General features: G+C 40.1%; 90 protein-coding genes, 1 pseudogene and 4 riboswitches (1 of these 95 running past the window's edge). Of the genes and pseudogenes, 46 read left to right on the forward strand and 45 right to left on the reverse strand.

The genetic code is table 11. The annotated features are described in order from the left end of the window. Window positions 1-10 precede the first annotated feature (10 nt). The 4 genes from FBQ94_RS03775 to FBQ94_RS03790 all read left to right on the forward strand — a co-directional run bounded on the left by FBQ94_RS03775 (window position 11) and on the right by FBQ94_RS03790 (window position 2,197). Entirely contained in the window at window positions 11-208 is a 198-nt protein-coding gene (locus FBQ94_RS03775) for a hypothetical protein (protein ID WP_285442001.1), read from the forward strand. Continuing rightward, complete coding sequence (locus tag FBQ94_RS03780; protein ID WP_285442002.1) at window positions 159-350, forward strand: hypothetical protein; 192 nt, start codon at window positions 159-161, stop codon at window positions 348-350. Before FBQ94_RS03775 ends, FBQ94_RS03780 begins: the two co-directional genes overlap by 50 nt. 544 nt (window positions 351-894) lie before the next feature. Further along, window positions 895-1,320 (forward strand): hypothetical protein, encoded by a 426-nt coding sequence (locus tag FBQ94_RS03785; RefSeq protein WP_007222450.1) that lies wholly within the window; start codon window positions 895-897, stop codon window positions 1,318-1,320. A 166-nt stretch (window positions 1,321-1,486) separates the two neighbouring features. Next, complete coding sequence (locus tag FBQ94_RS03790) at window positions 1,487-2,197, forward strand: phosphopantothenoylcysteine decarboxylase domain-containing protein (RefSeq protein WP_007222449.1); 711 nt, start codon at window positions 1,487-1,489, stop codon at window positions 2,195-2,197. 148 nt (window positions 2,198-2,345) lie between these two features. Here FBQ94_RS03790 and FBQ94_RS03795 read toward each other — a convergent pair whose 3' ends face one another. Genes FBQ94_RS03795 through FBQ94_RS03805 form a run of 3 tightly spaced genes read right to left on the reverse strand, consistent with a single transcriptional unit; the run spans window position 2,346 to window position 6,252 of the window. Continuing rightward, entirely contained in the window at window positions 2,346-3,494 is a 1,149-nt protein-coding gene (locus FBQ94_RS03795) for an adenylate/guanylate cyclase domain-containing response regulator (RefSeq protein ID WP_007222448.1), read from the reverse strand. 52 nt (window positions 3,495-3,546) lie between these two features. Next, complete coding sequence (locus FBQ94_RS03800; protein WP_007222447.1) at window positions 3,547-5,250, reverse strand: HAMP domain-containing sensor histidine kinase; 1,704 nt, start codon at window positions 5,248-5,250, stop codon at window positions 3,547-3,549. Window positions 5,251-5,274: 24 nt separating this feature from the next. Next, complete coding sequence (locus tag FBQ94_RS03805) at window positions 5,275-6,252, reverse strand: ABC transporter substrate-binding protein (RefSeq protein WP_007222446.1); 978 nt, start codon at window positions 6,250-6,252, stop codon at window positions 5,275-5,277. 221 nt (window positions 6,253-6,473) lie between these two features. Here FBQ94_RS03805 and FBQ94_RS03810 point away from each other — a divergent pair, with 221 nt between their 5' ends. Next, on the forward strand, window positions 6,474-7,067 hold the full coding sequence (locus FBQ94_RS03810; RefSeq protein ID WP_007222445.1) for a peptidoglycan recognition protein family protein: 594 nt from the start codon (window positions 6,474-6,476) through the stop codon (window positions 7,065-7,067). Window positions 7,068-7,175: 108 nt separating this feature from the next. Next, on the forward strand, window positions 7,176-7,844 hold the full coding sequence (locus FBQ94_RS03815) for a rhomboid family intramembrane serine protease (RefSeq protein WP_007222444.1): 669 nt from the start codon (window positions 7,176-7,178) through the stop codon (window positions 7,842-7,844). A 42-nt stretch (window positions 7,845-7,886) separates the two neighbouring features. Here the strand turns inward: FBQ94_RS03815 and FBQ94_RS03820 are convergent, their stop codons facing one another. Then, complete coding sequence (locus FBQ94_RS03820; RefSeq protein WP_007222443.1) at window positions 7,887-8,198, reverse strand: hypothetical protein; 312 nt, start codon at window positions 8,196-8,198, stop codon at window positions 7,887-7,889. Between the two features lie 199 nt (window positions 8,199-8,397). On the opposite strand from FBQ94_RS03820, the gene FBQ94_RS03825 reads away from it, so the two are divergent. From FBQ94_RS03825 to FBQ94_RS03845, 5 genes are all read left to right on the forward strand, one after another. After that, window positions 8,398-8,766: a YkgJ family cysteine cluster protein gene (locus FBQ94_RS03825; RefSeq protein ID WP_007222442.1), complete on the forward strand. Its 369-nt coding sequence runs from the start codon at window positions 8,398-8,400 to the stop codon at window positions 8,764-8,766. Window positions 8,767-8,784: 18 nt separating this feature from the next. Continuing rightward, window positions 8,785-9,885 carry a glycine cleavage system aminomethyltransferase GcvT gene (gene gcvT / locus FBQ94_RS03830; RefSeq protein ID WP_040544375.1) on the forward strand — a complete coding sequence of 367 codons (1,101 nt, stop codon included), beginning with the start codon at window positions 8,785-8,787 and terminating at the stop codon, window positions 9,883-9,885. Window positions 9,886-10,094: 209 nt separating this feature from the next. Next, window positions 10,095-10,484: a glycine cleavage system protein GcvH gene (gene gcvH / locus FBQ94_RS03835; protein WP_007222440.1), complete on the forward strand. Its 390-nt coding sequence runs from the start codon at window positions 10,095-10,097 to the stop codon at window positions 10,482-10,484. 22 nt (window positions 10,485-10,506) lie between these two features. After that, window positions 10,507-12,099, forward strand: a complete 1,593-nt coding sequence (locus FBQ94_RS03840) for a multiheme c-type cytochrome (protein WP_007222439.1) — start codon at window positions 10,507-10,509, stop codon at window positions 12,097-12,099. A gap of 330 nt (window positions 12,100-12,429) precedes the next feature. Next, complete coding sequence (locus FBQ94_RS03845; protein ID WP_285441989.1) at window positions 12,430-15,870, forward strand: PAS domain-containing protein; 3,441 nt, start codon at window positions 12,430-12,432, stop codon at window positions 15,868-15,870. 60 nt (window positions 15,871-15,930) lie between these two features. Here the strand turns inward: FBQ94_RS03845 and FBQ94_RS03850 are convergent, their stop codons facing one another. Next, window positions 15,931-17,127: an amylo-alpha-1,6-glucosidase gene (locus FBQ94_RS03850; protein ID WP_007222436.1), complete on the reverse strand. Its 1,197-nt coding sequence runs from the start codon at window positions 17,125-17,127 to the stop codon at window positions 15,931-15,933. 68 nt (window positions 17,128-17,195) lie between these two features. After that, the gene (locus FBQ94_RS03855; RefSeq protein ID WP_083849295.1) at window positions 17,196-18,329 is read right to left on the reverse strand and encodes a DUF362 domain-containing protein; all 1,134 of its coding nucleotides are present in this window, start codon (window positions 18,327-18,329) and stop codon (window positions 17,196-17,198) included. 317 nt (window positions 18,330-18,646) lie between these two features. Here FBQ94_RS03855 and FBQ94_RS03860 point away from each other — a divergent pair, with 317 nt between their 5' ends. The 4 genes from FBQ94_RS03860 (at window position 18,647) to FBQ94_RS03875 (ending at window position 23,616) form a co-directional block, all read left to right on the forward strand. Further along, window positions 18,647-19,396 carry an endonuclease/exonuclease/phosphatase family protein gene (locus tag FBQ94_RS03860; RefSeq protein ID WP_007222434.1) on the forward strand — a complete coding sequence of 250 codons (750 nt, stop codon included), beginning with the start codon at window positions 18,647-18,649 and terminating at the stop codon, window positions 19,394-19,396. 346 nt (window positions 19,397-19,742) lie between these two features. Then, a complete protein-coding gene (locus tag FBQ94_RS03865) occupies window positions 19,743-20,399 on the forward strand; it encodes a hypothetical protein (protein ID WP_007222433.1) in 657 nt (218 codons plus the stop codon). A gap of 73 nt (window positions 20,400-20,472) precedes the next feature. Further along, on the forward strand, window positions 20,473-23,010 hold the full coding sequence (locus FBQ94_RS03870; protein ID WP_285441990.1) for a hypothetical protein: 2,538 nt from the start codon (window positions 20,473-20,475) through the stop codon (window positions 23,008-23,010). A gap of 54 nt (window positions 23,011-23,064) precedes the next feature. Then, the gene (locus tag FBQ94_RS03875; RefSeq protein ID WP_007222431.1) at window positions 23,065-23,616 is read left to right on the forward strand and encodes a hypothetical protein; all 552 of its coding nucleotides are present in this window, start codon (window positions 23,065-23,067) and stop codon (window positions 23,614-23,616) included. A gap of 159 nt (window positions 23,617-23,775) precedes the next feature. Here FBQ94_RS03875 and FBQ94_RS03880 read toward each other — a convergent pair whose 3' ends face one another. The 3 genes from FBQ94_RS03880 to FBQ94_RS03890 form a co-directional block, all read right to left on the reverse strand. Then, entirely contained in the window at window positions 23,776-24,237 is a 462-nt protein-coding gene (locus tag FBQ94_RS03880; RefSeq protein WP_007222430.1) for a hypothetical protein, read from the reverse strand. Beyond that, window positions 24,234-25,031 carry a hemerythrin domain-containing protein gene (locus tag FBQ94_RS03885; protein ID WP_007222429.1) on the reverse strand — a complete coding sequence of 266 codons (798 nt, stop codon included), beginning with the start codon at window positions 25,029-25,031 and terminating at the stop codon, window positions 24,234-24,236. Before FBQ94_RS03885 ends, FBQ94_RS03880 begins: the two co-directional genes overlap by 4 nt. Window positions 25,032-25,130: 99 nt before the next feature. After that, complete coding sequence (locus tag FBQ94_RS03890) at window positions 25,131-26,201, reverse strand: MltA domain-containing protein (RefSeq protein WP_285441991.1); 1,071 nt, start codon at window positions 26,199-26,201, stop codon at window positions 25,131-25,133. A gap of 628 nt (window positions 26,202-26,829) precedes the next feature. Further along, window positions 26,830-27,043, forward strand: a riboswitch (cobalamin riboswitch). Between the two features lie 223 nt (window positions 27,044-27,266). On the opposite strand from FBQ94_RS03890, the gene FBQ94_RS03895 reads away from it, so the two are divergent. The 11 genes from FBQ94_RS03895 to FBQ94_RS03945 all read left to right on the forward strand — a co-directional run bounded on the left by FBQ94_RS03895 (window position 27,267) and on the right by FBQ94_RS03945 (window position 42,533). Continuing rightward, a complete protein-coding gene (locus FBQ94_RS03895) occupies window positions 27,267-27,980 on the forward strand; it encodes an energy-coupling factor ABC transporter permease (RefSeq protein WP_285441992.1) in 714 nt (237 codons plus the stop codon). Next, window positions 27,955-28,281 carry a hypothetical protein gene (locus tag FBQ94_RS03900; RefSeq protein ID WP_051006206.1) on the forward strand — a complete coding sequence of 109 codons (327 nt, stop codon included), beginning with the start codon at window positions 27,955-27,957 and terminating at the stop codon, window positions 28,279-28,281. The genes FBQ94_RS03895 and FBQ94_RS03900 overlap by 26 nt, the downstream gene beginning before the upstream one ends. Before the next feature lie 65 nt (window positions 28,282-28,346). Beyond that, on the forward strand, window positions 28,347-29,135 hold the full coding sequence (gene cbiQ, locus FBQ94_RS03905; protein WP_007222423.1) for a cobalt ECF transporter T component CbiQ: 789 nt from the start codon (window positions 28,347-28,349) through the stop codon (window positions 29,133-29,135). Beyond that, complete coding sequence (locus FBQ94_RS03910; RefSeq protein ID WP_040544368.1) at window positions 29,129-29,983, forward strand: energy-coupling factor ABC transporter ATP-binding protein; 855 nt, start codon at window positions 29,129-29,131, stop codon at window positions 29,981-29,983. Before cbiQ ends, FBQ94_RS03910 begins: the two co-directional genes overlap by 7 nt. Beyond that, entirely contained in the window at window positions 29,953-31,086 is a 1,134-nt protein-coding gene (cobD, locus tag FBQ94_RS03915; RefSeq protein WP_007222421.1) for a threonine-phosphate decarboxylase CobD, read from the forward strand. Before FBQ94_RS03910 ends, cobD begins: the two co-directional genes overlap by 31 nt. Continuing rightward, window positions 31,076-32,623 (forward strand): cobyric acid synthase, encoded by a 1,548-nt coding sequence (locus FBQ94_RS03920; protein ID WP_007222420.1) that lies wholly within the window; start codon window positions 31,076-31,078, stop codon window positions 32,621-32,623. Before cobD ends, FBQ94_RS03920 begins: the two co-directional genes overlap by 11 nt. A gap of 103 nt (window positions 32,624-32,726) precedes the next feature. Beyond that, window positions 32,727-33,011, forward strand: a riboswitch (cobalamin riboswitch). 166 nt (window positions 33,012-33,177) lie between these two features. Then, window positions 33,178-33,372, forward strand: a riboswitch (cobalamin riboswitch). A 27-nt stretch (window positions 33,373-33,399) separates the two neighbouring features. Beyond that, window positions 33,400-35,718, forward strand: coding sequence for a TonB-dependent receptor domain-containing protein (locus FBQ94_RS03925; protein ID WP_007222419.1), 2,319 nt, complete (start codon window positions 33,400-33,402; stop codon window positions 35,716-35,718). 16 nt (window positions 35,719-35,734) lie between these two features. Next, window positions 35,735-36,130, forward strand: coding sequence for a DUF4430 domain-containing protein (locus FBQ94_RS03930; protein ID WP_007222418.1), 396 nt, complete (start codon window positions 35,735-35,737; stop codon window positions 36,128-36,130). A gap of 542 nt (window positions 36,131-36,672) precedes the next feature. Continuing rightward, window positions 36,673-40,962 (forward strand): cobaltochelatase subunit CobN, encoded by a 4,290-nt coding sequence (locus FBQ94_RS03935; RefSeq protein ID WP_007222417.1) that lies wholly within the window; start codon window positions 36,673-36,675, stop codon window positions 40,960-40,962. 181 nt (window positions 40,963-41,143) lie between these two features. Further along, window positions 41,144-42,019 carry a MotA/TolQ/ExbB proton channel family protein gene (locus FBQ94_RS03940; RefSeq protein ID WP_007222416.1) on the forward strand — a complete coding sequence of 292 codons (876 nt, stop codon included), beginning with the start codon at window positions 41,144-41,146 and terminating at the stop codon, window positions 42,017-42,019. A gap of 160 nt (window positions 42,020-42,179) precedes the next feature. Next, window positions 42,180-42,533, forward strand: a complete 354-nt coding sequence (locus FBQ94_RS03945) for a DUF2149 domain-containing protein (protein ID WP_007222415.1) — start codon at window positions 42,180-42,182, stop codon at window positions 42,531-42,533. Between the two features lie 226 nt (window positions 42,534-42,759). On the opposite strand, the gene FBQ94_RS03950 is transcribed toward FBQ94_RS03945, so the two are convergent. Next, window positions 42,760-43,413 (reverse strand): HAD family hydrolase, encoded by a 654-nt coding sequence (locus FBQ94_RS03950; RefSeq protein ID WP_007222414.1) that lies wholly within the window; start codon window positions 43,411-43,413, stop codon window positions 42,760-42,762. Between the two features lie 921 nt (window positions 43,414-44,334). Between FBQ94_RS03950 and FBQ94_RS03955 the strand changes: the two genes are divergently transcribed. Continuing rightward, window positions 44,335-46,443 carry a hybrid sensor histidine kinase/response regulator gene (locus FBQ94_RS03955; protein WP_007222413.1) on the forward strand — a complete coding sequence of 703 codons (2,109 nt, stop codon included), beginning with the start codon at window positions 44,335-44,337 and terminating at the stop codon, window positions 46,441-46,443. Between the two features lie 421 nt (window positions 46,444-46,864). Here the strand turns inward: FBQ94_RS03955 and FBQ94_RS03960 are convergent, their stop codons facing one another. Further along, complete coding sequence (locus FBQ94_RS03960; RefSeq protein WP_040544357.1) at window positions 46,865-47,122, reverse strand: hypothetical protein; 258 nt, start codon at window positions 47,120-47,122, stop codon at window positions 46,865-46,867. Between the two features lie 944 nt (window positions 47,123-48,066). Between FBQ94_RS03960 and FBQ94_RS03965 the strand changes: the two genes are divergently transcribed. Further along, a complete protein-coding gene (locus FBQ94_RS03965) occupies window positions 48,067-51,648 on the forward strand; it encodes a PAS domain S-box protein (RefSeq protein WP_007222411.1) in 3,582 nt (1,193 codons plus the stop codon). Window positions 51,649-51,880: 232 nt separating this feature from the next. Here the strand turns inward: FBQ94_RS03965 and ku are convergent, their stop codons facing one another. After that, window positions 51,881-52,657: a non-homologous end joining protein Ku gene (gene ku, locus FBQ94_RS03970; RefSeq protein ID WP_007222410.1), complete on the reverse strand. Its 777-nt coding sequence runs from the start codon at window positions 52,655-52,657 to the stop codon at window positions 51,881-51,883. Window positions 52,658-52,677: 20 nt separating this feature from the next. Continuing rightward, entirely contained in the window at window positions 52,678-55,449 is a 2,772-nt protein-coding gene (locus FBQ94_RS03975; protein ID WP_007222409.1) for an SBBP repeat-containing protein, read from the reverse strand. A 667-nt stretch (window positions 55,450-56,116) separates the two neighbouring features. On the opposite strand from FBQ94_RS03975, the gene FBQ94_RS03980 reads away from it, so the two are divergent. The 5 genes from FBQ94_RS03980 (at window position 56,117) to FBQ94_RS04000 (ending at window position 60,320) form a co-directional block, all read left to right on the forward strand. After that, window positions 56,117-56,308, forward strand: a complete 192-nt coding sequence (locus FBQ94_RS03980) for a hypothetical protein (RefSeq protein ID WP_007222408.1) — start codon at window positions 56,117-56,119, stop codon at window positions 56,306-56,308. 683 nt (window positions 56,309-56,991) lie between these two features. After that, window positions 56,992-57,933, forward strand: a complete 942-nt coding sequence (locus tag FBQ94_RS03985) for a hypothetical protein (protein ID WP_285441993.1) — start codon at window positions 56,992-56,994, stop codon at window positions 57,931-57,933. A 28-nt stretch (window positions 57,934-57,961) separates the two neighbouring features. Beyond that, window positions 57,962-58,726 carry a tetratricopeptide repeat protein gene (locus FBQ94_RS03990; protein WP_007222406.1) on the forward strand — a complete coding sequence of 255 codons (765 nt, stop codon included), beginning with the start codon at window positions 57,962-57,964 and terminating at the stop codon, window positions 58,724-58,726. A 5-nt stretch (window positions 58,727-58,731) separates the two neighbouring features. Then, window positions 58,732-59,967 carry a metallophosphoesterase gene (locus FBQ94_RS03995; RefSeq protein WP_285441994.1) on the forward strand — a complete coding sequence of 412 codons (1,236 nt, stop codon included), beginning with the start codon at window positions 58,732-58,734 and terminating at the stop codon, window positions 59,965-59,967. Next, window positions 59,967-60,320, forward strand: a complete 354-nt coding sequence (locus FBQ94_RS04000) for a DUF3147 family protein (protein ID WP_007222404.1) — start codon at window positions 59,967-59,969, stop codon at window positions 60,318-60,320. Before FBQ94_RS03995 ends, FBQ94_RS04000 begins: the two co-directional genes overlap by 1 nt. 388 nt (window positions 60,321-60,708) lie before the next feature. On the opposite strand, the gene FBQ94_RS04005 is transcribed toward FBQ94_RS04000, so the two are convergent. From FBQ94_RS04005 to FBQ94_RS04020, 4 genes are all read right to left on the reverse strand, one after another. After that, window positions 60,709-62,316: a cytochrome P460 family protein gene (locus tag FBQ94_RS04005; protein WP_007222403.1), complete on the reverse strand. Its 1,608-nt coding sequence runs from the start codon at window positions 62,314-62,316 to the stop codon at window positions 60,709-60,711. 512 nt (window positions 62,317-62,828) lie between these two features. Then, complete coding sequence (locus FBQ94_RS04010) at window positions 62,829-64,100, reverse strand: M48 family metallopeptidase (protein ID WP_007222402.1); 1,272 nt, start codon at window positions 64,098-64,100, stop codon at window positions 62,829-62,831. 95 nt (window positions 64,101-64,195) lie between these two features. Then, complete coding sequence (locus FBQ94_RS04015; RefSeq protein WP_285441995.1) at window positions 64,196-64,795, reverse strand: Slp family lipoprotein; 600 nt, start codon at window positions 64,793-64,795, stop codon at window positions 64,196-64,198. Window positions 64,796-65,061: 266 nt separating this feature from the next. Continuing rightward, window positions 65,062-66,567, reverse strand: a complete 1,506-nt coding sequence (locus tag FBQ94_RS04020; RefSeq protein ID WP_007222400.1) for a carboxypeptidase M32 — start codon at window positions 66,565-66,567, stop codon at window positions 65,062-65,064. Window positions 66,568-67,399: 832 nt separating this feature from the next. On the opposite strand from FBQ94_RS04020, the gene FBQ94_RS04025 reads away from it, so the two are divergent. Further along, the gene (locus tag FBQ94_RS04025; protein WP_007223439.1) at window positions 67,400-69,175 is read left to right on the forward strand and encodes a sialidase family protein; all 1,776 of its coding nucleotides are present in this window, start codon (window positions 67,400-67,402) and stop codon (window positions 69,173-69,175) included. A gap of 20 nt (window positions 69,176-69,195) precedes the next feature. Here the strand turns inward: FBQ94_RS04025 and FBQ94_RS04030 are convergent, their stop codons facing one another. The 13 genes from FBQ94_RS04030 to prfB form a co-directional block, all read right to left on the reverse strand. Then, on the reverse strand, window positions 69,196-70,941 hold the full coding sequence (locus FBQ94_RS04030; protein ID WP_007223438.1) for an ABC transporter permease: 1,746 nt from the start codon (window positions 70,939-70,941) through the stop codon (window positions 69,196-69,198). A gap of 327 nt (window positions 70,942-71,268) precedes the next feature. Next, the gene (locus FBQ94_RS04035) at window positions 71,269-72,318 is read right to left on the reverse strand and encodes an ABC transporter ATP-binding protein (RefSeq protein WP_007223437.1); all 1,050 of its coding nucleotides are present in this window, start codon (window positions 72,316-72,318) and stop codon (window positions 71,269-71,271) included. Beyond that, the gene (locus FBQ94_RS04040; RefSeq protein WP_007223436.1) at window positions 72,315-73,664 is read right to left on the reverse strand and encodes an ABC transporter substrate-binding protein; all 1,350 of its coding nucleotides are present in this window, start codon (window positions 73,662-73,664) and stop codon (window positions 72,315-72,317) included. Before FBQ94_RS04040 ends, FBQ94_RS04035 begins: the two co-directional genes overlap by 4 nt. An 878-nt stretch (window positions 73,665-74,542) precedes the next feature. Continuing rightward, window positions 74,543-75,649, reverse strand: coding sequence for a glycosyltransferase family 2 protein (locus FBQ94_RS04045; RefSeq protein WP_007223435.1), 1,107 nt, complete (start codon window positions 75,647-75,649; stop codon window positions 74,543-74,545). A 164-nt stretch (window positions 75,650-75,813) separates the two neighbouring features. Continuing rightward, entirely contained in the window at window positions 75,814-77,067 is a 1,254-nt protein-coding gene (locus FBQ94_RS04050) for a twitch domain-containing radical SAM protein (protein WP_285441996.1), read from the reverse strand. Between the two features lie 67 nt (window positions 77,068-77,134). Then, the gene (locus tag FBQ94_RS04055; protein WP_007223433.1) at window positions 77,135-78,379 is read right to left on the reverse strand and encodes a glycosyltransferase family 2 protein; all 1,245 of its coding nucleotides are present in this window, start codon (window positions 78,377-78,379) and stop codon (window positions 77,135-77,137) included. A 168-nt stretch (window positions 78,380-78,547) separates the two neighbouring features. Further along, window positions 78,548-79,831, reverse strand: coding sequence for an ABC transporter ATP-binding protein (locus FBQ94_RS04060; protein ID WP_007223432.1), 1,284 nt, complete (start codon window positions 79,829-79,831; stop codon window positions 78,548-78,550). A 26-nt stretch (window positions 79,832-79,857) separates the two neighbouring features. Next, the gene (locus FBQ94_RS04065) at window positions 79,858-80,613 is read right to left on the reverse strand and encodes an ABC transporter permease (RefSeq protein WP_285441997.1); all 756 of its coding nucleotides are present in this window, start codon (window positions 80,611-80,613) and stop codon (window positions 79,858-79,860) included. Between the two features lie 245 nt (window positions 80,614-80,858). Continuing rightward, window positions 80,859-81,788: a glycosyltransferase family 2 protein gene (locus FBQ94_RS04070; RefSeq protein ID WP_007223430.1), complete on the reverse strand. Its 930-nt coding sequence runs from the start codon at window positions 81,786-81,788 to the stop codon at window positions 80,859-80,861. A 142-nt stretch (window positions 81,789-81,930) separates the two neighbouring features. Further along, window positions 81,931-82,052: riboswitch (cyclic di-GMP riboswitch) on the reverse strand. Between the two features lie 140 nt (window positions 82,053-82,192). Continuing rightward, window positions 82,193-83,248 carry a polysaccharide deacetylase family protein gene (locus FBQ94_RS04075; protein ID WP_007223429.1) on the reverse strand — a complete coding sequence of 352 codons (1,056 nt, stop codon included), beginning with the start codon at window positions 83,246-83,248 and terminating at the stop codon, window positions 82,193-82,195. A 524-nt stretch (window positions 83,249-83,772) separates the two neighbouring features. Continuing rightward, window positions 83,773-84,792, reverse strand: coding sequence for an NAD(P)H-dependent glycerol-3-phosphate dehydrogenase (locus FBQ94_RS04080; RefSeq protein ID WP_007223428.1), 1,020 nt, complete (start codon window positions 84,790-84,792; stop codon window positions 83,773-83,775). Between the two features lie 71 nt (window positions 84,793-84,863). Continuing rightward, entirely contained in the window at window positions 84,864-86,129 is a 1,266-nt protein-coding gene (gene glyA, locus FBQ94_RS04085; protein WP_007223427.1) for a serine hydroxymethyltransferase, read from the reverse strand. Between the two features lie 29 nt (window positions 86,130-86,158). Beyond that, window positions 86,159-87,266, reverse strand: a protein-coding gene (gene prfB, locus FBQ94_RS04090) for a peptide chain release factor 2 (RefSeq protein ID WP_285441998.1) whose coding sequence is annotated in 2 segments (ribosomal slippage) — window positions 86,159-87,196 and window positions 87,198-87,266 — 1,107 coding nt in all. Because the reading frame shifts where the segments join, the coding sequence is not laid out codon by codon here. 216 nt (window positions 87,267-87,482) lie between these two features. Between prfB and rsmD the strand changes: the two genes are divergently transcribed. The 7 genes from rsmD (at window position 87,483) to FBQ94_RS04125 (ending at window position 93,631) form a co-directional block, all read left to right on the forward strand. Beyond that, a complete protein-coding gene (gene rsmD, locus FBQ94_RS04095) occupies window positions 87,483-88,055 on the forward strand; it encodes a 16S rRNA (guanine(966)-N(2))-methyltransferase RsmD (RefSeq protein ID WP_040544670.1) in 573 nt (190 codons plus the stop codon). 47 nt (window positions 88,056-88,102) lie between these two features. Next, entirely contained in the window at window positions 88,103-89,014 is a 912-nt protein-coding gene (gene ispE / locus FBQ94_RS04100) for a 4-(cytidine 5'-diphospho)-2-C-methyl-D-erythritol kinase (protein ID WP_007223424.1), read from the forward strand. Further along, a complete protein-coding gene (locus FBQ94_RS04105; RefSeq protein ID WP_007223423.1) occupies window positions 89,011-89,478 on the forward strand; it encodes a SpoVG family protein in 468 nt (155 codons plus the stop codon). Before ispE ends, FBQ94_RS04105 begins: the two co-directional genes overlap by 4 nt. A 229-nt stretch (window positions 89,479-89,707) precedes the next feature. Beyond that, on the forward strand, window positions 89,708-91,381 hold the full coding sequence (gene ilvB / locus FBQ94_RS04110; protein ID WP_007223422.1) for a biosynthetic-type acetolactate synthase large subunit: 1,674 nt from the start codon (window positions 89,708-89,710) through the stop codon (window positions 91,379-91,381). Between the two features lie 99 nt (window positions 91,382-91,480). Beyond that, window positions 91,481-92,032 carry a Uma2 family endonuclease gene (locus tag FBQ94_RS04115; protein ID WP_007223421.1) on the forward strand — a complete coding sequence of 184 codons (552 nt, stop codon included), beginning with the start codon at window positions 91,481-91,483 and terminating at the stop codon, window positions 92,030-92,032. A 20-nt stretch (window positions 92,033-92,052) separates the two neighbouring features. Then, on the forward strand, window positions 92,053-92,880 hold the full coding sequence (locus FBQ94_RS04120; protein ID WP_007223420.1) for an RnfABCDGE type electron transport complex subunit B: 828 nt from the start codon (window positions 92,053-92,055) through the stop codon (window positions 92,878-92,880). A gap of 19 nt (window positions 92,881-92,899) precedes the next feature. Continuing rightward, window positions 92,900-93,631, forward strand: coding sequence for an RsmE family RNA methyltransferase (locus tag FBQ94_RS04125; RefSeq protein WP_007223419.1), 732 nt, complete (start codon window positions 92,900-92,902; stop codon window positions 93,629-93,631). Here FBQ94_RS04125 and FBQ94_RS04130 read toward each other — a convergent pair. The 3 genes from FBQ94_RS04130 to recG all read right to left on the reverse strand — a co-directional run bounded on the left by FBQ94_RS04130 (window position 93,628) and on the right by recG (window position 96,875). Beyond that, the gene (locus FBQ94_RS04130) at window positions 93,628-94,083 is read right to left on the reverse strand and encodes an Hsp20/alpha crystallin family protein (RefSeq protein WP_007223418.1); all 456 of its coding nucleotides are present in this window, start codon (window positions 94,081-94,083) and stop codon (window positions 93,628-93,630) included. The two genes, FBQ94_RS04125 and FBQ94_RS04130, sit on opposite strands and share 4 nt — an antisense overlap. A 63-nt stretch (window positions 94,084-94,146) precedes the next feature. Next, window positions 94,147-94,449: a hypothetical protein gene (locus FBQ94_RS04135; protein WP_285441999.1), complete on the reverse strand. Its 303-nt coding sequence runs from the start codon at window positions 94,447-94,449 to the stop codon at window positions 94,147-94,149. A 326-nt stretch (window positions 94,450-94,775) separates the two neighbouring features. Continuing rightward, window positions 94,776-96,875 carry an ATP-dependent DNA helicase RecG gene (gene recG, locus FBQ94_RS04140; RefSeq protein ID WP_007223417.1) on the reverse strand — a complete coding sequence of 700 codons (2,100 nt, stop codon included), beginning with the start codon at window positions 96,873-96,875 and terminating at the stop codon, window positions 94,776-94,778. Window positions 96,876-97,025: 150 nt separating this feature from the next. On the opposite strand from recG, the gene FBQ94_RS04145 reads away from it, so the two are divergent. Beyond that, the gene (locus tag FBQ94_RS04145; protein WP_007223416.1) at window positions 97,026-98,099 is read left to right on the forward strand and encodes a DUF362 domain-containing protein; all 1,074 of its coding nucleotides are present in this window, start codon (window positions 97,026-97,028) and stop codon (window positions 98,097-98,099) included. A gap of 16 nt (window positions 98,100-98,115) precedes the next feature. Here the strand turns inward: FBQ94_RS04145 and FBQ94_RS04150 are convergent, their stop codons facing one another. The 4 genes from FBQ94_RS04150 to FBQ94_RS04165 form a co-directional block, all read right to left on the reverse strand. Continuing rightward, on the reverse strand, window positions 98,116-100,260 hold the full coding sequence (locus FBQ94_RS04150) for a VWA domain-containing protein (RefSeq protein ID WP_007223415.1): 2,145 nt from the start codon (window positions 100,258-100,260) through the stop codon (window positions 98,116-98,118). 714 nt (window positions 100,261-100,974) lie between these two features. Then, a complete protein-coding gene (locus tag FBQ94_RS04155) occupies window positions 100,975-101,328 on the reverse strand; it encodes a DUF5615 family PIN-like protein (protein ID WP_007223414.1) in 354 nt (117 codons plus the stop codon). Beyond that, the gene (locus FBQ94_RS04160) at window positions 101,325-101,552 is read right to left on the reverse strand and encodes a DUF433 domain-containing protein (protein WP_007223413.1); all 228 of its coding nucleotides are present in this window, start codon (window positions 101,550-101,552) and stop codon (window positions 101,325-101,327) included. Before FBQ94_RS04160 ends, FBQ94_RS04155 begins: the two co-directional genes overlap by 4 nt. Before the next feature lie 18 nt (window positions 101,553-101,570). Further along, entirely contained in the window at window positions 101,571-101,741 is a 171-nt protein-coding gene (locus FBQ94_RS04165; protein WP_007223412.1) for a hypothetical protein, read from the reverse strand. 316 nt (window positions 101,742-102,057) lie between these two features. Here FBQ94_RS04165 and FBQ94_RS04170 point away from each other — a divergent pair, with 316 nt between their 5' ends. Then, on the forward strand, window positions 102,058-102,315 hold the full coding sequence (locus FBQ94_RS04170) for a type II toxin-antitoxin system HicA family toxin (protein ID WP_007223411.1): 258 nt from the start codon (window positions 102,058-102,060) through the stop codon (window positions 102,313-102,315). Further along, on the forward strand, window positions 102,312-102,530 hold the full coding sequence (locus FBQ94_RS04175) for a type II toxin-antitoxin system HicB family antitoxin (RefSeq protein WP_007223410.1): 219 nt from the start codon (window positions 102,312-102,314) through the stop codon (window positions 102,528-102,530). The genes FBQ94_RS04170 and FBQ94_RS04175 overlap by 4 nt, the downstream gene beginning before the upstream one ends. 81 nt (window positions 102,531-102,611) lie before the next feature. Here the strand turns inward: FBQ94_RS04175 and FBQ94_RS04180 are convergent, their stop codons facing one another. From FBQ94_RS04180 to FBQ94_RS04215, 8 genes and pseudogenes are all read right to left on the reverse strand, one after another. Next, window positions 102,612-103,022 carry a TIGR02391 family protein gene (locus FBQ94_RS04180; protein ID WP_285442000.1) on the reverse strand — a complete coding sequence of 137 codons (411 nt, stop codon included), beginning with the start codon at window positions 103,020-103,022 and terminating at the stop codon, window positions 102,612-102,614. A 65-nt stretch (window positions 103,023-103,087) separates the two neighbouring features. Then, a complete protein-coding gene (locus FBQ94_RS04185; RefSeq protein ID WP_007223408.1) occupies window positions 103,088-103,429 on the reverse strand; it encodes a hypothetical protein in 342 nt (113 codons plus the stop codon). 112 nt (window positions 103,430-103,541) lie between these two features. After that, on the reverse strand, window positions 103,542-106,529 hold the full coding sequence (locus FBQ94_RS04190; RefSeq protein WP_007223407.1) for a type I restriction endonuclease subunit R: 2,988 nt from the start codon (window positions 106,527-106,529) through the stop codon (window positions 103,542-103,544). Between the two features lie 178 nt (window positions 106,530-106,707). Beyond that, window positions 106,708-108,162 carry an ATP-binding protein gene (locus tag FBQ94_RS04195; RefSeq protein WP_007223406.1) on the reverse strand — a complete coding sequence of 485 codons (1,455 nt, stop codon included), beginning with the start codon at window positions 108,160-108,162 and terminating at the stop codon, window positions 106,708-106,710. Continuing rightward, the gene (locus FBQ94_RS04200; RefSeq protein WP_007223405.1) at window positions 108,159-109,496 is read right to left on the reverse strand and encodes a restriction endonuclease subunit S; all 1,338 of its coding nucleotides are present in this window, start codon (window positions 109,494-109,496) and stop codon (window positions 108,159-108,161) included. The genes FBQ94_RS04195 and FBQ94_RS04200 overlap by 4 nt, the downstream gene beginning before the upstream one ends. Continuing rightward, a complete protein-coding gene (locus tag FBQ94_RS04205) occupies window positions 109,493-111,508 on the reverse strand; it encodes a type I restriction-modification system subunit M (RefSeq protein WP_007223404.1) in 2,016 nt (671 codons plus the stop codon). The genes FBQ94_RS04200 and FBQ94_RS04205 overlap by 4 nt, the downstream gene beginning before the upstream one ends. 509 nt (window positions 111,509-112,017) lie before the next feature. Beyond that, a pseudogene (locus tag FBQ94_RS04210) lies at window positions 112,018-112,287 on the reverse strand (HepT-like ribonuclease domain-containing protein). Between the two features lie 70 nt (window positions 112,288-112,357). Further along, window positions 112,358-112,651 (reverse strand): nucleotidyltransferase family protein, encoded by a 294-nt coding sequence (locus FBQ94_RS04215; protein WP_007223403.1) that lies wholly within the window; start codon window positions 112,649-112,651, stop codon window positions 112,358-112,360. 132 nt (window positions 112,652-112,783) lie between these two features. Here FBQ94_RS04215 and FBQ94_RS04220 point away from each other — a divergent pair, with 132 nt between their 5' ends. After that, a complete protein-coding gene (locus tag FBQ94_RS04220; protein WP_007223402.1) occupies window positions 112,784-113,503 on the forward strand; it encodes a transposase in 720 nt (239 codons plus the stop codon). Window positions 113,504-114,316: 813 nt separating this feature from the next. Next, a protein-coding gene (locus FBQ94_RS04225) for a hypothetical protein (protein ID WP_007223401.1) crosses the window boundary here: on the forward strand, window positions 114,317-115,343 show its 5' portion. It continues 401 nt past the right edge of the window; only the first 1,027 of its 1,428 coding nucleotides appear in the window; the start codon lies at window positions 114,317-114,319; its stop codon lies beyond the right edge, outside the window.

Genomic DNA, 115,343 nt, shown 5'->3' on the forward strand with positions numbered 1-115,343 from the left:
TTACTTCAGGATAGGCAATAGTACTAGTACCTTCAACAAGGTCAGGAATTACCTGGAGATGAAGGTGCGAAGGTTTGTCATGCGCAGAAAGAAACTGAAGGGCTTTGGCTGGAGGAAGTGGAGTAGGGAAGAGATATACGGAAAATGGGGTCTGTTCAATGACTACCAAATTCGATATGTTCACCCGAAAGCAAATCCAGGCCGATAGGTGCATATGCCTTGTTGCGAAGAGCACAGGAAAGCCGTATGAGGGAAAACCTCACGTACGGTTTGACGAGAAGATGCTGGAAATAGGGTATGGTTGTGATCGTGTGACACTCTCAGAGTTCCCAAACCATGTCCTCATGTAAATGAGGAAGAGTTTGGGAACAAACCAGGTAGCGGTTAGGTTGATGCATATGGGGCTGCTGCCGCGGGATTCTTAGCCCATTTAAAGTTTGTCTCCACAGAAGATTGCCCCCTTGTATACCTTTTAGAATCTCTGTATCAGTCACCAGAATAAATTTATTCAGCTTTTGTCTCCTTTGTGAGAGACTCTCTGGGTCTTCTTCAAAACACCAGCGCCAGTATACCTTTTTCCTTTCTTTTCTGAATGCTTTTACCGGGTAAATCACTCTATCCTCCGGAAAAATCAATTAAATTTTACCTCTCCTCATAAAAACTTCCTGAATGTCAATTGTAAGGCTTTTTGTTTTTATAAAAATAATTACTCAAAAGAAGGTACAAAATTGATAGATATGGCTAAGTATTTGCGTAAATTACTGAGGGTGTATGCTTGTTTTGTAATTGGTAACTGCTTATCCTCTGTAAACACTACCAATATAATCCAACATTCATTTTGAATAACGTATCCTAATTTTTTAATAAAAAGCTTAGAGAAAGAAAGGTAAATGTATGAGAAAGGTACTTTTTAGCTTTGCCAAATCAGGTTTTTACATATTTTTAAATAGAATAGTTTTACTTTCACTGTTTGTTGCATGTACCTCTTATGGTACATCAGTATGGGTTGCCTCACAAATTTCAATGGAGAGTTCTTATAATCTTCCGGTAAAGTCAGAGGATTGTGTGGGGGAAGTTAATAGTGATGAACAATTGAGAGATAATGTAGCTGTTTGTAGTAAAAATATCCCCATACACGTTAAACATCTGAATTTATATAATAATGCGATATTACTACGGGCATTAGCACAAGTACACTCTCCTCCGTCTCCACCAACACCGCCGCCTTTGCCTTTGCCTATACCAAAACCCAATCCCTTATTCGTATCCTATAGTGTCTTATTATTGCAATATATTGAAGAAAATATTAGAATCATATGAAAATTTTTGCAAATAACAGGAAGATACATCGTGCAGCAAAGCTGCAACCAAAAAGAGTTTAACCACAAAGCACACAAGGTTTTACACAAAGGATACAAAGAAAAACTTACAAAAAAAGAAGTTTTTACAGGTTACTACTACAGAAGGGGATTAAGAGTTAGATTCGATGGTGGAAAAGTATAAAGGATATGGTGATTTGGAAGGAAAAAATATCATGATAACTTCCGGACCGATGAGAGGCTATATAGATGCTGTAAGATATATTAGTAATAAATCTACCGGTAAGTTGGGAGCGGTTATTGCAACCGAAGCTCTCAAGAGGAATGCTTTAGTTACCTTTATTTATGGAACGGGAAGTATAATCCCCGATAGCGCATTATTGAGTAAAGAATATGCTCGCCGTCTTACCCTTATTGAGATTGAGACAATTGAAGATCTGATAATGACGATTCAGGAAAGCTTAAAAGGAGTGTCATTTGATGCTATTATACATGCTATGGCGGTGCTGGATTATATTCCTGAAAAGCATAGTGAGGGTAAACTATCTTCTCGCAGGGATAAACTAACAATACATTTAACAAAAACACCAAAGGTGATAAAACTCATACGATCAGTATGGCCAGATACTCTTTTAATAGGGTTTAAGTTAGAAGTAGGTCTATCGGGAGATGAGCTTATTGAAAGGGCATATGCCTCAATGAGAGAGAGTGGTACGGACTTTGTTGTAGCTAATAATCAGGATGAGATTGAAGGGGATAAGCATCGTGCTTATTTGATTAACTCTCATAAAGAAATTAAAGCTGAGTGTGAGACCAAACAAGACATATCAAAAAATCTCATAGATGTGATATCGAAACGGTTGAATATCAATACCTGATTTTTGAATTCTCCATTCTCAAACAGCCAGGCAAGCACACGCTTCTTCTCCGATATATGCCGTTCGGTTTCAATCATTAATTACGATACTTCAAGCCCGAAGGGCTGACATGATTGTAGATATGAACAACCCCGAAGGGGTCAAATGATTAGGGAATCTTTTTGTATCTTATTACATTATATACATTTATAGGCTTGATAATGCCCTTGAGTTTTACATTTTTTATTTCCTCTGTTTCTACCAGATTTTCTATTCCCGCGAGTGTACGTGCTGTGATCAAGATTTGCCCTGCTTTCGCTTCTAATTGGAGTCTGTGGGCAATATTAACCCTGTGGCCTATAACGGTGTAGTTCATTTGGATTGATGATCCGACATTTCCAACCGTGACATATCCGGTATTTATACCGAAGCATATATCAATATTGCAGCCATTCTTAAGCCAATTTTTCCGCAACTCCTGTACTTTATCGCGCATATCGATGGCCATTCTGACTGCCTTTTCATCATGATCGTCACAGTAGATGGGATCACCAAAAAAAATAAGGATACCATCTCCCATGAATTTATCAAGTGTACCTCCGTACCGGAAAATGATAGTGGTCATCTCTGCGAAATATTCATTTAATAAGTTTACCGTATCCTCTGGTTCCATGCTTTCGCTGGCTTCGGTAAAACCTTTTAGATCGGCAAAACAGATTGTCAGCAATTTTCGGGCGCTAATCAGATATTTATCGCTTCCGTTCGAGATGATAGTGTCAGCAATTTGCGGAGAGACATACCTTTTCAGGCGGCTTGTTCTTTGAATTTCTTCCACTTGCCTTTTTACCTTATCTTCCAGGGAACGGTTGAATTCCTCAATTAATGCGTTTCGCTCCTTAAGGGCATTATTTAAGGTAACATTTTCCAGGATATTCTTGTACGATTCGACAGCGCCAGCGACGGTATCGAGTAATTGCTCCGGGTCGCTCCCCTTAACCACATAAGCATGTGGCCGAAAATGTTTACGGATATCAGTTCTTTTTTCTTTCTCACCATAACCTGTATGAAAAATGATGGGTAGGTATTGGTTTCTCGATTTCATGATCTCAAAAACTTCCAGGCCGGACATATCCGGCATATTGATGTCGAGTATTACCGTAAAGATCGTATCATTCAATTTATCGATAGCCTCTTTTCCTCCACAGCAAGTTACAATAGTATAGCCTTCTTCTTCTAAAATTATTGCAGTTGTTTGCAGGACGGAGAGGTCATCATCCACCAGCATGATACAAATTTTATTCAATACTTCGTATGCCATATCAGGTATCTGTGTATTAAGTTTTAAGAAAAGCCATAGTTGCCATCGATTTTTAGGTAGCGTATGTTGTTGTCTGGATTTTTGTTCTACTATCCTTTTCTGTAGGTAATGTAACAATAAAACTGGCGCCTTCCCCTTCTTTACTCTTTAAGTCAATATTTCCACCATGTCTTTGTATAATATTGAAGCTGATAGCCAACCCTAATCCCATCCCTTTCGGCTTTGTAGTAAAAAGAGGGTCAAATATCTTATTTTTAATAGTATCGGGAATGCCATATCCGGTATCGGTAAAGGTAACGGTTAAAGAACCGTTTTCTTTTTGTGCATGAATAGTTAAGAGGCCGCCCATAGGCATAGCGTCACACGCATTTTGAATCAGGTTGATAAATACCTGTTCGATTTGAGTTGCATCAACCGCTATTAATGGTAGAGGTTCTTCTATACGCACAGTTCGTTTAATTTTTTCAGGGATAGTAAGTCTTGAAAGAGAAGATTCAATAAGAGAATGAATATTTGTAGGGGACACGGTAGGTTTTGTAGTTCTTGAAAATTCTAGTAAATCATTCACAATTTTTATACTTCGTTCAGTCTCTTTTTCAACAACTTCTATTAATTGGTTTATTCTTTGGTTATCAGGATCAGGCAACATCCCGGTAGGTAGGGTTTTCTTTCTTATAACGAAAAGTGCATTTTTAATGCAACCGAGCGGATTTCGCAGTTCATGTCCAATGCCCGATGCTAATTTACCGATGGCAGCCAATTTCTCTGAACGCACCAAACGTTCCTGTGCATCGTTTAATTGTTCATTTATTTTCGTTAACTCTTTGTTTGTTTGAAATAAATTAGTAATATGTTCCCGTAGTTGTACCATAATTTTTTCTTTTTCATCGTAGGAAGTATTCAGGGCCTTGGTCATTTGATTAAAATTTATAGATAATTGACCAATTTCGTCTTTAGAACGAATATCTACCGTGCGGGTAAGATTCCCTTTCGCGATGTCGAGTGTGATATTTGCCATGTGTTTTATTGGAGAAATAATATATTTGGTGAGAAAGAAGGTAATACACACTCCTCCCGCAATGATTGTTATCCCCATGGGAATAATGCTTCTTCGAACGATTGCATGAATCCTTTCATGTAACTTATGCCGTGATAATCCGATTTGTACAAATCCCAGAATATGCCTATCTTCTTTAACGGCATCAGCTTCACCTAAGATCTGTGCAGCAAATTCTTCCTCTGAAAATGTATGTTTCTCAATGATAGGAAGTGAAAAATCGTAAAATTCATGTATTGAAGAGATAACGATGTTATTCGTGATCAATATATCGGGGTTCCGGGAAGAATCAATATGCCGTATGCCGCCTCTTGTCCACATCCGATTAGTAAACGATACGTCAGGGTTTTGAATAGTATCACCTGTAGGAATTTTTTCCATATCAGCAGTAATCCAGGGGGCTTTTTCTTCAACCATAATTTTTTGAGTATTTGATATACGCAAATAACCAATTTCCCCTTCGGTATCAAGCGCCTTTATTCTTTTAATAGGGGCGTCTAAGAATGCAGGTTGTGTGTAACTCAACGCGTGTTTGACCTCGTCATCCTGGGCAAACAGCATAATAAGAGAGATACCGAACCTTCTTAGCGCATCTTCCTGCTGCTTTTTCGAATTGACGAGGAAGAAGAGACAACTGAGCGCTCCGATAATGATTATCAGCGTGCTTATAAAGAGGATAAGTTTTGTACGGATACTCATTATGCATTTCCAACCGAAAAACGATTATGGATAAAAGACTACATCCGGATCCATTTGGATAGATGCAAGGTCTATCCCGATTTTTTCTGCCGTTTGGGTATTTAAGGTTAACTTTAACTTGTCCGGCGGTTGAACACCCAATGAAAGAACCTCCGGGCTGTTTAATAATGTTTGCGCCATCTTCGCTGCCTGGATACCTGTATGGATATAATCTGTCGAGACAGAGATTAATGCTCCTGCCTTTACAATTGCGCTGGATGTGCAGAAGGTAGGAAGATGCTGTTTCTGTGCCCCTTTCAACAGGGCTTCGAGCGATTCTTTGGTAATTACGGTACCATCAGGGATTATCCATAACGCATCAATTTTTTTCAACATCGTGTTTAATGCGAAAGCTACTTCTCTGTCTGACCTGATTTGTGCTGTAATAAGATTAAATTCAAACTTTTTTGCAATACGGCTTGCCTCCGAAACAATCTCTTCCGTTTTCATTGGATCGTAAATAACCCCTATATTCTTATGGGCGCCGAGAAATTCCTTAAGAACAGTAAATTGGTTTTCTACCGATGCTTCAGAAGAGATGCCGGTAATATTGGCTCCCTGTAAATTAAAGCGTTCATGGTTGATAACCATACAAAATATGATCGGTATATCCGTAAATTGATCTTTTACAATGGTTGCAGCAAGGATACCTACAGCCAGGATAAGATCGGGTTTCGTCTTATTCTCTTTCAGATCCCGAATAACTTTCTTGCCCTCCTCTAAATTTCCCTTCAAATCATACAGCGCTTGTATAGAGATATTCTTCCCTTTGCATCCTTCTTCAAAACCTTTAATTGCTTCATTGTAGGCTGCAATTGATTGACTTCGAATAACAAGAACCGTATTTTCTGCGGCAATCGTTTTGGGTATGTGGCATAAGATTTGAGAGGGAAGTGAAAGGATGAACCAAAGTACTACCGTGAAATTTCGATATCGAAACGTGTTACGGTATTTGTGTACCATAATGATTTATTTTCCCTTTTTTTGCTTGATTTGATCAAGTAATTGATAGCACACTACATATAGTATCATATTTTGAGTTATTTTCAAGCTTACCAGGTTTTGAATAAAAAATTTGTTATTTGACAAAAAATACACATGTGATATACTTCCCGTGTGGTATCAGATTTATCAGATGTACATGCAGCGTCAGTGTTAAACATCATTATTTCAGGAGACTGTCTATGTCAGGTCGGTGGAAACGCTATATCGTCTTTATTCTTCTTACCACTTTTTTCTTATACGGCTGCTATACACCGCCTACGTTCAAACCAGTAACTCCTATGAGGCCTCTCCCAAAGAAAGAACCATATATTATCACACAGCTAGATCGCTATTTTGTGCGGGACTGGAAGTATATCGTTATCCATCATAGCGCTTCAGCATCTGGTTGTGCCGCCGAATTTGATAGATTCCACAGAGAAACAAGGGGTTGGGAAAACGGTCTGGGTTACCATTTTGTGATAGGGAATGGATGTGGTTCGTGTGATGGACAAATCGAGATTGGTAACAGATGGGTAAATCAGATCGATGGCGCTCATGCCGGTGTTAAGGAATACAATCATTATGGAATTGGAATATGCCTGGTTGGAAATTTCAACGAATCTTCTCCAACGCCGGCACAAATGGCTTCTCTTTCAGCGCTGGTAGAATATCTTCAGGACAGGTGCCATATTCCTTCAAAAAACATTATTACCCATAAGCATATTAAAGATACGGACTGTCCCGGAAGAAATTTTCCTTATTATAAAGTACTTGCTCAAAGTGCTAAGTGGTAACGCCGAATTTTGTTTTAGATGTGGATTACAACGGCTTGTGTAGCTTTGTCTGGTCCGGGAAGGATTTAGCCGATGTAACCAAGTTCCTTCTATTCGCTCCAAGATTCCATGATACCCATTCGTGACCGAAATCCTTCAGGCGTATTTCCTTTTATCACCACCAGTATTATTTCCTTAAATGTGATAGTTTTTCTCTTTGAACTCTCATTGGGTCATCAATTAGAATCCTTCCTTTTTCAATTTGGTGTTATTCCTGCTAAATTATCCTACCGCGATGAAATTCCTGATATGAGTATGGCAGAGGCATATTTTCCCTTTTTTAGCTATATGTTTCTCCATGGGGGCTTTATTCATCTCATCGGAAATATGTGGTATTTGTGGATTTTCGGCGATAATATCGAAGCTATGCTGGGGCGATTCAAATTTATCCTCTTTTATCTTATTTGTGGAATTGGGTCTGCCATTGTGCATGTTTACTTCAATTATCAGTCCGGAGTCCCCTGTATAGGAGCAAGTGGCGCAATTGCCGGTGTATTAGGAGCTTATATGATTAGCTTTCCAAAAGCAAGGGTGCTCGTTATTCTACCGTTGTTCATTATTTGGCAGCTTATTGAATTACCCGCCGTAATTGTATTGGGTTTTTGGTTCTTTATTCAGTTTTTCAGTGGAACAGCAGCAATTTCTTCAGTCGAAAGTGGAGGAGTTGCATGGTGGGCGCATATTGGCGGGTTTATTTTAGGCATTATTCTTATAAAATTGTTTCCAAAATCCCGTTAACACGAATTCTCTGTATTCTTTCATTCTTAACAGATGTCTTTTTTAAGGTTCGTTTTTTGAGGTAAGTTTCCAATCTTCCAATTCGGGATATTTTTTTTGTAAGGAGCTGATTTCTTTCATTAACTGTTCTCTGTCTTGCGCCAATATCACGCGTATATGTAAAAGTTCCTGGTTTATGATCGTTAATTCACGTATCTTTTCCTCAAGTTCTCTTACCTTATTGCTCTGAATCTCAGTTTCTGTTTTTTGATATTCATACTTTGATGCCGTATTGATGGCAAAAAAAAGACACATAAAGCAAAATAACACAGCGCCTATTTTGATAAATTTTGATATATGAGGATTGAGAATCATGATGCAATTATTCCACAAGGCATTTTTGAAGTCAACGGTAAAATTTTGACAAGTGTGGTTGCTATAGAGCATAAGAGCACATAAATAATTTTCTCAATTTATTATCATTTATCTTGACTGAAATATATAAAAAATATATAAATTTGATATAAAAAAGAAGCTATTTATTGACTTTATCAATCAAAAAGGATAAAAATCCATGACCGAATTCATTAATAAGCTTGAAATAAAAAAAATCAGTCGGGTAGTACAAAAGGTTCAACAGATAGCATCAAGGATAGATATATTCTGCTCTGCGCTCTTATTTCAGGTATGGAGGCGGTTTTATTATGTCTTCAATAAACGTGAAATTTATCACTCTCTGGAGAAAAGAAAGGGGAACTGCCTGCGGTGCGGCCGATGCTGCCATGCATCTTTTAAATGTCAATATCTCGAGTACGATGAGAACGGACTTTCTCTCTGTAAGGTATACGACCGGAAACCGCATATGTGTTCACTGTATCCTTATAATAGTGAAGATTATTTTGATCATATCAAATCTACGTGTGGTTACAAATATGATGAATAAACAGTATCTCTATACTTTATGAAAAAGACCTCACTCTACGATACTCACCTTAAACTCAATGGAACGATGGTATCTTTCCATGACTATTCCATGCCTCTCCACTATAGCAGCATTATTAATGAACACCTTTGTGTTAGGGAAAATGCCGGTCTTTTCGATGTGTCTCATATGGGAAGATTCGAGATTTCAGGAGATAAAGCGCTTCCCTTTATTCAACACGTTATCACAAATAATGTAGTTCGGCTGGCAGATAAACAAGCTCTCTACACGCCTATATGCAACGAGCAAGGTGGAATTATCGATGATATCCTTGTTTACAAATGGCATGATAAAAGCTTCATGCTTGTAGTAAACTGCGGGAATAGAGAAAAGGACTTTTTGTGGTTACAAAAACAAGCAACAAACTACCAACCATTAGAAATGAAGGATGTTACTGATCGTGTATCCCTTATCTCATTCCAGGGCCCTTTATCGGGTCGCATGCTTGAAGCTACCTTATCTTACAAACTTGATCATCTCAGAAGATTTTCCTTTGATAATTTTCTATGGGATGATACACAAATAGTAATTTCCAGAACGGGGTACACCGGAGAAGATGGTTTTGAGATATTTGTGGATGCGAAACAAGCTGTGAGACTATGGGATCTGCTTTTGGAAAAAAATAAGCAGAATGGGTTGAATCCAATAGGCCTTGGCGCAAGGGATACGCTTCGCTTAGAGGCGTGTCTTTTGTTATATGGGAATGATATGGATGAAACAATAACCCCTCTTGAAACGATTATCGACTGGACGGTAAAGTTTGACAAAGGTGATTTTATCGGCAGAGAGGCCCTGTCAAGACAGAAGGAGAAGGGGACCGTCAGAAAAATGGTGGGATTTGAGATGACAGACCTCGGCATTCCACGTCATGGTTATCCGGTATTAAAAGGGAATGAGAGTATTGGTAAGGTTACCAGTGGATCCTTCAGCCCCTCCACACACAAGAATGTTGGCCTGTGTTTTGTAAAAACTCAGTATGCCAAAACAGGAGAGGAGTTTCAAATTCAGATCAGAAATAATAACTATAATGCACGTGTTGTGAAGATCCCGTTTTACCGCAGTATTAAAAAAGAAAGATAAGTTTAGAAAAGAAGGAACGAGGGATTTCCCCTTTTCTAAAGGGAGACTTCTTTTTTTTCCGCTTTTCTAAAACATTCACCATTTCCCCCTTTTTTAAAGGGGGATCAAGGGGGGTTACGGGTGGTTTGTTATTCTTCACCGTTTCCACATTTTAGTTTGATGCATATGGAGTTCTGCTCTCACCATTTACAAAAAGGAAGTTTAAATCAATGAATATACCAAATGAATTATTTTATACCAAGACACATGAGTGGGCGAAGAAGATAGGCCCCCGTGAAGCAGTTGTTGGTATTACTGACTATGCGCAGAAGCAATTGAAAGATATCGTCTTCGTTGAATTACCATCGATAGGAAAAGAAGTGAAGATGGGCGCGCCCTGCGCAGTTGTAGAGTCTGTGAAGGCTGCTTATGATATTTATTCTCCTCTGTCAGGTAAAGTTACTAAAATTAATCAAAAAGTCCAGGAAGAGCCACAGCTTGTGAATGAAGACCCTTATGGTGAAGGGTGGTTTTTTCATATGGAGATATCAGACCCAAATGAGTTCAATAAACTGTTAAACTCAGGCCAATACGAGACTGTTGCCGGATTTGGGCATTAATATTAATAATGAAATATTTTGTATGAATAAACTGTATTTTCCTACAAAGCAATTCTTCACCTCTTTATTCTTTATATACAGTTTTTTTATTCCTCAAACCACTACCTATTCTTCTCAACTTCAATCTGAAAATGTAAATTCTCCAATTGTTGATGTACCATCAGTTAAGACAACTGCAACACCACACAGAATACCCGGTAATATGAGATTCCGCCACGAAATGGCCGAATTTCTGGAAGAGAAGGTTGGAGCGGATGATTCAGGGGACGTCTATAAGACAGGTGGTCTTGCAAGCTACTATACTGGTCCGGGAGAACTCTTTCCGGGGAAGGGAAGATTAGGGCATCTCTATAAATTTCTCCCTGTAATACGATGGTATGACCCTGCATATTATTTTAATAGTGATGTCTTTCATCCCGGTAGTACGGTAACCGGTGAATATACTCATGAGCAATGTGTCACCTGTCATAGGGGAGAAAGTCCGGGCATTGTGACCCAATGGAAGCAAAGCAAGCATGGAACGCCATCTGAAGGTAAGGAGGTTGTTGGTTGTGACCGGTGTCATGGGAAGAATCATGAGAGGCTTGTAATGCCTTCATATACTATCTGTGGCGAATGTCATGAGAAACAACTCAAAGGGCATCGTGATGGTGGTGGTAGAGGCTCGCACGCCCACGCCTATCATCTTGAGCTTATAGACCAGGGATGTCAAATGGAGAAACCCGCCGAAGAGACAACTGCCTGTTTGGCCTGCCATGCCATTGCCGAGAACCGGTGTGATGGCTGTCATACACGGCACCGTTTTTCTACGGCTGAAGCAAGAAAACCTACCAGTTGCGCGGTGTGTCATTCCGGCCCCGAGCAATATGAATATGAGATGTATATGCAGTCGTATCATGGCATGATATATCAGGGTGAAGGGCAAACCTGGGATTGGACAAAACCTCTCAATGCCAAAAATTATGTGACTCCAACGTGTGCGTATTGCCATATGCCCGAAGGAGAACATAATGTTACCAGGATGTCTACTGTTTATACCTATATGGGTACTTCTCTTGCAGATCGGGGTGCCTATCGTTACAAGGCAACTCGTGATGCATGGATAAATGCCTGTAAAGGCTGTCATTCACCCAGATTTGCTAAGGACCACTTAGAGGCTATGGATGAGGCAGTAAAATTAAGTTTTACGAAATATCGTGAAGCAATGGGTATTGTAATGAACTTATACAAGGATAATCTCATTGATCCCATGCCTGACGATCTTGCCCCCGATTCCAGAGGCCATACGATATTTAGCCTTTTACCGGGGAAAGGAGAGATGCGGAAGTATAATATCTCCAATATCGAAAGGTTAACCTATGAGATGTTAGTTGATATTGTCGGCGCTATTTACAAGGCCAAATCCCACAATGCCTATTACAGTCCAATCTATGGTTATTGGGAGTGGGCTCAGGATCGATGGCTTATTCAGATCAAGGATGAAGCCAGTAAGCTTAAACGTTTTGCAGAAATTGAAGAGAAACTTGGCATAAAGCATACCGCTTATCCATTCTGGAAGCATGGAGAATATACCGATATGTTGCTGGGATGGAAGCGGAAAGAATGGGGGAAATGAGGCTGTTATAAAGATAAATGAGGAAAGGGGATTAACAATTCCTGTATTTCTCCTTTGATAAGGCTTCCCAGGTTTCTCCTTTTTCAAAACACTTACGTATTACGAATATCATTGAACGAAGTGTTATATTTGAATTTTACTACAACGGAATTATTCCGTATAATATAATCATTTTAGAAAGTAATACTTAAATTGGGTATACTTTTTTCTGTGCAATAGTGCAGACATTTTTAATGAGTATAGAATAGTGAAAAATCAGCACAAAACCCGGTTCCTAAAACACTCCAAGTATACATTCCAAAAACATTACCATCTTATAAGGTTTTTAAAATGAATCCATTTCGATCAATAAAGGGTAAATTAATTGTATTCGGCCTTTCTATCTCTCTCATACCTATTGCTATCATTACCTCGATATACTGCCTTCACGTAAAAAGTATTCTCACGTATCAAGTTACCGAGAAGTTGAAGGCCGTTGCAGAATCAAAAGAGCAGCACGTCCTTGCTTTTATGGAAAGAGTAAAGATACGTGTAGCAGATTTTAGCACTGATGGGTATATAAGAACGAAGGTTAAGACAATTGTTCATGGAGGAGATGCTGATCGAAGAATGACACTTGGTTTAGATAGACATCTCTCTGAGAATAAAATGCCCCTGCACAGGCGTTTTGTCGCAGTAGTTATTGTGGATAGGTATGGCAAGGTTATCTCATCCACGAATGAAAAATTACTTGGTAAGGATATGTCTGGCCAGGACGCCTTTGTGCAAGGGATGAAGCAAGGATATGGAGAATCATACGTTGGTCAGCCCACATCACCCTACCTACCTACCTACCTACCTACCTACCTACCTACCTACCTACCTACCTACCTACCTACCTATCTTGGTGTCTTGATCCTTGCCTATCCCCTTTCAACCCTAAACGAGATTACAGTCAACCATGTTGGATTAGGAAAAACTGGCGAGGTATACCTGGTTACCAGGGATAAGACAATGCTTACTGAATCAAGGTTTATGGAGAATGCATCACTTAAACAGATAGTAGATACAGAGCCTATTCATAGGAGTATGAAAAGTGGTGAGGAGATGGTTGGTATTTATAAAAACTATCAGGGGAAATCTGTTTTGGGCGCTTCGATGTTTATGCCTGAATATGGCTGGACGCTTTTGGCAGAGATGGATACATCAGAGGCATTTGCACCAATAAAAACGATCAGTATCATTGTATCAATTCTCTGGATAGGTATGGCTGGTACAGTGACTATCTTGGGAATCATCTATGCTGTTTCGATGACCAGGCCTATTGAGGAGTTAACACACGCAACAGAGAGATTTTCACAAGGAGGGTTAGAGTATCGAATAAAGGTAACGGGTAAGGATGAAGTTGGTACCCTGGCAAGCAGGTTTAATATCATGGCTGAGAACCTTGAGAATGAAATAAAAAGACAAAAATCTCTATCAGATACGCTGAGAAAAAGTGAGGCAAGTCTTGCAAATGCACAAAGGATTGCCCATGTGGGAAGCTGGGATTGGGATATAGTAAAAAATAAAATACACTGGTCTGATGAGCATTATCGTATCTTTGGTTTAACACCACAGTCATTTAATGCAACCAATGAGGCCGTTCTGGATCGAATTCATCCCGATGATAGAGAATTCTTTAAAAAATCTGTTAACGAGGCCTTTTATGAGGGGAAGCCTTACAGTATTGATGTACGCATAATTCAACCAGATGGCTCTGAACGTAGTATTCATACACAGGCTGAGGTCGTTTTTGATCATACTGGCAAGCCGATTCAGATGAACGGAACAATTCAGGAGATCACTGAGCGGAAGATGCTAAAAAAGAAACTTATCGAAACCCAATCCCGGTTGGAATACCTCCTTACGAATAGCCCTGCGGTTATCTATAGTTGCAAACCATCGGGTAATTGTGAAACCATATTTGTTAGTAGTAATATTAAAAGGTTGATGGGATATGAGCCGAATGAATTTATTGAAAATCCTTCACTTTGGATTAAGTACATACATCCAGAGGATATCCCTCGTGCCCTGAATGAAATGAAGTATGGTATTGAAAAAGGGTCGCACATCCTTATATACCGTGTTAAACACAAAGATGGAACATATCGCTGGATACATGATGAAATGAGGGTAATGCATGATTCCCATGGCAAACCACAGGAAATTGTTGGATTTGTCATTGACATTACCCAACAAAAGCGTATAGAGGATGAAATAAAAAGTGTATCAAGGTTTTCTTCGGAGAATCCAAATCCTGTATTACGTATTGCAAAAGAGGGCACTGTCCTTTATGCAAATCTATCGGGTAGTTCTTTTCTGCGTGATTGGAAATGTGAAATGGGCAAACAGGTACCGGATTTTATATTTCAAATAATCAAAGAAGCTTTGAATACGAGATCAATAATAAGGCGTGTTGAAATCGGGCAGAGAGGCAAAATATTTTCTTTTACCATTGTGCCTGTAACTACTACTACTGATTATGTGAACTTATACGGGACGGATATTACTAAGCTGAAACAAATAGAACAGGAGCTAAGAACGCTCAATGAATCTCTTGAAGAGCGTATAGCAGAGAGGACATTAGACCTGGCAAAAGTAAACAGAGAACTACAGACTGAGATCGATAAGCATAAACAAACAGCAGATACACTTATGAAATCTGAAAGTAAATACCGTCTACTTCTTGAGAACCTTCCTCAGAGAGTATTTTATAAAGATAAAAACTCAATCTATATATCCTGCAACGAAAATTTTGCCAAAGATCTTCATATTAAAGCAGAGGAAATCTCTGGAAAGACCGATTACAACTTCTTTCCGAAAGAACTTGCTGATAAATATCGGGATAATGATAGAAGAGTTATAGAATCGGGGCAAAAAATAGATAGAGATCAAGAATATCTCATGAATGGTAAAGAATCCTTCATACATATGATTAAAGTTCCCGTAAAGGATGAAGAAGGCCATACTATTGGCATATTAAGCTCTTACTTAGATATTACTGAGAAGATAGTTTTGCAGAAGGAAGCAGAGCGTTCTAAATATCTGGCATCATTAGGCGAACTGGCGGCAGGCATCGCCCATGAGATCAATAACCCCGTCACAGGTATTATTAACTGTGCACAGATTTTGTTTAATAAAAGTCAGGAGAAAAGCAGAGAAAGAGACCTTGCTACCCGTATTCTGAAGGAGGGTGATCGGATAGCGAAGATCGTCCACAGCCTTCTCTTCTTTGCAAGACCTGGTAGTAAAGAGGAAAAGAACATTGCTAACATACAGGAAATACTATCTGATACGCTAGCACTGACAGGTGCACAATTGCGAAAGGAAGGTATCAAGCTAACGCTGGGTGTGTCCCAAAAACTGCCAGAAATTGTTGCGAACCGGCAACTCATTCAACAGGTATTCGTGAATGCTATTAACAATGCACGGTATGCCCTGAATCAGAAGTATCCTAGCACCCATAGTAATAAAATCCTTGAGATTTCAGGAGAAGAGATAACAATAGATCATTATCCATACATAAAGATCACCATCTGCGATCACGGCACTGGTATACCGGCTCGCATACGGGATAAAGTAATGAACCCCTTTTTTACCACAAAACCTACAGGTAAAGGGACTGGATTAGGCTTGAGTATCAGTCATGGTATTGTGAAAGATCACGGTGGTAAGCTCTTCATTAAGAGTGTTGAAGGAGAATATACCAAGCTTATTATTATCCTGCCGGCACAATCAAAAACAGCATGAGGACACAAAAATAAAAAATTGGCACGGTGTGCACTATATCCCAAAACAACACAAAATAAATTAAAAATGAATACTATCTTGTAAGGCATGAAATGCCAGCATGAACATAGCTGCGTTCCAGGATTGACCCGCCATGCCCATAGGTTCGCCCGTCTTTCCGTGAAACCATTCATTGAACTCCCAGTTATTGATTTTATTTGCCTCGGCAAGACATCCCAGTTCATTCCATGCAAGCCCTTTTCTTCCCAGCTTCATAAGCAGTATTATCCAGAAGCCACCGGCGAACGGCCATATACCACCGTTGTGGTACTGATACGGAAGATTCTGCTTGTGCCGTTGCATGTAAGGGCGCCATAACTGACTTTTTTCCTGTATGGGGGTATGAGTTACTCTTATGGGATAGGGCCTGTGAGCCTTTAAACTAAGGATAGTATCCGCTATGCGTGATGCCTTGGAGGCGTAAGCCAGTCCAAAGATGGCGCTCAGGATATTACCGAATACATCTATCTCTTCTCCCCAAAAGGAGAAGTTTACAAAACTGAGATAAAAATTGCTGCATTTTGCCTTGTTCCTGATATAGTGAGCCAGGATGCGTGCCCGCCGGTGTTCCGGAACCGCTTTATCAAAGGGGAAGAATACGGTTTTAAAGTAATGTTTTGTTTTATCAGCAGTAGAGATCTTGTAGAGTTTTTTCACATGGTACCACAAGGCATTCGAGTAAAGTACAAAGCCAGATCTTGGCATAATATCAGCCCAGTCACTTGCTTCATTCTGTTGCAACAGAAATAGTCCCTGATGTTCCTGGCAAAAAAGCCAATTGAGGGCATGATCTATTGTCGTGCGCAGATGTTCTGTAAACCGCTCTTCCGGGAAAGTGCGGGCGTAAAAGTTTACCGCAATGAGCCACCAGAGCGTGGCATCAATGCATCCTGAATACCAGAAATCTACCTCTTTGAGTTCAGGTTTTACATACTTTGGAATTTGTCCGTTAGGCGCCTGGTACTGCGCCAGGGTAAGGATGCTTATCTTCGCGTTATGTACAAGCTCCGGGTCTTTTGATGCAATCATACCCAGAGAGCAGATAGCTGCATCACGCCCAAAGATGCTGGCATATGACCTGTCCACGGCCTTCCTGGATTTTGCACAGGCAATAATACCAGCAGAGGTTGAATTGCCTTTTAGTAACTGCAGTGAACGAGAATAGCATTCCTGAATAAGATTCTCTTCAAAAGCTGTAAGGGATGCCTGGTTATTCATCTTATTCTACAAGATTCATATATGTTAACAGAAAGAAATTTCAATTACGTATCCGGGATTCTATGTTCCTATACATTAAGCTCTACCAACTCAATAGCATTCATATCATAAACGCCTAACCCTATTCTGCCTGCAGTAGCAATATGTTTAGCCTTTTGAGATACCGGCATATAATTATTTGCTTTACGTTTTTTATCTATAATCTCAAGGCCTACTCTATCGATTGCTACCGGGTCGGTTCCAAAGAAGAGCCGTTCCTCATTCCACATCGTCCATGTCTTCATACTTGCCGGACCTCCCTCAAAACAAGCCTGTAATGCATCGACGATATGCAGACGTATCTTATCTTTCAGCGCCGGATGTGCGCAGACCTCTGCTGAAGCGGGGTCGCAGAAATAGGGTGACGGATGAAACCTTGGGGTATTATTAATAGCGCCGAAGGCCAAATTCTTAAGACATACGGTTACCCCTGCAATTCCATGATCCTTCATGACCGGAACATTAATAATGGCGGTAACATGCTGAGTAACGATTGTACTGAAGAGTGATCGTGCTCCATCATCCTGGCGTAATTTGTAATCATCATCAAATGATTCATAATATATCTCCTTATCATACCCGGCTGTTGGCTCAGTGCCATAGCAGCGAACCCCGCTGCTTCCCTTGTTCAGGGGATAACCTGCCGTGATCAGATGGTAGCTAAAGCGATCCCATATAATGATATTATTTTCCTTTACTCCGGCAGCTTTGAGACCAGGAATGATTGCATTTACAACCTCAGGTCGTGTAGAGAGCTTTATTCCGCCGATCGGATTAATCTTGATGCCTACAACATCGTCGGGAGTAAAGAATGCTCGCCACGCTTCGGCAGTCGTTTTTTTGCCCGTAAGCGTAAACATCCCTTCATCCATCATCCTTTGGACAGCCTCTGGTTCGGGCTTTCCATTCCTCATAATTCCACCGCTTTTGATTGCAATTACCTTACTTTTATCGCCAGGAGATGCCTGATTATCCGCTCCGATTGCCCATTGCAGACCCTCAAAACCTTTAAGTCCCAGTCCAAACCCGGCGATACCAAGAGCAGAATGTTTCAAGAAATTTCTTCGTGAAAAGTGAATATCTTTTGTATTAATAATCTTTCTCCCTGAAAAACAAATTATCCGGAGTTTCGGCTCATCATCGCCCAAAATTTTTCTTACCAAACTATTGTAAGATCAAGCAAACGGCCAATGCAAGGATAAAATGCTGCAGATTATTCTTTACATAAGAATGAATGGAATGCACAAATTACTGTTCCTGTATGTTTTAAGCAGGAATCAGGTATCCGTTATATTATGCATTACAGGGATAAAAATTACCCGCCGCAATATTACTTAACATATTGACACTACAAGGAACTTATTTTATATTAGATATAATAAAAAGATGCTTTTTTAGACGCCTAAGAGGTGGGATAGTGTCATGTAAAAGTTGAAGGAGAACAGATGCATCGGGACAATCTGCAGAGAAAAGGTATGCTATGCTTAAAGTTATGACGTTCAATATTAATTCTTATAGTACCAAACACGGTCCCTGGTCTACTCGTAAAATACTTATCCGAAACGCCATTCAGGACGCAAGTCCGGATATAATCGCCCTCCAGGCAGTTCGGAAAGAGTTTGGTGTGAATAATGGTGCGGATCAGGCTACACAGATTGCCGAATTGCTTCCTGAATACCGATATATCATTTTTCAACCAGCAATGCATGATGAGAATGGAAATTCAGGAGGGTCAGCTTTTCTCTCCCGTCTTAATATAATCGAGGCAAGTTGTCTCAAATTAACCTTGCGTCCGGGTCTTGAAGATGTCAATCAACGTGTAGTGCTTACATCCGTACTGAATTTAAAAACGGGCCCATTTTACCTCTTTAATGCACATTTCTCATGGGTTTATCAACAAGCGTCCGATAATGTGCACGAGACTCTTCCTTACATAAATTCTTTTACCGGATATGCCCTTTTGGTAGGTGATTTCAATACAACGCCAGATACGGATATAATCAATCGGTTTCGTAAAGAAGGTTGGGCTGATACCTGGGCAGAACTCTGTCCTCAGGATAATGGCTATACTTTCGAATCTGACCATCTAACAAAACGCATTGATTATGCATGGGCTAATGATAGTTTAAAGCAGCGGATTACGGCTGTTGAGATTGTTGCGAATAATTATGATACCGGTGGGAAGAGACCTTCAGATCATATTGGCTTGCTTGTAACATTGGCTGTTTAACACAGGATGTTAATTAGGCGTTTTTTTGATAGATATAGATGACAAAATAAATCAGGTCTTCGATGCCTTCTCTATCGTATCTGCAAAGTTTTCTATACATATGTGGTTTTTAGAGGATTGCAGGAAGAGGTAATTCTGTATGCATCAAGCTAAGGATAGTGTTCCATGAAAAAGGAGATATCCCCCTGGAAAAAGAGCCATGTGTGTCCATGTTTCCCTCTAATCCCCCTACCCCCCTTTAAAAAAGGGGGAAAGAAGGATAAGTTTAGAAAAGAGGAAACGAGGGATTTCCCTCTTTTGTAGGGGCGGGTTTGAAACCCGCCCCTACGGGGGACCAAGGGGGATTATGAGGTTACAAAAGATACTTTTATTTATTTTTATCCTTCTCTTTGTTGTAGATTGTGAAAACAATCCTGGAAAGAAAATTTCAATCAAGCCTGTACTTGATAAGCGTTTAAAAGAAATTCATTCACTTCCTTTCCATGCAGGGCTCTTTATTGAACCATCATTACGTTATCTCAATCAGGAAGAGTGGCAAACAAGTATGATTGTAGGGAGACATCATTATATATTCCCTATCGGTGAACCATTTGCCAGGAGTGTAGAAGACATGATGATGAGGGTGTTTGATAAAGTTACTGTTTTGGATGAGCTACCGAATCATGAACACATGGAAAGGATCGGACTGGCAGCTGTTTTGATGTTGCAGTTAAAGGCATCTGAGTTGGAATTGATCGTTGAAGAATCAGTTTGGCGAGCTATCGGGAATCATTATCTATCGATTCAGGCATCATTCTTCGATAAAGATTTACAGGAAATATTTCATGAAGAGTTACGTGCAGAAGGGAAATATTTAGATTTAATTGATTATGAGACGGAGGGGGGATGGTGGAAAACCGACGGACCAAAGTACGGACCTGCCGTGGAGGATGCGATAGAAAAGATTGTCTTTAAACTTGCCCAGAAGTTAATTACATCCGGGGAACAGATCGTGAGTAATTAGTAAAGGTAAAAGTACAGAGTTGGATATTTTTTTTGACAGTTTTGGAGAATTTTATTACATTATGAGCATGAAAATGGAAACTTTAACAAAAGAAAATTACTTGTATGAGTTACTCAAGAAAAAGTACCACACCTCGGAGATTATACGTTCTCAGATAGCTAAAATTAAAGAGAAAATAACAGAAAAGGTAGTTCAGGAACCGGTAAAATCTTTTGCCGTCAAATTTAAAGGGCGGGTTATTGATAGCTCTTTTGAAAAGACCCTTAGGATTGTTTCTAAACGTTTGTTCGGTAAAGGAAAAATTGATAGCCTTTATACCCTGAGAGAACATGACCTCGTGGAAGCGAATATGACTGCCACGGTAAGTGAGGTTGAAGCGCTGATACAGTACCTGATGAAACCTCATATTGTGTTGCACTGTAAAAAAGGGATTGCCAGGGGCGCAAGCAATCTCTTGATTATCGATGAGACAGAACAAAATCAGCTTGATAACTTTACGCCGGATTATATTCACTATAACTACATCACGTATGCCGAGTCCTATGAGAAATATACCGGCAGATTAAATGATTATTTAATTTTAAACGGATTACCTCTAACATCTGAAAAAATAGGACATGAGCTTCGGTTCAATAAAATTGAAACGAAAAACAGGGTCTTTACCACCACAGGTCTTAAAGAGATTTATACAAACCTTTCTTTTCTCTCTTTAATCCTCAAATTAGATTTGGAACAGCATTATTTAAAGCTGAGGATCTTTAACTCGCAGGAGAATGATCTTAGGGTAGTAGAAGAAAAGATTGATGAATTGGGTTTTTTTGCCGATATTTTTAATTACATAGCGTCGGCAGATAATCCATTGTTATCGAATGAGAGTTTATTCTTAGACTTAATGAGGCTGGAGCATATCATAGAGAATAACAACTGGAAAGCGATTCCGGCATATGCTGGTTATATCTATTCCGCAGCCCAGAAATTAAACAGCCAATTTAAATTTTTGGAAGAATACAATCTTTTTTTAACCTATGCCCAATGTATTGAAAAGTTTATTGCGAAATTAACAAAAAAATTATTCAAGCATAAATCGGATTTCCGCAGCGAACAGTATGATTTAACGGCAAATTATAACGAATTAAAAAAGCTTCCTGCCGTTGCTAACCATCCGAAGTTACAGCATGATTACCAGGAGTTATTGAATTCCTTCAGCAAGCTGCTGGCGTATTTAGACTTTTTAACCATAGGGAATACCCATGCCCATGATGATGGCGCTCAGAATGTGATTGATATTGCAGGAAGATCGTCAAAGAAGTTTGCTGCCAGGATAAAAAAATATGTTGAGTCAATTTTTTCCATACAGATCGATATCTCCAAAAAACCTGTTTTTCGCCAGGATCAGGGTTTTAAGACCCAGCAGGAAGAAGATATTCGAAAACTTATCATGAAATTTCATGAGGATTTGGGAAAGATATCGAAATTAAAAACGAGTAATGGCGAAGATGCCTTTTTAGAAGCGCGTAAAAGAGTGCCACAATTAACGAATTTATCGGATACCCTGGATCGATTAAAAGAGCTTATTAAGAATATAGAAAATAAAAAGGATATACAAGACCCCTTTAAGGCTATCTTCTCTAAATCCAATAAATTTGAAATCCTTTGTAAAGATTTAAATACGCTGGGGATTTTAGAGTCTGTACAGAAACAAGAATTGATTTCTGGAATACTCATGGATTTACAAAAGCTTCTTTTTGATAAGCCGCTTAAAGAAAATACCTATCTTGAAATTTTACATAAGATACAATCTCTGGAAGATGGTATTATCAATAAAAGTAAATGGAACACGGAAAAGGACACTACTGTCTATACCGTTCTATCGAAACTGAATCAAAATCCTACTTTTAAAACTATTATCGATATCAAAATGGGTATCCAAAATATTATCGAAAAGGAGTCCCAAATTAAAAAGATCGATACCTTTAAAAATGAAGCAGAATTCTTTTCTTATAGTACAAAAGAACTGGACGAATTTCTCCTGCAGATCGTAAAGTTTCATGAAAAATTGAAAGATACCTGCTACTATAAGAACATATCAGAATTTAAGATGTTAGAAAAAGATTTTGATTGTTTGATCGATGAGGCAAAAGAGATTGATTCCCATATTTCGTCCTATAATAGAAATAGTGGCAAAAAGGTATCGAAAGAGCCTGATATTCATATCAATTATTTAAAAAATTCTCAACTGATACGAAAAAATCTGGAAAAGGCCATCCTTCTCCTGCAGAACCAAATTACCCAAATGTACGGATTTATGCATGATATTGAAAGTAATTTACACCGGCATTCGTTTATTCAATCAGGTGTAGCAACCAGTGTCTTGTTTGATCAGATAACGTATTTACTCAGTAATATTGACGTAAGGTTAATAGATATGGATAAATCGACAGAACGCATGTTTCAGGAAAGTGTCGATACGATATTTCATTATCAGGTAGGTGAAGCATTCAAAGAGCCGAAAAAAGAGGATATTGAAGATTTAATAAAAGAAATTGAAAAGAAGACTATTGTCAGAAAATATCAAAACCAGGAAAAGGGTTTACCCCTCTCTCAAACCTAAAAGAAACAATTTTTATGCAATTTCTGCTTTTCAATTTTCGGAGATAAGAAGGTAATGACTATAGTATATGAGTATGAGAAGCTTCCTCTGGCAGACTCCACCGCGCCAAAAGCGCTGAATCAAAGAACCAGATCAGGGAGCAGCATATCGGGAGAAAACGTTTTGCAGGATCTGGAAGATGCGATGATGATGCTTGAGTTTGCCGGTGTAAAGGTAGATTTCTGTCCGGAAAATATCATTGAAGCGAAAGAGAAGTATATGATTGAAACGCAGCCCATGAATGCGGCGGTATCGCAATCTCCTGAAGCTTTACGTTCCGGTATGAGACAAAAAGGTTTCCGAAAGCCACACTACACGAAACTTTTAATATCTGACAATTGCTTCATTTTTCAAGCGGCCTGTTGTTTACCGTTAAAAATCATTGCTGCCAGCTTTGACGGAGAATCTGTTTCAGGAAGAACTCTGTTTTCCAGTCATTCAGAGGAAAAAGGAGGAAAATTGGTGTATGAATTTACCGGCAGCGGCAGGGAAATCATTGTAGATCTAAAACGCGGAGAAAGCACAAGGGCACAACGCCTTATTTTTCGTCTGAACTGTACATCATAGCCAGAGAAACTATGCCATAAGGTGTAAAGTTGAGGAAATAATTTTTGAGATACATGAGCATTAATGTTTTTTGTATGGACGGAAATAAAAAAATTCCCCGGATAGGTATTCTTCTCCAGGGAATTTTTTATTGTATTCCTGCACGGTTTAAAAAAACTTTTAAATCCATTCTTCGGATAAGATATTCCCTTCCAGGCCGACAACAACCTGTTTAACGGGAATCTTACGGGAAGCTTTTTCGGCTCCTTCCTTCGCAATTTGAGCAAGTCCGAAACAACAGGGCACCTGCATAATGATAACGGTCAAGGTATTGATTTTTGCATCATCAATCAATGATTTTATCTTCTCAACGTAAACTTCCTGATCTGAATCAAGCTTTGGACAGGCGATTCCTATGCTTTTCCCTTTCAGGTAATCCTTATGGAAATCACCAAGCGCAAAGGCTGTACAGTCTGCTGCCAGCAACACATCTTTCCCCTGAAAATAAGGCGCTTGAGGAGAAACTAAATGCATCTGTATCGGCCACTGCCTTAATTGAGAAGGGCGTTTTCCTGAATCGTTACCCTCTTGATTCGTTTTCTCGCTAAAATCAATTGTTCTTGACCCTGGACATCCACTCATTTTGTAACCTCCTGTAAAAATTTTTCTTCTAATTCAACAATAAACCTCTCATACTTCCTCGGCAGTTCATCTCCCACTGAGGCATCTGCTTCATTACACTTTCGGAACATTTCACCAACCTGCGTTACGGATAGCTGGCGATCGATCCACGGATAAAGAATCTCGTCTTCCTTTTTAATATGTTGTGTCAATAGGTCCCTATAAGCAAGAATATGTTCTTTAATCTGAGCCTTATTGCCCTTTTCAGCGCCTTCAACAACTTGCCGTATATGGCCTCTTCCTATATCGTGATCCTTAAACATAACCTGGATAATTTCCGCTTTATCATCAACGTATTTAAACAAGATATCCTCTTCTTTCATATGATGGTATTTGTCTGCATACGTACGGATAAAGTCTACACATTTTAAAACCAAATCCTTATCTACTTTAATACTTGTTTCAATATACTCTACAATAGAGGGTATTAGAGCCAGGAGCCGCTTAATGAGTACATGTTCATCCACAAGTTTTTTGACCGGTGGTGAATAGCTGATTTTCTTTGGGGCTGATTTTTTTGTCAGATCTACCTTAGGTTCGGGAACATCCCGTTCCGGATAGATGGCTTTTTCTATTCTGTACATCAACGTAGCTTCTTGCTGAGGATCAAGATTGTGGATTCCAACTACATCTTTGAGAAGACAGCTTCCCACTGAGCAGGGAACACAACCGATACCGTATTCATCAAGAATACGACCTACTTCCGGATAGGTATCGATGATTTGTTTTATCTCTTTATTTAGTACTTTGTCCAAAAAGATCCTCCTTATGTTAGGGGTTTCAATGCTAAATTATAATCATAATCTAAATTGAAATTATAGCGAATACCTATGATTTATGTCAAGCAAAGAAATCTACCGCCTTAAAAGGTAATAGAGCTGGCCATAAGAATTTAAATCTCCTGCTTCAGACATTGCCTGGTTGCCGATTCCAAAGTAAACATCGGCTCTGGCGGCAGTCTGAATTGCACTTCCTGTATCCTGATCTAAAGCGAAGAAGGATTTTTCAGGTCCTTTTTTCTTCCGGAACTGCCAGAATCCTTCCGATTTTTTTGGTTCGATAACAGCAAAGGCCAGTCCCCCCGCAGGGAAAACCGTCTTATCTGTAGCAATACTCCTCATAGGGGTGACGGGCACTCCTATGGAACCGTAAGGAACGGTGTAGTTTACCACTTTAAAAAAGATATAGCGATCGTTTTTCTTAAGATAGGAATCCAACTCATCGGGATGTTGCTCAAAGTATTGTATAAGATTAGAAAGGGTCAAATCCTCTTCCGGAATTTTTCCATCCATAACGAGGAGACGTCCAAGACTGGTATATTTGTGGCCGGAATCGGCTCCGTATCCTACATAGATCTTTTCTCCTGATGGGAGCTTGATTTGTCCTGAACCCTGCACTTGAATAAGGTAGACGTCGAGTTTTGACTTCAGATAGGCAATTTCATTTCCTCGCAGGAGATTTCGTTCCTCAATTTCACGTCGTGTATAGTACGGTTTTCTGAAATCGGCCGGAACTTTATACAGAGGGTAACGAAATTCTCCTGTTGGTGTAAGATTCCCATCATAAATAGGAGTTCCATAACCAGTAAAATGTACCTGACCTTCATATTTTTCCCCTATAGCCTGAAAGACCCTGAAGTTTTTGATGATAAATTCATTAAGATCTTCTGTATTTTGGCTGTTAACAAGGCCTTCCCGAAAGAGTCTTAAGGTGTCTTCCAGATTTTGATTTGAGAATTCTGCCATACGGAAACCATGAGGATTGAACTTAACCTTCTTAAAGTAGTTCAGGCTATTATCTATTGAATTTAAAAGAGTATGTCTGCTGTAATCATCTTTAAAATCAGGGAGTAATTTTGGATCGGTAATTTCTACCAGTGTATCGCCGGATTCTCTGGGCACAAGATGGGGTCTCTTCTTAAACATTGCACAACCTGATCCCAAAATTGTGAATAAAAGTATCAATGACAGCAAACCTTTAAAAATATACCTTTTTGATTTCATAATAATATGTTTCCCCTAACTAAAAATTTTGATTCAATCAGGAACGATTGAATCAGTGAAAGAATAAAAATCCGCCGAAGTATAGTAAATTCATTGTACAGGTATAGATACAGGAATTTTGTGGTAGTTTCGCAAATCTATAGGTACTTAAAAAAACTTCCCTCAATAAAGGAGACAAAGGGAGTTGTGCTTCAATTCTGCAGGGCAACCCTTTCGGGTTGCCATCCCCGTGCACATATTCAGGCGGGGGAAGCAATGCTGAAGCCTTGCCCTGCATCAGCACTGTTTTTCATGATGATGCCAAAAGGTATCCTCATGAGAAAATAGTCAAAAAATTAATGATATAAAATTCTCATTTTAAACCTTGGAATGCCTGTTTTTTAGGCAGTATTTTATACTTCTTATCCTGGAGAATCAAAGGAAAAATAAATAGGTATTCTGTTACTGCTTTCATACTTTTCCCGCAATAAGAATTATTTTTGGTTGACAAATATCAAATACCTAAAGTAGAATTGCTCAACGTACTGTACGATGTTCTTTTTATGATAAATCTAATTACATAATTACAGGTTATTCTCCACAGGTATGTGGATGAGTAAAAGGGAATCCATGTCCTGTTTCATGAAATGGGATGAGGAGCGGACCCGCCGCTGTAGCCGGGAACGAAAATCACAGTGCCACTGTCCTGGATAAAACAGGATGGGAAGGAGTGATAAGTAGGATGATCCGGGAGCCAGAAGACCTGCCTGTAATTGCTTCACGTAGTCTTCGATGGTAAAGAAGGTGAAGGGTATAAGAGTGGCTGTAAATTCCAGATTGCATGGCCGGCTAAGAATTTGAGGCAGGTTTTTTGTGTTATCTGCGCAGTTTGTGGTTTCTCATTGTATGTCTTATGGGCGTTTTAGGTTGCCCATGCGTATAAAATAAAACCCATATCTTCTCCGGGAGGATATGGGTTTTTTGTTTTTATACGGAGTAATTTTATATTTGGAAAAGGTATACGCTATGCATATAACAGAGGGAATTTTGCCTCCTCAATGGGTTTTTACATGGTTTGCTGTATCAGCCCCTTTTGTGGGAGTTGGAATATATCAGGTAAAACGAAAGAAAAAAACGGTACCCGGGTATCTGCCTTTGACAGGCATGCTGGGAGCGGCTGTATTTGTCTTCTCATGCTTTCCCATTCCGGTAATTGCCCTGAATGGAATGGCGACATCTCATCCTTGTGGCACTGGTATGAGTGCGGTGTTATTAGGACCTTTTGTGAGTGTTTTTATAGCGGCTATTGCGTTACTTATTCAAGCCTTATTTCTTGCTCATGGCGGATTAACAACCCTCGGTGGAAATGTCTTTTCCATGGGTATTCTGGGCTCTTTTTCCGGTTACTTTGCGTTTAAAACAGCGCAGCGATGCGGATTGAGTTTGTTTTGGTGCGGGTTTCTGGCCGGAGTAATTTCCGACCTGTTTACGTATTTCGGTACTTCTCTTGAATTAGGATTGCTTGTGATTTATAAAGGAGGATCATTTTTTAGAGCGGTTGCAGAGATTTTCGGGATGTTTATGATGACCTCGCAAGGGGTTCTTTGTATTGTTGAGGGTATTGTAGTGGGCTTTGTGCTGGTCTTTATTTATAAAAGAAGACCGGGTATTTTGTTAAATCTCGGGATAATCAGGGATGATACAAAACCGATTCAGGTATAAGACGATGAACCTCTTTCTTGTTTTTATACTCTGCATACCGTTATCCGGGGCAGTATTTGCAGAGGAACGTCAGGGAAAAACAGATGGAGGGGCAACTCCAACACAAGCAGAAGACGAGGTCTGGACGGGTATTGATGTAAGTATCGTGGGTAAATATGCAACGAAGTACGGTCATCCCCCACGCGACCCTTATATCAATACCGATAAAGGTGATTTGCTCCTTTTTGTATTTACTATTTCCGGAGTGATCGGTGGATTTATTATCGGTTTTAATGTACGTAAGCTTTTTTATGAGAAGTAATGTAAAGAAATGTCATTGAATTTTGTCTTTTAAAACCCAACTTAATTTAGTGGAGCCGTGGGCTGATGGGATTTTTACACCATACCTTTTCTGAAGTATATGCACGCAAAAATAATTGGTTAACAAGGGTTGATATACGCGTAAAGTTGTTGTATATCATTTCATTACTTTCGATAAATGTATTGGCAAAGAATATCTCTGTCCCATTATTTTTTCTTTTCACATCGTTTGTTTTGGTCCTTTCTGTAAAAGTTCCTTTTCCTGTAATACTTCGGAACTTACTCCTGCCGATGTTATTGGCGATTTTCATTCTGCTTATGAAGGGCTTGCATGAGGGCGAGAGGGTGTGGATGTCCTTTTCATTCATCGGATACAAAGTGGCTTTGAAAGAAGAAGGGTTGTGGAGCGGGATCCATATCTGTTCCAAGGTGCTTGGTGGTGTTTCACTCGTAATGCTCCTCTCTTTTACTACAACAATACGTCATCTGTGTACTGGTCTGAAATGGTTCCGTATACCCGATACCGTTATTGAATTATTGTCTTTTATGTACCGTTATATTTTCCTGTTTCTGGATGAAGTTGCCACAATATGGATTGCTCAAAAATCGCGGCTTGGTCATGCATCGTGGAAGAAGACGATACAATCGTTTGGAATATTGGGAGGCATGCTTATTATCCGTGCCTTTGAAAGATCAGAGCGAACCTATGAGGCTATGCAGGTAAGGGGTTATAAAGGAGATGGTATATTGATGGTAAACTTATCGCCGTGGAGAAAAAGAGAATATCTCTTTACGACAGGAATACTTTTTCTTGCACCTTTTCTTGTTTACGCAGGGACTATACCCGTATGGTAATAATGCAAATCAGAAATATACGGTACCACTATCACGATGGAATACAGGCATTACAGGGCGCTTGTATGGATATTGTGAAAGGGGAATTTTTAGCTGTACTGGGTCCGAATGGATCGGGAAAAACAACCCTGTTAAAACACCTCAATGGTCTCTTAAAACCCCGGTCAGGAGAGATACTGCTTGAGCAAAAGCCTTTGGCTCACTATTCAACCAGAGAAATATTTCAACGAGTGGGTATCGTATTCCAGGACCCAAATGATCAGTTGTTTGCTCCGTCAGTATGGGATGACATAGCGTTTGGACCGATGAATCTGGATCTCTCAAAAAAGGAGATTATCCACAGGGTAGATGAAGCATTATCGCTGGTAGGTATGGCGCCATATGCAGACAGGGCAATCGATGCCTTAAGTTTCGGGCAAAAGAAGCGGATTTGTATTGCCGGGGTACTTGCAATGAGACCGGAGATACTTGTTTTGGATGAGCCTACTTGCGGGCTTGACCCCGCCGGTGTGACTTCTATTATGACCTTGCTGAAAGAGTTGAACAGGAAGCATGGCATTACCATCATTATGGCAACAAATACCGTCGATTTAGTGCCGGTGTATATGGACAGGTTAGCAATTATGCGCCATGGTAATGTGCTCAGAGCGGGCACTCCTGAACAGGTATTTTCAAATACCGATGAGATAAAAGCGGCTTGTCTGGAACTTCCTCAAATTGCGCAGTTAATGCAGCTTTTAAGAGACGAAAATAATGTCTCTATGAGCAGCTTGCCACTTACGGTAGGAGAGGCAAGAAAATTTTTGATAGATAAGTTATGTATGAATTCTCATACGGCATCTTCCTGAAAGAAATTATGTTTAAAGGCCACGGCGGGGATATAAAACCTATTACGGATTATGTGAACGGCAACGTTAGCGTACAGAAGAGAAACCATGGCATCCTCGACTTTAGCGCAAGTATTAATCCTCTTGGATATCCGGAAAATGTCCGAAAGGTCATAGGGGAAAATTTTGATGATATCGTACATTATCCTGATATTGACTGTTCCAGCTTACGGGAATATATTGCCCGGAAGATTGGACATCTTGCTGATGAGATTATTGTAGGGAACGGTTCTACGGAATTATTTTACCTCATCCCCCGCTCGTTACAACCGGCACGGGGGATTATTTTTCAACCTACCTTTAGCGAGTTTGCCGAGGCATTACAGTGCAGCCACACGGGAGTAACTCATCATGTATTGAAGGAAGAGGATGATTTTCGCTTTGAATATCGCCAGGAGTATTTTCGTGATAACAAGGCAGGGATAGTCTTTTTGTGTAATCCCAATAATCCTACAGGACTGTTGATAGAAAAGACTGTTCTTCTGGATATGATAAGGCGGCATCACGATATAACATTTGTTATAGATGAGGCGTTTATAGATTTTGTTGATGAGCCTGAAAGATACCATGTTATCCACGAGGCAGGCATGCTGCGTAATTTGATAGTGGTCAGATCGCTTACAAAATTCTACGGTTTCCCTGGCCTGAGAATCGGATATTTGGTTGCCCATGCGGACTTGGTGAAACAGATGATGAAATACAAGGAGCCGTGGTCGGTAAATGCCCTTGCCCAATGCGCTGCTCTGGCTGCCCTGGAAGATGAAGCGTTCATTTCCAGAAGCAGGGAATTTATGCTGAAAGAACGGGTATTTTTATTGAACGAATTGACGGGTATCCATGGGCTTGTGCCGTATGAACCCACGGCTAATTATATCCTTGTTAAGATTAAGAAAAGGGATATGACCTCTTCTCTGTTGCGTGAACAATTATTGGAGTACGGCATTGCCATTCGCGATTGCTCTAACTTTACGGGACTCAGCGATAAGTATTTTCGGGTGGCAGTGAGGACAAGAGAAGAAAATGAGCGGCTCATTACGGCAATGAAAAACGTATATGAAAAATAAATCCATTATGGTACAGGGTACGGGATCTCATGTGGGTAAGAGTATTTTCGTATGCGCCCTGTGCCGTATCCTGAAACAAGATGGGTATCGGGTTGCGCCGTTTAAAGCCCAAAATATGGCCTTAAACTCATTTGTAACGAAAGACGGGAAAGAAATGGGAAGGGCGCAAGTAGCACAAGCAGAAGCAGCAGGTGTTCTCCCCAGGGTGGAGATGAACCCGATACTCCTGAAACCTACCGGAGACTGCGGTTCCCAGGTTATTCTTATGGGTAAGCCGGTAGGGAATATGACAGCTAAGGAATATTATCAAAAAAAGAATGAATTTATTTCAATCGTACAAGAAGTCTATGATACCTTAAGAACTGAATTCGATATTATTGTTATTGAAGGAGCGGGAAGCCCTGCCGAAATAAATCTGAAGGACGGCGACATTGTGAATATGGGTATGGCACGGATGGCATCAGCCCCTGTATTACTGGTAACAGATATTGACCGGGGCGGCGCTTTCGCATGGATTGTCGGGACATTGGAATTATTAACTGCGGATGAGAGAAATCTCGTGAGAGGTGTTGTTTTTAACAAATTCAGGGGAGACAAGAGCATATTAAAGCCCGGACTCGATATGCTTGAAAGTCGTATCAATAAGCCCGTTGTTGGTGTAATTCCTTATATCCACAACCTGAGTATAGATGACGAAGATTCCGTATCGCTTGAGTATAACAACGGTAATGATATCAATAAAGAGCATTATGATATTGATATTGCAGTAATCAAACTGCCCCGCATATCAAATTTCACGGATTTCAATATATTTACCCATGAGAAGGATGTGAGATTGAGATTTGCAGATAGAGCAAACGATATTGGCAAGCCGGACTTGCTTGTTATTCCAGGTACAAAGAACACCATAGAGGATTTACTGTTTCTGCAGGAAAGGAGCATTTCTGAAGAGATTATCAAACTGTCAAAATGTGGGACAATGATAATGGGTATTTGTGGTGGATATCAGATGCTGGGAAGGCAAATTCGTGATCCATATCATGTAGAGTCATCCAGGGATAGTATTCAGGGTTTAGGTTTGTTAAACACGATAACCACCTTTGCCAGGGAAAAGCATACCTATCAGGTGAAGGCTCGTATGTTAAAGCACGAAGGTTTGTTCCATGCCGATAATGAATTAACAGGGTATGAGATCCATATGGGAGAGACAACATATAATGGACATAATTCTGCTAGATATTTTGCAAGAATTGCTGAACGGGCCGGAGAGGATGTAGATGTATTGGATGGAAGTGTTTCTGCCGATGGCAACGTAATAGGTACTTATATCCACGGTATCTTTGATAATGATGAGTTCCGGTCAAAACTTATTAATTATTTGAAATGTAAAAAAGGCTTAACATCATCAGACGGCTGTCAGGTAAATTTTAAAAATATAAAAGAGCACCGATACAACGAACTGGCCGATATTGTCCGCAGGAATATACATATGGACGTAATATACGATATGTTAAATTCATCAATAAATTATAGGTGAGAATTGTTCAATACCGAGTGTAATTTTAGAAAGTTTTGTTACCAACAATATTCAGTGATTCCACGACCCCGAAAGGAGCATGCTGTGTAGCGCATAATATTCGTATAAATGATACATACAGGTATTCCGATATATCCATCGGGATAAAAAGGGAATCCCAACTCCCATTTTAAACGACTCCATAAATTGATCATTTTTTATCTGTGTAATCTGCGTCATCTGTGGTTTCAAATGGGAGAAAAGGGAACGGTACCGCCGCTGTATTCGGTGACGAATGTTGCAAGAGCCACTGGAAAGCCGTTTAAACTGATTAAACGGTTTTCCGGGAAGGCGCAGCAAGTAGGATGATCCGCTAAGTCAGAAGACCTGCCTGTCATGTTTTGCTGAGAAACTTCTTCGTAGTAAAGGAGGTGAAGCGTTGCGATTGGTCATTTGAACCCGTTTCTTCTTATACGAAGGAACGGGTTTTTTTATTTCAATAAAAGTGCGTTTTAAAATTATTGCTGAGGCCACTGACCTTATCCGTGTTTATCCGTATCCATTAGTAGTTAAGCTTATTTAATAACAGTTCGGATACAAGGGAATCCCATAAAAAGGAGCTGCCCCGCAACTGTAACCGGCGACGAAATCTGCAATAAGCCACTGGAAAGCCGTTTAAACGGTTTAAACTGATTAAACAGCTTTCTGGGAAGGTGCAGAAAGTAGGTAGACCCGGAAGCCAGGAGACCTATTCGAATAATCTAAGGTTAATTCTTATTTTCGAGGGGAAAAGAAGAATGAGAATGAAATGTTTATGCGTTATGTTTCTGGTTTTTCCTATACTGATCTCGTATTGCCATGCTGAAGAAAAGACGACAGAAGAACTTATCAAGGAAAATGAAGATTTGAAAAGAGAGTTATTGGAATTAAGAAAGCAGGTTTTAGAAAACCATGCTACTGCAAGTGTTAATCAGACCACAGTGCCTTTCCCTTCTCTTTCAGAAGAAGAGGATACTGATGTGGAGAAAGATCTGCCAGGAAAAGATGCCTTTGCAGATGAATATGATAGTGCTGATCAGTCTCTCAAAATATCAAGGACACATGATCCCGAACACGATTTAAGATCGTCATCTCAAAGCCTCATATTTAAAGGCGAAATTATTCAAACTGCTGTATTACCAGACGAACCAATACAGAATGAAGATAAGGATAAGAATCAGGATGAGGATAAGAGCGAGGGTAAGGATCACGATGAAAAGAAGGATGAAAACAAACTAGAAAATGAAGATAAAGAAGGAGGTGAGAATAAGGAAGAGGATACAAAGGAAGAAAGGGAGGATGAAGGTAAGAGGAGTAATAATGAGGAATTTGTTATCACTCCTACAAGGACAAAACAATTATTAAAGAATACCGGTAGTTCCGTATCTGTTATTACCGGGGAGGATATAAAAAATAGCAAGGCCCCGCTGCTCCTTGATGTATTACGCCGGGCACCCGGACTTGAAGTAGCAAGAACGGGTGGAATAGGGGGGACCACCAGCATGTTCATACGAGGAGCCTCTTCTGCCCAGACACTTGTTTTTGTCGATGGTATCCAGATGAATAGCCCCACAACCGGGGCATTTAATTTTGCAAATCTTACAACAGACAATATTGAGAGGGTTGAGATCCTGCGCGGTCCGCAAAGTACCTTATACGGCTCGGAGGCAATTGGCGGTGTTGTCAATATTTTTACAAAAAGAGGTGCAGGCGATACGGCCGTTACTGTGGGGACAGAATATGGGATGCATGATACCTATCGGGAGACTGCCAGTGTCTCCGGTGGGAAAGAAAAATTTGATTATTCCCTGGGCGCTTCCTACTTGAAAACTCATGGTATTTCTTCTGCCAGCAGTGGGGATGAAGCGGATGGTTATGAGAATTTTACCGGCTCTACACGGGTAGGGTGGAATTTTATGGATGACGGAAGAATCGATGCAACGGTAAGAGCGGCTCACTCAGATTTGGAATATGATACATTTCAATTCGGTGTCGGTCCGGTAGATGATACCGATCGGCGCCTTACAACAGATGAGGTCCTTTTTTCTACAAAGATCAATAAAACCTTTTTTGATATCTGGACACCTTCGTTTCTCATTTCCGTTAACGATACAGAATTAAAGGGCTTTGATCCCACAAATACATCAGGAGAGTTTCGTATACCTACACGGGTCTGGAGGCTGGAGCATCAATCAGATTTTGTTTTATTTGATATTGATACGGTAACCTTCGGGTATGAGTATGAGGTGCAGGAAGGTGAAAACGTTGGCAATTTTGATAAGAGATTTTGGAACAACTCTGTTTTTTTCCAAAATCAAATAGAACTGTTTGAATCATTCAATTGGACTGCCGGATTCCGTTACGATGATTACAGCACGTTCGGAAATAATCTCACCTATCGAACAACGGTATCGTATGGCATTGAAGAGATCGGTACCCGGTTCCACGGATCGTGGGGGACAGGTTTCCGGGCACCGAGTCTGAATGAACTCTTTTTCCCGTTCTTTGGTAACCCCAATCTTAATCCGGAAGAGAGTAAGGGCTGGGACTTCGGTATTGAGAAGGAAATCATCAAAGAGAAACTAACTATGGATATTACATATTTTGAGAACGACTTTACCAATTTGATCACTGCTGCAGTACAACCTGACGGAAGTTTTCTGGCAGAAAATGTAGCCAGGGCAGAATCGGAAGGGATTGAGTCTACGGTAACGTACAGACCTCTTCCTAAGCTTTCATTGATCGGGACGTACACATATACCGAGACGACAGATAGGGGGAAAGATCAGCAGTTACCCCGCAGACCCAGAAATAGAGCAACTCTTGGTATGCATACGCAGCCTCTTGAAAAATTGAGTATCAATGTAACCGGAGTTATGGCAAGGGACAGGATAGATAGTGATAGCAGAGAAATGGATAACTATTGGACCGTTGATCAGGTGACTCGCTACGACATTACAAAGTTGATGACTGCATATATCAGGTTCGAAAACCTCTTTGATTACGATTACGAAGAGGTAACAGGCTTTGGCTCGCTTGGTTTTACAGCATATGGAGGATTGGAATTTAAATTCTAAAGGAGGAACAAAAATTATGAAACACTTCGGTAGAGTAGTAGGGGGTTTTATCTTTTTCATTTTTTTGTCAACGGCATTTTGTGCTAATCGAAATGTAACGGTAGAGATCGATTCCGGAGGATTACATCAGAATCGTGAGGTGGAAATACCATGGAAACAAGGTATTACCGCGCTGGAGGTACTTCAATCTGTTGCAAAGATTGAAACACAACAAAAGGGTGAACATTTTTTAGTTACCTCTATCGATAAGGTAGAGGGGCAAGTTGGCGACAAAGTATGGTATTACCATATCAACGGTAAACGTGCGACATCCTTTGCAAATACCTGTATTCTCAATGAGGGTGATCGTATGAAATGGGAATACGCAAAGGATGTTTGTTCCTGCAGGGTAAATAAGGGAGCTTGTGAATAATATCAATAGGGATGCAAGGAGATGTCCAAAAGGTACTATTATGTCCATCGCTAAGGAGAAATAACTGGGGTAATTACTCAAAATAAAGTGCAAAACCGGGGTAGGGGAGAACCTTGTGTTCGCCCTAGTCGTGGGAAAACGCACAGAGCTTGAATTTGCGCAAAGGGTGGGCGAACACAAGGTTCGCCCCTACTATGATCCAACAGTATTTTGAGTAACTACAACTGGAGTATCTTAATCCCCCTTGATCCCCCTTTAAAAAAGGGGGAAATGTGTGAGTGTTTTAGAAAAGGGAAACGTGTGAGTGTTTTAGAGAAGGGGAAAATACAAGAGGGGGAAATATATGAGAGAAATAGTAGAAGGGGGAGTATAAAAGAGGAGAAAGAGAAAAGGGAATCCATAACTCCTCTATCCCTTTAGAAGGGGAAATTTTCCCCCTTTTCTAAAGGGGGATCAAGGGGGATTATTCCTTTACTTTTGGCTTTGGTTCACTTGCTTGCAATGACCGCTAACCGGTAACCTTTTCAAGGGGATGCTGATCAATGAGAAGATATGCAATTTTCATACTGTTTATCATATTTACTTCTTACCTGCCTTTTTCCCATGCAGAAGAAGCGAGGTCTTTGAAATATACCTTTATCGTGGGAAACTACCTTACTCCTACCGTTATTAAGGCAATAAAAAATACCTGGAAGGAATATCCGTCCCTTAAGAACTGCATAGACTTTGAGCTGGTGAGTACTACCGATCTCGATTCCGGTTTCAATCCTCATGAGATTGAAGATGCTGATATCGTTGTTATCGACATCATGGGGATACGGATTTCAACCGCAACACAAGCAGGTTTTGATCAGGAGGCAATTAAAAAGGCTATTTCCCGCGGGGCACATATATTACCCATAAACCACTCTGCAGGTTTAGATAAGGAGTATATCGAGCTGGGACTTACGTATGATGAAGAATTCCGCTCGTATTTTGATTCCGGCGGGATAGAGAATTTCCAAAACATGCTGCTATTCTCTCTGAAGAAATATGCCGGAGTTTCCGGGATAAAGACAGAGCCGCCAGAGAAGTTATTAAAAAATGGTTACTACCATCGCCACAACTCACAAGGGATGTTTTTTGAGACATTTGAGGAATATGAGAGCTGGTATAAGGAAAAAGGCTATTGTAAGAAAGATGCAAAATGGGTTGCAGTCCTGACCTATTCATCGTTCTGTGAGCAGGGTCAGAATCAAGTGGAGGATGATATAATCCGTACCCTTGAGGAAAAAGGACTGAATGCCTTTGTAGCGTTTGGGTATCCTGAAGGGGCCGCAGTCGAGAGACTATTGGTAGATTCCAAAGGGGTTCCAAGGGTTTCCGGCATACTCTCATTTTTATTTCGCTTTTCAGATTTCAAAGCCGTGAATTCGCTGGAAAAATGTGGAGTACCAATAATCAATTTGATTACGGTGTATGGGAAGGACGGGAAGACATGGGAGAACGACCCTGAAGGTCTGAGTTCTTTGGAAGTAAGCTGGCAGTTAGCGATCCCTGAGATTGCAGGGCTTATTCAGCCTACTGTCGTATCGTATCGTATCCGTGAAAAGGATGATGAAACAGGTTTCTTTGTTGAGGAGCGAAAGCCGATACCGGAACGTATCGGCCGGGCTGTTAATCGCATACGTGCCTGGATCAATTTACAGGAAAAAGATAACGGAGATAAAAAGGTAGCGATATTCTACTGGAATTATCCGCCAGGAAAACAGCATATCGGTGCCAGCTATTTAAATGTTTTTGCCAGTATTGATACTGTCTTAAAGAGGATGAAGGATGATGGATATGATATTGGTAATGAAGCAATTGATGAAGAAATACTCCTTGAAAATTCCCTGAGATACGGGAGAAACATTGGGAATTGGGTGCCCGGTGAACTTGATGAAATGGTAAAGCACGGAAAATGCGTATTGCTGCCACTGGAAGATTACGAGAAGTGGATCAGAAATTTGCCGGTAAATTTCATCAAAGAGGTTACTGCGGATTGGGGGCCGGTTGAAGAATCAAATGTTATGATATGGACCGATCCGAAACAGAAGAAAAAGTATATGGTTATTCCTGCGGTAAGGCAGGGAAATGTTGTTATCCTGCCACAGCCCGTGAGGGGTTGGATGGAGGATATCGAAGCCATGTTTCACAGCAAAGACCTGTTTCCGCATCATCAATATGTGGGGGTTTATGCATGGCTGAAGTACGGTTTTGGTGCTGATGCCGTTATTCATTTTGGTACCCATGGTACGCATGAATGGCTGCCAGGAAAAAGTGGCGGTCTTTCTGGGGATGATGCGCCGGAAGCGTTGATTCAGGATTTACCGGTAATCTACCCTTATATTGTAGATGATGTTGGTGAGGGACTTGTTGCGAAACGAAGAGGCTCGGCAGTTATCGTAGACCACATGATTCCACCCTTAAAAAAGGGTGGACTGTATCATGAATATGCCGGGCTTGAAGAGATGATAAGCAGTCATGATCAGGCCCTTGAGCAGGGTGCCGAGCATGCAGGGCAGTATCAGGAAAATATTATAAAAAAAGTAAAAGCCCTGGGACTTGATAAGGATATAAATATCAGTGAATACCTGGTGCAGGGAGATACCAAGAATCCCCCCTTTCCTAAAGGGGGGTTAGGGGGGATTACTCATGATGAAACAAGAAATAATTATGAAGTGGAGAGAAATTCCCACAAACTTGACCATGAGGTTATTCATGAAATTGAAGAATTTCTTAAAGAGATGAAACAGTTAAATATGCCATATGGATTGCATACCTTTGGCAATGCACCTGATGAATCCCTTCGTTCGTCTACCATTCAGGCGATACAAGAAGTTATGAAAGATATTTCTGCTGTTGAGTTAGATAAAAATATTCAGGAAGGTGCGAAGCGGGAGTTATCCAGCATGATGAAATCTATGAATGGGCAGTTTATCACGACCGGGACAGGAAATGATCCTGTAAGGAATCCAAGCTCTTTACCAACGGGGAAAAATTTTTATGCCTTTAATCCTGAAAAGATTCCCAAAAAAGAGGCATGGCAGGTCGGTATGAAATTAGCCCGGGAACTGCTTGATACGTATCAGGCGAAACATAACGGTAACTATCCCGAAAAACTATCATTTGTTATATGGGGCACTGAGACGATACGTCATGAAGGTATACTGGAATCCCAGATACTCTATTTACTGGGAGTTGAGCCCATCTGGAATGAGTGGGGGAAGGTAACAGGAATCAAGGTCATACCAAAAGAAGAGTTAGGCCGTCCGAGAATCGATATCGTCGTCTCTTCAGCAGCAGAAGAGATGTTTGGGCAGTTGACTCACTACATCGATCAGGCTGTTCAAATGGTAAAGAAGCTTGATGAGGAAGATAACCTTGTCCGGCAACATATCATAGAATTGACCGGGAAATTGGTTCAGCAAGGCTGGCCCAGAAAGAAGGCTGAACAATATGCTGCCATAAGAATCTTTGATGAAGCACCCGGGCGTTACGATTTGAATGTCTCACGGATTGTGAGTGCAAGCGGGACCTGGGAAGATGATTCCGTGGTCGCAGAGGAATATCTGAAACGAATGAGCCACGGTTATGGAAACGGTTTGTGGGGCGAGCCAATGGAAGAGGTCTATAAGATGGTATTGAGTGGAACCAGGATGGTAGTCCACAGCCGTTCTACCAATGTTTACGGGACACTTGATAATGATGATTTTTATATGTATGCCGGAGGGCTTGCTGCAGCAATTCGGGAACTGGATGGAAAATCTCCCGGTCTGGTTGTTACAAATATCATGAACCCGGCAAAGCCGGAGATGACACCGATCGATAGGATGATGGGCATGGAACTGCGGTCCCGCTACCTGAATCCCGAATGGATTGAAGGGATGAAGAAAGAGGGATTTGAAGGGGCCAATAAGATGTCTGAATTTGTTGAGAATATGTGGGGCTGGCAGGTCACTGTACCCGAGACAATAGACGATGCCCGTTGGGAGCAGACATTTGAAGTCTACGTTGAAGATAAATACGGGATGGATTTAAAAGAATTTTTTGGCAAGAAAAACCCCTATGCTTATCAGGCCCTTACAGCTCGTATGCTGGAGGCTGTACGAAAGGATTATTGGCATCCTACGGAAAAGGTGAAACAAACTTTGGCGACGGAATATATGGAAACGGTACTAGAGCATGGTGTATCCTGCTGTGAGCATACCTGCAATAACCCAGCTTTTCAACAATATGCCATGGACGTTTTGAGTACATCAGGTCTTGTAAATCCTGAAATCCTGGTTCAATATGCTGAGATTTTAAAAACCGCTACAGGGAAAACACTCAACGAGCGGAAGACAGAGATGGATAAGCTTGTTCAGTCTCAGGTACCACAATTGAGTAAAGCCGGGCGGCCAGTTACTTCTCTATCCCCTCCACCCTCGGTTAATCCCCCTGATCCCTCCTCTCCTAATTCCCCTTTACTCCCCTTTCCTAATCCCCCCTTACCCTCCTTTGGTAATCCCCCATTACCCCCCTTTAGTAAAGGGGGGAAGGGGGGATTAGGGGCGTTAGGAAGAGAAGATAAAAGGGAATTAGAAGATTTAGGAGAACGAAAAGAGACGGAGGTATCTTTAGACGAAAAGACAGAAGTCGTGAATGGATTCGAAATGGAAGAGATAAAAGCCAATGAAGATAAAGGAGAGGCGCGTCGCAGCATATCCTCTTCTGTAGATACATCGAACAGGTCGTGGTTTGCTATGATAATAGTATTAGGATGCATCGGTTTCTTTTTTTATGGATGGGTAAGGAAGAGATTTTTATAGGGGGTTCACCTGTTTAATGTATAGGAATTTCACCGTAAGGCAAGGCTAAAACCTCGCTCTACTTCGATCTGCCAAAGGCAGCTTAATGTAATTGTATAAAGATCTTCATTATTTTATGCAGGTGCTTCTTCGCATCTTTTACGGCTTAACGGTAAAATATTTTTATTAAGGATAATGAACTATGGGTTTTCTCAACCTGGTACAAAACATTCTCTCTATTCTTTCATCAGCGATGCTCTATCCCGTTATGATTTTATTGGTTGTCTTTTTTATTTGGGTAATTATAACTACAGGAAGTTTTGTTTCTGAATATTCAGAACGAAAGAAGCAGGCTCGCAGGCAAGATGTAAAAGAGTTTATAGAATCTTTTATGCTGCCATCGCAACTGGCTGTATTTTCTAATTCCCCCCATCCCCCCTTTAGGAAAGGGGGGAGAATGGAAGGAACTAGGAAAGGGGAGGGAATGGAGGGAGTTAGGGAAGGAGGGGGAGTAGGAGGAATTGGGAAAGAGGAGGGAGTGGAAGGAGTTAGGAGGGAGGGAACAGGGAGAGAAATCAGGAAAGAGGAGACAGGGGGAGGAGCTAGTAAGGGAGGGGTAGGCGGGATTAGGAAGGGAGAGGCAGGGGAAGTTTGTGAAGGGGAATCAGGGAGGATAATGTCAGAGATACCATTTTATTTTAGGGAATATTTTAAGGAACTTGCCGGTGAATTAAAAAAGAGTAAAAGTGGCAAAGAGACCCGTGTTGAATACCTCTTGCAAAGTAAGGAACAAAAAATGACCAGAAGCCTGGATAAGCTTCGGCTCATGATCCGTGCAGGACCTACTCTTGGGCTGATGGGAACGATAATTCCTATGGGACCTGCTTTATCAGCATTATCGCAGGGCGATCTTGAGAAACTTTCAGGTAATATTACCATTGCCTTTACCACAACTGTCGTGGGGTTAGCAATTGGAATTACCGCTTATTTTCTTTCTACGGTAAAAAATAGGTGGATCCATGAAGATATAAAGAATCTTGAGTATTTTACGGAATGTATTATGAAAGATGAGGAGTAGTTAGTCACAGAGAATACAGAGGGTACGGAGAAAAAAATCAGAAGATAAGAAGTTGGAAAAATGAGAGACTAAGAAATTTTCAACTCTCCAGTCTTCCATCTCCCTGATCTTTTCATTCCTTCGTATCTTCTGTATCTCGGCGGTGAACTAAATTGCAAAAATGAGATACCTGAAAAAAAGGCGCAGGGCCATCAGAAAGGAAGTTGACCTCCATCAGGAAGATCCCCTGTCAGGCGTGGCGAATCTTTTTGATGTTGGAGTTGTGTTTATTGTAGGTCTTATCGGGGCGTTAATCAGCGCATACAGCCTGCTTGATCTTCTTTCTCCAAAAACAGAGATTACGACGGTGAGGAAAAATGATAATGGTCAGATAGAGATTGTTACGAAAAAGGGAAAGCAGGTAAAGGTTGAAAAAGTTACCGACAAGAGTGTACAGGGCGAAGGCACCCGTCTGGGGATAGCATATAGATTAAAAGATGGAAAGGTAATCTATGTGCCGGAAGGCAGTGAATAAGAGCTGATCTGAAATAGTGGGTATTTATAAAAGAGATTTTTACCTTTTCTTCCTTTCAGATGGACACAAACCTGGAGAGACGCAAGATTTTGCGTCTCTCCATTAAATGTAGGGCAAGGCTTTAGCCTTGCTCCCCCGCTTGAATAAGTGATCAGGGATGGCGACCCTAAAAGATTACCCCGCGTAACTGAATTCCTGTACATCAGGTTGAGTAAAGATAAGCTCTTCAGAGGGAAAAGTTTGCTGTTCCTCTCTGGATATATGCTATCATCTCCCGGTGATTTTCTGCAATCCAGTCCGCCTCTTTCAGATACTCCCTGCCAAGGTAGGTGGTAATAGCAATACATCGCAGGCCTGCGCTCTTTGCTGACCGTATGCCAAGAGGGGCATTTTCGACAACAAGGCAATGATCCTTCGGTATGTGAAGTTTCCGGACGGCTATAAGATAAGGTTCCGGCGACGGTTTACTTATTTTGGTTTCTTCCCCATCAATAACCACCTCAAAAGTATCCGGGAAGAAGGTGTCTATTGTTTTCTTTACCGTCTGACGGTGAGAACCTGAAACGACGGCCAGCTTATACTTTGATTTTACTGTCTCAAGGAACTCCTGTATACCATCGAAGGGTTTTACCTGTGCTATCCGCTCAAATATCTCTAACTTTTTACGGGTAATTTCTTGTATTTCTTCATCGGTAGGGATGCGGCCGAACTGTCTGAATATGGCATCAATTACCTGCCGGGAATTTGCGCCTTCAAGCTCGTAAATCAATTTTTTCTCAATATTGATACCAACAGTCTTTAGTACCATATCCCAGGCTTCTGCGTGATAAGGCATAGAGTCAACAAGTACTCCATCCATGTCAAATAGTATCGCTTGCATAAGAGTTTAACACCATTTTATGTTTCTGGATATTCTGCTCCCTTACTTAACTGCATCTCTCAGGTTGAACACGGACAAACTTGTTTGTCCGTGCCACCCCATATACTGCTTAAGGTAACGCTTATGCCCTTACAACCCTTCTATCCGGGTAGCATGGATAGAAAGATAGAGACGACCCGGCAGACCGTTCCTCCTGTAAGCCTTCTATAATAACACATAGATACCTTAAGGAGAAATGCTTCGTTGTTATTCTTTTACTATTCACGTTTCATGAGGCCTTCGGCGACTTTTATCTCTTCGTAAGACGCAGGGCAAGGCTTCAGCCTTGCCTCCCCGCCTGAATATGTGCACTGGCAACCCTAAAGGGTTACCCTACAGAATTGAAATTCCTCTACATTCCATGAGGTTGTAAACCAGGATATACCATAATTCTGATGAATGTATCTATAGTTTTTTTCTAAAAATCTTTCAAATTTACAGAGTTTTCTCATTTTACATTAATAAATTATGAATTTATCTTGAAATATACTACGAAAGTTTTATATTTACAAAGAATTTTAAACCTTTACTTCCGCTACTTCCGCAATATCGATTACAAATATAGTATTCCAAGGATGAAATCGAACATAATCCTCAACAGAGGAAAGACTACCTCGCTGGTCATTGCGAGAGTATTGTCTGAAGCAATCCCAAAGGCAGAGATTGCTTCGTCGCTCACCCCTCGCAATGACATTTTTAAGGATTTCATACGTTTCATACATCAGCATACAATCAAGGACTCGACTTTTGCCACATCCTGTTCAGTTTCATCTCTTGGATGCTATAGGTATGGCGGAATTATTGTATCCAGGAGTATTATAGGTATTTTCTCTGCTATTTTTAAAATCTTATCTTTGATAATGGTGACTCAGGAGAGGTGAAATGAACAAGAAACGCATCAGGGTTTTACTCATAGATGATAATTCAGATGAGGTCCGATTGATACAGGAGATACTAAAAGAAGACGATACTGTCAAATTTGAGCTGGAACACGCCAGTCAGTTTTTATTAGGACTGGAGTATCTGAAAGAAAAACGATTTGATGTGTTACTTCTGGACCTCAACGTACCAGATAATGGAGGCCTTCACATGCTTAGTCAGGTCCGTACACAGTCGCCAAAATTACCCATTGTAGTATTGACAGGGTTTATTGATGAAGTAACAGGTACTAAGGCGGTGCAGGCGGGGGCGCAGGACTATCTTGTTAAGGAGGAAGTGAATTACAAATTGCTGGCGCGTTCCATACGGTATGCGATTGAACACAAGAGGGTTGAAGAAGAACTAAGAACGGTTAACGAATCTCTAGAATGCCGTGTAGCAGAACGGACATCGGCGCTGGCAAAGGCAAACACAGAGCTTCGTATGAAAGTCGCTGAGCATAAAGAGATGGAAGAAGAGATTAAGCTGCTGCAAACAATGACCTTTGCAATTGTTGAGGCAGAAGATTTCTCTTCTACGCTTGGCATTGTACTGCGTAAAGTATGCGAGGCTACCGGTTGGGTTTATGGTGAGGCATGGCTTATCTCTCCTGACGGTAAATACCTCGAATATTGTGTAGCATGGCATAGAGATCCTAAAAAAATGGAAGAAATTAAACAAGACAGTAAAATGCTTGCCTTTTCGCCGGAATGTGGTCTTCCGGGCCGTGTATGGTCTTTAAAGAAGCCAGAATGGATGATCGAGTCTATGGTAAGGAGAAACTTCCCCCATGCAGAGTTTTGCAAGAAATTTGGCTTTAAAGCAGCAATGGGTATTCCCGTCGTAACGAATGATGAAGTTATTGCCGTACTGACATTCTTTATGCAAGAACAACGGGATGAAGATGAACGGTTGACCAGGCTTATTTCTTCGGTTGCTACCCAATTAAGCGTTGTTATCCATCGGAAAATGATTGAGGATGCCCTGCGTATCAGTGAAGGCAAGTATCGGCTCCTCCTTGAGAATCTGCCACAAAGGATATTTTATAAGGACAAGAGTTTAGTGTATGTATCCTGCAATAGAAATTTAGCAGCAGATTTTCACATCAGGCCGGATGAGATTACGGGAAAGACCGATTATGATTTTTTCCCCAAAGAACTTGCCGAGAAATACAGAGCCGTGGATAAGCAGATTATGGAATCAGGGCAAACAGATGAAAGAGAAGAGGAGTATAGTAAAGATGGACAGGAATTAATTATCCGTATAGTAAGAACTCCTGTAAAGGACGAAAAAGGCGCTGTTATTGGTATTTTAGGCATATTTTGGGATATTACCGAGAAGGTGATCTTACAAAGAGAGGCTGAGCGGTCCAGACATCTGGCATCATTAGGTGAACTGGCTGCGGGTGTAGGCCATGAGATTAATAATCCCATAACCGGCGTTATTAACTGTGCCCAGATATTATTGAATAAAAGTAGCGAGGGAAGTAAGGAAAAAGACCTTGCCAGACGAATTATCAAGGAAGGAGATCGTATAGCTAATATCGTACATAGTCTTCTGTCTTTTACCCGGCCCGATAGTGAAAAAAAGAATATTATTAACATGCATGGAATATTGTCTGATACGCTTACCCTGATAGAATCGCAATTACGAAAAGAGGGTATTACGATGAAGTTAGATATTTCCCAAAAATTACCTGAAATCCTTGCGCATCCACAGCAAATTCAGCAGGTATTTTTAAGTATCATAAACAATGCCCGATATGCCCTGAATCAGAAATATCCCGAAACGCACGATAATAAAATCTTTGAGATTTCAGGGGAAGAAACAACGATGAATAATAATGCCTATGTAAAGATCATTTTTTGTGACCACGGCACCGGTATCCCTGCCGAAATGAGAGATAAAGTAATCAATCCTTTTTTTACAACAAAATATAGTAATAAGGGGATTGGGTTAGGATTAAGTATTAGTCATACTATTATCAGGAATCATGGTGGTAAGCTTATGATTGATAGCAGAGAGGGAGAATATACCAAAATCATCATAATGCTGCCCCGGTATTCAAGCTAAGCTATAGATTCTTACATAGAAACACACCTGATCATTGTTTTGTTACTCTGTATTTACATGAATCATCCATGAGGCTACCATGGGCAGGAGAGACGTAAAATATTACGTCTCTCCTCATGAAAGAACAGAGTCGATGTAGGGCAAGGCTTTAGCCTTGCTTTCCTCCGTCTGAATATGCATGGAGGTAGCACCCTGAAGGGTTGCCCTACTTTATAGTATTCAAAGGATGAAACCGTACATTATCATGATAGGGTGGCACGGACAAAACCCTGTCTCTGTATATCTTGAACAGGGATGGTTTGTCCGTGTTGTGTTTAACGTGTCATTGCGAGGGTAGTGTCCGAAGCAATCTCTTGCATAGTTGAGAAAAGATTGCTTCGGGAAAAAAACCCCCTCGCAATGACAAATACTCTGGAGCCTCTTATGGTAAATTATCTTGAATGAAAGGCTTGTGAAGCTTAACAATTCTTTCTTTGTATGATTGTTTCAATTCCTTATAGGTTCTAGTAGCTTGTTCCCAAACCATGTCCTCATGTAAACGGGGAAGAGTTTGGGAACAGGTCGGAACCACACGCCCTCCGGTATCGTGATTAATCTTTACCATGGAAACACTCGTAGAGATACACGATTTTGCGTTTGCTGGTTGTAGAGACGAAAAATCTTGCGTCTCTCTTTTCATTTTCCTGCCTAATCCCGTAGAGATGTTATGATTATAGAAAAAGCAGAAAAAAGCCCTTCAACCCCGAAGAGGTGACATAGGATATCTGCGTTAAGATGTCATCCCTTCGGGATTGAATGCGGTATGTTCAGTTTCATACAGAGGGTACTATAAGATATTCGTGAAAACCTCTTGAATATCAGTTGCATGTTAGTTGAATCGTTTATTGTTCCCATCTTTTCTTACGCATGAATCAGTTTTTTTGCACATAAATGTGTATTGTTGTTCATTTTTGTACGTTTTTATTTCTTTTGTTTCATTTCTTTCCTAAAATTCTATTTAGGATATTATCTTTATCAATAAATTCTATTTTTAAGAAGCTTTTCTTATGCCTATGTACTCTTTAGTTCAGGAAACAGGGTTTTTCTCTCAAACCATGCTCTCATGAATATGAGAAGAGTTTGAGGATAAGCCAGCAGGTTTTAACTTGGCGTATCTGCCTTCCTCTATTTTTATATTCTTTACCCTGAAAATATATCTTTCTGCACAGACTCTTTAGGTTTGCCATTCCCGTGGACAATTCAGACGGGGGAGGCAAGGCTGAAGCCTTGCCCTACATTTATGTATAGAAATTTCAATATTTATTGTAGGGGCGAAGCATTTGCCGTTATTGGCCTAAAATACTATGTATACGCTGAACGGCAAATGCTTCGCCCCTACCCCTGGCTTATTTTTAGTATTTATGTAAATTATACTTATACTTCCTAAAAATAAAACCTTTTAATTACTAATAAAGGTATTAAGATTGCTTATTCATATATAAAGAAGTTATTTATTACCAAATTAACATTTACCATACTAAACTCTTATATTTATTCATTAATTTGTGCCAGACATATCTTCAAGTATGAGGAATATTTTCCTTACTTTAACATTGGGATAGCTTGACCTTAAGGATCTACAAAATGAGACTATTCCTGTCGATTAAGAAAAAGTTGCTCATATTTGTATTGTGTATTTCTCTTATTCCTATTGTCGTAATTGCAACTACCTGCTACTTCTCTATCAGAAATACACTGAAATATCAAACTCTGGAGAAGCTAAAAGGGCTTGCAGAATCAAAAAGACTTCATTTTCTGTCTCTTATGGAGATAAAAAAGACGCGTGCCATAGATTTCAGCGCTGACAAGTTTATCAAAAGCGCTTTTGAGACTGTTGTTCGTGAAGGGATTTCCAAACAGCCTGAAGCAGCTTCCTTACAGAGATACCTCATAGAGGATAAACTTCCGCTCTGCCGTCAACTTATCGCAATAACCCTTCTCGATGAACATGGTAAGGTTACAACATCCACGAGTGAGAAGTTGATTGGCAAAGATATTTCTCATAAGGGCGTATTTCCACAAGATATAGGCCACAATACTGTAGACGTTGACCAGCCGCATTACTTTTCTTACTTTGATAAAGATTGCGTATGTATCTCTGCGCCAATTATCTCTGAATATAGCGCTGAGCCGCTTGGCTCCATTATTTGTACCTACAGCCTTACCATATTGAGCGAGATTGCGATCAACCGTGCCGGAATGGGAGAGACCATTGAGCTATACCTGGTCAATAGAGACAAGATGATGCTTACGAAGTCAAGATTTATCGACAATGCGCCTCTCAGGCAGATGGTAGATACAGAGCCAGTCCGCCAGATTATCAGGGGTAAGAAAGAGTATATTGGTATATACAGAGACTATAGAGGAATACCCGCTGTTGGCGCTGCATTAGATATACCAGAATATGGCTGGATACTTTTGGCAGAGATGGATAAGGCAGAGGCCTTTGCGTCATTAAAAAAGTTTGGTTTTATTACCTTGTTTATGGGGATGATAGGTATTGCCGCTGCCGCCGGCGCGGGGACTGTCTTTGCTGTCTCGACATCAAGGCCAGTCAAGGATTTAACGGATGCAGCAGAAAAATTCGCATGGGGGGAATTGAATTTCCGGGTAAAAGCGAATCGCAAAGATGAGTTTGGCGTTTTGGCCACATGCTTTAATGCTATGGCAGAGAAACTTGCCGGGAAGATTGCCGAGCACAAGCGGATGGCGGATGAACTGAGGACGCTGAATGAATCCCTTGAACAACAGGTGAATGATCGGACAATGTCGCTTGCGAAGGGCAATGAAGAACTTCGGAGAGAAATCGAAAATCGTAAGCAGACAGAGGGACGGTTGAAAAAATATGAGATATTATTTTCTGAGATACGGGATCTTGCGTACATTTGTGATACCAGAGGAAATATTCTCTTTGTAAATAAGATATTCGGAATATTAACGGGTCACAAACCTGAGGAATTTTTTGGAAAGCCATTTGCGCCTCTTTTTGACGAAGAAAACCTGAAAAAAGCAATAGATGTCTGTACAAGAACCGTAAAGGGAGAAAGCCTTCTGTTTGAACTTTCTTTCAGAGATACGGGAAGGGTTTGTGAATATAAAAATTTTCCCCTGCGGGATGAAAAGGGGAATATCATAGGAACTATTGGCACAGCCAGAGACGTTACCGAACAGAGACGGGCGGAATCGGCGCTCCGCAAAAGCGAGGCCAGTCTTTCCAATGCCCAAAGAATTGCTCATGTGGGAAACTGGGAATGGGATAAAGAAAAAAATATACTCTATTGGTCTGATGAGGTCTATCGGATCTTTGGTTTATCTCCGCAAACATCTGATATAAGTTATGAGATATTTATGAATGCTATTCATCCCGGTGATAGAGAATATGTGAGAAAGTCTATTCACGAGGCCTTATATGAGGGAAAACCCTTTATCATTGACCATCGGATATCTTTGCCCGATGGCACGGTGCGTTTTGCCCACTGTCAGGGGGAAGTTATCTATGATACTACGGGAAAGCCAATTCAGATGAACGGGACAATTCAGGATGTTACGGAGCTTAAAAAGATAGAGGAGGAATTGAAGGCGCTTAATAAGTCTCTCGAGGAACGAGTGACAAAAAGGACAGCAGATCTTATCATGGTAAATGAAAAACTCCGGAAAGAAATGGCTGAGCATAAGCTGGCGGATGAGTCGTTGCATGAATCGGAAGAACGATACAGAAACCTTGTTGAGAATGCCCTGGATGTAATCTACACGCTTACTGTAGACGGAACTATTGTCTCGCTCAATACTGCTTTTGAGACTATTACGGGTTGGTTGCGTACGGAATGGCTGCATAAGCAGTTTATCCCCCTGGTTCATCCTGATGACAGGTCCATCGCATTAAAGTTGCTGCAACGTGTTCATCAGAAGGAAATACCTCCGGCTTTTGAATTGCGTATTCTGAGCAAGTCCGGTAATTATCTGGTTGGAGAATTTAAAGTGACTCCACAAATCCGGAAAGGATCAGTAATCGGGATTTTGGGTATTGCCCGCGATATTACCGAACGCAGACGTGCTGAAGATGTGTTGCGCGCAAGCGAAAGTAAATATCGGCTTCTTATTGAAAATCTTCCTCAAAGAATATTTTCTAAAGATAAAGCTCTCAGGTTTGTATCTTGTAATGAGAATTTAGCAAGAGATTTTCACATCAGACCGGATGAGATCACAGGAAAGACCGATTATGATTTTTTTCCCAAAGAACTTGCCGAGAAGTACAGAGCTGAAGATAAGCAGATTATGGAATCAGGGCAAACAGATGATAGAGAAGAAGAATATATGAAAGATGGAAAGACATTGATTGTCCGTATGGTGAGAACCCCGATAAAAGATGAAAAGGGTAATGTTCTTGGCATCTTAGGCGTATTTCTGGATATCACGGAAAAGATAACCTTGCAAAGAGAGGCTGAACGGTCCAGACATCTGGCATCATTAGGTGAACTGGCAGCGGGTGTAGCCCACGAGATCAATAACCCCATAACCGGTGTTATTAACTGTGCCCAGATATTATTGAATAAAAGCAGCGAAGGAAGTAAGGAAAGGGATATTGCCGGCCGGATTATCAAAGAGGCTAACCGTATAGCGAACATAACCAGCAGTCTTCTTTCCTTTGCAAGACAGGGTGATGCGAAGGAGAAAAAAAGCATTGTCAGTGTTCATGAAATAATAACAAATACGCTTGTTCTGACAGAGGCACAATTACGAAAAGAGGGTATTACGATAACGTTAGATGTTTCTCAAAAATTGCCCCAAATTATTGCACATCCCCAGCAAATACAACAAGTCTTTCTGAATGCTATCAGTAATGCGCGATATGCCTTAAACCAGAAATATCCAGAGGTGCATGAGAATAAAATCCTGGAGATTATCGGGGAAGAAACAACGATAGATAACCGTCCGGCGGTAAAGATTACCTTCTATGATCATGGCACGGGTATACCTGCCAGGATACGAGATAGAGTAGTAGAACCGTTTTATACCACAAAACCCCGGGGTAAGGGAACAGGACTGGGGTTAAGCATCAGTTATAGTATTATCAGAGACCATGAGGGCAGGTTTATTATTGATAGTGTTGAAGGGAAGTTTACCAAGGTTAGCGTAGTTTTACCAGCGTTTAAACCAGTTTCTTAAACCTGAAGGTGTGGGTTATAATCATGTAATTACTCAAAATAAGGTGCAAACCTGACTTGGGAGTTGTCCAAAAAGATTATCTTTTCACAATTATTGTGAGCAAGCCAAAGCTCGGAGCAAAGCAAAGAAGAAGTAATCCCCCTTGATCCCCCTTTAGAAAAGGGGGAAATTCTTTCCTGGGCGGGTTCAGGTTTATAACCTGAACCCTCAATTTGGAATATTTCCCTAATCTTTATGACGCCCTTTGCCTGGCCCGCTTCAGGCTCTCCCGCAGGATAGACATCAAATCGGTGGCAGGCGTTGGTACCGGTTTCTCTTTTTCCGGAGCAGGGGCCTTGCCATGTACTCGCTCTGGAATGACCTCTTTGAGTTCCTCGCTGTAGGTATCGTGGTACTTTTCCGGTTTAAATGGTTCTGTAAGCTGATCAATAAATGCAAGAGCTAATTCTATTTCTTTATTTTTTCCAGCTTTAGAAGGTAGTTTCAGATCTCCGATATCGTGTAGCTCATCTTTAAATCTGAGCTGGTTAAGAACTATCACATCTCCTTCAGGTTTGATAATGCCGAGATGTTCCCGGCTTTTCAGAACAAACCTGGCTATCCCTACTTTTTTAGAACGTTGTAAGGCTTCACGAAGCAACGCATAAGCTTTATCGGCTCCACGGCCTGGTTCCAGGTAATACGGTTTCTCGAAATACTTACTGTCAATTTCCTCCTCTTTTGCAAATTCTATAATATCAATAGTCCCTGTTTTCCGGAGGTTTGCTTTCTTAAAATCCTCATCTGTTAAGATAATATAATCACCTTTTTGATATTCATAGCCTCTTACAATATCCTCATAGGGGACCTCTCGTCCATCTTCCCGGCAAATACGGGCATGTCTGATGGGTGACAGATCTTTTTTATGAAGGTAATGAAACTTAAGCCTTCTTTCTCCTGTGGCGCTGTAAAGCCGAATGGGAATATTGACAAGTCCAAAACGCATGATTCCCGTCCAAATTGCACGCATGCTTCTCTTCTCCAAAAGACTTACGATCGCTGTTTTTTCTTCATTCTTAGCATAATTACTTTTACTTTATCCTCTTCAATTCCTACTTTCTTCCTGGCTTCCTCATAACCCTTTTTCATTGCAGAAATAGTATACATATCTGCATCTAAATCACGAAACTGAAAAGAGCCATTTTCATCGGAGAGTATAAACCTGGACATAGCTTTTGTCCCTTTAAGGACTATGCTTGCATATCCAACGGGGCTATTTTCACTATCTGCCACATACCCATATATCTTGCCTTTCATCAGGGCAATTTTTGTAATGAAGGCATCATGATCCCCCGTTTTATTCCCATAGACTGCAGAGATTACCGGAAAATTATCTGATTCTGTTCTTCCGGCGACATATGCATTTCCTTCGGTATCTACAGCAACTCCATAACCGGCATCCTCATTGTCTCCTCCAAGGTACAGAGAGTATAAAAGTTTATTTCCTGCGGCATTGAGCTTTACGATGAAGGCATCGTTATTTCCTGCACCCCTTTCATAGAGAGCAGAGGTTACCGGAAAATCATCGGAACGGGTTACTCCGGTGATATATGCATTCCCGGAGATATCGGCAGCAATCCCATGACCGCTCTCATACATACTTCCTCCCAGATAGGTAGAGTATATAACGCTGCCTGCGGTGTTGAGCTTGGTGATAAAGACATCATTATTTCCTGCAATATTCTTATAGAGAGGCAAAGTCGTTGGAAAATTGTTTGACCATGTTAGTCCGGTGATATAGGCATTTCCGGAGACGTCTACAGCGACTTCATAACCTATATCATCACCACTTCCCCCCAGATAGGTAGAATATACCAGTTTATTGCCTGAGGGATTTATCTTTGTGATAAAGGCATCGTGATATCCGCCTGCGTAGCTTTTGTGGATAGCGGAGACTATGGGAAAGTTCGTTGAATTGGTATACCCGGTGACGTATGCATTTCCGAAGGTATCCACGGCAATCCCGTTGCCGGTATCGTAATTGTTTCCACCCAGATACAGGGAGTACATAAGTTCACTGCCTGAGGGATTTATCTTTGTGATAAAGGCGTCCTGATACCCTGCTGTTTTACTTCCCATGATCGTGGAAACGGTTGGAAAGTTATTTGAATATGTCCATCCGGTGATATATGCATTTCCAAAGGTATCCACGGCAATTCCACGTCCCCAGTCAGAGCTGCTTCCTCCCAGATAGGTAGAGTATACAAGATTATCGCCCGAGGCATTTATCTTTGTGATAAAGGCATCAGATTCCCCTTCTTTATTTTTATACAGAGCCATGACGGTTGGAAAGTTTGTTGAATTAGTAAATCCGGTAACAGAGACATTTCCCGATGAGTCCACAGCGATTCCATTACCTATATCATCGCTATTTCCTCCCAGATAGGTTGAGTATACAATACGAGTGCCTGAGGCATTGAGCTTTGTGACAAAGACATCGGAAAACCGTGCATCCCCTATTTTGTTTTTATAAAGAGCAGAGATTGCCGGAAAGGTATCGGAGCGCGTCTCTCCGGTAATATACGCATTCCCAAGGGAATCTACAGCGATTTTGTACCCTTCGTCGGAATTATTTCCTCCAAGATAGGTAGAATATACGAGGGCAGGGTCTATAGTGAGTGGATATCTCTTATCATAGGATGCGACCCTGAAACCATAGACGAAGTGTCCCGTATTTTGTGTCTCGTGTTTCGTATCCCGTATGGTATGTCTCGTGTTTTGAACTCCAAACGCTAAGCCTGAAATCGCAAACCCTCCTTTCACCTCTACTCTCTTCCCGTTGATTTCCTGATATATATATGGCTTTTTTTGCGCCATCTTGCCGTTTTTAAGGTATATCTCCAGGTCTCCTTCTTTGTTAATCCTTAAATTCTCTATACCTCTGTAAGCAAATTTTATCCGTGATGGATTTGCGCCAGGTTTGATGATGATATCGTACTCCAACTGGCGGTTATTCCCGTAAAATCTCATATCAATATCCTGGTACATGTCTTTGTAGACTATTGCCTGATAGGTGGGAATATTTGTTTTCCAGTCTTCCGGGTTTGTGCCGATAAGATAATTGACCTTTGTCTCTTGTAAACCTTCCGGGATAATCTCGAGGTGTTTATTGGCGCCAAGGGGTATGAGTTTGATAGTTTCTATCTTTAAGCAGGGATTGTTTGTTTGGGCTTCTTCCTGGGAGTTTTGTGGAATATTGCCTTGTGTAATCCCCCTTGGTCCCCTTTTAGAAAAGGGGGAAAAATGTGTGAATGTTTTAGAAAAGGGAGATTGAGGGGATTTGTTAGAAAAGAGGGTGTGAGTGGGTTTATTAAAAAAGGGGGATTTGGTGAATGCAAAGGGGGATTTGGTGGATACAGAGGGATTTTTATCATGGGCTTCTCCACTACCTGTTGTCTTCAGAAGATGGCTCCTGCCTTCTGTCTCCTGTTTCTCTTCCCTTAACCGATGATTACTTGCAAATGATACATAAATTCCCCTTTTCGTAAAAAAGATACTATACCCTTTCTGCTTTTCATAAAATTTTATACTTCCATTCACTTGTCCCTTGTTCTGAATAAAACAGAAGGGTAGTTTACCATAGTTTTCCTGCGCCTTTACCTTCGCCGCATCGTCCACAGAAGCATATCTGTTACTTTGATTGGCTGATGTTAAAGATAAGCCAAAGGCAGATGAATTAATAATCGATACCCCGGAAAATAAGTATAAAGCTGCTATGGATAAAAAGAGCCGAAAAATACATCCATGTAATATATTTCTCATAATCTTTCAAACTCCTTATTTATAGTACTCAAGATATGAAACCGAACGTATTTGTGATAGGGTGGCACGGACAAACTCGTTTGTCCGTGATGGCACAATCAAACCATGACTCATTTTGTTCCGTCCGAGTTCATCTATTTGATACTATATAAGATCTCATGAAGATAGGTATGAGACAAGCAAAATATATACCGTTATAAAAGGCAGCCGGAAGGAATCGTTTTGCTGTTCTTGAAGTGGGTATACCTTCTTAGGTAAATACTGCTTTGGATAAACCCGGGTATCGTGTACTTTTATCCGGCAGGACAAGGTGTATGGAATTACTTACTTTGTGTATGTTTTTGTGGTCGCATAAAATATTGTATAAAGGTTTATATCGGTATTATTTAAGAATAACATTGAATGATTGTATGGATACTTATACATATCGGGAAAGATAATCTCTTCTGAAAACGGAAAGTAAAGAGGATTAAGGAGATGATACCTTTTTTCATAAGTTATAGTCTTTTATATTCATATGATTATTGGATGTACTATATAAGGAATTTGTATACAAAAATTCTTTGGCAAGTGTATTGCTGAAATAGTAACGAATCAAGCCTGTATCTTTATCGGGAATGTTCCTGGTAGGCTGGCTTAAGATTCTTCATGTGAGGAGGAATAAGAGATGCTAAAGAAATTTTGTCTTAGTATTGCTGTTGCAGGGGCGTTAATTTCTGGTATTGGTATGGTAAATACTACTTTTATTAATACTGCTCTTGCAGAGGAAAAGGAAAAGGTGTGCGATAAATGTAATCATGTACCGTCGAAAATAGTGCCGGATTGTCCATGTCAATGCCATGGGGGACAGAGAAAGTAGGGAATAAGAAAAGTTTTAACAAGGCTGAGAGGTTTTGTCGTTTTCCCTGATCATAAAAAAGGTCTATAAGAGACCGGGGAGAATCTTTCAGCAAAAAGAAATAGCCTTACTGACGGGATATTTTACCGATATCCCCGGTAAGGCTTTTCTTTTTATACGGCTTTTTCATAAAGCTAAATGAAAACTACAGTATGGGAAAATATCTCTTTGGGTTCATGTAATAATATGGTATAGTAATCTCAAAACAAAATGTCACAGAGTAGAGTAAAATTTTCCAGAAAGTACAGATCAGTTTTTCCTCATCCCAAAGAAACGGAGTGATAGAGTATCAAGGTATTTTTGTCTCATAATCCCGAAGGGATGGTATGATTATAGCAAAAGAGCAGAAGAAAGGGTTTGAACCCCGAAGGGGTGGCATGGAAAACCCGTGTATACCTGTCATTGCCTGGGAATTTGCCGTTGTTTTCTAATAATTATTTCTTCAGGGTTGTTGATTTGTACTATCATGATCTCAAAAATAAAGCGACATTTTCTTTTAACATTACTATAGAATGTTTTGATTCAACTGAAGATGGTTGATTGAGTCAGTCAAACTGTTTAAGACTTAACTTAAATGTATAGGAATTTCAAAAGGGAAACTCTATTGATAGTATAAACAATCTCAATCTCATTTCCATATGACTATGCCGAACAAAAATAGCCAGTTACCTGAACCGTCAGGAATGCCCGGCCCTCATGTGCCTACAAATACATGGAAACACATGATCGTCTTTCTCTGTATATGGTTTCTGATTGTAGCCCTTGTCCTGATTTATTTTACAATAACCGGTTCACCCCAGGCGGGTCTTTTAGAGGTTGGAGTATCGACCCTGATCTTCATTCTCTTATTCCACCTGGTTATAAAATTCTTTCCCGCCATTACAAAGATACTTACCTATGTGCTTGTGATAGGATTTGGGATTGCACTCATCTTTGTAAATTATCATTTCCTGAAGGCAGTAAAAAAGGATGCTTCCCTGGAACAACTGTTAGTAGGAGATCTGTTGGTTCATAAGATTATGAATACCGTTAAGAGAGAACCAACTACCACGATAACCGAAAAGGAAGCTTTCCGATATCAAAAGCTTTTGCTGGAGACATCTCTGGATCAGTTAAAAAAATTAGTGGCTGACCCCCTTATGGCAGATTTTCAGGAATCACTGTCTGTTACAAGAGTCAGACCTATGGTTCAAGAGGGAATTGTGTCTCTTCCTCAGAAGTATCAGCTCGAACAACCCGTTGATATGGACAGAAAAGAGAACATTTCTCATTTGAAGTTTATGACTGCGGGATATGATTCTATGATCCGGGGAATCACAGGTGAAGAAGACGTATCATTATTGCCTGTGGTAACGCAAATGCCTATGATTACAGGAGAGATCAGATCAGTCATTGAGCACTATGAAATCGGGTTGCCCGTTACAAGCTTATCTGCGAAGATTTCCGGTCTGAAATTTATTCAAGAGCCATTGCATGTGACATTAGAAGCGCCTGCGGTCCAGTCTCCTGTATTCGAAACGATATCATCAATTTCTCTCATAACATTGAGTGAACCTTTACAAGAAGGTTATCTGCGGATCGATTAAAATTACAGTATTTTAGGGGGAGTGCTCTATGAGAATTGGTATGGTGGTAGTAATAGGTATACTGCTCGTATTAACAAATGCAGGTTATAGCCAGGATCAGGGTGAAGATGCATCGTTAGATGCCGCTATGAGGTCCTTTCAGCAGGCTATAGAGATAAATCCTAACTCTGCAGAGGCCCATTATAATCTCGGAATTGTGTACCATGAAAAAGGGATGATGGAAGAAGCTATCAATGAATACAAAAAGACTTTGGAAATCGACCCCAATTTCGTAAAGGCATACAACAATTTGGGCGTTGTTTATCATAACGCAGGCCGATTAGATGAAGCTGTCGGATCTTTGAAAAAGGCTGTAGAACTGTCACCTCAGTATGTCGAAGCATACTATAATTTGGGTATTGCCTATTATAAAAAGAAGCAATACAACGACGCTGCCGGGGCTTTTGAAAAAGCCGTGGAATTTAATCCGGCATTTGATAAGGGGTATTATAACCTGGGTATTGTCTATTCATCTATGGATAATTTGGACGAAGCTATTGATGCCTTTAAGAAGGCAACAGAGATTAACCCTAAATACTCGAATGCTTATTATAACCTTGGCGTTACCTATGCAAAAAAGGATCACTATGATGACGCTATTCAGTCCTTACAAAAAGCACTTGAACTTAATCCTAATAACTACAACGCCCATTTTGCTTTAGGTGTAATTCACCAGACCAAACGGAAAACAAAAGAGGCGAATGAAAGCAGGGATGACCTGATAAAAGAAACCCCGGCATCTGATTATGATTAATGCCTATGCGTAAACAAACTCACGTAACATTCCTCATTAGTAATTTTCTCCTTCTTTTTTGCATTTTTTCCCAGGATCTTTATGCTAAAACACTGCATTTCATTGCATATGGAGACACCCGTGGAGATATTAAGGTAATCGGAAAACCTCAAGTAAAACATAATACGATAGCAATGGCGATACGCAGCATGGACCCTGATTTTATTTTGTTCTCCGGAGATATGGTTTATTACAATGAGTTTGAAAAATTTTTAGAAGTAATTACCAATAATTATACAGGAGATACCACGATCCCGTTGTATCCTGCTATTGGTAATCATGAGCTCATGTTCAGTGAGAAGGTAGATGAGCTGGTGAAGGAAGTGCTAAGAAAAATGGGCATAGCAGACAAACCAGAGGAGGAATCAGATTCACTGCCGTCGGGTCCTTCGGATGACAGTACTCTGGAAAAGGTATGGAAGAAATTACTCGAAGAGATCAATTCTCTTGTAGAATCAAGGATAAAGACGAGGAGCCGTGAGGTCTTATGTGAAGAAATCAGAGATAAATTACCTCCTTCCTCCAGCTCTTACTTAAAAGAGGTGTTGAAGGGTACGGCGGAGGATCAGTCATGGTATTCTTTCATCAGGAAGGCCAATGGATTGGAGATAAAATTTCTTATCTTAAACTCCTCATTACCTGATGATGAAGAACAATTCCAATGGTTTCTGAATGAATTACAGCAATTTAGCGGTCCCAAAATTATTCTCGAACACTATCCGCCATATTCTCTTGGGATTCATGGTTGTGCAGACCTGATGGACAAGGAATCCAGAGCGTCAAGATTTCGGGACCGGTATGTGAGGTTTTTTAATGACAGCGCAAATAACGTACTCCTGATTATCAATGGCCATGAGCACAATTACCAGCGAATCTGCAGGACACATACAACAGGTAACGTGCAATTACCTGTATATATTATTTCAGGCGGCGGAGGCGCTCCTCTGGCAGGTATGGGTGAATGTAATACTTCTCAAATTCCTTTCGATGGTTTTCAGTGTGTAGAATTTATAACGGCTTATCACTTCGTAGACATTATAGTACGCACCAATAATAACAATAAGGTAATTTTGCAGGGTAAAGTATTTGGTCTGCGGTATGATTTAGCGAAGGGATTACCGGATGACAGCGCCTTTGAAAGGCAATTTGTGAAGGAACGTCTGGAATTAATTGATGATTTTACGTTACACTGGCAAAAATAATGCAGCTAAAAATTTTTATACTCTATTTTATCCTTGGGGGCACTATTGTGAGCATAGCGACATTTATTGGCTCGCAGGGAAGGGGCCTGCTCGCTTCTTTTATGGCGATTTTTCCTGCCATTACCTTGCTGACCTCTGTCCTGATTTATAACAGAGGTGGGCAGGTTGCTACAATACATTATGCAAAGGGTCTCCTTTTGATGACGCCATCATGGATTATCTATGTGCTGTGCATTATCTTTTTATTGCCCCGGTTAGGATTTGTGAAATCAGTTGCTATTGGTGTGATAACCTATATGGTTTTTTCATGGATTACGAGTGTTATTGTAAGCCATTTTGGATGGGGGGCGTGAAAAGGGGACACGGGGAGACGCAAGATTTTGCGTCTCTACAGGTTTTTGTATCCATCTGATACTGGAAAAGGCTATCCCGGTGCAGGTATTCAGGCGGGAAGACAAGTAAAGCCTTGCTCTACATTTAATTGTATAGGAATTTTCATTTTATGTAAGCGGTTTTCAGGGTGGCACGGACAAACGAAGTTTGTCCGTGCTTGCTTCAAATGCCAACGTGGATAGGGAATATACCACACTGACAAACAGGGTTTGTCAGTGCCACCCTTGACTAAACGACAACTTGATGCATATGGGGTAAAGGGGATGGATCAGTGCCGGGAAAATAGATATTTTAAGTCGCCGAAAGGCCTAGTTTATACCGGGTAGCCGAATGTCTTGGTTATTCTCTTTATCTTTGAAACTCTCTGAGGGAGCTTGTATAGAGGTAATCATTGTTAATCTTCTTACCATGACAGTCAATACAATCCTCTACCTTACCTGCGAGTGTTATCGTTTCATCTTCCTTTTCCATAGTCATAACTTCTCCATCAGGCTCGTACTGTACCCAATACCAATCGTTAACCTCGCTGCCATAATTTTCCCTTTTATTCATTACCATTATGGAGGTAAGCTCTTTATTCGGTGTATAGTTTTCCTTGATAATTATTGCGCCGTCAGGCATCTGTTTCTCTTTATTCACAATTGCCTTATAGGCAGGGCCGTTTACATAGGTAGTTAATAAAGCCCCATGGGGTTCCCTCCCTTTATAAAAAGCTTCTTTCTTTGGCCACATCTTCCAGCCTTTTTGATAATCTTCACTCTCCATGGTATCCCAGATCTTATCTGCAATTTCCTCATCAGTAGGCATTTCTCCCTTTATTTCCTTAATGTCAGCTTCGGGTATTTCTTCACCTAATGTACTGGTAAAAATGTAATCATTATTGTTACGCCTGGCGTGACATTCGGAGCAGTCGCTAACCTTACCAGCCAGCGCCATAATTTTGCCATTCTTCTTCTTTGTTGCAACTTTTCCGTCCATTCTGTATTGAACCCAATACCAATCATTTGCTTCGGGGTTATACTCTTCTATTTTTTTCATTACCGTGATAGCGGTAAGTTTTTTAGCTGGCGTGTAGTCTTCTTTAACCAGTATCGACCCGTGAGGCAATTGTTTCTCTTTATTTTCCAATGCATCATAAGCAGTGTCGTTCAGGTAAGTGGTTGATAAAGCCCCATGCGCCCCATGTGACTCTTTTCCTGGTGAGAAAGCCTCTTTGCCTGGCCACATCTTCCAGTTTTCCCGATAATTTTCAATCTGTATCTTACTCCAAATTCCTTCGGCAATTTCTTTTTCGTTTGCTGCTTCTTCATGAGCTTCTTCGGCTTCCTTATCTTCCTCATCTTCTTCAGTTTCCTCAGCTTTAGTTTTTTTAGTCTCAAACATGGTTCCTCCTGAAGAACCTGTAAAAAGGTAGTCGTTACCGCTCTGTTCACTATGGCAATTGATACATTCATCAATTTTGCCTGCTAACCTCGTGGTTTGGCCATACTCTTCAATGGTCATAACTTTACCGCCTGGTCCAAATTGGACCCAATACCAGTCATTGGCATCAGGATTAAAACCTTCTATCTTTTGTATTGCAGTGATAGAAGCAAGGTCTTTGTTTTGCGTATAGTTTTCTTTAATTATTATTGCTTCCGGAGGCATACGTTCCTTTTTATTGAGTATTGCATCATAAGCGACGTTATTTACATAGGTAATTAATAAAGTTCCATGGGGTTCCTTTCCTGGATAGAAAGCCTCCTTGCCTGGCCACATCTTCCAGTTCTGCCGGTAGCTTTCCTTCTGTATCTTTTCCCAGAGTTTATCAGCTATTTTGTCGGCTTTGCGCTCCTCTCTGGTTATTTTAGATGGCTCCTCTCCAGTACCGGTTTCTCTTTCCATCAGTCCGCATCCCGCTGAGAGAATGCTTATTACCAGTGGGAATAATATGATGGGCGAATAAATCTTTTTCATTCCTTCCTCCTTTTTGATTTAATGCTTAGGTAATTCAAACAAACTACGTAGTGGCAAGGCGCTCCTTGCCACTACGCGTTGCTAAAGTTGCCGAAGGTCTCATTACGAGCAAACGGTACATGGATAGTTGTGCAAAGCCGTATCATGCATAGTATTCCGGATATCAATGATACTCCGGAGTATAGCGCTCTATTTCTTCCGCTTCATACAGGTTACACGGCCAAATTTAATTCTACGGTTATAAGGTGAAGGAGATGTATTGGTAACACAAGCCAGATTTACCTCTGGTATTACGAATCGCCTTGATAGTGTACTCGCTAAGAATTAAACATCAAAAATTATACCAAGAAAAGAGCCGGAGTAAATTTCATAGTATTTTCGCAGCAATGGTAAAAAAAGGAATTATAAAGATGGCATGAGTACAATGTGACAGGCAACACAAGTGTATCGCTACAGAAGTGTGACATGTCACATGGCATATTCCAAATTGCCTTACTTAATGTATAGAAATTTCAATGTTGTTGTAGGGGCAGGCTTGAAACCTGCCCCTGCTTAATACGTTTTATTCTTTCCAGTACCGGTGGATGTGAATAGTGAAAGGCGGCGTACAGGGGATGGGGGTGGAGATTTGAAAGGTTATCCTTTGAAAGCTTTATGAGGGTACTTATCATACTCTTGCTGTTTCCCGTCAACTCACAGGAGAACCGGTCGGCTTCAATTTCGTGCCTTCTTGAAAAGAAATGAAATACCGGCGTAAAGGGAAATGCTACCAGGGAACCTAAAAAACCCAGGATAACAACCTTTGCAAAAAATGTAGCATCTTTGATATGAAAGAGATGAATAAGGAAATCACTTTGCACGAGCTTATAGGATATATACAGAGCGATTAATGCTATACATTCTGATGCAATAAGATGTTTTATAAGATGCCGCCTTTTCCAGTGTCCCGCCTCATGCGCAAGGACTGACAGAGTCTCATCATTATCCATCTTCTCCAGGAGTGTATCGTAGAGAATAATCCTTTTTACCTTTCCCATACCGGTAAAATAGGCGTTGGTGTGCTTTGTTCTCTTTGATGCATCCATGGTTAAGACCTTTTTTACCTTTATACCAACCCTTTGCATAATAGAGCGTATACCCTCCTGAAGTTTCTCATCTTCAATAGGGGTAAACTTATTAAAGAGCGGTTCTATTACGTAGGGGAAGATGTACATAATTATGATACTGAAGGCCAGAAAGAGACACCATACCCATAACCACCAGAAATTGGGGCTTACCTGAATAATCAGAAGGCCTCCTGATAGTATGATGGCCATCAGAATAGTGGATATTGCCAGCGACTTTATGAGATCGGTTACCCATAATCTCCGGGTGGTAGTTGTAAACCCATAGGTATTTTCTATTTGAAATGTATGATAAAGATCGAAGGGAATTTTTAGGAGTGTATCAGCATAAAACAGGAGCAAAAAGAAGATCAAACCTGATAAGATAAAGGGTAATCTCAGAGAGGCAATCCACGAATTGTAGATATTCAGCAGATTTCCGAAGAGAAAAAATATGAAGATTATGGTATGGAAAATAGATGAAACAACCTCAAATTTTGTATTCTCAACAACATAGTCTTGTGTCTTTTTCAGTAATGCCTGGTCTATATACCCTTCGAATTCCGGAGGGATTGAGGCGCCATGTTTTTTGAGATGAGAGAGATTGAGATATTCGAGCCAGTGGTCTGAAATGACCACGAGAAGATAGAGAATAAAAATAGCGATAAGATATTTTCCCATACTGTATTTTACCTTGTTGTTAATAAAAAAGTTAAAGAAAGCTATACTATAAATGTATCCTGGTGTATTGGTTCTCTTATCCCCTAAAAGGGAAATCAACGTTTACGCTGTTTATGACCTCTACCGCCTTTATGGTCTTTGCAATCTTTGCGATGCTTTGGTATTCGGTGACGCCAAAGATCTCTTCGCCAGTAATATCTATCAAAAGGATAGTAACTATACGGATATGGATATGGGCGTACCTCTTCAACCGGCCAGAGATGTATTTCCTTAACATGGAGTAGTGGATAGACGTATTCCGTTTTTTCTAAAGGCTGAACCCTCTTTCCCTGAACCTCGCCTGCTACGGTAACCTTTCGGTCTTTCTTATAGATATTTGTATCCAGATAATGATCGCTGATCGCCAGAAATCTTCCCTCAGATCTATCAGCGTCTTTCGGTTCTCCCCGGAAGCCCGCAGGAGCCTGTAATATTTCCAGTAAGGTTCCTTCTTTTGTGTTTTTTGTCTCTATAATAAAGCCACTTAAGATAATTACTCGGCCCTTATAGCGTTCGGGGGTGTTCTGCAATTCTTTGAAGGTGATATCGGGCCTTGCTTGCTCCCTTACCCGCTGAGATATAACCGGCGCACAGCTGGCTATGAATAACAACGCTACGATCAGTATTGACTTAGGGAACAAAGGAAACCTATACATAACAGGATACATACTGTTGGCTTTCTTTAAGTTTTTATTCATATTTTATGTAAGCGGTTTTCAGGGTGGCACGGACAAACGACCCTTACAGGGACATGGTTTGTCCGTGTTGTGTTTAACGTGTTATTGCGAGGGTATTGTCCGAAGCAATCTCTTGAATAGTGTAGAAAAGATTGCTTCGGGAAAAACCCCCTCGCAATGACAAATACTCTAGAGCCTCTTATGGTAAATTAACTTGATGTATTTTCTTGGAGACGAAAGGTTTATTACAGTCCATAAATCTCACCGAATTTGTTTTTCAAATAGGTAATAAAGGAGCGTGTTTGTAATGGTTCACCGGTAATCCTCCTTGCAAGTTCATCGAGGGTAAACTTTCTGCCATGAGCGTGTAAATTTTGGCGTAACCAATCGAGTAATTTCTGAAAGGCGCCCTTTTCAAAGGATGTTTCGATGTCGGGAAGATCCCTTTTGACCTGATCAAACAGTTGTGCTGCAAAGATATTGCCGAGCGAATATGTGGGAAAATAGCCAAAGCTGCCTGATGACCAGTGAACATCCTGGAGCACACCACGTGCATCATCCGGTGGCGTTATACCAAGATACTCCTGCATCTTTATATTCCACGCATTCGGTAAGTCATGTATTGATATGCGATCTTCGAGCAGGTCATTTTCCAGTTCGAAACGGATCATGATATGTAAATTATAGGTAACTTCATCCGCCTCGACACGAATGAACGAAGGCTGGACGCGGTTTACTGCCCGGTACATATTTTCGGCATGTATGTTATGGAACTCTTCAGGAAAGATATCTTTTACATGTGGCATGAAAAATTTCCAAAACGCACGGCTGCGGCCAACAAGGTTTTCCCACATCCGTGATTGTGATTCATGAACGCCGAGCGATGCCCCGTCTGCTAAGGGGGTATGTTCAAGTTTGCGGGATATGCCCTGATTGTAAAGTGCATGGCCTGCCTCATGCAACGTTGCAAAAAATGCAGCGGAAAAATAATCGCGTAAAAAACGGGTTGTAATTCTTACGTCATCGATAGAAAAGCTTGTTGTGAATGGATGTGGTGAACGGTCCAGACGTCCACGCTCAAATACATAACCAATCAATCGGGCAGCTTTAACGCAGATATCCCATTGTTTTTGTTCATCGAATTCCTGGTGCAGGAAGGAATTGTCCACTACTGTGGATTTTGATGTTATGGCATGCACCAGTGGTACGAGCTCTTGTCTGATGTTTGCAAAGATAGTTTCTACTTGAGCAGTTGTCATACCAGGCTCGAATTGATCGAGGAGCGGATCGTAGATGCGGCCGGTGTAACCTAAACATTCGGCATAGCGTTTTTTCAATTCGAGATTTCGCTTAAGAAACGGCGCAAAGATGGTAAAGTTAAATCCGTCTTTTGCCTCTTTCCAGGCCTCAAAGGCCTGTGCGCCGGCCTGTGCGATTTCCGATATCAGTGCCGATGGTACCCGGCGCGCCTTGTCGTAATCGCGTTTTGTTACCCGGATGAGACTTGCATCATCTGAGTCTTCAGGTAGACCTTCAGCATATTCTTGCAGTTCGTTGAGGATATCTCCAATCGCGTTATCAATGAACTTTTCATGAGAGATATGGCTCAGGGTTGCAAGCTGCTGAGCCCGTGCCTCCGCACCACCCGGAGGCATATACGTTTGCTGGTCCCAGCCGAGTATGGCAGCAGCATGGTTGAGATCGTCTATTTCTGCCAATCGGGTTTTTAAACTATCGAGCTTCTTTTGCATATATGAAATCTCCGGACTTGAGGTAGGTGTGATTTTGAATCCTGGCGGTTTATCTGCTCTGTCAAAGCCAGCACCTGATTTGTTAGAGAAGGATAAAAGCGTACATCTATATTCAACCATACCATATAACGAGAAAATTATGCAAGCAGAATTTAAGGGACGAAAAATCTTTTCTGTACAATGCTGCTATTAGTCTTTGAATGAACTAATAGGGAAATGTAGTATGTCTCACTTTTGTACCGGCACACTTGTGTGACATGTTACACTGCCATCTCCTTCATGAGAAATGTATTCATGCCTTTTCCTGCCAGGATGATTTTTTTCTTCAAAAGAACAATCTTATCGTTCTCTTCCCTTATAGACTATAAGGCTAATCGAATTACTCTATTATGATAATTCTTCTCTCCATCAAACTGGATGAAATCCATAGGTTGCAATTGTAGATGTATAGGATACGCTCTTTTGGTATGCTTTTTGAGACCAACGTAAAATAAGTTTTTCTTTCTCTATAATCATTTCACCCCTTCGGGGTTGAATGCGGCATGTTTAGTACCCAAGTGGTTGATTCAGCGCAAAAGACAGCGCCTTAATCCACCCTACTCATTATAGAATTATCGGTAGGGTGGATTAAGCGAAGCGAATCCACCAAAGTATCTTTTCAGATAGTCTCTAAGAGTATCCAAAAATGATATATCTATTTTCCACAGAAATTTTTCAATACAGGGATTCCTTAAATTGCTCTACTCCTTTAGAGTAAGCATAGGAATAGCAAAATGTCGTTCTCTGTGAACGAGAGATCTCATGTAAATATTTCAGAGAAGGGAAGGATAATATGTTAAGAAAGAGAAAGCTGATACTCATAGTGGGTGTGGTATGCATTGTGGGACTTTTGGGGGTTATATCTGTGGAAGCACAACCTGCTCCCAAAAATACTCTCGCACGGCTTGAGATGTTGTCTGAACGTGGAAAATTTTTGAAGCAGCGTTTGGGGAAAAATGTCAATCGTCTTTCGAGTGGATATCAAATGATTATCGGTTTTGAAGAACAGTGGGACAGTATCAAATCCATCCTGGAGAGAGCTGCGGAGCAAGGTGGATTTTCGCAGGAAGGGGATGAGGTTAAAGAAATTGAGAAAGCCCTGACTCCTCCAGCCCCTTTTACCGGAAACAATCCATTTGCGAAAAGTGACTCCTTATCACTTTTTGGAGGATTTACACAATATAACCCTAGTATAGGGTGGTGGGGAAATAATGCTGTATGCGGCTTTAGCGACTCAGGATCCTACGCGGCTACATTCCTTCCAAATTTTGATGAGTCTCTCCCTCCAAGCCCAAGTCCAAGTGGTAGTTTTAGTCGTCTTGGCTGGTCGAGATCCAGCAATGCAGGAGCGGCCTTTACGGATAAGGGGATACTTCTGGCTGATCCGCTTCCGAATGATATGGCGTTCTATGACCTCTTTGGAGACCCCGTGGTAAGGGCTGCAAGCAGTTCTACATTTTATTATGCATGCATCGCTGATAGATACTTCAAAGTAGACAGTAGTCTTGCAATCTTTAACGGTATTACTGTCTTTAAATCCACGAGTGCAGGATTCTCGTGGGGATTTCCTGTTTCAGCAACCGAAGGAGCCGGGGAAAGCGAGACGTCTGTTTTCGATTACCCATCGATGGCTGTTAAACCGGGATCGCCCGCTCGTATTTATGTTGCCTATACCAGGTTTGACTTTAGTGGTGCATCAAATATAATAAGAATAGAATTGGTAAAATCAACCAATGGGGGAGCCTCCTGGTCACAACCGGTAAAAATTGCGGAGGAACCAGTGACAGAAGAGAATACCGGATGGGTAACTAACTCACAAGTAGCTGTGGGTCCGAACGGGGAAATTTATGTGGCATGGGAAGAATTTGACAGGTTTGGAGATCAAAGTCTTAATCCCCGTAGTATTAAACTCCGTAAGTCCATTGATGGAGGAAATACCTTTGGGGCCGAAGTTAAAGTTTCTCCTGTTACCCATGCGGGAAGTTCTCCCTTCTCAATACTTCAGGGAAATATCGAGGTTCCTTTTAATCTCCATGGTCTGGCTGTCGATACCTCTGGCACAGCTACCAACGGCAATGTATACGTTATCTGGCATGATGGCCGAAATCTTTCGCGACATGAGCCCCTGAGTTTCGACTCTCGGTATCGTTATGCGGATATTCTTTTTAGCAAATCCACAGACGGTGGCAGCTCATGGTCAGCCCCTGTCAGGGTAAATAATGACCCCATTACAAAGAAGGCCGATCAATTTATACCCGCCATCGCTGTAGACAAAACAGGCAAAATAGGTGTTCTCTTTTACGATCGTAAATATAATTTACGCAATTTTTTAATAGATGTTACTGTAGCTACTTCCGGAAATGCCGGGGCAACATGGATGAACAGGAAGGTAACAGAGAGGAGTTTTGATTCAGGTCTCAAAGATGAATTTGTCTCTAGTTTTGATTTTAGTATCGGTGAGTATATCACTATTGCCCAGGATGCTTCAAAAACGAATAATGGGTTTATCGGGGCATGGGGTGATAACTCCCTTAGTGATAGCAATATAGGTGTTGCTAAATTGAAATAATTTCTCTCTATACTGATGCTTTAAATTCTGAACAGAGACCCGATTCGTTTCCCGAGTATTTTACTGGTGATAAAGAGGGCAGCAGCCAGCAATACCATCCCTAAAACACCCAAAGCACAAGCCATTGATGGTGCATTTGGATTGATAAGTGCAATAAGTGTATATATGGCTTTCGTAATGGGGAAATATCTCTCCTTTTGCGCCAGGATAAGACTATCGCTTACTTCCAGCATTGCAAGGGAAAAGGTCATAATAGCGCCTGCTATTACGTTGGCTAACATGAGCGGTAACGTTATTCTTCGTATGGTATGCCATGGTGTAGCCCCAAGATTGAAGGAGGCTTCTTCCAGGGTAATACTGGTTTGCTGAAAACCTGCATACGCTATCCGGACTATATAGGGTAACCGCCGTATTGAGTAACTCATGATAAGTAATAGCGTTGGATTTACGGTAGGATCCATCAATTGATTAAGCCAGCGATACCAGAAAGGATAGTGCTGGGAAGGCTGCATGGGAAAATGAAAACAAGCGACATAGCTAAATGCTATTACCAGACCGGGTAATGCGAGAGGCAGCATTGCCAGTATATCCAGTACGTTTCCTCCGGGGATTTGTTTGCGGACGATCAGATATGCAATAAGTATTCCGAATATAAGGTCAAGCAATGCACACATTGAGGAAAGAAACAGGCTATTTTTTATACTGGTTACTGTGAGTGAGTGGGCAAATACGGATTGATAGTTGTCCAGTGTCCACTCCTCTGGCAGTATCGTAAAAAACCAACGGCCGGATAATGATTGGAGAATTACACTGATATGAGGTAATAACGCTAACAGACTAATTCCACAAATAATTGCCAGAATTAAGCACGATTGTATTCCTGAAGCCTGTTTTTGAGAACTCATTCCATGTCTACCGGAGACCATTTCATAACGCTTGCGGCCCATAAACGCTTTTGATATGAGAAATAAGCTTAAGGTAAGAAATAGGGTAAATACTACCAGGGCATACCCCATAGGATTTGTATGAATTTCTGTAAGGTTATTAAAAATCTGCATCGGTATAACACGATCAAAACCAAAAATCAACGGGGTTCCTAAATCGGTAAACGCCCAGATGAAAACGATAATTGCGCCAGCAAAGTATCCGGGCATGATGAGTGGTAATGTTATTGTCCGAAGGATATGGAATGGTCTGGCTCCCAGACCTTCAGCGGCTTCAAGCAATGATACATCAATATGAGCCATTGCTGCCTGCAGGTTCAGGAACATGATCGGATACAGGTGCAGCGTACCTAACACAATGATTCCCCAAAATCCACTTCCGCCAAGCCAGTCAATGGGATGTTGCAACGGGACCAGGCCGATTTTGTCGAGGAATAAATTCAGGGAGCCGAATCTTGAAAAGAGCTGTTTTATTCCAATTGCACCAACAAAGGGGGGTATGATCATAGGGACAAGCAGGAACGGCTGTATCCACCCTTTTGCGGGGAAATCATACCGGGTAAACCAATGGGCTATTGGTAATGCAACAACCGTCGTCAAGAGGGTAATCAGTATCGCAATGAAAAAGCTATTGAATAGACATCTGACCTGTAGTGGACTGGACACGATAAGCATGAAATACGTAAGCATTCCTTCACTCGTTCCGCCAAAAGTTGTTTTTAACAAGTGAATAAGGGGGTAAATGAGGAATATGCCAAAAAATAATAAAATAAGCATGAATACCAAAACGATGCGGATTGATACTCTTTTTGGTTTATACATGTGTACCTTTCATAAGGAAGCTTCCTGTAGAACGGTTTGTTGATTCATCTTTACCCATGGTGTATGTTACCCTGTACTGGTACACTGTTAAGATTGGTTTATTATAATAAGGCTCACTGGTGGTACAGACATTATATCTGTACGCACAGGCAGGATGCCCAATATCACTAACTTTTCATGATCTTTAACACACCCTTTAATCCCCCTTGATCCCCCTTAAGAAGGGGGGAAATGGTGAATGTTTGAGAAAAGGGGAATTTCACTATCTCCCCCTTTTCTAAAGGGGGATCAAGGGGGATTACCCATTAGATATACAAATTCACCGGATTAATTTTTGAATACTATCACATCCTCAGGCGATATATTCATTCCACACATCTGTCCTTCTTCCCGTATCTGTTTTGGATTTATTTCAACCGCTTTCCAGGTAAGTTTATCATGCAGAGTAATGCGGTATTGTTCCATTTCACCGAGGTAGGTAACTGATTCGATTTTCACCCGGTATTGGCTGTCGGGTTCGGATAGTTGTATGCCCTCAGGCCGGATGCCGCAGAGGACTGATTCACCCAATCTTAATACATTTTTCATTGAACTGCGGAGAACACCGATAGGAGTTTCAATTTCGGTAATTTCTGTGTGTTTCGATATAATTTTGCCCCCGATAAAATTCATGTCTCCGATAAAGGCGCCAACAAATGAATTTATCGGCCTGCGGTAGATAGCTACAGGACTACCGACCTGTATGATCTTCCCTTTGTCCATAATTGCAAGGCGGTCGGCGAGTGAAAGAGCCTCCTTTTGGTCATGGGTTACATAAAGCATCGTAACGTTAAATTCGCGATGTATACGTTTAATCTCATCCCGGAGTTCCAGCCGGAGTTTGGCATCGAGGTTCGATAGAGGTTCATCGAGGAGGATAATATCGGGTTGAATAACTAAAGCGCGTGCAAGAGCTATCCGTTGTTGTTGGCCGCCTGATAGCTGATTTGCCATCCGTCCTGCATAATCATCCATTTGGACAGCTTCCAGCATTTCCCGTACACGCTGTTTCTTTTCCTGGGTTGATACCCGGCGTATATCAAGCCCGTACGCAACATTTTCTGCTACCGTGAGGTGAGGCCATAGCGCATAGTTTTGAAATACCATACCGGTATTTCGCTGATTGGGAGGGAGGTTATTGACTATTTTTCCATCGAATCTCAGCTCACCGATATCCGGTTGATGGAATCCGGCGATAATACGCAGAATAGTAGTTTTACCGCAACCGGAGGGTCCGAGCAAAAAGAAAAGTTCACCGTCTGCAATTTCTATCGTTACCCTATCAACAGCGGTAGTTGTGCCGAATAGTTTCGTTACGTTGTTGAGTGATACTCTCATTGTGCCAATCTTCGGAATTTGGTCTGAGCCATTTGCTGCCACTCGATATTTTTTGCATTGCGAAACTGGACAGCATCTTTGTTGTTAAATGTGTCGAGTATTTCAAGTGCTTCATTTTCAGTTAAGAAAATTTTACTAAATTCTGCACGGCGTCCGGGATTATCTTTCGAATTTTTCCATGCAGCAACAAGTTCTGGGTGTACATCAATCATAGTTGCGCCAATGAAACTATTCAGGAGTTTCCACCTTCTGCTTGCAATATTTGCATCGTATTTGAGTGTGGTTTGAATCTTGAACGGATTCATGGTAATCGTCCAGATATCGCAGGCCTGATCATACAAATCAGGCCGTACGCAAAGCCGTTCAATCGGAAAATACGCCGGCCCTTCCGGATGTCCGACAGGTAGTATCCAGAGTTTTTGCCCGTTTTCTGAAAGTACAAAATCTATAAAACGTTTAGCGTACGTTTGATTAGGAGCTCCTTTTAACATGCAAATTCCGTCTGGACTAACAATCGTGTAATCTTCCGGGAGAATGAAATGCATATTCTGTGTTCCGGCTGAACTGACCTGAGTTAAACCATAAAAATCAATCGTCATTGCATAGGCAATATTTCCATACGTTGCTTCTTTAGCAACAAGGGAAGAATTTTTCTCAAAAGACCGTACATTTCCGGCTATTTGATACAGAATTTCCCATCCTTTCATCCAGCCATATCCTTGTAAAATAATCTCATACATCAAATGAACTGCTCCACTATTCCTCGGGTCTCCGACTCCAATCCAGGTTTGCAGGAGAGGGTTTGTCAGGTCTGCCCATTTCTTTACCTCGGGCAGATGTACGGCTCTCAGTACACGATCATTTGCTACAATGCCAAAACTGGAAAGGGCGGCGCCGAACCAGTGGTATTCCGGATCGTAAACCGGTAACCCTGCAACTTCGGCAGGAATGCCTGTCATAACCGATTTCGGTGGATGATAGACTTCAGTCAGACCTTCTCTTGTAAGTTCAAGGAAGGGATCAATACCGCCGCCAAAAAAAATATCTATGCCAATACCTTTTGCTTCTGTGCCAAAACGTGAGATAACATACTTCAGACTATCGCTGGCACCGCCCACATCGCGCCAGTCAATTTCGATTCTCTCATGGTAATTTCTCTCATGCCAACTGCTGAATGCCCTGGAGAACTCCCGTTTTATACCATCCCAATGAGGAGAGATAATGACAAGGGTTTTAACCGGTGATTTGTGACAACTTGTAAGCCATAAAAAAGTACAGAGAACAGGCCGCAGGAATAAAAAGAACCGCTTCAAGGTAAATGTAGGTAATATAAACTTAAGCTGCATGATACGTATTGTACGATGAATAAGATTAAAAATATAGATAAATAAAAGAGTATTATGTAACTTGTTAAAGTATTTGAAGGATTCCCGATACGGCTTCTCTTCTTGCCTCCGTATTCTCTCAATTTAAATCTTATCGAGAAAAATTACGCACTCTTCTAGCAGAAAATTTTCAAATTATTGGTACTCAAATCTCGAAAACCTGATTTATTTCACTATATAAGAAAATTTCTCTTTGTCAAAAAGAGTACATTGTTATAATATTTTCATATTATAAAGAATTGAAAACTACTAAAAACAATTCCATCATCGGAATCTTGGCTCTATGAAAACAAGGAAGCATTTGAGAGTGTACAAAGAGGTTTAAAAGAAGCATCTGAAGGGAAAATTTCAAAACTTAATCTTGATGAGCTTTAGGATCATTCCTTGTTCGAAATATTTCTAATTAATCAAGCAAAAGAACAACTACATAGACTCAAAACCGATAAAGGGCTTTCAAAATCTTCAAATGATTCTGGGTACTACCAGTAGATTTTTAGATAACTCCAGGCCGGGTGGCACGGACAAACTTTGTTTGTCCGTGCTTATTGCATATTTATCTACGTACATGGATATGGATTACAAAACACGGACAAACAAAGTTTGTCCGTGCCACCCCGGGAACCGGCTTACAGTGTATGAAAAATTCTCTCCTTATACCTACTATGTCTCACATGATTCTAGTAGATTATTCTGTAAATAAATAGATAAATAAGAGATTTGCTGTAGACTATATACAACTGTTAAAACGAGTAAGAACAAGGGAAGATATAGTATTATGGCAAGACATGCAAAGAGGGATAGCGAAAGAGAGCCTGATGGAGTATTGAACATAACAGCTTTCACTTTGCAAATAAACGATGAATACGCTGCAGTCGAGCCCGATGCAATTTATTCAAACTGCACGGTAATCGGCGACTACTCCGTATTTCGATGTCAGAAATCGTAAATTTTTTATGAGTAGTACCTGCCTTTCTAAAATTAGTTGCTGAAGGACAATGCAGTATCCGGGCAGTAAAAATAACCGCTTTTTCTACCAATCGCAAACCGCATCTGCACAGATGCCGGTAAAATTCCGGATATAAGAGCAAAACAAGATCTGCCCGTGCTGCCTTATACAGGTAGTGAATGCTTATCCAGTAGCGGCCGGATAATCTGCTTTGGTTGCTGAGGTATAAATAATAATGGCCCCATGACCAGCGATAAAAGAACAATGGAATATCAGGATATTGCTGTTTTCTATTCCTTAGTATTATACGTAGGGACGTTTCCATGCCTCTGCAATTAAAAGACCTACTGCCAGTAGTTTTACGGTACCCGACCAGAAACTCTTTTACTACGTGAAACTTATAAAGTTCTGCAATCCGGAGATATAAATCAAGATCCTCACAAGGCTCAACTTGTGCGTTATACCCTCCAATTCGATTAAAACATATGCGACGAATCAGAGATGCGCTCCCATTGCCAATAAAGTTACTAAACATTAATGCCTCAAAAACATCACCCGCTAAATCGAAAGCATTGTGCCCGCCTGTTAGTAAGCCTTTTTCATCAATATGCGCTGACCAGGCATAGACGACTCCCGTGCTTGGTCCTGCGTGTAACATACACTGTACTTGTTTCTCGATGCTTTGAGGGTACCAAATGTCATCAGCATCAATAGGTGCTATATACTCACCCCGGGATTTTTCAATTGCCTTGTTACGTGCCGCTGAGACCCCGGAATTCGGCTGTTGCAGAAGTGTCACGCGATCATCACGCTGCATAATTGATTCTACAATTTGTGCAGTTTTATCATGTGAGCCGTCATCAACTACAATAACCTCAATATTTTTGTAAGTTTGAGAGATCACTGAATTTAATGTATGCAGAATAAAAGCTTCCGCATTGTATGCAGGGATAATGACCGACACCAAAGGCTGGCCTGAAGCAAATTGATCTGGTTCCATGATCATTTTTCCTTCCATAAGCTGACGATTACATCTTGTAGCTGTTTTTGTACGCATCCGAAATGGATAAAAGTTATATTTTATTGTACCGAGAACTACCATTCAGCAAGATAATGCTGCAGGGAAGCGTATAGAATAAAATTTTACCTATATCTTACTTTTACTCATTTAGCGTACTTTAGAAAAAGCTCTTTCCATTCCGGGAAAACTTGCACAAAGTTTTCACCGCGACTTTCGTCCAGTGTCTTTATCCACCAGAAATAAGTAGGCAGATACTCCTGTAAATCATGTTCCCACATTAACCTAAGAAAGGCTTCGTATTCTTGGTATGTTTCCGCATATCCCGATAGACATTCTCTCATAAATGTTTTATATTTTTTCTCTACTTGATCTTTATATTCCCTCGGTAATATATTCACCCGTAAAAAATTTGGATCCATAATAGGGTTGATTAGGAAAGCATTTGGAGGAATAAGACCCGCATCAATCCATTCACGGTGGAAATCCGGAATGTGAAGAACATTCATGGCTCCAACTGTAGCTGAAACTCCAAATTCAAAATATCCTACCTCTGGTGGGCTCTCCATTAATTTTTTCCTGTTCCTCACAATAACTTCCCAACTTTGTCCTTTTCTTAGCAGCTCACCACGACTTCCGGAACCATCTAAACTAGCGCCAATTCTGAGACTCTTGAATCCACGCCATAAATCAAAAACATCATAATTCTTTATACCGAGAATAGATAAATTCGTGTTATACGAAAGATCAACATCGGTTTTTCCTATTTCCCTAAGCTTGTTGAGTATGAGATAATGCTCCTCTTGTATCAATGGTTCACCGCCTGCGAAATATACAGCTTCTACAGACGGAAGTATTTCCAATACCTCTTTAAGATACGCTTGATTGTTTGATTTGATTACCTTTGGAAGGCCGGGATCGCCATGTATCTTCACATGCTCGTCATACCAGTTACTTGAAAGTCCATGACCGCATGATCTACAGCGATGGTTGCATAGGTTTGAGAACCGGAAATCTAAATAGCGAAGCGTAAACTCGTTATAGGTTCCGTCTGCGTCCGTTTCGTCTAAAGCCTCATAGAAGTGTTTCCCGAATTTTTTATTTGCATATCTTCGATAAGAAAAGTTTCCAGACTTGTCGTATTCATAGCATTTATAGCAGTACTCTGGGATTGGAATATTTTTAAGCATTTTTTGCCGAAAGGCCTTGTAAGCATCGTTATTCCAAACGACTTTTAAACCGTTATTCAAATATCCGATGGGTTGATCGCATTTCGCATAACAGCATGGTAGTACTCTGCCATCAGGCCAGCTATGCATATGCACCCATGGCATGATGCAAAAAACATCAGATTTGTGAAGATAGAAGTCTATCAAGTATTCTTTAAGAGATTTTTCCATTTTCATTGCTATAATTCTCACTTTAATAAATGATTATTCAGCTTGCTGGTTTGATGAATTTTACTGCTCACACGCTATCGGTCTCTTTGGAGCAAGATTCCAGAGAAAACTTGATCCGGTCTACTCTGGGATTTCTAAAGAATCTAATTACTTGATACATGTATCGAACAAACCTCAAATAGAACCTCCCGATTACGCGGATAATTATTTTCTGTGGCGCAACCGGAGACCTAAAAATCTTCGGGTAAAATATGTTTTCCGGGGTTATGCGCACGCTTGGTATGAACATGTTTTCGGGGAAGGTTTTGGGTGATAGTGTGAGTTTTATAAATTTCCTGCCGGAACCAAAATACTTTAAGAGCCAAATTATACGATCTCTGCCGATTACAGCATGAAAATAGTCGAAGCGTTTGATAGCAAGCCGAAAACTAAGCTCCCTGGAAAGTGCTTTAGGGTCTCTCCGAACGTCACCGGGACTGTTAAAGCCGCCAATAATGGGGTTATTGGAGAAGGCGTTACTGCCGTGGCGGCGATAGCACCCATGGACGGCAGGGATTATCAGGGTGCCACCAAGCGCGTGGGAGAAATGAAATAAATAGCTATCCGCACACACCCTGAGACAACGGCATTCCTCAGACATAATCATATTCAAAACATCGCGTCGAAACATCGCTGCGCTGGTCGTGCTCCACATCCAGCCCCATTGCGGAACCTCCCATGCGTGATAGTATTCTATGGGTAAATCCGGTTGCCGAAAGGTTATTGGCCCCTCATGCGGGAAGTCCCACTCACACTGACCATTCTTTGGTTCCCTCGCGATCGATCTCGTATTGCCACGGTTTTTGTACATGACAATGTGGGTGGCGCTGAGAATCTGTCCATCGGACCCGATCTGGAACTGATCCGAGTTGCTTAAAGCTGCCTCGTAGGACGAATTCAAATGTGCCTTGAGATGGGTTTCAATGAAATCCGGCAGCAAAAGATCGTCAGCATCAACAAATACCACAAATCGGCCGCTTGTGTGTTCAAGGCCTGTCTGGAACGCCGCCATTTGACCCTGGTTTTCCCCATGCTGTACTAAACGAAATCGGTCCGATACCTGGTTGTTATCGATGAAGCGTTCAATAATCTCTACGGAATTATCTTGAGAGACGTCATCCACAATAACGCACTCAAATTTTGTATACGTTTGATCAGCTATCGATTGCAGGCAAGTCTCAATATATCTTGCATAGTTGAAATTCGTGACAATAATACTTATCAAAGGACTTTTGATTTGATCAGTTTGAATCACATATTTTTTCGATTCCATATATATTGCTCCTTTTTGATTTCCCCATCGTATAGCGTTTTACAGCAAGTTTAGAACCGGTTTACGATAAACCTCTTTGCTTTTACGGTCTTTAACGGACTCAATCGAGCGAAAAATCAACGGCGATGATTTCTGTTGGTTTTGCATGTAATATGTGACTGTGTTTAATTAGGTTCGTATCTTCGTCTCAGCTTGTCCTGAATTTTCTGGTGGAACAGACCAGACCGGATAAAGAGAAATTATACCGGAAACCCCAGAGTGTATTCCGTTTTTTAGAACGTGTAAGGGATGCATCTGCCAATGATAATCGTAAACATAGCTCCAATCAACAGGATAGAGACCTACGGTAATATAATATAATCCAGGGAGCAAGGGTAATTCCCGGAAGTGACAACTGAAACTGCCTTGTTTGGTTAGGGGACCAAAGGTTGCACTTACCGATAGGATATAGGTCTCAAAACACTTAACATTAGTCTCGCTATAGATACCCAGGAGAAGAGCCATGTCGGACAGAGACGCAGTAAGATTGTATTTAAGTTCGATTGTCAATCCATCTCCGCTATGCAGGGTATCATTCATATTTCCTTGTTTATCATACAGATGGACAGCACAGATCGATACTTCCTGTGTCCCCATACGATTGCCATGTTCAACTGTCAGACTTGGTTGAACTGCTCCATTGAAAAGCTGTGCAGCCCGTTTTTCTGTCCTCTGGCGCATCAGATCATTATAGCAACTTATGGCGCTTGCCGGGTCACCCTGCATCACGACACGGCCTTCCTCTAATACCAGGACTTCATCACACAAGCTTTTGATCTGCTCAGTGTCGTGTGATGTCAGGATTAAGGCTTTACCTGATATACGAAAGGCATTCAACCGTTCAAGACACCTTTTCTGAAAGCGTGAGTCGCCAACTGCTAACACTTCATCGATAATGAGTACATCGGGGTCAAAATGGATAGCTGCTGCGAATGCAAGCCGTAAATACATACCGTTGGAGTAGGTTCTTACTGGCTGATCGATGAATTCTTCCAATTCGGCAAAGGCTATGATCTCCTGCTGCCTTGCCTGTACCTCGCCTCTGGTCAGGCCGCTCAGGATTCCTCCCGTCATGAGATTCTCACGGCCGGTCATGTCAGGATGGAATCCGCTTCCCAATTCAAGTAAGCCGCTTACGTGTCCTGTACGTTGGATACGTCCACAGGTAGGCCTTCCCAGGCCACATAATAAACGCAGCAGAGTACTTTTTCCTGCACCGTTATGGCCAATAATACCCAATACCTGACCTTGCTCTACTGAAAAACTAATATCGCGGAGCGCCCAAAATCTGTTATTGCTGGTATTATAACGGTTATGGAACCACCAGATTATAGATTCTTTGAGGGAAACAGGACGATTGCGCTGGATTTTAAATTGCTTTGAGACAGATTCTACAGTGAGAACGGCAGACACCCCATACTCCTCGAATAATCGCTTAACTAAATGGTATCGATGACATCGTGAAGGTAACGACAATACATAAGGTAACTGAAGCAGCAGAGAACAACGCTTATAATGCCGGCAATGAGTAATGAATTCCATTCGGGGAATGTGCCGTAGAGAAAGATTGCCCGATAGTTCTGGATTAATATTGCAAGCGGGCTGTACGTGTACAAGATACGATAATTTTCAACAGCCGACTGGGAACGATAAAAAACAGGAGTCAGATAGAACAGTAGCATAAGCATCATGCTCATCATATGCTGTATATCACGATAAAAGACGTTCAGGGTTGCAATCGTTAAACCAAGACTAACAATCAAAATGCCCTGGATGAGGATAAGCAGGGGAAGGGTTAATAAAGCCCATGTCAGAGTTTTGCCGTAAAAGATTAACATGCCAAAAAGTATCGGCATGGCTACTACATAATTCAGTAAGTTTGATAGGGTATTCACAATAATAAGAATAGCGGGTGCAAAATTGGGCCGTCGAACTAAATCCCGATTATGAATAAAGAGATTACCTGCTGAACCCAAACATGTGCTGAACCACGTCCATGGCAGTAAAGCACAGAAGACAAAAACCGGATAGGCTTCAATCTTCAGTGGGACAACGATATCGAAGAGGAATACTAGTACGATGAGTTGAGCTAAGGGGATCACAAGTGACCAAAGGACGCCAAGTACCGATTGTTTATAACGTAAAGTAAAATCGCGACGCACGAGGTGGTATAGTAAGTCCACGTGGTAGACCAATGAACTCCTATGGTGTGACTTCTTATGTAAGGTAGAAATACTTCTTTCAGAAGGATAAGCAAGATTTAAATCGGTTGGAGACATCTTTATGTAAAAATACGATATTCTAAGAAATACCCTAACTTAATGTATATCAAAGATATATCTTGTTATCAAGATAATTATTGTTATAAATTATTTGGGAGAAAATGGTAAATGATAAATTTGTGTTCCATTACAAAATTTAGGCTCTTAATGTTTTAGTCTTAAAATGGGGTCTGATTTTTGCGGTACAAGAGAAATTTTTCTATTAAATTTCTTATTCTCCTGAAATTATCTGTACTGAAAAGGGAGAGCGCAAGGCCCAGATAACTTCTTATTCCAAATGGACGTAGCCGTATTGTTTTAAAAAATATTTCTCTTCCTTTTTTGAAATTTCCGGTGCAACAATACAGTAAGCCAAGATATATATACTGATGACAGTAAATTTTATTATTTAAGGTGAAAAATTGATTGTATTTTTTCAGAATTGTTTCAAATCCTTTAATTTGTATATCCAAATTAGCAGAAAGTCTATTTTTGTGAATGTAATACTTAACGAGAGGTTTTTCTATATAATCAAAATGAAATTCTTTTGCAATCCGGATCCACATATCATAATCGGTTCCAAAGATTATGTTCTCATCGAATAAATTTACCTTGTAAAAGCATTCTCTTCTGAGAATAACAGTAGAGGGAACTCCAATATAATTTCTTACAAATATATCGTGATAAATGTCTCCTCGTTTTATGGGAATCCTTCGGCGTAATATTTTTCCCTTCGTTGTATCTACTACTAAATAACCCGTATATATACATCCAACTTTGGATTCGCTATCTTTTAATAAATCAACTTGTAGCTGGAGTTTTTCCGGTAACCATTCGTCATCGTCATCTAAGAATGCTATGTATTCAGCATGTGAATTTATTATTCCCGTGTTTCTGGCACCGGCTTCTCCTTTATTTTCCTTATGGCGTATATACCGTATTCTCTCATCATGAAAATTCTTTACAATTTCCTGCGTATTATCTTGTGAACCATCATCTATTACAACTATCTCAAAATCCTGAAATGTCTGATTTAATACACTGGTAATTGCCGAGTGGAGAAGCTTAACACGATTATACGTAGGAATAATTATGCTAACTTGTGACATCTATTATATTCCATTCAACTAAGATTTGTTTTGATGTTGTTCCTACACGCACTCTTAAAACACAAAAACCTTACTCTGAGAATATTAAGTCAAATATTCTCAGAGTAAGGTTCTCTGATTTATTTCAAATATATTTATCATGTTCGGTGGTAGGGCTATCTTTAATCATACTGGTAGAGGCGTATCATGATACGCCTCTACCAGTATGATTAAAGATCCTTTACTTTGCGTCCCCTGATCACTCAGGGTTTGCCTTTGTCGTTTTGATTTTGACTATGTATATCTTATCCCACGTCTTCTCGCAAAACTTTAAGTGCAACTTGTTTGTGTGGAATAACAGATTATACATACTTATTTATTAATTATATTCAAGTATAGCATTTTATGTCAAATAAAATATAGTATTATTGGAAATTAAGCCATCTCGATAATTGCTGAGAAAACTCTTCCCCATTCCAATTATATATCTGGATGCGAGGTAACTGAAAACAGTTTGTATCTCTTCCAATAATACCAGAAGCATTCGTACAAGCACAATGAAATCCGGCTTCTTGCACAAGGGTGACTGTTTCTTCCGTATAATCGCACTCTCTGCCATAAGGATATGCAAAACTTGTTATTGGACGGCTCAGTATCTCTTCAAGATACGCTTTACTTTGAAGTATCTCTTTTCGTTGCGTAGCCAGTGGGAGTGTGGAAAGTATTGGATGTGTTACGGTATGCGCCCCAATCTCAATAAGTTTTCCTTGTGCCAGGGCGTATACATCCTCAAATGAGAGAGAGTCAGGAGTTTGTTGATCAGTATCGGTTGACCTGATATTAACCCACAGTAACAGTTTGTCAATTACCTCTTGTTGTTCTTCTTCTGACAAATGGTGTAACAGTTCATAAAGGGAGAGATAAATGACGTGGCGGGCACAAGGATCGTCTTTTTCCCAATTCATCCAACGGCGATAGTTCCAATAGTCCTCATGATAGCTCTGAACTGCTTTACTCGATTCCCATTGGTTAATATTTTTATTCATACTTAAGCGAAGCGTCTTTGATAACATATCTGGCTGTAGCAATAGATTATCCAGTTCCTCCCACCAGAAATCACACATCTTTCCAATATATCCGGTAGTAAGGAACATCGTTGCCGGGATATCGTGGCATTCCAGCAATAGTTTGGCATTATGGAGGTTATCCGCATAATCATCATCAAAGGTAATTGCTACCGATTTATGCGGGAGATTTTTATTATGGAACGCTTTAATCAATTGCTGTAGTTGTATTGGCCGGGCGTACTTTTGCAAAATCTCCAGGTGATCAGAGAAATTTTGTGGGGTTATACATAAAGAATTGGGATCTGAATGCTCTTCAGTTATACGATGATAATGCAAAATAAGTATCTTTCGGTCAAATAGCTTCTTAAGCCTCCGGGCAGTTTGTAGTAATTTATTTATTCTGCTTATCATCATAATAATGTTACCTCATGCTTTTGTTATTCTAACATACTAAGTGTTCCGAAAAATAAGATCTTGATGAGAATTTTTCTCGTTTTATTTTTTGAATTATCTCTGCAGGACTTATTAATTCCGGTGATGTCTGGAGTGGAATAATGCTTCTCTGCCCTGATAGCGCAATACATTTGCCAAAATGTTCTTTTACAGAAAAATTTAAGAAAATATATAAGTTTTTTCTATAAATAACTTAACAACACATACTTATGATAATCATAAGAGGTATTCTAATGGTATTTATTTTATGTTTGAAGGAAACACTCTAGGTTTTATGTAGGTATATACATACATAGATCTTATATATTTATTTTTAAGTAGATATATCATAAATATTTACATAATATCTCATAATCGTTATAAAAAAATACTCCCTGTATATGATTGCATACATTATCAAAGGAATGAAAGCTTAATAATAGGGGTTAATGATTGAAGAGATGGAAAAAATGGTAACTGAGAAAACGGAAGATCAAGGACTATATTCAGATTAACTCTTCCACTTCAGATTTTGGAGTGCGCATCATGAGATTGCTTACCGCATCGAGCGGACTTTTATCGGTGAAAAGTACATTGTAGATCTCTTTTGTGATTGGCATTTCTACGTTCCATCTGTTTGAAAGCGCTGTAACAGATTTTGTCGTCCAAACACCTTCTGCAATTTGTTCCATACTCTTTAGGATTTCAGACAATTTTCTTCCTTTTCCAATTTGTTCTCCGACCCAGCGGTTTCGTCCGTACGGGCTAATACAGGTCGTTATTAAGTCGCCTAATCCGGTAAGTCCTGCGAAGGTGCTTCTCTGTGCTCCCATAATGATACCCAGACGGCTAATCTCTGCTAATCCGCGGGTAATAAGGGCTGCCTTAGAATTATCGCCAAATCTCAAGCCATCGCAAATACCAGATGCGATAGCAATTACGTTTTTCATCGCTGCGCCTAACTCGACACCGATCATATCGGGATTTGTATACACTCTAAACCTATCTGTGGTGAAAACCTCTTGAACGAATTGTGCTAAACCCGCATCCTGCGAAGATGCGACAGTCGTTGTGGGCAATTCACGCGCTACTTCTTCTGCATGGCTTGGGCCGAGAAGTAAGGAAACAGATTGTTTTCCAACAACATCAGCGATGATCTGGCTGGGTCTCAGAAGGGTGTTATTTTCAATTCCTTTTGTAACGCTAACAATAGGTACACGATAAACAAGTAGATCTTTAAATTTCATAAGTACAGAACGCAGGTAGGGAGTTGGTGTTGCAGATATGATGAGTTCTGCATCGAGTAACTTTTTTGAGATATCAGAAGTAATACAGATTCCGGAAGGGATGGGAATGCCTTTTAAAAATTTAACATTTTCTCTTTTCTCTTTCAGATAATTTACATACGATGCATCAGCGCCCCAAAGGGTAACCTCATAACCCTTTTTATGGAGCAGGATTGAAAGAGTAGTTCCCCATCCACCGTTGCCAATAACAGTTATTTTTCGTGACGATCTCGAGGTCATTTTGATAACGATAAAAAATTGGGCTGGATTACTCCAGCCCTTTTAAAGCACTCAATGTTACTAAAGAATTGCTATTTCGAAGTCTGGCAGGCATTTTCCTTGTATAATGGATACTGCGAACAAAGATCTCTGATGGTTTTTCGAACAGCTTCCTTTGTTTGCATATCGTGGGGTTGTGAGAGGATTTTATCAATACAGTCCGCTATTTTCACGGCATCAGCTTCTTTCATGCCTCTTGAGGTTATCGTAGGCGTTCCAATACGGATACCGTTCGGTTCATTTGCACTTGCGCCCATTTCATCAAAGGGAATCGTATTTCTATTCAGGATAATATCGGCTGCTTCTAATGATAACTGAGCTTCTTTCCCCGTAATACCCTTGTTTCGGAGGTCGATCAGAAAGAGATGATTATCCGTTCCGCCCGATACAATGTTGTATCCTCTTTTTACAAATTCCTGTGCCATTGCCCTTGCATTCTTTACCGTTTGGTGTTGGCATTGTTTAAACTCCTCGGTCATGGCCTCTTTAAATGCAACCGCTTTTGCTGCAATAACGTGCATGAATGGTCCACCTTGAATTCCAGGGAAAACTACAGAATCGATCTTTTTCGCATATTTTGATTTACATAAGATCAAACCGCCTCGTGGTCCCCGAAGTGTTTTATGGGTTGTTGTGGTAACAAAATCTGCATAGGGAACCGGACTGGGATGAGCGCCTCCGGCGATAAGCCCGGCAATATGGGCAATATCGGCCATAAAGTAAGCTCCAACCTCATCCGCAATTTTTCTGAATCTTGGGAAGTCGAGTATTCTTGGATATGCGCTTGCGCCGGCAATGATTATGTGAGGCTTCGTTTTAAGGGCAATGTTTCGTAACTCATCATAGTCGATGTAGCCCGTGTCCTTTTTTACGCCGTAATGGGTTATCTCATACATCATCCCTGAGAAATTCTTTTTAAATCCGTGGGTGAGATGTCCGCCATGAGATAAATCCATTCCCAACATACGGTCGCCTGGCTTTAGTACCGAGAAACAAACAGCCATGTTAGCTTGTGAACCTGCATGAGGTTGTACGTTAGCATGTTCAGCTCCAAAAATTTGTTTTGCTCTTTCAACTGCTAAACGTTCTACGGTATCCACATTTCCACATCCGGCATACCATCGTCTTCCCGCATACCCTTCGGCGTATTTATTGGTCATCGATGACCCCTGTGCTTCTTGTACCGCGATACTGCAGGTGTTTTCTGATGCAATTAAATCAATGGTATTTTTTTGTCTTTCTATTTCATCTTGTATGGCGCGCCAAACTTCCGGATCATCGTTTTTTAATGTAATCATAATGTTCTCTAATTTTCCTTAAAATATATTTAACTGATTTTTAGCATTTTCCACTTTAAATATGCTTCCATAAATTCATCGATTTCTCCATCCAATACGGCCTGGGTATTTCCTGTTTCCTTATTGGTACGCAAATCTTTAACAAGAGAATAAGGTTGCAATACATATGAGCGGATTTGATGGCCCCATGCAATTTCTCCTTTCTCATCATAAGCCATAGAAAGTTCTTTCTCTTTTTCTTTTTCTTTTATTTGATACAATTTTGCTTTCAACATATTTAAAGCCATCCTTCGGTTCTGATGCTGCGAGCGTTCACTCTGGCATTGTACGATAATACCAGTAGATATATGCGTAAGACGGACAGCAGATGATGTTTTATTGACATGTTGACCGCCCGCTCCGGATGCCCGATAGGTATCTATCCGTAAGTCATTTTCATTAATCTCAATCTCTTCCTCTTCTTCAATTTCCGGTAGTACATCGACTGCGGCAAAAGATGTATGCCTTCTGGCATTTGCATCAAAGGGGGAAATTCGTACTAAACGATGCACCCCAATTTCAGACTTTAAATATCCATAAACATAATCACCTTTTATAAGGACGGTGATTCTTTTGATCCCAGCTTCTTCACCTGGTAATACATCGATAAGAGAGAATGTATATCCGCTTTTTTCAATCCAGCGGCTATACATCCGAAATAACATGGACACCCAATCACAAGCCTCTGTTCCTCCGGCTCCTGCATAAATGCTTAAATACGCATTGCAATGGTCGCGGGGCTCGCCAAGCATAGTACGCAATTCGAACTTTTCAAGCTTTTGGGTAAATGACTTAATATCACCAACAACTTCAGCTTCTACCTGCTCGTCTTGTTCTTCCTCTGCGAGAATGGATAAGCATTCTATGTCATCGAATGTCTTTTGCAATTCGTGAAGAGGTAAAAGAATTCCCTTAAGAGATTTTAACCTCCGGATAGTTTGTTGAGCCTTATCTTTGTTTTCCCAAAAGTGGGGAGAAGAGAGTTGTTCTTCTAAGGTGGACAGTTCTTTTTTTTTATTCTCTAAGTCAAAGAGAATCTCCGAGATGGAGTAAACGTTCCCGAAGAGGAACTAATTCTTTTTCTAAATTGCCAACCATAATTATAGAGCACCTTGTTTAAAATTGCTATTATTCGGAATAGCTTCAGGATTTAATGTAAGACATAAAATTATAAATTATATCTTGTATATGTCAATATAGAATTTAGAATTGACTTAATTGAAAAATATACTTATCATGTTTTTATGAGACCAGGTAATATAATATTCACGAGAAAAGGTTATTTGTTTCATTACTTATTATAGTTAGTATATTGTGCGGGTAATTGCGGGCAGCGCGAAGGGTATGCCCCTTTGTTCTGTAAAGGGGGATAAGACGAGACCTATACTGGATAGGGTGAAAGGCTCTCTTTTTAGTATACTTTCACATGTTATTCCAGGCAGCAGAATTATTGATCTGTATGCGGGCACAGGAGCAATCGGAATAGAGGCATTGAGCCGTGGAGCAAAGTTTTGTATTTTTGTAGAAAGAGAGAAATCAGCAATCCAGGTTATTAAGAAAAATCTTGAGACAACTAAGCTTCAAGATAAGGCACAGGTCTTACAATACGATGTGTTTGAAATTGTTCGATATCTTGAGGAAAATAAGAGAGAAGTTGACCTCGTCCTTGCCAGTCCGCCATATCCATGTATCGAAAAAATCCCCTATATGAATAAACTCTTCATCGTGTTTTCATCCTTATGTAATAAACGTATCATACAACCTGATGGTCTCATAATATTACAGCATAGAACCATGGAATTTACCATACCGCCAGAAGCTTCTTGTTTAGAACTATTCGATACCCGGGTTTATGGTGATACGCAGCTTTCATTTTTTAAAGCATAGTACTGTTAACCAGTCAGACGCTAAGATACAAAGAGAAAAGGTAATATATGAGAATATGGAAAGAACAAGGGAAGATAAAGGTTGCTGCACCTGCAAAGATTAATCTGTTTCTTGAAATATTGGGTAAACGGCCAGACGGTTATCATGAAATCGAAACGGTTATGCAAGAAGTTAGTTTATTTGATTACATTTTTCTGGAGAATCATGAAAAAGGTATAGAATTCTCTTGTTCAAATCCCAGGCTCACTACCGGTGAAGATAATCTTGTTTTAAAAGCGGTGCGTTTACTTCAAAAAGAATCTGGAATTTCCAGAGGTGTAAAAATATATTTAGATAAAAAAATACCGATCGGTGCAGGTCTTGGCGGTGGAAGCAGTGATGCTGTAGCTACTTTGGTTGGGCTAAACAACTTATGGCAGCTTGGATATGATGAAAAAAAACTTATATCGCTAGCCGGAAAATTAGGGTCTGATACTCCCTTTTTTGTTATTGGAAATACAGCGATATGTAAAGGGAGAGGAGAGATAATTATCCCTTATCCATTGCATGTAAAATACAATTATGTAATAATTTATCCAAAGTTTGAGATAAGTACCACAACGGTTTATGAAAATTTTAAAATTAACTTGACAAAAAATTTAAAAGATGTTAATTTTTTCTTGCAGACACTACTATTAGGGAATCCGGAAAAATTAGGTGCTTATTTACATAATCGTTTAGAAGAAGTAGTTTTTAGACTTTATCCGGGGCTTGAGAAGATAAAAAAGACTTTAGCAGAGATTGATTTTTGTGGTACACTCTTATCAGGAAGCGGCTCGGCCTTATATGGTTTATGTAAAGGAGGATGTGACCAAAAGGAGATTGAACAGACAATAAAGATGCTTAATATCGGTGATGTGTTTGTGGTAACCAGCGATTTCGATGACACTGTTAAGGAGCGGGAAGGGGGAAGATTGTGAATATTACTGAAGTCAGAGTAAAGTTAACAGAAGCGAAGAGAAATAGATTACAGGCATTTTGTAGCATTACGATAGATAATGATTTTGTCGTAAGGGATCTAAAGGTTATCGAAGGACACAAAGGGGCGTTTGTGGCTATGCCGAGCAGAAAGCTTACGGATAGATGTCCTAAATGTGGTGGAAAAAACCATTTAATGGCACAACATTGTAACGATTGTGGTTCAAAACTTGATGAAAAACGCGCATCTAAAGGCGCGGGCAGATTAAAGTTGCATGCGGATACGGCACACCCAATAAATTCAAAATGCAGGGAAGAGATTCAGGAAAAAGTCCTTAAAGCTTATAACGAGGAGGTTGAAAAGTCTAAAAAACCCGGATATAAGCCACCAAAGTACGAGGATATGGAAGACTTAGATTATGTAGATTTGGATGAGGACATGGAACAGGAAAAAACTGATAAGTAAAGGCGTATCGGTTTTATGCTGAATTGACCCTGTCAACAGCCAAAATTCATGCCAGATTATAAATTTGTAAATAGGTTTCTACTTGTTTAACTAAATTTACGCACTCCTGTTGAAACATATCCTGAAAGCGGTGGATGCTGCAATCGCTTTTTCTTGTAATAGAGTTAATGTTTATTATGTTTTATATTTTAATGAATATTTCCATAATCTTTCATAATATAGAAAAGTAATGATTAAGACAGGTTCACAAATTTTAGTAGATGCTTTAATACGGGAAGGGGTTGAGTATGTCTTTGGAATCCCCGGTGGCGCCGTTTTGCCATTATTTGATGTATTATTTGAATCTCCCATAAAATTTATTTTAACCAGACATGAACAGGGCGCTGGTCATGCAGCAGACGGATATGCCAGAGCTACCGGTAAAGTAGGTGTTTGTCTTGCCACATCAGGGCCTGGCGCTACAAATCTGGCTACCGCTATTGCCACGGCTTACATGGATTCTATCCCTGTCGTGGCTATAACAGGACAAGTAAAAACATTTCTTATCGGGAATGATGCCTTTCAGGAAGCTGATATCATCGGTATTACCCGCCCTATAACGAAGCACAGTTATCTCGTAAAAGATATTAAAGACCTTGCAAGGATTGTAAAGGAGGCGTTTTATATAGCGAATACAGGGCGCCGGGGTCCCGTACTGATTGATTTACCTGTGGATATTACTATGGAGAAGTGCGAGGAGATAATACCAGCAGAGGTTAATTTACCAGGCTATAAGCCCAAATACGAAGGAAATATTCGCCAAATCAAGATTGCTGCTGAAGTTATCAATAATTCTAAACGACCTGTTGTCTACACAGGTGGAGGCATCATTGCCTCCGATTGCTCAAAGGAATTGCTTGAGTTCTCGGAAAAAGGAAACCTTCCGGTAACCACGACTCTTATGGGTCTCGGAGGCTTTCCTGAAGACCATCACTTATCTTTGGGGATGTTAGGAATGCACGGTACTGCTTACGCAAATTTTGCTGTAACCGAATCCGACGTTCTGATAGCGATTGGCGCACGATTTGATGACCGTATTACAGGGAAAATTGATGAATTTGCCCCCGATGCGAAAATTATTCATATTGATATTGATCCGTCATCCATTAGTAAGAGCATCGAGGTAGATATTCCGGTTGTAGGCGATGCAAAAAATATTTTGAAAGAGTTGAAAAAATATATCCATTTTGTTGAGAGAAGAGAGTGGTTTGATAAAATCAGGCATTGGAAAGAAAAAAGCCCATTATCTTACAATAATAATGGAAATGTAATCAAACCCCAATATGTAATTGAACAAATCTGTGATGTAGCCAGAGGTAACGCTATTATTACGACAGAAGTAGGGCAAAATCAGATGTGGGCGGCTCAATTTTTTACGTTTACAAAACCGCGTACTTTTCTCTCGTCTGGTGGGCTTGGTACTATGGGTTATGGTTTCCCTGCTGCTATAGGGGCTCAATTAGGGTGTCCCGATAAAATTGTGGTAGATATTGCAGGAGACGGCAGTATTCAAATGAATATTCAGGAACTCAGTACGGTTGTTCGTTTAAATATTCCTGTGAAAATAGCTATATTGAATAACGGATATCTTGGAATGGTACGGCAATGGCAGGAATTATTTTATAACAAGCGTTATTCTGGTGTTAATCTTGACGGCAATCCGGATTTCGTTAAGTTAGCAGAGGCATATGGCGCAAAAGGATTCCTGGTTGAAAAGAAGGAAGATGTCCGGCCGACGATAGAAAAAGCATTTTCTCTCTATGGTCCTGTTATTATGGATTTCAGAGTAGACCCAAGTGAGAATGTCTTCCCAATGGTGCCCGCAGGGCAAGCAATCCATAGAATGATTGGGACTATGGCTTAATGGAACTAATTGTCTATGTTCTGTGTTTTTACAGATGGCGATATCCGTAGGATCCCAAGTCTCCAGTGTATCATACGTAATTAAATGAAGGAAGAAGCGATGGCATCTATAACTGATAAAAGAAAAATAACATACGCTGACTATCTAAAGATAGATGATAACAATCGCTACGAGATTTTTCATGGGGAATTGCATATGGTTCCAGCGCCATCGCCAGATCATCAGGGTGTGTCCATGAATTTAGGAACTTTACTATGGAGTTGGGTAAAGGGAAAAAGACTCGGAAGGGTTTTTAATGCTCCAACGGATGTAATTTTTGATGATGATGAAATATTTCAACCAGATATCATTTTTATTAGAAATGAAAATAAAAGTATCATTGGTAGAAATGCGATACAGGGGACGCCTGACCTTATTATTGAAATAATATCTCCATCTTCTTCTTTTTATGATACCGTAGAAAAGAAAGAAATCTATAGAAAATATGGCGTAAAGGAATATTGGCTGGTATTTCCTGATGAAAAAGCTATCGAAATATTGACTTTAGAGAAGGGATCGTATTCGGAGTTCTGCAGATCTAAAAAAGAAGGAATAGTGAAATCCAGGATAATAGAGGGATTAGAAATAGATTTAAAAGACATTTTTGAATAACTCATTTGTGGGGAAGCAAAATGGATTTAATATTAGGCGCTGCGATAACATTAAGTATATTAGGCATGGTCTTTGGAATAGGATTGGCCATTGCATCAGATAAATTCGCGGTAAAGGTCGATCCGCGCATTGATAGTATTAACGAAGTACTTCCCGGCGCAAACTGCGGGGCATGTAGTCAGCCTGGTTGTGGTGGTTTTGCCCAGGCTGTTGTGGAAGGTAAAGCTCCCGTAAGTGGCTGTACGGTGGGACAGGCTGCTGTAGCAAAACTCGTGGCAAATATCATGGGGGTAAAATTCGAAAATAGAGAACGTGTTATCTCCGTTGTGATGTGCCATGCAAGGGGTGTTAAAGATAAATTTACTTATGATGGAATTCAGGATTGCCGTGCTGCGCATATTGTAGGCGGTGGATTTCTCGGGTGCGATTATGGTTGTCTTGGTTTGGGCACGTGTGTAGAAGCCTGCAAATTCGAAGCAATGTATATGGGCAAGGATGGTCTTCCTCAGGTGATAAAGGAGCGCTGTACGGGTTGTGGAAAGTGTGCGGCGGTTTGCCCAAGAAAGATCATCAGCATAGTACCTGAATCAAAGATGGTACACGTACGATGCAAATCCCTCGATAAGGGGGCTGTTGCTAAAAAGATCTGTCAGGATTCTTGTATTGCTTGTAAGCAATGTGAAAAGATTTGTCCATACGATGCTATCCATGTCCAGAATAACCTTGCCGTAATCGATTATAATAAATGCACTTCATGCGGAAAATGTGTGGAGGTGTGTCCTAATCATACCATAATCAACTTTGCGAGAGAACAAAGCCTTGCTGCGCATACAGCAGCGTTAGTTTAGAAATTCTTTCCTGATAAAGATGCATCAAGATCGTTTTTACATACCAAACGCTCCTGCAACGAATGAAATTTGGCTTGATGGCAGGGAAGCACATCATATCTTACACGTCAAACGGGCAAAGTTAGGAGCTAAAATAACCCTCTTTGATGGAGAAGGATTTGAATATCTTGCCCGTATTACGGAAATATTCCATGATACATTGAAAGTATGTATTGAACGATCGAATGCTGTTGACAGGGAGGCGCCTGTCGATATCACTATTGCTTTTTCTATTCCTAAAGGGAAACTTGCAACCTTTTTAATCCAAAAATGTGCAGAGTTAGGGGTAAAGACTCTGATTCCAATCCACTGTGAACGAAGCGTTGTCGATATCCGGGACAGGTCCGAAGCAAAGATAGAAAAATGGGACAAAATAGTTATTGAGGCATCGAAACAATGTAAACGAAATTCTATTACAAAAATAAAAGATGTAATGCCTCTGGATAGCTTAATAAAAACTGCCGGTAATTACGATCTTTCACTCATCGCATGCACAGAAACCCATACCAAAACATTAAAGAGTGTATTGAACGAATATCCTTCTCTCAAGAGGATTATCTGTCTCATAGGTCCTGAAGGGGGTTTTACTTATACGGAAATTGAAATGGCAAAGAAAGCAGGTTTTGTGCCCATCAGTATAGGTCTTTCTACCTTGAGGATTGAGACCGCTGCTATTGCAATTACTTCTATGCTTCTTTACTTTTTTGTTTAGCCAACCTTTACTGAAATCTGTTTTGGTTTTACTGCTTCTTTCTTTTCCATGGTAATCTCAAGCACACCATGTTTGTACTCTGCCGTTATTTTATCCGGGTCCACAGAAGTGGGAAGTTCAATGGTACGTGCGAAACTTCCGTAGCGCCTTTCCATACGATAGAAACTTTTTCCCTTTTCCTCCTTCTCTTCTTTTTTCTCACCTTTAATTAAAAGGGTATTATTTTGTATTGCAATATTTATTTCATTTGGGTTAACTCCTGGTACCTCTGCTTTTGCGATAATTTTATCTGTTGTTTCCGATAGATCAACAGGCGGAGCCAACATACCGGTTTCCATTAAAGGTTCGGTTGAACCCCAACCACCAAAAAACCGGTCAAACATCTGATTCATTTCATTCTGTAGTGAAGTAATAGATGGTAAGCGTGACCATTTTGTAATTTCTCTTGCCATGATGTGCCCCCTTTCAAAATTAAGAACAAAATATAAAAACTTAATCGCTCGGCTGGTACACTGTCAACTTAATTTATCATAATAGACTCTCTCGTATGTGTCATTGCGATGGGTATTTTCCCGAAGCAATCTCTTGTGAAATGTCCGGGGGATTGCTTCGGACAATACCCCAGCCCCATGCAGTTGAACCGATACAAATCGTATTATCATGAATTCTATTGACAGTGTACCAGGAGAGAGGTCGGCATGTAACCTTTCCCGATGAACGACCGGGTAACCGTAGCCCTTCATCACGTCTCCAATAGCCGAACGATCATGTATGTACCTGTAAGCAAAATGAATACCTTTGAGAAATATGTTATTCAAAAAGTTCCGGCCCATGGAATTCTGGCAGGGAGGCAAGGCTAAAGCCTTGCTTCCCTGTATCTTAAAATTGCCGAAGGTTTAGTGTATGTTACTATATTTCTAGCGATAGAATGATAAGAGAATAAAGCGCTATGTCATTATGAGTTTATCACCGTGTGCCATAGCACACTCCTGTGCCAGTATACCTCTGTAACATGGCTCATATTTTTCGGGCCAGGGTTATGTATAATTTTATCTTCACCGGGTTGATGATTGTTTTCTTTTTTTCTTGTGAAGTGGTGGAGCAGAAGAGATTTGGATTAAGATTATCGGGCGCTTGAGAACTGCTATCCTATATGAATAAGTTCCAATCTGTTCCGAAAAGTTTCCAGGACTTTTTGTCTCATCTTTTGATGTGTCTCTGAAGCAAGATGCGGATCTTTGGAAATGATTTCAAAGGCATCTTTACGGGCCTGCACGAGTATGGGAAAGTCTCTTATGAGATCACTTATCCTGAGTTCCGGCAACCCGTGTTGACGGGTGCCGAAGAATTCCCCTGGCCCCCTGAGCCTGAAATCCATCTCTGCAATTTTGAATCCATCGCAGGTTTTTGTCATAATCTTCAGCCGCTCATGTGATATCGGTGTTTTGGGATATCCAAAAAGCAGGCAATATGACTGATCATTGCCCCTGCCTATGCGTCCCCTGAGTTGATGAAGCTGAGCGAGTCCAAAGCGCTCGGCGTGTTCTATAACCATTATGGTTGCATTCGGTATATCGATACCGACTTCGATGATTATTGTAGAGACGAGTATGTCGTACCTTTTTTCTTTGAAATCTGTCATAATTTTATCCTTTTCTCCAGATTTCATTTGCCCGTGAAGCAAACCTATCCTGAGATTTGGAAATATATCATGTTGCAGTCTTTTTGCCTCTGTTACAGCGGCTTTCAGATGAAGAACCTCTGATTCCTCAACGAGGGGATAAACAACAAAAACCTGCCTGCCTTTAGCAACTTCGCTCCGGATCAGGTCATAGGCATTTTTTTCTTTACCATTGGGTATCCACAAGGTCTTAATAGGAGAACGTCCTGGTGGAATTTCATCCAGTATTGAAATGTCCAGATCACCGAATAAAGTGAGGGAAAGGGTGCGAGGGATAGGGGTTGCTGTCATGATGAGTACATCGGGGCAAGATCCCTTTTCCTTGAGTTTCAAGCGTTGTACCACACCGAATTTATGCTGCTCGTCTATTACTACGAGGCCTAGCTTTCTGAATTGGACAGTTTCTTCAATAAGGGCGTGAGTTCCAATAACTAAATCGACCTGCCCGGTTTTGACCTGCTCAAGATCGCTCTTTTTATACCTGGCATGCGATTCTCCTGTCAATAATCGTATCCTGACATGTGAACACATAAGGTATTTTTTAAGGGTATGAAAATGCTGTTCAGCCAGTATTTCAGTAGGGGCCATAAATGCAGCCTGGTAACCGTTGGCAATGGCAATAAGGATTGCATAAATTGCCACAACAGTTTTGCCTGAGCCTACATCTCCCTGAAGTAATCGGTTCATCGGTTTACTGCTGCGCATATCATTCTTAATCTCATGGATTACCCGCTCCTGTGCATTTGTTAATGTGAAAGGTATGAGGTTTCTAATATGGGTATCGACATTAGGTCCTGCTTTGAATGAGATTCCCGTTTCTTCTTTTATACTCCACCTTCTGAGCGCCATAGCTATTTCAAGGATAAATAACTCATCGTAGATAAGTTTGGATTTTGCATGTTTCAAATGCTCAAATGTTTTGGGAAAATGGATATCTCTTAGAGCGTCCTGGATAGGTATTAATCGATTTTTTTTCATGAGTTCTTTGGGTACTATCTCTTCAACATGACCGGTAAAATGGCGCACTGCCTCTTCTACAATCTTCCGGAAGTGGGTTTGACTCATATGTTCAGTAAGTGGATATATGGGAATAATACTCCCTTCCTTCTCGCTGATATCTTCGTTCTGAACGATCTCATATTCCGGACTTAATAACTGCAGATATTTGTATGCGCCTACCTTTCCATGTAAAAATACGGTATCTTCAATATGAAATTTATCGGTAAGGAAAGGTTGATTAAACCAGGTTGCTGCTATCGTGCCTGTTCCATCTCCAACGAAGACTTCAACGATATGTTTTCTGTTTCTTGATATCCTGGCGTGTACACCGAGTACCTTGCCCTGAATAGTAATCTTTGCGCCTATCTTTGCCTTGGAGATTTTTTGGATTTTCGTGTGATCCTTATAATCGCGCGGGAAATAGTAAAGTACATCACGAATGGTGCGGATACCCAGCCGTTCAAGGATTTCACCCCGTTTTGGTCCAACACCTTTCAGGTATTGTATTGTTTGGTTTAATGGAGACTGTGAGGTTGTCTTGATAATAGATTGTGTAACTAACATTTAAAGATTCACAATATCGGTAAGAATATGAAAATTTAGCCTAAATATTAGAATGCTAAGTATTGTTTGTCAAATTGAATATTTTGATACTTTACACTATAATAAGATTCCTTTCAAATTTGAATTCTTGTTGTCTTATGGAGAGAAAGCATGAAGAGTAAGGTTTATTTTATGAAAACGGAACATGGTGAGGACGTTTCCTCTCATGCACAAAAGATAAGCCGGCTATTTGATTTTGCAGGATTTAAAGATGCAATTGATAAAAATGATATGGTGGCGGTGAAAACGAGTTTTGGAGAAAAAGGGAATATCGGCCACCTTAAGCCGCCTATTGTAAAGGCTGTTGTAGATAAAGTAAAAGAGTATCGTGGAAAGCCCTTTTTGATAGAAACAAACACATTGTATGCCGGCAGCCGTGCCAATGCTGTTGATCATATCTCTCATGCATATGAACATGGCTTCCGTTACGAGAATATTGGCGCTCCCATTCTTATTGGAGATGGGCTTTGGGGTGAGCATGATGTACAAGTGGAGATTAATCAGAAATTATGCAAATATGCCTATGTTGCGGGGATAGCCAGGGCAGCTAATGTTATCATCTCAATTGCTCACGTAACAGGGCATATGATGGCAGGTATGGGAGCTACGTTGAAGAATATTGGGATGGGGCTCTCATCGCGTGGCGGAAAATTGGCGCAACATTCCGGCGTTATTCCTCAAATTCTTAAAAAACGGTGTAGTACCTGTGGTGTATGTGGCAGGTGGTGTCCTGTGGGAGCAATAAAAATGGGTGAGCGCTATGCCATCATCGATCCCAGGATATGTGTTGGCTGCGGTGAGTGTCTGGCCGTATGTCAGTTTGATGCTGTGGAGATTTCCTGGGATGAGAGTACGGTTAATCTACAAAAAAAAGTAGCTGAATACTGTTTGGCCATTCTCAAGGGAAAGGCAGGGAAAACAGTCTTTTTCAATTTCCTGACACATATTACCAGGCATTGTGACTGTATGGATACAGCCTATGACCCGGAGATTGCGGATATCGGTATTATGGCATCCTGTGACCCTGTTGCTATTGAAAAGGCAACAACGGATATTATTCAGGAACGCATGGGAACGGATTTTTTCAAAGATGCCTGGCCTGATATTGATTATACCATTCAAATTCGCTATGCGCAGGAGATAGGATTGGGAAGTATGGAGTATGAACTGGTAGTTTATGGATAAATAATGATATATTCCCTCATCTTGCAACGTTCCCGACAATAATATCAGTTGACCAATCTGGTGTCTGAGACATATTTCCCTCTTCGTAAAATGCTTGCCCAATGTCGTAAATTGAGTTGTCGAATTTAAAAGGAATCTTAAATCCATCCTCATAAATATCCGTAACGACTATTTTGCAAATAGTTCCGAAAGCTCCAAATGCGAGATTGTAGCGGGCATTCGTTGTATCAGGAGATTTCAGGCTATACCAGCCATCTGTTTCTTTGTTTAGCGTCCAATTCTTGCAAAGCCCTCCATCGTAAGATGAAGTAAGCGCCACGTTGTAAGGTTTATCAATGCCTATCCAAAAACGAAGTTTGTTAACATATCTTGGCGCATGTTCGCACCACATAAATATTTCAGCCTGATGGTCTTCGATTACGGAAGGGGCGGAAAACCGTATCATACCCTCAATAGTTTTCTTGAAAATAGAAGACGGGTCTATTTCGTCGTGTAATAATGGTGTGGCGGTAACACCCTTATACGTAGTCTCACTTTCCACGACAAAGCGTCCGTCCTCTGGTTTTTTTGGGGTAATGTACTTTACCTTATACTGACCTCTTACGTCTTTGATTATCTGCTTAAATCTCTCACGTAAGACATGTATATTCTCTGAGAAAACGTACGTGCCTCCTGTTTCAAGAGCAATGGTCTCCAACACTTTTTCTTCACTGCCAGGCCCTATTCCCGTAACGTATATGTGTACATCCCTTTCTTTCGCCAAAGCAATAACGTCATCCGGAGTGCTAAAACTGCTATTATCAAATCCGTCTGACAGGAATACAAGCGTTTTGAAAATGTTAGGGTCTGGTTTTTCAGGAAATTGTTTTAAACCCGTTTGTACGGCATCCCAGCAGCTTGAAAAATCGCGGTAAATCTTGCCATAACTAAAGTTATCTATAGCCTTTTTTACCATATTTTTATACGTAGTAAACGCATGTAAAAGCGCTGGCGGTTCATCTGGACGATGGAATTCTACCACTCCAATCTGATGAGTTTCGTTAAGACTGTCAATTAAATCTTTAGCGCTCAATGTCATCTTATCAATATCTTCGTTCGTCTCATACATTGACGCTGAAAAATCTAACACAATCATCACCTGTAACTGGAAATCATCCTGAGTATAGAGAAGCGCATGACTTTCCAAATAATCAATCTCGTTCTTGTTCTCCCAAATTTTTATATTTTTCCAGTCAACCTGATTAGAATCAAATAAAATAGCGTGATTATTCTGATCTCTTAAAGAAAATACAAATTGAACGGCGCTGGGAAACTGGTGGTCTGTTGTCTGATTTAACACCTTAATTTCCCGAAGCGGCCGGATGATCTTTATTGGGCCTACCATGTCAAATAATTTAGGATTGTTCGCATCCTCAATCCTAACAGCATAGTTATTGCCCTCCCTGATAAAATCATCCACTTTCCAGTTAAATGAGCCTTGTGCAGCCCCTTCTTTCTTGAAATTATAGTTTTCTGCAATCGTTCCGATGTTTACCTCATTCGAATAGAGAAAGATGTTTACATTTTCACTGACTCCGGCAGTTGCCGTCCATTCTATAGTCTTTGGGTCGCCAACAAAAATTGACGCTCCTGTCGATGGAGATATAAGAGTCAATTTCTCCTCATCTTTTTGCACTAATATTGGGACCTCGCCACTTTCTGCATTAGTTAAAATCTTTAGTTCTTTCACCGTACTGCCGTAAGGCAGGATATCCCTATTAACTGTCACGCTAATTTTTGAAGGTTTTTCCAATACAGAGCCTGTGGTAGGATCAACTATAATCCAGTTTGGGAGGCTTCTGGTATCAATATCAAACTCTAAATGTTTAACGCCTGGCGTGAAAAATCCTTCAGCCTTTGCTATATTTTTAATAGTAAACTCCATTTCCGTCTCTTTATTTCCAAAGTTCAAACTTGATGGAGATATTTCAAGGATTGGCGAGGCATCTCTGCGCAAAAGAAGAATAATTACTATCGTTATAAGTATGAGAATAAGAGGAATTATAATTTTTCTCTTCTTTTTCTTCTTTTCCGGAACATTACCGGCCTTTTTGCTCTGGTCTGTTTCTTTATTTACGTTTTTACCAGTATTTTCGGGTAAATCCTTATCCTTAAATGACATTTTTCAGGCTCCAAATTTTTTATATAGTTTGTTAAAAACAATTATTTGGTCGGAATAAACTTGAAAGATTATATATTTATTTCGATTATAAAACAATTTTTTTTCGTTAAAGAGTTGTTGAAATGAAAAATCTGACATTCGAATAAAAGGGGAAAAGACGATAGCAGAGTTATCGTCAGCATACGAAGTACACAGGACACAGATAGTAAATTGGCGGAAACGGGCACGAGAGGGGATGGTAGAGATATTTCAAGGGAAGGGAGAGAAATTACGAGAAGGAGAAGGTAATAGATGAGCTTTATCGGCAGATAGGTCAGTTGAAGGTAGAGAACGAATGGCTTAAAAAAATCTGTACCGTTTGATTGTTGATGAGAAGAGGCGGTTACTAGAAAGAGATCGTAAGGGATTAAGCATACGAGAGTAGTGCGAGCTTTTAGGATTGCATAGATCAAACCTATAGTATAAGCCAGTGGAGGTATCAGATGAGACAATAGGGATTATGCACCGAATATACATAGCGACATAAGTTTACAACTGTCTGTCATTCCGGGCTTGGCCCGGAATGACATATTCGTAATCATAAAAATTTAGGATGGATGATCAGCTTCTCCGCCTCATATCGCTTCCAGGATTGTATCCAGAAATGCCATAGGCAGTATCGAAAATTCCCTACTGTTAAATACGGCAAGCTTTTATTTCTCTCCAAATAGCACCTCACTTTTTGGCTCTATTGATGGTGTGAAATAAATCCTGCATTACAACTGTTAAACCAGTCCACTCTTTCTCTTTAAAACGGTTTATTGCCTGCATAACCTTTTGGTGTATTCTCAATTTATTTGGTTGTTTTAGTCTAACGATCAAGATGCCATAATGATTCTTATGCCTTTTCTGCGCAAAACCTTTATCTGTGGTAATCAAGAGCCGCTTTTCTTCATGGCAGAATTTCCATATATCATCATCTATCATTCCCCTTTTATCTGAACCACGAATGTCTACGATATTATGGCCAAGTTTTATTAACTCCTTGACGGTCATCGAAGGAATATTTTCGTCTACGAAGATATTCATGTTACTATTTCGTCCGGGATAATCTGTTCTTCAGCCAAAGAAGCAGCATAATCAAAGCAGGCAAGAATATCTTCCTTCTTTAAGGAAGGGTACTCTTCCAAGAGTTCATTAATGGTATCTCCATTTGCTAGCATGTGTAGTATCTGATGAACAGGTATACGGGTGCCCTTGATGCAAGCCTGTCCATGGCAAATACGTGGATCAACTGATATGCGTTCAATCATAGTAACATCTCCTTAAACTTAAATAGGAATTTCGAGAAGTATTTTATCATACTGTACGATTAGGGTTGCTTTTTCTCTGTCTTCTTTTGTCTTCTTGAGCTCTATGAGGTCTACATGGGCAAGGTATTGTACGTCATCAAAGGTGTTTTTCACCTTTATGGCTTTCCTTCTGGAATTGCTTAATATCATTTATAAAATCCTTCCAGAGTGGTCTTATAATACCGTATAGTAACGGATGAATCAAGAACGCTTGAAGAATTTGGGAAGGTTTTAGATCGTACCTTTGAAGGTAAAACGAAGTTTTTGTTTACAACCTCACATTCATTAAACAATACAAAATTTGCTGTGTCTTATGAAGTTCTTGGGTTTCGTTCCTTAACCCAACCTGTGAAGCTATATTTTTCGGCTGCGATAATAAATATTGCCTATTTGACAGAATCAATACAACATGATAGAATTCCGCTTATAATTAAGAATGACCTGAGCATGAGATTTATCTTGAGTTATGAAAAAGAATAAATTATTACAAAAACTACTCTCTGGGTCTAAAAACATTCGATTTTCAGAAGTAACAGAGTGTGCAAACGCATTTGGATTTCGGTTAGCACGTGTTAGCGGTAGTCATCATATTTACACACATCCTGATGTCCAAGAATTAATAAACCTTCAAGATGTCAAAGGACAGGCAAAACCGTACCAGGTAAAGCAATTATTACGTATTATTGAGCGGTATAATCTAAAAATGGAGGATAAAATGGAATGAGAGATTATCATATTAACATATTTTACAGCGAAGAAGATGCAGGGTATATTGCAGATATCCCCGACTTAAAACATTGTTCTGCCTTTGGTGCAACACAAGAAGAAGCACTACAAGAAGTTTTAAGAGTAAAAGAGGCTTGGCTTGAGGCATCGCGTACTCATGGAAAGCCAATACCAGAACCCCGGTACCATCCACTTATTTATCAGAACTCTTAAATTTAGGATACACAAAACATCAAGCTAATTATGTAAATTTTGTTAATCTTAATATTCTCAATAGCCTTTTCATTTAAGTTGTTACGCAAGTTGGAATTTTGTAACTATATCAAGTTTTCTATGTACTAATGAAACAAGGCTCAAAATATCAAGTGCATCTTGTTCGCTTATTAGCCAGTATATCTTCTCTGCATGTGCAACAGGGTTTCTAAATGTACCGAATAAGCCAATTAAAAGATTCATAAATCCCTTTTGCTCACTAACATCCGTATCTGTTATTAATTGATTGATTGCCAAAATTGGTTTTCCTGTCTTTCCCAAAGAAAAGGCTAAAGTAGCTAACTCGGCTCCATCGCATGTTAACCCAGACTTGCTTCTTACCTTGCTTGCAACGCTTTTTGTGGCTTCTAATACTGCGTGAAAGTAATTAGCCTGTAATAATTCTGCTTTACAGAATTTGAGCACATCTTGATGAACACCTCGATTTTCCAAATTCTTCTTCAGCTTATCAGCTCTTTCCTCTGCTTCCGATATTGTACTAACTCTGTTAACATGCCTTAATTTTCCATCTTCTCGAGTTGCAGACCGGAGAATGCCAGCACTTTGTTTAACTCTTGACGTTTTGCCTCAAAATAAGTAGGAGAATGGACATATTGCACAGGATTCATTGCTTTGTGTATGAAAGCAACTACATGATTTCCATATTGCTTTTTGTTCTGTTCTTCTATGAAGGCATTATATAACCGTTTCCATTTAGTATTTATGGGATCCACATCTTGTATTTGGCATTTGGTCAATGTATGATAAATTTCTGCTCCTGTAAGTCCAGTGTTTGTGTCAGCAAGAATCTTGGATATTGCTTCCAGTTCTTCAGACCTGAAACATGAGATAATCTTCATAATATCAAAATGTTTTGAGTCATAAGGTTCAATTGGTAAAATACACCGTATGACCTTAACAAATTATATGTAAAAAGCTAGTTTCAAAAGCATAATGGCGTAATTCACAAAATCAAACAGCCTCTGTTAACCTCTGATAAACCTTTTTCAACATCCAGTCTTTGACCACATCCCCAAAAGCTTTATCATCCATTATTTTTGCAAAAATCTCTTGGTTTGTATCCATCCTCTCAATGAGCTTTGTCAGGAAAACATCTTCAAAACCATATTTGAAATTTCCCATTGTGTTGCTCTTTGCCTGCTGGGACAAATTTTCATCGGCAACCAGTTCTTCCTCAATTTGATTGAAGAAGAACCTGTCCGCCTCGGTAAAATTGGTACCGAATTTTTCATTAAGTATCTCGATAATTTCGGAGAGTTTTGTGTATTCATCCTTTTCTTTCTTTGTCCCAGCCTCGTTAATAGGTTCAAGTGGGCTTTCTTTATCTTTTTCAAGCGCAATTTTACCCTCGCGTATCTTCTGAAGCCGGTAATACTCCAAAGCCACCTCATCGTTGAGATTGAGCCTGTCGGAGATTTCCCTTTTCGGAAGCTTGTTCAATAGTAATCTTGAATAAGCATAGAACTTTTCGAGTTCAATATCCCCAAAGGGCATTATCTGTGACAGGAATGAATAGAGGCGCACAAATACCGTAAGAGTGTGCTTAAAATCCTCTTTCTGCTCCTCGGTTTTTAAATGATTATACCGATCAACGGCTGGATCAAGAAATGCGTTCAAACTTGCATGATCTTTTGGGTTTTTTAGGTTACGAGACTTAAAAAAGACTTTAGAGAATCCATCAACCGCGCTTTGCCAAATTATCTGAAAACCATCCAGCTTGTTTTTCAAATCATACAGTTTATTCGGATCAGTTGTGGAAGACATAGTTGTTTGCTCATAGTAAGGCTGGAATGCATCGATGATTTCCTGCTCTTCATTGGCAAAGTCGAGCACAAAGGTATCTTCCTTGCCGGGAAAAATTCTATTAAGACGGGATAGTGTTTGCACCGCCTTAACCCCTGCTAATTTTTTGTCAACATACATGGTGTGAAGGAGAGGTTGGTCAAAGCCAGTCTGATATTTTTCGGCAACGATCAAAAGCTGATATTCTTCAGTAGCAAATTTTTCTGGCAATTCAGTCTCGCTAAAACGATTCATCTCGTATTCTGTATATTTTAGTCCTGTTTCTCTATCGGTAAATGGTGTAAAGGCCACAAGTGTTTTTATATCGGTATATCCTTTTTCTTTTATGTAACGGTCAAACTCATTCTGGTATCGGATAACATGTGGCCGTGATGCTGTGACAACCATAGCCTTTGCCTTGCCGCCGATTTTCTTCATCGTGCACTGACGAAAATGTTCAATCATAACTTCTGTTTTTTGAGCAAGATTGTGCGGATGCAGAGAAAGAAAACGCGCAATAGCCCTGCTGGCCTTGCGTTTATTAATATCCGGGTCGTCCTCAATAGCTTTAGACAAACGGAAGTATGTTTTATATGTTGTGTAGTTTTCCAAGACGTCAAGGATAAAACCTTCTTCTATAGCCTGGCGCATGGAATAGAGGTGGAATGGCATCGGCTTCCCATCGGGACCAATTTCACCAAATACCTCCAATGTTTTCTGCTTCGGTGTAGCGGTAAAGGCGAAGAAACTGAGATTTGGTTGTTTTCCGCGGGCCTGCATGGATTTGCGAATCATATCTTCTTCATCTTCCCCCTCTTCTCCGTATGGGAAAGAGTCCTCTTTTACAGCCTTACTCAGATCAATAATCGTCAGCACATCTTTCATCTTTTTTGATGTCTCACCGCCATGTGAGCTGTGCGCCTCATCTACAATAACCGCATAATTCCGCTTTGGTAATTTACCAATTTTATCGATAACAAAAGGGAACTTTTGGAGGGTTGTAATGATTATGTTGGTACCGGCAGAAAGGGAATTGGCAAGTTGAGTTGAGTTCTTGTCGATCTTTTGCACAACGCCCATCTTATGTTCGAATTGATAAATGGTATCCTGCAATTGCCGATCGAGAACAAGACGATCGGTAATGACAATAACCGAATCAAAGATGCGCTGGTCGGCCTGATTATAAAGACTTGCAAGGCGGTATGCAAGCCAGGCAATTGAATTACTCTTTCCACTGCCTGCGGAATGCTGTATAAGGTAATTTTTGCCCGCCCCATGATACCGCACAAATCCTGCCAATTTTCTCACCACATCAAGTTGATGATAACGGGGAAAGATAAGTTTCTCTTTCTTAATCATCCGGCCATCAATTTTTATTTCTTCAACCTGCACGTGTAGGAAATTGCCAATGATGTCCATCCAGCTATCTTTCCTGAAGATTTCTTCCCATAAATACGACGTCCTGTGCCCATTGGGGTTGGGTGGATTCCCCGCACCCTTATTGTAGCCCTTGTTGAAAGGCAAAAAGTGTGTACTTTCACCATCTATTCTCGTTGTCATGTATACTTCATCAGTATCAACCACAAAATGTACGAGCGCACGTTTCTTGAATTGGAAAAGCAATTCCCGGAGATCTCTATTCATCGCATACTGTCTCTTTGCATCAATAACATCTTGTCCGGTAAACGGGTTCTTCAATTCAATAGTTGCCACAGGCAGACCATTGAGACTGAGCAGTATGTCAATGGAATTCTCGTTTTGGGTACTGTAATGCACCTGGCGGGTAACGATAAGCCTGTTTTTATTGTAAAGTAGTTCGGTTTCTGGATTCAATCCACTGGCTGGCTTAAAGAAGACCATTTTAAAACGCACTCCGTAATCAACAAAGCCATGACGTAATACATCGAGCATACCACGGGTTTCAAGTTCTTTGCAAAGACGCTGTATAACCTTTGATTCAACTAAACTGCCATGCACCTCGGTAATCTTCTGCCATGATTCGGACTGAGTATCTTTGAAGAAGCTAAGTATCGCAGCTTTATCTAAGGAAAGTTCACGGTCAAAATTCTCAGGGTGGCCTTTAATATAACCTCCATGTTCAAGCAGGCTTTTTTCTATATTCTCCTCAAATGCCTTTTCGGTAATTATGTATTCCATTGATGATATTCTTTTTTGTATAATATTTGCCTTAAAATGGATTAATCCTGTGTTTTAGTTACATAAGCCATACAATACCAACTACATGATATAAAATAAGTTATACATAATCGAATCTCTCTCAGTTACATGACCGTTACATAAGAATCTGCTTATAACTATAGTTGTTATTTATTTATCATGCCCAAAATGGAACATATTTTGCATATTTCCTCGATTTATTTTCAGGATCATAATCCTTTATTAACCCTTCATTTGCGGTATCTGCAATTATTCTTGAAATAACAGGATAGTTTTCATTATTTACGTTCAAGCGATGGCGTAAAGTCTGATTTGTCATAAAATCATTTGAAACATATTTCAAAGAGCAATGCTGATAACATGCCCTTATTTTATCATCTTTATCCATTTGGCGTAATGTTTTAGGAGAAAGAAGAATTGCGCGGAAAAAGGATTCTTCAGCTATGAATTTTGGCGCTGGTAATTGATAAACCTCAACTGATTGTACAACTTTATCTATACCGCTTCCACGCTCTTCACAAATATTAATACGTCTCATAAAATAGGCGAGCTTTTCATTCCGCGACTGTGGCGCATGATCAATAAAACGTAAGGTATCGATAAGAGGACGTCCAGGATTACTTATTTCGATTCTATCAGCAAAGATTTCAATCATGGGCCCTGTTCCAGTCATGCTAAAATCCTGATGAATAAGTGCATTTGCCACAAGTTCACGTATAGCTAGTTCTGGATATATTTTAACCTCTTTACGAAAAGCCTTTCCAATTTCTTCATTTGTAGAAAGCCTGTCGTTAATAAAGCTTATTAAACCTTCAAATCCAATTGCATAACCCTTGCCACCTTGCTGTTCCTTAATTGTTTCATACCTATCTTTTCCCTTATAAATTATAACACGGACAACTTTACGTGAAAGGTTGTCAAACTCTGCCAGATTTCTTGCAAAAAGAATTCCACCAAGATTAGTAATATGATACTTTCCACCGGTTGATTGAATTAACTTTTCCTCCTTTAATTTTGTAAGAATAGAGTCCTTATTAGCAGGAAGACCTATGTTCACAAGCATAAAATAGCCCTGATAATCCAGTAATTTTAAGACTGTGTCTGCATCAAGATCTTTTATAGCTATTTCAGTTTCAAAAACATTGCTGCTTGTTCTTTGCCATATTTTACGCTCCTTTTCAGGATAGTCTTTGAGTTTCTTTTTATATGAACCAATTCTAATAAAGGCTTCTCCACCGAATTTGACAGGTATATGATGTGGAGGATCAATTCTGAATAGCACCAACGGCAGATCATGATAAGTAAACTCAAATATTTTAAAATCAATTCTGGGATTCAACATGTGAGCGAGCCAACTTTCAAGCTCTTCATTTCCTATCTTTTTCTCACGAGGCTTAAATATCGTACCTTTGACTTTATGTGTCGCATTTTCAATACCAAATACAAGATAACCAAGTTTTTTGTTATGGAGACAGGCAGAATTTGACAAAGCAGATATATATTCCCCAATTTCTTGTGGATCATAGTAGTTCTCTTTAAATTCTACCCATTCAGTTTCTTTCGGCATGTTGTACAATTCATCAACAAGTTTTACAAGTTCTTCTTGATTCATGCTACAACCTCATCCCGAACATCAATTTTACCGGTAACCACCTCAGAAATAAGGGCTGTGCGGTATTCTTGTAATAACTTAATTTCTTGTTGAATTTTTGTGATAGTTTGGTTGATACGGAAGGCTTCTTGTTCGATATACTTTACAATTATTGATTGCTCATTTTTATCTTTAGGATACCAAACCAAGAGATTACCAATATCGCTAGCATTAACTGCTGGATAACTTACACCAACAGATAAGGAACATACTGTTTCAACAAGAACTTCACTCGTTAGTAAATACGAAATAAATTTTTTCTCAAGCGTATCTCTTGGTCGTACAACTGTAAACCCAGTAGATACTACTAAATTTGACTTATCAATATCGATATAAGTAATGGCTTTCAAGTAAGTTCTTACCGTAGAAACAATCGTGTCACCCTTTCTCGAAATTCGTCTTGCACGCGATGGAGCATTCTTAAATAACATCCTTTCCGGCTTATTTATTATTGAACCAAGTGTAACATTCCCAATATCAATATATTCAAGTTCATAATCAGAATTAGTATTTTCAGGGAGAGATTCACTATTTATATCTGCTATATATTTTAGCCTTTTTACCTCCCAATGCTCCGGAATTTTCCCCAACCATTCAATCCTCGAATCCTTCATTTTCACATGGGGATTGATTCCTTTGGTAACGACTTGATTGATGATTGCCGCACGTTCTTCCTTCAAAAGCTCAATGAGTCGTTGCTTTTTGGTAATAAGATCATCGATTTGGGCAGTTTTTTTGTCTAAGTAGCGGGCAATGACGGTTTGTTCGGGAAGGGATGGAAGAAGAACTTGCAAATCTTTAAAAGAACTGACAGATAAACCAAAACGAGTAATTCCATTGGCTTGAGTAGCAAAATGCTGTCTAATAATATCTGATTGTAATAACCTGAAAAGATACATACCTAAAAGGGCAGTCTTCGAAGGCCTGATTTGTGCCAAATGATATCCACAAATCACATCTTCAAAATCATCCTTAACCAAAGCAGGAACTCCGATATCATTAGGGTCTTCTGAATCTTTTGTTGCTAAAACATCACCTGCCTTTAGTCGGAATTTCTCAATTTCTGCCAAGGAAGCAGTTGAAATCATGAAATCAATGTCCTTTCCAATAAAGTCATTGTTATAGACATCCAAATAGTTACATAATTTTATCTCCTGCTCTCCTTCTACTATCTTCTTGTCAACATTGCTAAATTGAACATCTGATATAAACCTTAATTTCTTCACATACCAATGGCACGGTATATTGCCAATCCAAGGAATTTTGGATGGTTTGTATTTGTCGTATCGCTTCATCGTTGAATAACTTCCTTAATCATACCATCGGTTTCGGATTCAAGAGCTAAAATGTCATTGCGTATTTCTTCCAGACTGCGTAAGGGTTTGTATTTATAAAAATATTTCGTGAAATTGACTTCGTACCCCTTGATAGTCTTGCTCTCATCAATCCATGCATCCGGCACATGAGGCAATACTTCTCGTTTGAAATATGCCTGGATATCGTCTTTCAGAGGGACGTTCTCATAATCTCTCAATTGCGCATCAGGTTCTGGATTGCCTTTTTTGTCAACACAGATATCGGTCGTCCCGTCACGCTCGGAGAGTGCGTTCATAATGGACTTTCTGATAGGCGCCGTAAGGGCATATCCATCCTTCTTGAATTGCTCATCAAGCGCTGACTCAAACTCATCCCGGTTTTTGTAAATCTTTGTTACATCCATTTCTCTCAAAATCTCTCGTATACGTTCCTGCTCCTTCCTGCCTTCCTCAGCCTCTTTTGTCCCAGCAGCACCTTTCTTATTTGACTTTGCAAGATTCTGGAAGGCAGTTTCGTTTTCCAATAACGCGATGTGGTCTTCAGATGCCTGAAAATTAAGGCGAAGCGGTCTTTCAACGGTTATGCGCCAGTAACCGAAATCGCCATTGTCAAAAATCTTGCAGTATTCGTCTTCTTTAAAGTCACCGTAAATCTTTGTTATTTCCGCAATCTGATCCTCACTGATCTCGTTGCGTTTGTTCCCAAGACTGCGGGTCATCTTTACGAAAAAATCGACCGCATTGATGAGTTGTATTTTTCCCTTACGCTGTTTGGTCTTTCTGTTTGTTACAATCCATACATAGGTAAAAATACCCGTGTTGTAAAATAGTTGGTCAGGCAAGGCAATAATAGCCTCGATCATGTCGTTTTCGATAATCCATTTTCGGATTTCGCTTTCCCCGCTGCCCGCACCTCCTGAGAATAGTGGTGAACCATTAAAAACGATGGCGATACGTGATCCACCGTTGGTAGGTTTCATCTTTGATATCATGTGTTGCAGGAAGAGGAAGGAACCATCGCTGATACGAGGAAGGCCGGCGCCAAATCGTCCAGCAAAGCCCTTTGTTTCATACTCCTTGCGGACTTCCTTTTCTACCTTTTTCCATTCTACCCCAAAGGGTGGATTGGAGAGCATGTAATCGAATTTCTCATTCTCCAGCCCGTCTATCGTAAAAATATTTCCAAACTTGATATTACTGACTTCCTGTCCCTTGATAAGCATATCGGATTTGCATATTGCATACGATTCCGGATTGATTTCTTGTCCAAAAACTACTGGTTTAGATTCTGGATTTAATTCTTGCAAGTAATCAGCAGCAATAGAAAGCATACCGCCCGTCCCACATGCCGGATCGTAAATCGTACGAACTATGCCTTTGGCTGTCAAGGCCCTTCTATCTTCAAGAAAAAGGACGTTAACCATCAACCTGATGACTTCGCGTGGAGTGAAGTGTTCTCCGGCTGTTTCGTTTGATAATTCGGAAAATTTCCTGATAAGTTCCTCAAAGATATAACCCATTGTTGTATTATCAACGGTATCGGGATGAAGGTCTACTTCAGAAAAGCGACTTACAACAAGAAAGAGGAGATTTGCCTCATCAAGACGGGTTATGTGGTCATTGAAGCTGAAATACTCAATAATCTCCCGGCCATTTGACGAAAAGCCATTGATAAAATTTCTCAGATTAGCGGCGATATGGTTAGGATCTTCTTTAAGCTTTTTAAATGTATACTTGCTGATATTGTGAAAATTGAAACTAGCAACTTTATTGAGAACCGGTTCGGCATTCTTGATGTTCATTGACTTAATTTTTGGCAGGTAATCAAGTACCTTCTGCTTTGTGGGTTCCAGAACACAATCAAGACGCCTGAGAACCGTCATGGGGAGAATAACCTTGCCATAATCGGCCTGCTTATAATCATGGCGCAACAGGTCTGCTATGCTCCATATAAAATTAGCTAGTTCTTTTACTTTACTATGATTTATCATGCAATAATTTCACTCTTATTTTAAAGCTTTAAGAAGATTTTTAAGAATATTCAACTTTTGAACTTTTCCATCTCGTTCGAAGGGTTATTATCACACTGATTGGCACGAAGTATAATAGGTAATTTAAAAAGTTATTTCAATAATATTTTAAGTAATCACGTATTGAGTGGCGCAGTAGTCATGCGTGAGAGTAATAAAGCTGATAAGATAAAAGTAATTACAGGCTTGTTTTGGGTGGCAAGGAAAAATACATTGTTCACAAATATAAATGTATATTCAGATAGGAATTTGGAAGAAATGAGATTTGTATAGTTGTTATAAATCTTATTTTAAAATAATAAAATGAGAGTAAACTAATCACGGCATTCTTTAATCTTCTGTATTGTAAAGATTTAAAGAATCCTGTGTCCTGGAGAAATGATAAAAATTTGCAGAAAAAGAGATTGAACACATTTAAGAAAAGTGACAATGTATAGAGATGCAGAACTAAAGTTTTAGATGGCTTCTGGTCATTTTGTAATATCTTCTAAAATTTGATGAATTATTGGTTTTACTTCAGGCAATCTCTCCTTTATAACTTTCCATACAATTTCATAATCTACTCCAAAGTATACATGGCTTATCTTATCCCTCATTCTCGCCATATCCTTCCATGGTAGTACTTCTTACTTTTTTCTTATAGATTCTGGAATATTTTTAGAAGCTTTACCTATTATCTCAAGTTTTCTTATTACAGCACTGGCAGTTTTGTCATCCCTGACAAATTCATCAAAGTTCATATTGCCAACGAATTCTCAATCTTCTTTATAGCCTCCAAGGTGTCCTTGATAAAAAGACTATAATCTCGTTTCATATATTGACTACTTCATTTAATACTGTATCTTTTAATTCTTCTCTTAATGCCTCTTTCCTGACAAGATCGACTCTCACTCCAAGAAGTTCTTCAAGATATCTTTCAAGTTCGAGAAACTTAAACAGGTCAGGAACCTCTTCAAACTCAACAAGGATATCTACATCACTTCTCTTTTTTTGCTCCCCTCTAGCATAAGAACCAAATATCCCTATTTCTTTTACCCTATATTTCTCAGCTAGTTCTTTTTTGTGTTTTTTGAGAATGTCTTCTATCTTCTTATATGATTTCATTCTCTATTCCTCACAATTCTAGGACTTACGCGATTGGCCTTAGGCCAATCTTTACAGTGCATAATTTTATGAGATAATTAAAGAAGTAGAAAATCTTTAATAACCGATAAAAGTATAAGAGGTCATAAAATTATGCAAAAACAAAAATGTTCTTTACCATTATACACCAATTTCTTGATTGCCAATCAGAACCGATATTCTGGTGTAGAACTTTCAAAGGTAGCGCCTTTTGAAGATATCAGTCATGACTCAATCTCTCGTTTCCTGGCAAGTTCAAACTTTACTCCTTCACAGTTATGGAATCAGGTCAAACCCTTAGTTGATAAAACAACAGGGTATGTAATCTGCGATGATACTCTGCTTGATAAACGATACTCAAAAGCCAATGAACTAGCGAAAAAACAGTACAGTGGGAAAGAGCATAAAGTCATGAATGGTATTTCTCTGGTAAACTTACTCTGGACAAAAGGCGATGAATTCATTCCTATTGATTATAGAATATACCAGAGAGAAAATGATGACAAGACCAAGAATGATCACTTTCATGATAAGATAGTCCACACAAACGGAGACATTACCTATGTGGCAAGTAATGATTTAACCTTAACCGATTACGATACGTTTACAGAGCATTTCCATCAGAGATGGAAAATAGAAGAGTTCCATAGAGGTATTAAACAAACGACGGGAATAGAGAAGTGTTATTCCACGTTAGCGGCTTCCCAGCTAACCCATATATTTGTCTCTTTTCTTGCTTTTATAAAATTGGAAACAAGACGTATCAAAGAACAAATTTCTGGTATGAGCAAAAAGCCTCTCTTACCAGATTTTCTGTTACTCACTATTTGTTAGTAAATGCGTAAGTCCTAGGGATTAAAAGGTTACCCTCAAAACCCGGGTCTATAAGTTTGTTTTAATATTACCAATTAATTACCTTTTTTATACCAAAAAATAATATAAAAAGATAAATTTTTCTCAAGAAAAATAGTTTTGTTGTGAAATTTAATTGTAAAACTAATTTCAGTTGAAAAAACCTTGATTGTGGCTTGAGAATATACAATAAAAATAGTGGGGATTATGAGGGTCAACTGAAACTTGTGATTTACGTATACCTTTCATTTGGTGTAAAATCGTCTCTGCAAGATGCATGTAATCTCATATCGAAGGTATGCTTTTACAAACATATTATAATATATCGCATCTATTTTTAAAGTAGCTACTTAAGAATAGTATTTAATAATTGTGCAGGTGTATGTATGCATAAAAAACCAGCTTCTCAAAATCAATGATATCGTATCGAATATCTGTACGATAACCATAACCAATTATTTTCCAAAGGCTTATATATATTTTTTATCCTAATAAGAATTTCTATCAATAATTCATCTTACAGGTATGTTATTTGTTCTATAAAGATACATTTATCAAATACGCGCTTATACCTTTGGATTAAGCGTTAGGGAAGTTGTTTTCATGAGTATGAAAGAACCATTTTTATCTTAAGGAATATCTGTAGAAAATAAATCTTCATTAAAAATTATTTGCTGGCTATAGATAATTATTAAATCTTGAATGTTTTTGACTGTGTCTTTTAAATTTACCGTATTGCAGAGGGAATCAGTTTTGGTTGTAGATTAGATCTCGCCGCAGAAAGGAGCAAGAAAAATGTGTTCTCAGATCAAATTACGGACAGAGGCTATAGTAATACCTGTTATTCTACTTATTGTGACTCTTGGGTTTGCCTTCTCAAGTAGAAAAGCTTCGATAGGCGCAGAGCAGAAACAGACTACAGAAGGAGATGACCCAGCAGGGATAGAACAGAAACTAAACCCGCTCATCGAAATGTCAGTTGCTCCAGTACAGAAATCTGAATCGGGTGTATCGAATTTTATTACTGAGGGCCAGCGTATCTTCCGGTTTGATACCTACGGTGATGAGGAATTTTGGGGAGATAAACTTCAACTCCATAAATCTATCGAAAAAGTAAGTCCTAAAAAGGCATTAGCATTGGGGCTAAAAATTGATGTGAAGGCGCTGCCTAAGCATATTATTAGAAAAATAAAAGAAGGGAATCTTAATCTTGATGACCCAAACAATACCCTACTCCTGCTCAAGCGTAACGCAATTGTCGGCGTCACGGGTTTCTTCAATGATGATGGCACTCTTAAATCGATAGGTTTCCAATGTTCACTTTGTCACTCTACCGTTAATAATTCTTTAATCTTCGGTATCGGTGAACGATTGGATGGTTGGGCCAATAGCGATCTTGATGTTGGCTCTATCACTGCTCTTTCCCCTAATCTAAATGTCATTGCTACTATACTAAATACCAGTGTAGAGATAGTAAAAAAAGTGCTCAATTCTTGGGGACCTGGAAAATTTGATGCAGAGCTTCTGCTCGATGGCAAAGGTTTTAGACCGGATGGAGGCTCTGCGGCAACGATGATTCCCAACGCCTTTGGTCTGGCGGGCTTTAACCTGCATACCTGGACCGGCGCATGGGGTACAGTTACCTATTGGAATGCCTTTGTAGCTAACATAGAATTGCATGGCAAGGGCACATTTTTTGATCCTCGTCTCGACGATGCTTCTAAATTTCCCATAGCTGCTAAAGAGGGTTTTGGGAATTTGCGGGCAAAACCAGACGAAGATCTCATTACCTCAAAACTTCCGGCGCTCCATTTTTATCAGC

The sequence above is a fragment of the Candidatus Jettenia sp. AMX1 genome (assembly GCF_030263775.1).
In the GTDB taxonomy this organism is placed as follows: Bacteria; Planctomycetota; Brocadiia; order Brocadiales; family Brocadiaceae; genus Jettenia; species Jettenia caeni.

Excerpts from the sequence above, each read along its gene's own strand:
- FBQ94_RS03780 (WP_285442002.1), top strand. The coding sequence starts at position 159 with ATGACTACCAAATTCGATATGTTCACCCGAAAGCAAATCCAGGCCGAT.
- FBQ94_RS03785 (WP_007222450.1), top strand. The coding sequence starts at position 895 with ATGAGAAAGGTACTTTTTAGCTTTGCCAAATCAGGTTTTTACATATTT.
- FBQ94_RS03790 (WP_007222449.1), top strand. The coding sequence starts at position 1,487 with ATGGTGGAAAAGTATAAAGGATATGGTGATTTGGAAGGAAAAAATATC.
- FBQ94_RS03795 (WP_007222448.1), bottom strand. The coding sequence starts at position 3,494 with ATGGCATACGAAGTATTGAATAAAATTTGTATCATGCTGGTGGATGAT.
- FBQ94_RS03800 (WP_007222447.1), bottom strand. The coding sequence starts at position 5,250 with ATGAGTATCCGTACAAAACTTATCCTCTTTATAAGCACGCTGATAATC.
- FBQ94_RS03805 (WP_007222446.1), bottom strand. The coding sequence starts at position 6,252 with ATGGTACACAAATACCGTAACACGTTTCGATATCGAAATTTCACGGTA.
- FBQ94_RS03810 (WP_007222445.1), top strand. The coding sequence starts at position 6,474 with ATGTCAGGTCGGTGGAAACGCTATATCGTCTTTATTCTTCTTACCACT.
- FBQ94_RS03815 (WP_007222444.1), top strand. The coding sequence starts at position 7,176 with ATGATACCCATTCGTGACCGAAATCCTTCAGGCGTATTTCCTTTTATC.
- FBQ94_RS03820 (WP_007222443.1), bottom strand. The coding sequence starts at position 8,198 with ATGATTCTCAATCCTCATATATCAAAATTTATCAAAATAGGCGCTGTG.
- FBQ94_RS03825 (WP_007222442.1), top strand. The coding sequence starts at position 8,398 with ATGACCGAATTCATTAATAAGCTTGAAATAAAAAAAATCAGTCGGGTA.
- gcvT (WP_040544375.1), top strand. The coding sequence starts at position 8,785 with ATGAAAAAGACCTCACTCTACGATACTCACCTTAAACTCAATGGAACG.
- gcvH (WP_007222440.1), top strand. The coding sequence starts at position 10,095 with ATGAATATACCAAATGAATTATTTTATACCAAGACACATGAGTGGGCG.
- FBQ94_RS03840 (WP_007222439.1), top strand. The coding sequence starts at position 10,507 with ATGAATAAACTGTATTTTCCTACAAAGCAATTCTTCACCTCTTTATTC.
- FBQ94_RS03845 (WP_285441989.1), top strand. The coding sequence starts at position 12,430 with ATGAATCCATTTCGATCAATAAAGGGTAAATTAATTGTATTCGGCCTT.
- FBQ94_RS03850 (WP_007222436.1), bottom strand. The coding sequence starts at position 17,127 with ATGAATAACCAGGCATCCCTTACAGCTTTTGAAGAGAATCTTATTCAG.
- FBQ94_RS03860 (WP_007222434.1), top strand. The coding sequence starts at position 18,647 with ATGCTTAAAGTTATGACGTTCAATATTAATTCTTATAGTACCAAACAC.
- FBQ94_RS03865 (WP_007222433.1), top strand. The coding sequence starts at position 19,743 with ATGAGGTTACAAAAGATACTTTTATTTATTTTTATCCTTCTCTTTGTT.
- FBQ94_RS03870 (WP_285441990.1), top strand. The coding sequence starts at position 20,473 with ATGGAAACTTTAACAAAAGAAAATTACTTGTATGAGTTACTCAAGAAA.
- FBQ94_RS03875 (WP_007222431.1), top strand. The coding sequence starts at position 23,065 with ATGACTATAGTATATGAGTATGAGAAGCTTCCTCTGGCAGACTCCACC.
- FBQ94_RS03880 (WP_007222430.1), bottom strand. The coding sequence starts at position 24,237 with ATGAGTGGATGTCCAGGGTCAAGAACAATTGATTTTAGCGAGAAAACG.
- FBQ94_RS03890 (WP_285441991.1), bottom strand. The coding sequence starts at position 26,201 with ATGTTTAAGAAGAGACCCCATCTTGTGCCCAGAGAATCCGGCGATACA.
- FBQ94_RS03900 (WP_051006206.1), top strand. The coding sequence starts at position 27,955 with ATGATACAAAACCGATTCAGGTATAAGACGATGAACCTCTTTCTTGTT.
- cbiQ (WP_007222423.1), top strand. The coding sequence starts at position 28,347 with ATGGGATTTTTACACCATACCTTTTCTGAAGTATATGCACGCAAAAAT.
- FBQ94_RS03910 (WP_040544368.1), top strand. The coding sequence starts at position 29,129 with ATGGTAATAATGCAAATCAGAAATATACGGTACCACTATCACGATGGA.
- cobD (WP_007222421.1), top strand. The coding sequence starts at position 29,953 with ATGTATGAATTCTCATACGGCATCTTCCTGAAAGAAATTATGTTTAAA.
- FBQ94_RS03920 (WP_007222420.1), top strand. The coding sequence starts at position 31,076 with ATGAAAAATAAATCCATTATGGTACAGGGTACGGGATCTCATGTGGGT.
- FBQ94_RS03925 (WP_007222419.1), top strand. The coding sequence starts at position 33,400 with ATGAGAATGAAATGTTTATGCGTTATGTTTCTGGTTTTTCCTATACTG.
- FBQ94_RS03930 (WP_007222418.1), top strand. The coding sequence starts at position 35,735 with ATGAAACACTTCGGTAGAGTAGTAGGGGGTTTTATCTTTTTCATTTTT.
- FBQ94_RS03935 (WP_007222417.1), top strand. The coding sequence starts at position 36,673 with ATGAGAAGATATGCAATTTTCATACTGTTTATCATATTTACTTCTTAC.
- FBQ94_RS03940 (WP_007222416.1), top strand. The coding sequence starts at position 41,144 with ATGGGTTTTCTCAACCTGGTACAAAACATTCTCTCTATTCTTTCATCA.
- FBQ94_RS03945 (WP_007222415.1), top strand. The coding sequence starts at position 42,180 with ATGAGATACCTGAAAAAAAGGCGCAGGGCCATCAGAAAGGAAGTTGAC.
- FBQ94_RS03950 (WP_007222414.1), bottom strand. The coding sequence starts at position 43,413 with ATGCAAGCGATACTATTTGACATGGATGGAGTACTTGTTGACTCTATG.
- FBQ94_RS03955 (WP_007222413.1), top strand. The coding sequence starts at position 44,335 with ATGAACAAGAAACGCATCAGGGTTTTACTCATAGATGATAATTCAGAT.
- FBQ94_RS03960 (WP_040544357.1), bottom strand. The coding sequence starts at position 47,122 with ATGAAAAGAGAGACGCAAGATTTTTCGTCTCTACAACCAGCAAACGCA.
- FBQ94_RS03965 (WP_007222411.1), top strand. The coding sequence starts at position 48,067 with ATGAGACTATTCCTGTCGATTAAGAAAAAGTTGCTCATATTTGTATTG.
- ku (WP_007222410.1), bottom strand. The coding sequence starts at position 52,657 with ATGCGTGCAATTTGGACGGGAATCATGCGTTTTGGACTTGTCAATATT.
- FBQ94_RS03975 (WP_007222409.1), bottom strand. The coding sequence starts at position 55,449 with ATGAGAAATATATTACATGGATGTATTTTTCGGCTCTTTTTATCCATA.
- FBQ94_RS03980 (WP_007222408.1), top strand. The coding sequence starts at position 56,117 with ATGCTAAAGAAATTTTGTCTTAGTATTGCTGTTGCAGGGGCGTTAATT.
- FBQ94_RS03985 (WP_285441993.1), top strand. The coding sequence starts at position 56,992 with ATGCCGAACAAAAATAGCCAGTTACCTGAACCGTCAGGAATGCCCGGC.
- FBQ94_RS03990 (WP_007222406.1), top strand. The coding sequence starts at position 57,962 with ATGAGAATTGGTATGGTGGTAGTAATAGGTATACTGCTCGTATTAACA.
- FBQ94_RS03995 (WP_285441994.1), top strand. The coding sequence starts at position 58,732 with ATGCGTAAACAAACTCACGTAACATTCCTCATTAGTAATTTTCTCCTT.
- FBQ94_RS04000 (WP_007222404.1), top strand. The coding sequence starts at position 59,967 with ATGCAGCTAAAAATTTTTATACTCTATTTTATCCTTGGGGGCACTATT.
- FBQ94_RS04005 (WP_007222403.1), bottom strand. The coding sequence starts at position 62,316 with ATGAAAAAGATTTATTCGCCCATCATATTATTCCCACTGGTAATAAGC.
- FBQ94_RS04010 (WP_007222402.1), bottom strand. The coding sequence starts at position 64,100 with ATGGGAAAATATCTTATCGCTATTTTTATTCTCTATCTTCTCGTGGTC.
- FBQ94_RS04015 (WP_285441995.1), bottom strand. The coding sequence starts at position 64,795 with ATGTATAGGTTTCCTTTGTTCCCTAAGTCAATACTGATCGTAGCGTTG.
- FBQ94_RS04020 (WP_007222400.1), bottom strand. The coding sequence starts at position 66,567 with ATGCAAAAGAAGCTCGATAGTTTAAAAACCCGATTGGCAGAAATAGAC.
- FBQ94_RS04025 (WP_007223439.1), top strand. The coding sequence starts at position 67,400 with ATGTTAAGAAAGAGAAAGCTGATACTCATAGTGGGTGTGGTATGCATT.
- FBQ94_RS04030 (WP_007223438.1), bottom strand. The coding sequence starts at position 70,941 with ATGTATAAACCAAAAAGAGTATCAATCCGCATCGTTTTGGTATTCATG.
- FBQ94_RS04035 (WP_007223437.1), bottom strand. The coding sequence starts at position 72,318 with ATGAGAGTATCACTCAACAACGTAACGAAACTATTCGGCACAACTACC.
- FBQ94_RS04040 (WP_007223436.1), bottom strand. The coding sequence starts at position 73,664 with ATGCAGCTTAAGTTTATATTACCTACATTTACCTTGAAGCGGTTCTTT.
- FBQ94_RS04045 (WP_007223435.1), bottom strand. The coding sequence starts at position 75,649 with ATGGAACCAGATCAATTTGCTTCAGGCCAGCCTTTGGTGTCGGTCATT.
- FBQ94_RS04050 (WP_285441996.1), bottom strand. The coding sequence starts at position 77,067 with ATGGAAAAATCTCTTAAAGAATACTTGATAGACTTCTATCTTCACAAA.
- FBQ94_RS04055 (WP_007223433.1), bottom strand. The coding sequence starts at position 78,379 with ATGGAATCGAAAAAATATGTGATTCAAACTGATCAAATCAAAAGTCCT.
- FBQ94_RS04070 (WP_007223430.1), bottom strand. The coding sequence starts at position 81,788 with ATGTCACAAGTTAGCATAATTATTCCTACGTATAATCGTGTTAAGCTT.
- FBQ94_RS04075 (WP_007223429.1), bottom strand. The coding sequence starts at position 83,248 with ATGATGATAAGCAGAATAAATAAATTACTACAAACTGCCCGGAGGCTT.
- FBQ94_RS04080 (WP_007223428.1), bottom strand. The coding sequence starts at position 84,792 with ATGACCTCGAGATCGTCACGAAAAATAACTGTTATTGGCAACGGTGGA.
- glyA (WP_007223427.1), bottom strand. The coding sequence starts at position 86,129 with ATGATTACATTAAAAAACGATGATCCGGAAGTTTGGCGCGCCATACAA.
- ispE (WP_007223424.1), top strand. The coding sequence starts at position 88,103 with ATGAGAATATGGAAAGAACAAGGGAAGATAAAGGTTGCTGCACCTGCA.
- ilvB (WP_007223422.1), top strand. The coding sequence starts at position 89,708 with ATGATTAAGACAGGTTCACAAATTTTAGTAGATGCTTTAATACGGGAA.
- FBQ94_RS04115 (WP_007223421.1), top strand. The coding sequence starts at position 91,481 with ATGGCATCTATAACTGATAAAAGAAAAATAACATACGCTGACTATCTA.
- FBQ94_RS04120 (WP_007223420.1), top strand. The coding sequence starts at position 92,053 with ATGGATTTAATATTAGGCGCTGCGATAACATTAAGTATATTAGGCATG.
- FBQ94_RS04125 (WP_007223419.1), top strand. The coding sequence starts at position 92,900 with ATGCATCAAGATCGTTTTTACATACCAAACGCTCCTGCAACGAATGAA.
- FBQ94_RS04130 (WP_007223418.1), bottom strand. The coding sequence starts at position 94,083 with ATGGCAAGAGAAATTACAAAATGGTCACGCTTACCATCTATTACTTCA.
- recG (WP_007223417.1), bottom strand. The coding sequence starts at position 96,875 with ATGTTAGTTACACAATCTATTATCAAGACAACCTCACAGTCTCCATTA.
- FBQ94_RS04145 (WP_007223416.1), top strand. The coding sequence starts at position 97,026 with ATGAAGAGTAAGGTTTATTTTATGAAAACGGAACATGGTGAGGACGTT.
- FBQ94_RS04150 (WP_007223415.1), bottom strand. The coding sequence starts at position 100,260 with ATGTCATTTAAGGATAAGGATTTACCCGAAAATACTGGTAAAAACGTA.
- FBQ94_RS04155 (WP_007223414.1), bottom strand. The coding sequence starts at position 101,328 with ATGAATATCTTCGTAGACGAAAATATTCCTTCGATGACCGTCAAGGAG.
- FBQ94_RS04160 (WP_007223413.1), bottom strand. The coding sequence starts at position 101,552 with ATGATTGAACGCATATCAGTTGATCCACGTATTTGCCATGGACAGGCT.
- FBQ94_RS04165 (WP_007223412.1), bottom strand. The coding sequence starts at position 101,741 with ATGATATTAAGCAATTCCAGAAGGAAAGCCATAAAGGTGAAAAACACC.
- FBQ94_RS04170 (WP_007223411.1), top strand. The coding sequence starts at position 102,058 with ATGAAAAAGAATAAATTATTACAAAAACTACTCTCTGGGTCTAAAAAC.
- FBQ94_RS04175 (WP_007223410.1), top strand. The coding sequence starts at position 102,312 with ATGAGAGATTATCATATTAACATATTTTACAGCGAAGAAGATGCAGGG.
- FBQ94_RS04185 (WP_007223408.1), bottom strand. The coding sequence starts at position 103,429 with ATGAAGATTATCTCATGTTTCAGGTCTGAAGAACTGGAAGCAATATCC.
- FBQ94_RS04190 (WP_007223407.1), bottom strand. The coding sequence starts at position 106,529 with ATGGAATACATAATTACCGAAAAGGCATTTGAGGAGAATATAGAAAAA.
- FBQ94_RS04195 (WP_007223406.1), bottom strand. The coding sequence starts at position 108,162 with ATGAATCAAGAAGAACTTGTAAAACTTGTTGATGAATTGTACAACATG.
- FBQ94_RS04200 (WP_007223405.1), bottom strand. The coding sequence starts at position 109,496 with ATGAAGCGATACGACAAATACAAACCATCCAAAATTCCTTGGATTGGC.
- FBQ94_RS04205 (WP_007223404.1), bottom strand. The coding sequence starts at position 111,508 with ATGATAAATCATAGTAAAGTAAAAGAACTAGCTAATTTTATATGGAGC.
- FBQ94_RS04215 (WP_007223403.1), bottom strand. The coding sequence starts at position 112,651 with ATGAAATCATATAAGAAGATAGAAGACATTCTCAAAAAACACAAAAAA.
- FBQ94_RS04220 (WP_007223402.1), top strand. The coding sequence starts at position 112,784 with ATGCAAAAACAAAAATGTTCTTTACCATTATACACCAATTTCTTGATT.